Genomic DNA, 113,310 nt, shown 5'->3' with positions numbered 1-113,310 from the left:
GTCGGGCGGGGCCAGCACGACGAACCGCTGTCGGGCGACGGCATGCACCTCCACGTCCGGCGAGTGCAACTCCGTGGCCGTGCCCGCAAGGCCGATCTCCACCGCTCCCGTACGTACGTGCTCCACCACCGCATCGGCGGTGGGTACGGCGCGGACGTCGACCTGCATGGCGGGATGGTGACGCTGATAGGCGCCGATCATCGCGGACAGCGGCTGGACCGCGGGCGAGGGCATGCTCGCGATCTCCAGCCGTCCGGTGCGCAGCCCCTTCACCGATTCCACCGTGGCCCGTGCGGTCTCCATGTCCCGCAGAACCTGCCGGGCGGGCGCGATCATCGCCCGCCCGGACTCTGTCAGTTCGATGCGTCGGCCAATGCGATGGAACAGCAGAGTGTCCAGTTCACGTTCCAGGTTGCGGATCGCCTGGGAGAGCGACGGCTGCGCCAGATGCAGGGAGGCCGCCGCGCGATTGAAGCTGCCGTGGTCGACCACGGCCAGGAAGTATTCGAGTTGCCGTGCGTCCATGAGCCGTTCCTGTCCGAGGCAGCCGTTACAGCTCGATGTAGACACTCTTGGTGTAGAGGTAGTTGTCCATGTGTGCGGCGCTCCCCTTGGAGCCGTAGCCGCTCATCTTCGTGCCGCCGAATCCGACGAGTGGGTCGATGTGGCCGTAGCAGTTCACCCACATCGTGCCGGTGTGTACGCCGTGGACCGCGCTGAGGGCGGTGGACAGGCTCTGCGACCACACCGCTCCCCCGAGGCCGTACTCGCTGTCGTTGGCGATGGCGATGGCCTCGTCCACGTCGTCGAACGGAAGGATCGACAGGACGGGGCCGAAGATCTCTTCGCGGGCGATGCGCATGTCGTTGGTGACACCGCCGAAGACGGTCGGCTGCACGAAGTAGCCGTTCTTCAGCTCGCCTGCCAACCGCTCACCCCCGTGGAGCAGTTGGGCTCCATCCGCGCGGCCGACATCGATGTAGGACAGCACCTTGTCCAGCTGCGCCTGGGAGACCAGCGGGCCCAGGGTGGCGGTGTCGTCCAGGCTGGAGCCGATGCTCAGGGTGTCGGTGAACGCCAGCAGTCGTTCGGTGAACTCGTCGACGATGGAACGCTGGACGAGAACGCGTGTGCCGGCGAAGCAGATCTGGCCGGAGTTGGCGAACACACCCATGGCAGCGCCCGGTACCGCCCTGTCCAGGTCGGCGTCCGCACACACGATGTCCGCCGACTTGCCGCCGAGTTCGAGCTGCAGCTTCTTGATGTTCGTGGTGGACGCCTCGATGATGCTGCGGCCGGTCTGGGTAGACCCGGTGAAGGCGATGCGGTCGACGTCGGGGTGGGCCGCAAGAGCGTGGCCGGCTTCCTTGCCGAGGCCGGTGACGATGTTGATGACTCCTGCCGGGACACCGGCTTCGTGCAGGATCTCCGCCACCCGCAGCACCGACAGGGAGGCTTCCTCGGAGGGCTTCAGCACTGCGGTGCATCCGCTGGCCAGGACGGCACCGATGATCCAGAACTGGCCGTTGAGGGGGCCGTTCCAGGGGATGATGCCGCCGACGACTCCGACGGGCGCCTTCAACGTCATCGTGGTGACGTCGCCGGGGATGCCGTTCATCAGCGTCTCGCCGCTGATGTTGGCCGCCTGGGAGGCGAAGAACGACACCATCTTCAGCAGGGCCGACTTGCTGCCCCGCAGCCGCGAGACCGGTGCACCCATGTCCAGGGCCTCGATCTGGATCAGTTCCTCGAACCGTTCGTCGAGGATCTGCCCGATCCGGGTCAGGAGCGCCTGGCGCCCGTAGGGAGTCCAGGTGCTCCACTGGCCGTTGAACGCGCGGCGTGCCGCCTGAACCGCGCGATCGACGTCCGCCTGGTCGCCGGCTGCGAGCCGCGCCAGCTCCTCACCCGTCGAGGGGTTGATGGTCGCCAGTGTCTGTCCGGACCCGGCCGGGACACTTTCACCGTCGATGAAGTGCTGGTGCGCGGCGCGGGACAGGAAGGCCCGTGCCTGCTCGCTCGGTGCGACGTTCTGCTGGAATGTGCTCACTGCTTACCTCTCGCCTGGCCTTCGATGCCGCGTCGTGGGACTTCGACGTCCGATGTCAGTCGAAGACGAAGACGCCCTTGCCGATCTCGCGTCGGTCGAACAACTCGTAGGCCCGCTCCGCCTCGTCGAGGCGGAACTCGTCGGTGAACAACGACTCCACGTCCAGGCCTCGCTCGGCCACGAACTGGGCGCACTCCTCCTGGAGGTTCTTGCTGAAGGTCAGCGAGCCCACGACCGTCTTCTGCAGCTGGATGAGTTCCTGGCTGTCCAGCTCGATGGTGCCGAAGACACCCACCATGCAGGCGGTGCCCCACTGACGCAGCGCCTGGACCGACTGACGCCGCACGGCGGAATTGGCGCTGCACTCGATGGACTTGTCCGCGCCCGCGCCGTCGCGGGTCAGTGCGCGGACAGCGGCCACGGAGTCCTGCTGCGTCGCGTCGATGACATGGTCGGCGCCGAACTTCTTCGCCATCTCCAGGCGCGAGGGCTCGACGTCGACGGCGATGACCCGGGCACCGAAGGCCTTGGCCAGCATCGTGACACTCAGGCCCACCGGCCCCTGTCCGAAGACAGCCACGGTCTCGTCCGCCGACAGGCCGACCCGCTTGATGGCTCCGAAGGCCGTCCCGGTGCCGCACGAGATGGCCGCGCCGGTCTTGAACGACAGCTCGTCGGGCAGGCGGATGAGCGTGTGCGCCGGGACCTTCATGAAGTCCGCGTGGCCACCGTCACCGTCGAGACCGCCGTACACCGTGCGCGCGTTCGGACAGTACTGCGTCCAGCCGGAGCGGCAGTAGCGGCAGGTGCGGCACCCGTCGTAGTGGTGGACCATGACCCGGTCACCCACCTTGGCCTCGCTCGGGCGTACGGCGTCGCCGACCGTCTCGACGACTCCGCACGGCTCGTGGCCCTCGATCACCAGCTCCGCTCCGGTGCGGTGCGGGCCGTGGAGGTGGTGGAGGTCGCTGCCGCACATGCCGGACGCCTTGATGCGAAGGACGACTTCGTCCGGCCCCGGCACCGGGTCGGGAACCTCACGGAGGTCGAGCTTGCCCTCGCCCAGGAAAACAACTGCTTGCATGTCTACGTTCCTTGATGGTCAGGAGGTGGGCGGCGTGGTCTGGGGCGCCGCGGGAGTGACGGCCGGCGACACATCATCGGTGTCATCACCGCCGGGGGCGATCTGCTCCAGCGCGTCACGGGACGTGTCCACACCGGCAACGCCGTTGAGCACGGTCACGACGACGTACATGCCACAGACGGCCAGGATCACCCCGAGGACTCCGGAGCTGTTGAACAACCACAGGACAACGAAGGGGGAGAAGATCAGACCGATGCGGCCGACGGTCTGGGAGAAGCCGCCGCCGCGGAAACGGAAGGCGGTCGGGAAGAACTCCGGGGTCGTGCCGAGGCCCAGTGTCAGGAACGACGCCACCGTGGCAACCAGGACGAAGCCGACGGCGATGACCAGCGCAGGAGCCGTCATGAACGGATAGAGGCCGGCGAAGACCGCCGAGAGCACTCCGAACAGCATGATGCTGGTGCGCCGACCGAGGCGATCCACGATGAACATGCACACCAGCGGGCCCGCCACGTAGCCGGACATGATGGCCGCGTTGAATCCCAGGGACTTCGACACGGTCATCCCCTGCTCCACGAAGAACGTGGGCATCCAGCCGGTGACGACGTAGGAGCCGAAGAGGCAGGTGACGGTGAGGATCAGAGCCATCAAGGTGCGCCGGATGACAGGCCGTGAGAACAGCACCGTGATCGGCACCCACTCGGCCTTCTCCTCCACCGCGTCAACTGCGTTGTGCGTGAACGGAGTCGGGTCGGTCTGCCGGCTCGGGATGCCGGACTCCTTTTCGATCCGCCGGATCACGGCTTCGGCTTCCTCGTGCCGGCCGCGCGACTCCAGCCATTGCGGGGACTCCGGCAGCCCTCGGCGCAGCCACCAGGCGCCCAGTGCGAACAGGCCTCCGATGACGAACATGCCGCGCCAGGTCAGCGCGGGAATGACCACCCATCCGAGGATCGACGACATCGAGACACCGACTCCGCCGAAGACGCCGAGCAGGCCCAGGTAGCGCCCTCGACGGCCGGCCGGTATGAACTCGGTGATCATGCCGTAGCAGATGACGTACTCGGCTCCGAGTCCGACGCTCATCAGGCCTCGCAGGACGATGAGCACCTCCATGGAGGGCGCCATCGCCGCGCACAGCGCGAGGATCCCGAAGAGCGCCAGGCTGAACTGGAAGGCGAAGGCGCGTCCGATCCGGTCGCCGAGCCAGCCCGCGAAGGCGGCCCCGATCGCGAGGCCGGCGAACGTGACCGACAGGAAGACGGAGTTGAGGCCCAGCGTCGAGAAGCCGGAGTCCAGCATCGACGCCAACACACCGGCCGAGAGTGTGTTGTCGAAGGAGTCGCAGAACAAGCCAAGGCCGACCAGCAGTGCCAGGCGCCGGTGGAACTTCCCTATCGGGAGACTGTCGAGTCGGCGGCCGGCGTTGATGTGTGTATCCATCAGCCGACACCTCCGGGCCGTACCGGGCGGGTGGTGACATCACAGGAACCGGCAGGGTGGGCGAACAGGAGGGTGTTGCTATGCCCGCATGGGTTCGATCGACATTGTCCGATCATGCGTCTTGCCTTTGGCTCGGTGCTCGGTGCACAACAACGCGAACACGACGGTGTGTGGGTGGGGCGACGCCTCTTCGCCCCAGTGGGCCGTTTCAACCGGGCTGACCTGCCGGTTCCGCTGTGACACATCAACAAATGTGTCAGCGGCTCAGCGGCGGCGGCGCATAACTCCTCGCGGTGACAAATTGACGGTATCCAGCATTGTGGGACTTCGTCAATGGTTCGAGAGGGTTGCCATCCGGTTACGGGGCGCTCGGGGCGACGCTCGTACGAGGTCGGATCTGTCAGCTACTGGTGTCCTGATACTGGCCCGCGGCGCGGGCGCGCTGGGTGGCCAGGTCGATCACCAGGTCGAGGTTGGGGGTCGGGACCTGCAGACGTCCGGCCAGGTCCAGAGGGGCCCGGAACATGGCGTCGATCTCCATGGGACGACCGGCCAGCAGGTCCTGCGCGATGCTCTGGAGGTGGCCGGACTTCGCCAGCTTGGCCAGGCCCTCCTCCGGGTCTCCCGGGTCGCAACCCAGGGCGCGGGCGATGGCGGCAGCCTCGGTCGCCATCGCCTTGGCGGTACCGGCGACCGCGGGCTTGTCGAGAACGTCCTTCATCGGTGAGGCGCTGAGGACGGCCAGCGAGCCTCCGATCAGGTTCATCGTCAGCTTGACCCAGATCGCGTCGCGGATATCGGGTGTGACCGTGACTTCCAGACCGCCGGGGTTAAGGAGCGACGCGAGCTCATCGAGCCTCGCGTCGGGGCTGCCGTCGGGACGTCCGATGAGCAGGCGATTACGCGGGTTCTCGGCCCGGATCACTCCCGGTGCCATCACGCTGCCCGCCGTGTAGGCAACCGCGCCCACGGCTCGCTCGGGGCCGACGTGGTCCCACAGTGCCCGCTCGGGGTCGAGGCGCTGAAGCCTGGTGCCGTCCAACGACCCGCCGTGCGCGTGGAAGTACCACCAGGGGACGCCGTTCAGGACGAACAGCGCCAGGCCGTCCTTCTTGAGCAGCGAACCGATGTGCTCGGCGATGGCCGGAAGGGTCGGCGCCTTGACCGCGACGATGACGATGTCCTGCGGTTCCAGGTCGGCGGGACGGTCGGTGGCCACCGGGTGCGAGACCAGCTCGCCTTCACGGGTTTCCACCCGCAGTCCGTGCTGTTGGATGGCCGTCAGGTGCTGACCACGGGCGATGACCGAGACGTCCGCCTGGGCTGCACCGAGTCGTCCGGCGATGTGACCGCCCACGGCTCCCGCGCCGTATACGCAGATCTTCATGTGTGCTCCCGCTCTCTGCTACGTGATGGGTCGGCCGGTCAGTCGTCGAACTGCTGGCGCTTTTGGGCCGCGGCAGAGCTGAGGAAAGAGATGTCATTGCCGGTGGAGACATAGCCGGCACCGAGGTCCAGGTACTGGCGGATCAGGTCCGGACGCCCGCCGAGACCGCCGACGCCCGCGGTCTTTCCGTACACGCGGCAGGCCTCGATGATGCGCAGGTACGCCTTGTGCAGCTCGGGGTGGTCCATCTGCCCCGGGATGCCCAGCTCGAGGCTGAGGTCGTTCGCACCCACGAGGAGCACGTCCACGCCCTCCACCGCGGCGATCGCCTCCACCGCGTCCAGACCGGCACGGGTCTCGATCTGCGCCACCACCATGGAGGTCTCGTCGAGTGCGCGGATGGTCTGGTCGGCGGGGTAGGACCGGAAGTGCAGTTGGGGCGGTGAACCCGCCAGGGAGCGCTCCCCCAGAGGTGCGTGCTTGACGGCTCGGACCGCTGCGCGCACCTCGTCGGCGGAATTGACGCCGGGCACGATGATGCCCATGGCGCCGGAGTCCATGACCCGGCCGATGAAGGACGGATCCAGGCCGGGGACGCGGACGAGCGGGGTGACACCAAGATGGTTGCAGGCCATGCAGATCTGGCTCGCGGCGTCCAGGGGGAAGGGGCTGTGCTCCATGTCGATGTAGATGGAGTCGAAGTCCGCGGAGTGGGCGATCGCGGCGATGTCGACCGTGCGCACAAGTCGCGCGGTCATCGAATACACCGTCTCGCCCCGCGACAGCTTCTCCTTGGCGGGATTACGCAGCAGAGGGGTGGGTTCGCTGTTCATGTTCGGAAGTTCCTGACTGACTGGAGGTGTCTCAGCCGACTTGAGGGATCAGCTGAAAACGCGGCGGGGGTGTCTCAGCCGAAGAGAGGCGGCAGCTCCTGCGCCTCGTCCTCGAACCCGTACACGGACTTGACCTCGAGGTACTCCTCAAGCCCGAACCGACCCATCGAGCGGCCGATGCCGGACTGCTTGTATCCGCCCATGGGCGTGTACGAGTCCGTGGCCGCGCCGTTGTAGCTGATGCGTCCGGCGCGCAGGCCGTTCGCCACCCGGCGGGCGCGCGTACGGTCGCCGCCGAAGACGAAGCCGCCGAGCCCGTAGACCGAGTCGTTGGCGATGCTCAGGGCCTCGGCCTCGGTGCCGTACGGCAGGACGGCCAGGACGGGGCCGAAGACCTCTTCTCGGGCGATCATCATGTCCGGGGTGACTCCGGTGAACACCGTGGGCTGCACGAAGTAGCCCCGGTCCAGGCCGTCAGGGCGCTCCAGGCCGCCGGTGATGAGTCGGGCGCCCTCGTCGAGACCGCTCTGGATGTGGCCCCTGATCGACTTGAACTGACCGGCGCTGACGACCGGCCCCATGGTCGTCGAGCTCTCCAGCGGGTCTCCCAGGCGGAAGCGGCGGGCCTCGTCGACCAGGAAGGGCACGACCTGTTCCACCTGGCTCTCGTGCACCAGCATGCGGCTGGGGGCGTGGCAGGACTGGCCGGCGTTGAAGAAGCAGCGCTGGATGTTCCAGCGCGCGGCGTGTTCCAGGTCGGCGTCGGGCAGCACGATGTTGGCGGACTTGCCGCCGAGTTCGAGGCAGAGGCGCTTCACGGTGTCCGCGGCGGCGGCCCCGACCTGTCGGCCGGCCCCGGTGGATCCGGTGAAGGAGACCATGTCGACGTCCGGGTGACGGGAGAAGGTGTCGCCCACGTCGCGGCCCCTGCCGTTGACCAGGTTGAAGACGCCCGCGGGTACGCCCGCCTCGTGCAAGACCTGGGCCAAAAGCGCGCCGCTGGCTGCGGAGTTGATGCTGGGCTTGGCCACGACCGTGCATCCGGCGGCCAGCGCGTAGATCAGCTTGATGACGCCGGTCTGGACCGGCCAGTTCCACGGTGAGATCAGCGCGCACACGCCGATCGGCTCTCGGCGGACGATGGCGCCACCGATCCGCGATTCGAAGGGGTAGTCACGCAAGAGGTCGCGGGCCACCCGCATGTGCTGAGCCGGGCCCGTGACCTGGGCGCGATTGGCGACAGGGATGCCGACCTCGCGGGCGATCAGCTCGGAGAACTCATCGATGTGCGACTCGTATACGTCGATGACGCGGTCGATCAACGCGATCCGCTCGTCCACCGACGTGGTCGAGAAGCTGTCGAACGCGCGGCGGGCTGCGGCGACCGCGCGCTCCGCGTCAGGAGCACTGCCCAGAGCCACCCGGGCGAAGGCCTCTTCACGGGTGGGGTCGATGAGCTCCACTTCGCGCGGCTCGATCGGTTCGGTCCACTGACCGTCGATGTAGAGGTGCGGGTACTGCCTCATGAGCGAGGCCTCCTCAACCTGCGTGTTACTTGTCTGATGGTGTCTGGCGGGCGCCTGATGGCGCTTTGAACTGCTCAGGTCAGCTGCTGTGGGTATAGCCGCCGTCGCAGGCGATCGTCTGTCCGGTGATGAACGCGGAGGCCGGTGTGGCCAGGAAGAACATGACGCCGACGAGGTCGGTGGGCACCATCCCGCGCGGGATGCACTGCAGTGACGCCGCGCGTTGGCGGACCTCGACGGTGGGGTTCACGGTGCGCTCGACTTCCGTGGCGACGGAGCCCGGGCGCACGCAGTTGACGGTGACCCCGTGGCTGCCCAGTTCACGCGCCAGCGAGTTGGTCATGCCGATGATCGCCGACTTGGACGTGACGTAGTGCAGGTAGTTGACGGTGCCTCGAGTCACCGCGTCGGACGAGACGTTGACGATGCGGCCGAAGCCGGCCGTGCGCATGTGTGCAGCCACCGCCCGCACGCACAGGTAGGTTCCGGTGACGTTGACCTTCAGCACCTGCTCCCACTGCGCGAGGGGGATCTCGTCGAACGGGCCCTTCTCGATGGTCGCGAAGACCGACGCGTTGTTAATCAGTACGTCGATCCGGCCCCACCGGTCGATGACGGTGTCGACCATGGCTGTCACCGATGACTCGTCGGCCACGTCGACCTGGACGGCCAGGCCGGTCCCGCCGGCCTCGTGAATCTCCTTGACGACGGTCTCCGCCTTGCCGAGGTCGAGGTCGGCCACCACGGCGAAGGCTCCGGCCGCGGCGAACTGGCGCGCCAGCTCCCGGCCGATGCCCTGGGCGGCGCCGGTCACGATCACCACCCGCTCCGCCACGCTGAAGTCTCGCGCCGACGCCGGCACTCCGGAGTCATGTGGGGCGTGGGTCAAGGGTGTTGTCGTCATGGTCAGTCCTCCTGGCGTCGCGCTTCGCGATCGGAATGCGGCGGGGAATGTGGCTGCGAATGCAGGGCTGATAAGCGGGTGGCGCCGCGTATTCGCGTGAGCCTCACCCGTGAGCACCGGGGTAGTAACCCCTGATGACCCATGGACAGTATCCCGCCATGTGGGATATCGTCAATGGAAACGGCGGCCCTCCCTGCTCCACCGCAGGACGACACCGGGCCGGCCCAGCGCCCCGACTCATCGGCTCTCGCCGCCGGGCGACATTGACTCAGTGATGGATTCTTCGAAGGAGCTTCAGATGCGTGTAGGCAAGGCATCCGACACCGACATCGAGCAGGTCGGAACCATGCGTGAGGGGAAGCTCGACCAGAAGCACCTGCTGTTCGGCGAGGACGACTCGCCGAACAACTTCGACCTGAACATGGGCCTCACGGGCGGCGGCGGCTGGCGGACCCCGCGCCACCGGCACAACTTCGACCAGATCCGCTATGTCATCCAGGGCGAGCTGCCCTACACGGAGACCGAGGTGCTCAAGGAGGGCTGGGTCGGGTACTTCCCCGAGAGCGTCCACTACGGCCCCCAGGAGCGCGCCGAAGGCCTGCGCACGATGGTGCTGCAGTGCGGTGGCGCGAGCGGCCAGGGCTACCTGAGCGTCGCGCGGCGCGAGGCGGTGAACGCCGAGCTGAACAAGGTCGGCGAGTTCAAGAAGGGCCTGTACCACTACACCGACGACAACGGCGTGGCCCAGAGCAAGGACGGCTCCGAAGCGATCTTCGAGCACGCCACGGGCGGCGCGCTGCGGTTCGCGGCTCCGCGCTACACCGATGTCATCGCGATGGACCCGGAGGCCTACGACTGGCAGAAGAGCGACGACACGGGCGTCGAGGAGAAGTGGCTGGGCCGCTTCACGGAACGCGACCTGCGCATCGGGTTCGTACGCCTCGACGCCGGCGCGGTCTACCGGGCGGGCCGGTTCGACTCCATCGAGATCCTGTTCCAGACCAAGGGCAGGGTGACCGCCGGGGGCAGCGAGTACGGGCCCGAGACCGGGTACGAATTCCTGGCCAACGAAGGCCCGGTGGCGGTCGAGGCCACGGAGCCCGCCGAGTTCCTGCGCATGGTGCTGCACACGTTCTGAACCCATCGCGGGGCAACACGCAGCCACGGCTCCGCGTTGCCCCGCGGGAGTCACCCACTGGGCCGGACCCCGCGACGCCTGCCACGCCGGGGTTCCGTCAATTCGTGACGCCCACTGACATCACCTCAACTACTCGCAGCAGGTCAGGGATTCACCATGCCCCCACCCCTCCATGCCCAGACGCGGCCCGTTCCCGAGGCCGACGTGCTCGACGCGCTCCCGCCGGTCCGCGAGGTGAGCGCCGCGGAAGTGGCCGCCCGCATCTCCGGCGGCTCGCGACTCGTCGTCCTCGACGACGATCCGACCGGCACCCAGACGGTCGCCGATGTACCCGTCCTGACGTCCTGGACGGTGGACGACCTGCGCTGGGCGTTGCGCCAGGACAGCGCCGCCTTCTTCGTCCTCACCAACACCCGCAGCCTGTCCCCCGAGGACGCCGCCGCCCGCAACCGCGAGGTGGTCCGCGCCCTGCACGTGGCGTCGGCAGCAGAGGGCACCACGTATGTCCTGGCCAGCCGTAGTGACTCGACACTGCGCGGCCACTTCCCGCTGGAGACCGATGTCCTCGCCGAGACGCTGACACATCTGGGCGCCGGTACTCCGGACGGAGTGGTACTGGTTCCCGCCTACATCGAGGCGGGGCGGCTGACGGTCGACTCCGGCCACTGGATGCGGACGACCGGCGGGCTGCTCCCGGTCGGAGAAAGCGAGTTCGCCCGCGACGCCACCTTCGGCTACCGCAGCTCGAAGCTGCCGGAGTGGGTCGAGGAGAAGACCGGCGGACGCGTGCTCGCGGACCAGGTGCTACGCGTCACCCTCGACGATCTGCGACGTGGAGGTCCGGAGCACACGGGGCGGCTGCTGTCCTCGCTGCGCGACGGACGCCCGGCCGTGGTCGACGCGGTGTGCGACGACGACCTTCGGGTGCTCGCCCTGGCCCTCGCCCAAGCGGAGGAGAACGGCACACGACTGCTGTACCGGGTCGGCCCTTCCTTCGTCAGGGCCCGCGCCGGACAAGCGGCGCGGGCACCGCTCACCTCCGATGAACTGCGCCCGCTGCGCGGGGACGCGCCGCACGGTCTCATCGTCGTCGGGTCCCATGTCACGCTCACAACCCAGCAGTTGGACCGGTTGCGCGAACGCGGCGGGATCGCCGAGTACGAGCTGGACGTGGCCCTCCTGCTCGACGAGGAGCGGCGTGACGCGCACATCGCCGAGGTCGCGGCCGCAGCCGCCGCCGCGCTTGATTCGGCCGACGCCGTGATCAGCACCTCCCGCACGCTGGTGACCGGTGCCGACGCGGACGACAGCCTGTCGATCTCCCGCCGGGTCTCCGCCGCACTTGTGGAGGCCGTCCGTCAGGTCAACGCCACCCGTCGGCCCGCCTTCGTCGTCGCGAAGGGCGGTATCACCTCCAGCGACACCGCCACCCATGGGCTGGAGATCCGCCGCGCCTGGGCCCGGGGCACGTTGCTGCCCGGCATCGTCTCGCTCTGGGAGCCCGTGGACGGCCCCGCCACCGGCATCCCCTACATCGTCTTCGCCGGGAACGTCGGGGGCATCGACGCGCTCGCCGACGCCCTCGACCTGCTGAGGAGTGCCTGATGTTGTTGCACGGAACCGATGCCCTGAAGGAGGCCGCGGCCGCCGGTCACGCCCTGCCCGGGTTCGTCGCCTACAACCTGGAGACGGTCCAGGGCATCACGGCCGCCGCGGAGGCAGCGGGCCGGCCCGTCCTGCTCCAAGCGGGTTCCAGCCCCTTCAAGCACGCCGGGCGCGACGCACTGATGCGGTTGGCGCTGGACGCGGCCGGGCGCTCCGCCGCCCACCTGGGTGTGCACCTCGATCACAGCCGGGACCTGGACGAGATCACCGCCTGTCTTGAGGCGGGCTACACCTCCGTCATGGTCGATGGCTCACACCTGCCGTTCGCCGAGAACATCGCGCTGACGAAGGAGGCGGCCCGACGGGCTCGCGACCACGGAGCCTGGGTGGAGGCCGAACTCGGAGCCCTGGCGGGCGACGAGGACGTCTCCACCGACGCCGTCGCGCAGTCCGCGACGATGACCGATCCTCAGCAGGCGGCCGAATTCGTGGCCGCGACGGGCGTGGACGCACTCGCCGTCGCCGTCGGCAACGTCCATGGCTTCACCAAGGACCCGGTCCACCTGGACCTGGAGCGGCTCGCCGCCCTCCACGAGGCCGTACCGGTCCCGCTCGTCCTGCACGGCGCCAGCGGTCTGCCCGTCGAGGAACTGCAGGGCGCTCTCGCGCGCGGCGTCGCCAAGGTCAACGTCAACGCCGAACTGCGCCGCGCCTATCTGGAGGCCGTCCACGCGACCCTCCCGTCGGCGCCGCCCGGATCCGACGTCGTCTCCGTATGGGCGGCGGGCCGCGACGCGGTCCGGGACACCGCCCTGGAGATCATCGGCCGTCTCAGCCCGCACGCCGATGAGGGAATCGCCTGACCTCAGCACCAACTGTCCCGCGCCCTCGTGCCGTTCTCAGCACCCGGGCCGATGCACCACCCCCTGTAATAAGGAGCCACCATGTCCACCACCCCCAAGATCGCCGTCCTGCACACCAGCCTGGTGTTCGTCAACGTCGAGCCGGTCATCAACGACTACCTCGCGGAACTCGCCCCGGACGCCAAGGTCATGCACTTCGTCGACAGCGACGTGCTCGCGACCGTCATGCACGACGGTGAGGTCTCACCCGCCAGCACGCAGCGCATGGTGCACCTGGCCCAGGCCGCGGAGAACGCGGGGGCCGATGTCATCTTCTCCGCCTGCTCCTCGCTCGGCCCGGCCATCGACGTGGCACGACGCCTGGTGTCCGTCCCGATCGTCAAGATTGACGACGCGATGACCGCGTCGGCGGTCGAGACCGCGGACACCATCGGCGTCCTGGCGACGGTCCCCACGACGCTGCCGCCGACCTGCGCCCTCGTCAAGGAGAAGGCCCAGGCGGCCGGTCGCGACATCACCGTGAAGGAGGCTCTTTCCGAGGGGGCCTTCTCCGTACTCATGTCCGGTGACCGCGACCGCCACGACGCGATGGTGCTCGACGGGGCCCGAAAGCTCGCCGCGGAGGTCGACGCGATCGTGCTGGCCCAGGCCTCCATGGCACGGCTGGCCCCCGTGATCGCCGAGGCAGTCGGCAAGCCGGTGCTCTGCAGCCCGCGCAGTGGAGCAGAGGACGCGGTGCGTGTGCTGCAGAAGCAGACGGCCTGAACCCGTCCGTACCGCAGCACAGGGCTCACATGGCCCTGTGCTGCGGCGTATCGGCTCCCACTTGTCCGTCCGGGACAACGACCGCCCGAGCACGACCACGGCCAGCGCCCCGGCTTCCACCGTCCAGAGACCGACACACCAAGGGAACTGAAGGACTGTCATGCCCAGCAACGTCAGCGCCCCCAGCAGCTCCGAGCAGGCACGTGAGGCCATCGCCAAGGTCAACACCGGCGTCTTCATCGACGGCCAGTGGGGCGACGCCACGTCCGGCGCCCGCTTCGACGTCGTCAACCCGGCCACCGAGGAAGTCATCGCGACCGTGGCCAACGGCGGCCCCGAGGACGCCCTGCGTGCGATCGAAACCGCGGGCCGGGTACAGAACGCCTGGGCCAGGACGGCACCACGTGAGCGCGGTGAGATCCTGCGCCGCGCATACGACCTCCTGATGGCGCGACAGGACCAGCTCGCCCTCATCATGACGGCGGAGATGGGCAAGCCGCTCGCCGAGGCCAAGGGCGAAGTCGCGTACGCCGCCGAGTTCTTCCGCTGGTTCTCCGAGGAAGCCGTCCGCATCGGCGGCGACGCAACGACGACTGGCGACGGAAAGAACCGCATCCTCGTCTCGCGCGAACCCGTCGGCCCCTGTGTGCTCGTGACGCCGTGGAACTTTCCGCTCGCCATGGGCACCCGCAAGATCGGGCCGGCCATCGCGGCGGGCTGCACGATCGTGTTCAAGCCCGCCGCACTCACCCCGCTGTCGTCCCTGGAGCTCGCGGACATCCTGATCGAGGCTGGACTGCCCGCAGGCGTCCTCAACATCGTGTGTACGACCAAGGCGTCCTCGGTGGTCTCTCCGTGGATGTCGAGTGGCATCGCCCGCAAGATCAGCTTCACCGGATCCACCGAGGTCGGCGTGCGCCTTCTCGAGCAGGCGTCCCGGCACGTCATGCGCTCGTCGATGGAACTCGGCGGCAACGCACCCCTCATCGTCTTCGAGGACGCAGACCTCGACCGCGCCGTCGAAGGGGCGTTCGCGGCCAAGATGCGCAACATGGGCGAGGCCTGCACCGCCGCGAACCGAATCTTCGCCCAGCGGCCCGTCGCCGAGGAGTTCGCCCGCCGTCTCGCAGCCCGACTGGACGCGCTGGCAGTGGGCGACGGCCTGGAGCCGGGCACCGAAGTCGGGCCCCTCGTGGAGGAGAAGGCCCTTCGGAAGGTGCAGGAACTCGTCGACGACGCCGTCGACAAGGGCGCGAAGGTCGTCTGCGGCGGCAACCGGCCGGACCGTGCGGGGTACTTCTACTCCCCCACCGTCCTTTCGGACGTTTCGGTACAGTCGGACCTCCTGACCACGGAGATCTTCGGCCCGGTGGCTCCCGTCATCCCGTTCGACACGGAAGAGGAGGTCATCCGCATGGCCAATGACACCCCGTGGGGCCTGGCCGGCTACCTGTTCACGCAGGACGTGGACCGCGGCTTCAGGGTGAGCGAGGCTCTGGAGGTCGGCATGGTCGGCCTGAACACCGGCATCGTGTCCAACCCCGCTGCACCCTTCGGCGGCATCAAGGCCTCGGGGCTCGGCCGCGAGGGCGGCCGTGTAGGCATCGAGGAGTTCCTCGAATACAAGTACCTGGCGGTCCCGCGGGTGTGACGTGGCGGTCCATGACGAGAACGCCCCGGGCCTGAACCGGCACCCTGTACGGTGCGGGCCCGGACCGAAACTTTGACGCTATCCCACATCGCGGGATATTGTCCAGTGGTGACAGAGACAGCGACTCAGGGCAGCGCGAGCCTGGCCAAGATGCTCCACATCCTGGAGCTGTTCAGCGAGAAACAGCCGGTGTGGTCGACAGCCGAGATCCTCGAGGCTCTTGAGACCTCGAGGTCGACGGGGTATCGCTACATCAAGACCCTGCACGAGGCAGGGCTGCTCAACGCCGTCACCAGCGGCCTGTACACCCTCGGCCCGCGGATCATCGAGATGGATCTGCAGATGCGCCAGACGGACCCGCTGCTACTCGCCAGTCACGGCGTCCTCGAGGACCTGGTGGACACGATCGGACACTCGGCCCTCCTCTGCACCGTGTACCGGGATTCGGTGCTCTGCGTCGGCGAGTGCCGCGCCCCGGACAGCCCGGAGAACCGGTTCAGCCGCGGACAGCGGCGCCCACTGTTCCAAGGCGCCATCTCGAAGGTCATCCTGGCGCATCTCCCCCATCACCGTCTGAAGGCCATCTACCCACGCCAGCGCGACGAGATCGAGAACGCCGGCCTCGGTGACAACTGGAGCACCTTCCGGGCGAACCTGGGCAAGATCAAGAAGGACGGGTACTCCTTGACCGTCGGGGAGTTCAACCCGGGCGTCTATGGCGTCGCGGCACCGATCCTCACCGACCAGAAGACGGCGCTGGGCAGTGTGGGCACGGCCTGGGACGAGAAGGAACGGCGGGACGTTGACGTCGAGCACGCCGTCAAGGCCATCAAGCAGGCGGCGACCACTATCTCGGAGCGCCTGATGGAGAGTCAGGACAGCTGATGCATCCGGCGCGCGGGAGGGCCGACGCCCGCTCGCGCAGCACTCCGCCGCCGGACGTCAACGCGCGACTGTTGCGGTGAAGTCGCCCGACTGGCCGGAGATCGCGGCCAGATCCGAGGAGTCGATGCGTCCGATGCGGGCGATGCCGTCCCAGTAGTCCACGTCCCCGTAGTAGAGGACGAGGTTTCCCCACGGCGCGTAGTAGCCGAGGTCGCCGACTTTCGGGTTGTCACCTTCCGGCATACCCTTCATCGGCAGCTCCTTCGGGAGCTTTGCGACCTTCTCGGCGCCGTTGAGGTCCTCGAACTCCAGCGTGCGTGGCAGTTGCTTGAGGAGGGCCGCTCCGGTCGGGGTGTCCCGGACCGTCGCCGACACCGTTCGGTCGCCGATCTTGATGTGGATGGGTGTGGCGTGCCCCTGCACGGCGCTCGTGGAGGACGTGGTTGTCCGTGAACTCGGTTCTGCTGCTTGCCCGTTCGTGTCGTTCGTGCACGACGCGAGGGTAAAGCACAGGGCCGCGGACATCGCCAGGGACACGACCCGCCATCGACCACCCACTGATGGCCGCTTCTCAGGTATGCGCACGGTGTCAGTCCGAACCGGTGCCGACGGTCGTACGGAACGGGCCGCGCTCGACGTGGATCGTCCAGAGCCGGTCCGCCAGCGCCTCGGGGGCGTACAGGGGGTCGCCGCCGCCGATGGCTCCGGGGATGATCAGCTGTCCGACGTGGATGTTCCGCTCCGCGAGGGCTTCATGGAGCAGCTGGCCGTACGCGGATTCACCGGCGAAGGCGACCGAGGTTCCGGCCACGTTGCCGTTGGGGCGGGCCGCGCTCCCTCCGTTCACCAGCAGGATCGTGCCTCGCCCCTGCTCCGTCATGGCGGGCAGCACCTGCCGCACCGCGACGGCCGGGCCGAGGATCGAGAACTCGGCGGCGGCACCAAGGTCGTCGGCCGTCGTCTCCAGAACGGGACGCAGGAAGTCCCGGCGCGGGACCGGGCTGTACTGGAGCACATCGATCGGGCCGAGGTCTTCGGCGGCCGCCGCGAGCGCGCTGGCAAGAGCGGAGCGGTCCTGCACGTCGGCGGTGTATCCACGGGCCTCGATGCCCTCGGCGGACAGGCCGGCGGCAAGGGCCTCGACGTTCTCCTTCGTACGTGAGATCAGCGCGACGGAGAATCCCTCGCGGCCGAAGCGGCGGGCCACGGCAGCACCGAGCCCGGGGCCGGCGCCGAGGATGGCGATGGTCGTCATGACATCTCTCCTGGTGTGTTCCTGGTGCGCGGCCGGGGCGTGGCCACCGTCCACTCAGGTCTTCCACGCTAAGCAGCGATCTTGCGCCTGGGGAGTCCCTCTCAGTACCCCCTCCGACCGGGACTCCCTCAGTTGCGGCAGGACTGGTGTCCTGTACAAGGACACACCCGACTGCCCTCGCAGCCACCGTGTCCGCCGCTTGTTCCGCGTCTACCACCGCACTGATCAGAAAGTTCTGCTCCACCACCATGACGACCGTCACGAGTCCGCCCACGCCCGCTCCCGTGCCCACACCTTCCCGAACACGCCTGCCGCTGGTGATCTACCTGCTGGCCGCAGGCACCTTCCTCATGGGGACGACAGAGTTCGTCGTCGCGGGCCTTCTTCCCGAGATCGCCCGCGATCTGGACATCACCGTCGCCGGCGCGGGCTTGATGATCACCGTGTTCGCGATCGGCATGATCGTCGGCACCCCGTTGATGGCCGTCCTCACGCTCAAGCTTCCCCGGCGCCTGACACTGAGCCTTGCGCTGCTCGTCTTCGCCGTCGGGCACGTCATCGTCGCGTTGACCTCGAACTACGCTGTGGTGCTCGGCGCGCGGTTCCTCACGGCCCTCGCCACCGGCGCCTTCTGGGCTGTCGCGGCCGTCGTCGCGGCCAAGGCGGCCGGGCCTGCGGCCAGTTCACGCGCCCTGGGCATCGTCCTGGGCGGCGGAATGCTCGCCAACGTGCTGGGGGTTCCGCTGGGCGCCTTCGCGGGACAAACCGTCGGCTGGCGCGGCCCCTTCTGGGCGCTCGCCCTCCTCGCCGCGCTCGGCGCGCTCGTGGTCTACCGGCAAGTGGCACCAGACCCGACGTCCGGCCCGCTGCCCTCCGTGCGCGCTGAGCTGAGCAGTCTGCGGGACGGTCGTGTCTGGCTCACGCTGGCTTGCTGCGCCATCGTGTGTGGCTCCTCCCTGGCCGCGTACAGCTTCATCTCGCCGCTCCTTGTCACCAACACGGGGCTGGCGACGACCGCGGTGCCGCTCGTGCTCGTCGCCTACGGGATCGGCGCGCTGATCGGCTCCTATCTGGGTGGGCGCGTCGACTCGCACCGCCCCTACCAGCTGCTGTTCACCTCCGCGGGCATGACGTTCCTCGTGCTCGGCGCGCTCGCGCTCTTCTCACACCACCTGGTCGTGACCGTGGTGCTGGTGGCGCTGCTCGGACTGTTCGGGATGTCCACGAACCCCGTCCTGATCGGCAAGGCCGTCGGTTATGCGGGTCAGGCGCCAACACTCGCGTCCGCGCTGAGCACCTCCGCGTTCAACTTCGGTACTGCGGTGGGCTCGTGGATCGCGGGGTTCGCCCTTGAGTCGGCGCTCGGTGCGACGGGCCCGGTCGTGGTCGGCACGGCCATCTCCGCTCTCTATTTCCTCCCGCTCACGATTCTCGCCGCCCGCGACCGTCGCTGAGCGCCCCCGATGATGTGGTGGAGGGCGGGACCGCAGTCGCGGTCCCGCCCTCCACCACATCATCAGCGTCAGGAGCGATACTGTTCCTCCTGCGTCTCCGTCCGGCACTCGTCCGCAGACCAGGAGGAGAGCAGACGCAGCCGCTCCTCGGAGGCGGAGCCCGGCTCCGCGGTGTAGATGGTCAAGGTCAGCCCCGGCTCGGCGGCCATTTCCAGGCCCTCGAACGCCAGCGTCACCTCGCCGACGACAGGATGCCGGAAGGTTTTGAAGCCGGCACCGTGGTGGCGGACGTTGTGAGCACCCCATCGACGGCGGAACTCCTCGCTGCGAGTGCAGAGTTCGCCGATCAGATCGTGCAGCTCCTTGTTGTGAGGGTCTCGGCCCGCCTCGGTGCGCAGGATGGAGATGGTGACTTCCGCGAAGGCGTCCCAGTCCGGGTAGAACTCACTGGCCCGCTCGTCCAGGAAGACGTGCCGCGCGATGTTTGGCGGCTGGACGGGCATGTCGTAGACCTCCATGTAGAACGCCCGCGCGAGCTGGTTCGCCGCGAGGAGGTCCATGCGCCCGTTACGGACGAACGCCGGCCCGGCGATCACGGCGTCCAACGCCCACTGAAGGCTCTCGTGGGGCGTCCAGCCCTTTGCGCTGCGCCGCCGCGGCGGCCTGGCGACCGGGCTGGCGGCGTGCGCGAGGTCGAACAAGTGGGCCCGCTCGGCGTCATCCAGACGCAGGGCCCTGGCGATCGCGTCGAGCACCTCCGGTGATGCTCCGCTGATCCCTCCGCGTTCCAGGCGGGTGTAGTACTCCACGCTCACCCCGGCGAGCGTGGCCACCTCGCTGCGCCGCAGTCCGCTGACCCGCCGGTTCGTTCCGGCCGGCAGGCCGACGTCTTTGGGGGTGACCTGGGCACGTCTGGAAGTGAGGAATTCACGGACCTCTGCACGGTTATCCACGCTTTCCACGGTAGCCCGAGCAAACGTCGTCGAAGGAGACCCTCGGAGTACCCCCATTCGCAGGGACGCCTCTCCGAATCCCCGAGCGCCACTCTGAAGGGTGCCCTGCCAGTACCCCCCTCAACAGTGACTCGCAGCCCGCACGAAATCGCGGTTACCTGGAAGACGTGACATCTCAAGGGGCCGGTACAAGGGCCCCGCGGAAATTGATGTGCCACCTCAGGACGACGAACACAGCTGCGGAGCCGATACGCGCGGCCCGCTCTCAGCACGTAAGGAATCACCTCATGCGCGGAGCAGTGATCCACGCCCCCGGCGACGTCCGCTTCGAGACGCTCGACGACCCGAAGCTCCTCCACCCCACCGACGCCATCATCCGTACCGCCGTGACGTGCGTATGCGGGTCGGACCTGTGGCCCTACCGCGGCGCGGAGCCCATCCGTGACCCGCACCCGATGGGGCACGAGTACGTCGGCTTCGTGGAAGAGGTCGGCAGCGAGGTCACCCACGTACGGCCCGGACAGTTCGTGGTCGGCTCCTTCGCCACCTCCGACAACACCTGCGCGAACTGCCGCAACGGCTTCCAGTCGAGCTGCCTGCACCGCGAGTTCATGTCCACCTGCCAGGCCGACTACGTACGCATCCCCAACGCCCACGGCACCCTCGTCGCCACCGACGAGGTGCCGGACGAGAAGCACTGGGCCGGCCTGCTCGCCGTCTCCGACGTCATGGGCACCGGCTGGTGGGCCGCCGACGCCGCCGAGGTCGAGTCCGGCTCCACGGCCGTCGTCGTCGGCGACGGGGCTGTCGGCCTGTGTGGTGTCATCGCCGCCAAGGAAATGGGCGCCGAGCGGATCATCGCCATGAGCCGACACGAGAGCAGGCAGAAGCTGGCTCTGGAATTCGGCGCCACCGACATCGTCACCGAACGTGGCGACGAGGGCGTCGCCCGCATCAAGGACCTCACCGACGGCATCGGCGCCGACTCCGTGCTCGAGTGCGTGGGCACCGAACAGTCCATGCAGCAGGCTCTGCGCGCGGCCCGGCCCGGCGGCAACGTCGGCTTCGTCGGCGTTCCGCACGAGGTCGCCGTCGACGGCCAGGAACTGTTCTTCTCCCACGTCGGCCTGCGCGGCGGTCCCGCCCCCGTACGCCGCTACCTGCCCGACCTCATCGACCGCGTCCTGACCGGACGGATCGACCCCGGCAAGGTCTTCGACCTCACCCTGCCGCTGGAGGAGGTCGCCGAGGGCTACCAGGCCATGGATGAGCGGCGCGCCATCAAGACCCTCCTCACCCCCTGAGCGGCCACCGCACCAGGGTCATGCCGCCCGGCATGACCCTCCTCTCTCCGCCGAGAAAGGCAAGTGACAGATCGTGACCGCACAGCGCTTCAAGGACAAGGTCGCCTTCATCTCCGGCGCCGGCAGTGGCATCGGCCGCGCCACGGCAGTCGCGTTTGCCGAGGAAGGCGCCCACGTGGTCGTCACCGGCATCGACGAGGAGGGCAACGCCGAGACGGCACGCCAGGTCGCCGCGCATGGCGGACGCGTCCTGTCCGTCAAGTGCGACGCCACGAACTCCGCGGACATCGCCGCGGCGCTGCAGCAGACAATGGAGGAGTTCGGCCGCCTCGACATCGCCTTCAACAACGCCGGCATCGAGCAGCCGCCCGCGCCGCTCGCGGACATCACGGAAGCGGAGTTCGACCGCCTTCTCGACGTCGACCTGCGGGGTGTGTTCCTGTGCATGAAGGCGCAGATTCCGCTGATGCTGCAGACCGGCGGCGGGTCGATCGTGAACACCTCCTCGGGCGCGGGCGTGATCGGTATCCGCGGGCAGGCCGCCTACGCCGCGGTGAAGCACGCCGTCATCGGACTGACGAAGTCGACGGCGCTGGACTACGCCGCCGACGGGATCCGGGTCAACGCGGTCTGTCCGGGCATCATCGAGACCCCGATGATGGACCGGTTCTCGGGCGGCACTCCGGAGGGCCGGGCCCGTGTGATCGCCCAGGAGCCGGTCGGACGCATGGGGCGCCCCGAGGAGATCGCCTCCGCCGTGCTGTGGCTCTGCTCCGACCTGGGGGCCTTCGCCACGGGCCACGCGATGGTCGTCGACGGCGGTCAGACCGTCGGCCTGTGACGATGGTGCAATACGACTTCAGTGGGCAGGTCGCGTTCGTCACCGGCGCCAGCGCCGGCATGGGTGCGGCCACGGCTCGTGCCTTCGCCGAGGCAGGTGCCGCGGTCGCGCTGGCGGACATCGACCGTGACGCCGTGGAGCGCCTCGGCGAGGAGCTGACCCGCGACCGCCACCGCGTGCTCGCCCTGGAATGCGATGTGTCCGATGAGCAGCAGGTCGCCGATGCCGTCGCCGCGACCGTCGAGGCGTTCGGCCGCCTGGACATGGCCTTCAACAACGCCGGCATCATGATCCCTCCCTCCGGAGCGGCCGATGAACCCGCCACGTCCTTCGACTCGGTCGTCGCGGTCAACCTGCGCGGCGTCTGGCCCTCGAGTACGCGCCGCTCGGCATCCGCGTCAACGCCGTGTGCCCGGCACGATCGCTACCCCGATGGTCGAGCGCATGAGCACCGCGGGCGAACTCGACGTGGACGCCACGCTCGCCGTGGCCCCGATGGCCCGCCTCGGCGGGCCCGAGGAGATCGCCGGCGCAGTGCTGTAGCTGTGCAGCTATGGCGCCGCTACGTCACCGGAGTGGCACTGCCCGTCGATGGCGGCTTCACCGCGCATTAGGCGACACCCCACCCCGTATCGAAGCAAGCAACAGAGAGAGAACACCATGAGGACCGTGCCCTTCGGCACGAACGACGGCCGCGCCCCGAACGTCATCAGCGGGATGATGCGGATCTCCGACAAGACCGACGACCAGATCCGCGACCTCTACACCACCGCGCGCGAGACGGGGATCGACTTCTTCGACCACGCCGATCTGTACGGGTTCAAGCACCCCGGCGGCGGCACGCACTGGTGCGAGCGCCGCTTCGGCGAGGCGCTCGGGCTATCCGCGGCGGAGCGTGAGCAGATCACGCTGCAGACGAAGACCGGGATCGTGGACGCGGAGTGGCACTACGACTCGTCCTACACACACATCGTCTCCTCCGTCGAGGACTCGCTGCGCGCGCTCAACACGGACTACATCGACGTGCTGCTCCTGCACCGGCCCGACGCCCTCGTCGAACCCGAAGAGGTGGCACGGGCCTTCGACGACCTCGAATCCTCCGGCAAGGTCCGGGCGTTCGGTGTCTCCAACCACACCCCGCGCCAGATCGACCTGCTCAAGACCGCCGTGGGGCAGCCGCTGGTGGCCAACCAGGTCCAGCTCTCGGTGACACACTCCACGATCGTGGCTCAGGGGCTGGCCTCGAACATGGTCGGCGAGCCCGACTCCCTCACCCGCGACGGCGGCGGCATCGTCGACTACTGCCGCATCAACGGAATCACGCTGCAGGCCTGGTCTCCGTTCCAGAAGGGCTTCCAGGACGGCGTCTTCTTCGGCTCCGAGGACTACCCGGAGCTCAATGAGCTGTTGGACCGACTCGCCGCGAAGTACGGCGCGACCCCGATCGCGATCGCCACGGCGTGGATCACCCGGCACCCGGCAGCCATGCAGGTTGTCCTCGGCACGACCACCCCGGAACGTGTCGCCGAGGCCGCGGCGGGCTCTGACATCCCACTCACCCGTGCCGAGTGGTACGGCCTGATCAGCGCAGCCGGGCATCGGGTGCCCTGACCAGGCCAGGCCCGGTAGCGGCTCGCCGACGAGGGGTTCAGGCGGTGAGCCGTTCGTGCGCGTCCCGGACCAGTCGCAAATACCGGTCCCAGTCCCAGTAGCGGCCCGGATCCGTGTGGGTCGCGCCGGGGACCTCGCTGTGGCCGACGATGTGCTCGCGGTCGACCGGGATGCCGTGCCGCTCGGCGATCCCGGCGACGAGCTCCGCCGAGGCTTCGTAGGCGGCGTCGGTGAACCAGCGCTGCGGGTCGTCGACATACCCTTCGTGTTCGACGCCGACGCTGCGCTCGTTCCACTCCCTGTTGCCCGCGTGGTAGGCCACATCCGCCTCGCGGACGGTCTGGGCGATGTGGCCGTCGGATGCTCGCACCACATAGTGGGCGGCGGCCTGATGTGCGGGGTCACGGAAGGCGTGAACGGCGTCCGCGAAGCGGGACTGCGTCACATGGACGACGATCCGGTCGACGCGGTAGTCGTCCGGGCGGTCGGCGACCCGATAGTTGGCCGGTGAGGCGGCGAGCCACTGAGCCGATGCCGCGTCCACCGCACCGGGCCGGTTGTCCCTCTCCACACCGCTGAGGGCGCCGCCCGGAGGATCGCCGGCGGTGACCGCGGCCGTGGTGATGCCGACGGCGGCGGCCAGTGCGGCCACCGCCAGGAGCAGTGGCCGCGGCCGTCGGGACGCACTCTCCGCCCGGGATACGGAGTCGGGTTCTGGATGTCGATTCACGGTGCCGCCTCGTCGGGTGTGCGCATGAAGGTGTCAGGAAGCCGTCTGCGCCGGCTGCTTCCTGGCGTCATTCGTTGGTGTGTCCGGGCCGGCCGAGGACGCTGCAGTGGAGCGGCGGATCATCGTGGCGTAGGCCGTCGCGGCGAGTGCGGTGGAGGTGACGGTGACACACCCGAGCGGTACGGCGGTGTCCGGCCCCCCGACCCCTGCGAGCGGTGCCACGAGGCCTCCGAGGGCGAACTGGGCGAGTCCCAAGAGCGACGAGGCCGTGCCCGCGACGTCCGGGTAACCGGCCAGGGCGAGGGCCGTCGCGGGCGGAGTCGCGGTGGCCACGCCGCTCACCATCAGCAACAGCGAGACCACCACGGCGGGCAGAGGAAGGTGCAGGAGGGCGGTGAGGAGTAGTCCTCCCGCACCGAGCAGGCACACCGTCAGACCAGTGACCAGCGTGCCTCGTTCCGACCACCGTTCCGCCGTCCGTCCGGCGACGAAGCCGCACACCATGAACCCGAGCGAGTTCAGACCGAACGCGAGGGAGTAGCCCTGCGGGGAGAGTCCGTAAATGCCCTGGAGCACATACGTCGCGCCACTGAGGTACGCGAAGATGGCAGCGTTCAGAAAGCCGATGACGAGCACCGCGCCGAGGAACGCCCGGTCGGCGAGCAGCTTCCGGTAGGCGCGACCGGTCTGCGCGAACCCGCCCGCGACGCGGTTGTGCCGCGGCAGGGTTTCACGGAGGACGACCAGGACCGCGACCAGGATCGCAGCGCCGACCGCCGACAGGAACAGGAAAATACCGCGCCAGTCGGTGACGGCGGCCAGCTGCCCACCGAACACCGGGCCGATGATGGCCGCGAGACCCGCGATCACGGTCAGCCGGCCGTAGTACCGCACGAGTTGCTTGCCCGCGTAGAGGTCCCGCCCGGCCGCCTGAGCGATGACGATGCCCACCGCTCCGGCAAGCCCCTGAACGAACCGCGCGGCGACCAGTGTCTCGACGGTCGGGCTGACGGCGCACAGCACGGATGTGAGCACGTACGCCACCACGCCGATGAGCAGCGGCCGCCGACGACCGAACCGGTCCGACAACGGGCCGGCGATGGTCTGACCGAGCGCGAGGCCGAACAGGCAAGCGGTGACGGTGAGTTGCGCCGTGGAGGTGGCCGCCCCCAACTCGTCGGTGAGAGCAGGCAGGACAGGCAGGTACAGATCCATGGAGATCGGTCCGAAGACCGTCAGCAGACACAGGACGATTGCCAGGGGCCGGCCCACGGCACGTGTGCGTGTGGCGGGCCGGTCAGGGGTGGCGCTCACGCGCTTCCTTCCGGGGGGGACGTCACGGTTGATCCGTGAGGTCCAGACGACTTCTTGCACGACCAGCAAACCTCGGTAGGCGCGCGTGCGGGAGTCCCTCCTGAGGGGTGTACTGCCAGGGCCCCTGTCTCCCCGGTGGGACAGCTGGGGGACCCTGCTGGGAGGGGTACTCACAGGGCACCCCACGGCGAGCATCACGCACTTACGGTCGTCACGTGGACAATCGAACGGAAGTCCGCGAGTTCCTCGTCTCGCGGCGGGCCAAGATCACTCCTGAACAGGCCGGACTGCCCGCAGGGCCCAACCGCCGGGTGCCGGGACTGCGCCGCAGCGAGGTCGCCGCACTGGCCGATGTGAGCACGGAGTACTACTCACGGCTGGAGCGGGGGAACCTGGCCGGGGCGTCCGCCGCTGTGCTCGCAGGCGTCGCCCGCGCGTTGCAGCTGGACGACGCGGAGCGAGCCCACCTGTTCAATCTGGCGCAGGCGGCCGGGGGGATGACCGCTCTGACACGGCCCAGACGACGCGCCACCAAGCGCTGGACGCCACGCCCTGGCCTGCAATGGATGCTCGACTCGATCACCGAGGGCCCCGCATTCATCCGCAACGGCCGAATGGATCTACTCACCTCGAATCATCTCGCGCGGGCCTTTCTCTGCGACATGTACGACAACTCGCGATGCCCGCCGAACTTCGCCCGTTTCGGGTTCCTCGACGAAAGGGCCCACAGTTTCTACGTGGACTGGGAGCTGATGGCCGACATCACCGTCGCCATTCTGCGGACCGAGGCGGGACGCAACCCGTACGACAAGGAGCTGCACGATCTGGTGGGTGAACTGTCCACGTGCAGCGACGAGTTCCGCAGGCGATGGGGCGCGCACGACGTGCGCCACCACGGCACGGGCGTGAAGCACTTCCGCCACCCTGTCGTCGGCGAACTGGCCTTGGCGTACGAAGGACTTGACCTGGCCGCCGACCCCGGTCTCAACCTCACCATCTACAGCGCCGAGCCCGGCTCTCCAACAAGGGAAAACCTGCGGTTGCTCGCCTCTTGGGCGGCCTCCGAGCTCCCGGAGTTCCGCCGAGAGGTGTACTGACAGGGCACCTTTCAAATCCTCGAATCCTCCGCCGACCGTCGTACGATCGCAGCGTGGATATCCGCAAGTGATCTCCGCGAGTGCGGTGCGACCTGAAACGCGAAGACGTCGAGGAGGCCCGCAATTCGCCTCCCCCGGCCGATGAACATCAAGTAGCAGGAATCCACGGGATTCTTCGTCGGTAACGGTCGGTTCGGAAAGCGTCGCGGAATCACCGGCAGCTTCCCCGTCTCCCATCGCGAGCGAAAGACTTCCTATGTCTACCGAGCTTTCCGACTCCGCCCCACCCCCGCCGAACGAAGCAAGCCCGGCGCCGACGCGACGTACGTTCATCGCCACGACCACGGCCGTGGGCGGTGTCGCGATCGCGGGGGGCGTCATCGGAGGGAGCATCCTCTCCGAACCCGAAGCGGCGGCCGCGACGGCCGCCCCCACGAGCCGAGTCGCCCTGAGCGTCAACGGCCGCCGACACACGTTCACCGTCGACAACCGCACGTCGCTGCTCGACCTTTTGCGCGAGCACTTGGAGCTCACCGGTTCGAAGAAGGGCTGCAACGCGGGCGCTTGCGGGGCCTGCACGGTCCTCGTCGACGGACGGCGTGTCAACTCCTGTCTCACGCTGGCCGTTCGCCTCGACGGCGCCAAGGTCACCACCATCGAGGGCATCGGCACCGAGGACAAGCTCCACCCGCTGCAGCAGGCCTTCATCGACGAGGACGCCTTCCAGTGCGGCTACTGCACACCCGGCCAGATCATGTCCGGCGTCGGCTGCATCGAGGAGGGCCACACGGGTTCCCCTGACGAGATCCGCGAGTGGATGAGCGGCAACATCTGCCGCTGCGGCTGTTACCCGAAGATCGTGCGCGCGGTCGAGCAGACCGCCGGCCGGAAGTGAGGCACGACCCCTATGCATCCCTTCACCTACACACAGGCGAACGACGCCCGTGAGGCCGTCGGCGCCGGGCGTCGTGGCGGCCGCTACATCGCCGGTGGCACCACGCTCGTCGACCTCATGCGCGAGACCGTCGAACGGCCCGACACACTCGTCGACATCAGCAGGCTGCCGCTGCGCGAGTTCAACGTCACCAAGCGCGGAGGCCTCCGCATCGGTGCCCTGGTGACGATGAGCGAGGCCGCCGCGCACTCGAAGGTGCGCAGCCTCTTCCCGGTCGTGTCCGAGGCGCTGGAGCTGAGCGCGTCGGCCCAGCTGCGCAACATGGCCACCATCGGCGGCAACATCATGCAGCGCACCCGCTGCACGTACTTCCGCGATGTCACCGCCGACTGCAACAAGCGGGAGCCGGGCTCGGGGTGTGCGGCGCGCGGGGGCGTGAACCGCGCGCACGCGATTCTCGGCACGTCCGAGAGCTGCGTCGCCACCCATCCCTCGGACGTGGCCGTCGCCTTCGCGGCCCTGGACGCTCAGGTCCATCTGCTCGGTCCCGACGGCGAGCGCACCGTCCCGTTCCTCGACTTGCTGCTCCGTCCGGGCAACACGCCGAACCGTGAGCATGCGCTCAGGCACGGCGAGCTGATCACCGCGGTCGAGCTTCCCGCGCTCCCCCGCCCGCTCAAGTCCGGATACCTCAAGGTCCGCGACCGGCAGTCGTACGAGTTCGCCCTCACTTCGGCGGCCGTCGCCCTGAACGTCAGCGGCGGAGTCATCCGCGAGGCCAGGGTCGCGGCCGGCGGCGTCGGCACCGTGCCGTGGCGGCTACGCGCCGTCGAGCGCGCCCTGGCCGGTGAGCGCCCTTCGGACCGGCTGTGGTCCGAGGCCGCCGCCGGCTCCGCCGAGGGCGCCCGGCCGTTGAAGCACAACCGCTTCAAGGTCGACCTGCTCCGGCGGACCGTCGAACGCCAGTTGCGCACCGTAGGAGACATGGCATGAGCCCCCAGCCGCAGGCAGCCGTCGGAGCACCGCTCTCGCGTGTGGACGGCCGGTTGAAGGTCACCGGCCGGGCGAAGTATTCCGCCGAGCACGAGGTGGCCGGAGTCGTGCACGCCGTCATGGTGGATGCCTCGATCGGTCGGGGCCGGATCACGTCGATCGACACAAGTGATGCCGAGGCCCAGCGTGGCGTCCTCGCCGTGATCCACCACGGGAACGCGCCCAAGCTCCCGTACAAGGACAACAAGGCCTCCAACAACCCGCCGGGCGCCCGCCTGCGGGTCTTCCAGGACGACAAGGTCCGCTTCCACGGGCAGCCCGTGGCCGTCGTCGTGGCCACTTCCCTGGAGGTGGGCCAGCACGCCGCGAGCCTCGTCAAGGTCCGCTACGACGCCGAACATCCCACGACCGAGCTGAGCAAGGGCGAGCCGGACAAGCCCACGGAGTACTCGCGCGGTGATGTGGACTCGGGTCTCCGCAAGGCGGATGTGCGTCTCGACCTGACGTACCGCCTGGCTCGCAACCACCACAACGCGATGGAGCTGCACGCCACCATCGCCCGCTGGAAGGGCGACAAGCTCACCGTCTGGGACAAGACCCAATGGGTGGTCGGCACCCAGACCGAGCTGTCCACGGTGTTCGACGTGCCGTTGAAGTCGGTGCGGGTCATCTCACCGTTCGTCGGCGGCGGGTTCGGCAGCGGCCTGCGCTGTTGGCCGCACACCGTGGCCGCCGCACTCGCCGCACGGGTCGTGAAGCGTCCCGTCAAGCTGGTCCTGACCCGCAAGCAGCAGTTCTTCGGTACGGGCTTCCGGCCCGAATACGAGTACCGCCTGCGCCTCGGCGCCGACCGCCGAGGTCGGCTCACCGCGATGGCCCACGAGTTGGAACACGAGACGTCGTCGTACGAGACGTTCACCGAGGGGGTCCTGGACCCCGGCCGGATGCTGTACAGCACGAGCAACGTGAGTCAGGCCTATCGGACCGTTCCGTTGGATGTGAACACGCCGATCTGGATGCGTGGCCCAGGTCCCGCGACGGCGTCGTACGTGATCGAGTCGGCGGTCGACGAACTCGCCGACCGGCTCGGCATCGACCCGATCGAACTGCGTCAGCGCAATGAGCCCGACGAGGACGAGTCGTCCGGGCTGCCCTGGTCGACGCGCCGACTGCGCGAGTGCTACACGGTGGGCGCCCGCGAGTTCGGCTGGGAGCGACGCTCGGCCAAGCCGCGTGCACGGCGCGAGGGCGACTGGCTGATCGGCATGGGCATGGCCGCGGGCGTCTATCACACCGCGCGCGGCGCCGCCGAGGCCCATGTCCGCCTGGCCGCCGACGGCACGGCGATCGTCGAGACCGCGGCCAGTGACATGGGCCCGGGGACCTATACATCCCAGACACAGGTCGCCGCCGATGCACTCGGTCTGACCGTCCGCAACGTGACCGTCCGTATCGGCGACTCCCTCTTCCCGCCGACCCCACCGCACGGTGGCTCGCAAACCATGGCCAGCGTCGGCTCCGCCGTCCTCGACGGCTGCGACAAGGTCCGCCGACGGGCCGTCGAGCTCGCGATCGAGGACGAGGACTCGCCTCTCCACGGCGTGAACGCCGAGGACGTCGTGGTGCGCAGTGGGCGCCTGCACGTGAAGGGTGACCCGGCCCGCGGCGAGACGTACCGGCAGCTGCTCTCGCGCAACGACCTCGGGCATCTCGAAGCCGACGGCTCGTACGCTGGGGCGCCGGGCACGGAACGGCACTCCATGCATGCCTACAACGCGACGTTCGCCGAGGTGGCCGTCGACGCCACCCTGGGCCTGGTGCGGGTGCGCCGAGTGCTCGGCGTGTACGACGCGGGACGCATCATCAGCCCCAAGCTCGCCGAGAGCCAGGCCTTCGGCGGCATGGTGGGCGGCATCGGGCAGGCCCTGCTGGAGCACACTGCCACCGACCACCGCGACGGCCGCATCGCGAACGCCAACCTGGCGGACTATCTGGTGCCGGTGCACGCCGACGTCCCCGACCTCAAGGCCATCTATCTGGACGGCGAGGACCGCGAGGCGGATCCGCTCGGCGTCAAGGGGCTCGGCGAGGTCGTCATGGTGGGCGTGGCCCCCGCCATCGCCAACGCGGTGTTCAACGCCACCGGCCGCCGGGTTCGCCAACTCCCCATCACGGCAGAAGCATTGCTGTGACACCACGGGGGCCTCGGGCCGCTTGTCCGGGGCACCCAGGCCGGCCCCCTTCACCGTCTCGCACACGGAAGATCCACCGCACATGATGAACATCGCGGACACACTGCACCATTGGTGCCGCGAGAATCGCCCCTTCGCCCTCGCCACCGTCGTCGGCGTCACGGGAAGCGCGCCTCTACCCGTCGGCACCTCGGTCGCAGTGGACGCGGACGGCAAGGCGGTCGGCAGCATCTCCGGCGGCTGTGTCGAGGGCGCGGTTCACGAGATGTGCCTGCAGGTCCTCGAGGATCAGGGCCGTGCGCGACGGGTCCGCTTCGGCTACTCCGACGACGACGCCTTCGCGGTCGGCCTGACCTGCGGCGGCGAACTGGACGTAGTGATCCGACGTGTCGACCCCGCCGCCGAACCCCATCTCACCCATGCCCTGGAGGAGGCCGTGCGCGGTCGACCGGTGGCGACAGCGCAGGTCATCGACGGGCCCGAGGCGCTGCTCGGGTGCACGCTGTCTGTTGTCGACGGCGACCGGACGCTCCGCGAAGCCCTTGACGGGGGCGGCCCGGTGGACCGGGCCGTGACCGCGCATGCCGAGGCTCTCCTGCGGTCGGGGCGAACCGCGGCGGCCTCGGTCGGCGGCGACGCGGACACCTGCCCCGATGGGCTGTCCGTCCTCGTCCATGTACGGGCTCCCCGCCCGCGCATGCTGATCTTCGGCGCCGTCGACTTCGCCGCGGCTCTCAGTCGGGCCGGCGTCTTCCTCGGCTATGACGTCACGGTCTGCGACGCGCGAGCCGTCTTTGCCACGAACGCCCGCTTCCCCGACGCGACCGAGACAGTCGTCGACTGGCCCCACCGCTACCTGGAACGGACCGTCGTCGACTCGCGCACGGCAGTCTGTGTCCTCACCCACGACGCGAAGTTCGACATCCCGCTGCTGACGCGCGCCCTCGAACTCCCCCTCGCTTACGTGGGCGCGATGGGCTCTCGACGCACCCACGCCCAACGCCTGGAACTCCTGCGCGAGGCGGGCGTCACGGACGCACAACTCGCCGCCCTGCACTCGCCGATCGGCCTCGATCTCGGCGCACGCACGCCGGAGGAAACGGCGACCTCCATCACAGCCGAGATCATCGCCCACACCAACGGCTCCACGGGGCTTCCACCTTCACAGGGAACTGGGCCCATCCATCGGCCCGTTGACCCAGCACCGGCCCGGTTGCTGCCGGCGACCTAGAAAGACCACGGCTCCCGGGCCACACCGGCCAAGCCACCGCTGGGTCGTGTCCGCCAACCATTGGACACCCCCGGAGAAAGGACCACGCAGAGCCGTGTTCGCCGTCATCTTCCTCATAGTGTTCAGCGCACTCCACGTCTACGTGTGGCGGCGTCTCGTACGGGACACAACACGTCCTGGGTCTGTCCTGCGTCGTGTGGGCACCTGCCTTCTGATCGCCGGTCCACTGCTGACTGCGGGCGCCCAAACAGTGGGCGCGATCGCGCCATTTCGTGTGCGCCAGATCATGGCCTGGCCCGGCTACCTGTGGCTGGTCCTGTTTCTGTACCTGCTCTTGGCACTTCTCCTGGGCGAGATCGTCCGTCTGCTGCTACGCCGGAAGCCCTCTGCCGCGACGGAGGCCGACGCGGCCGTGTCGGTCGGCGCCGACGAGGTCCACGTCGACGAACCGCAAGCGGTGTCGGCCAGGGCGTCCGGAGGGGCTGCCCCCGTTCCGCCCGAGCCCAGGCCCGAGCCCGCAGGCTCGACGGCCCTCGCGGTCGCCCGCGCGTCGAACGTGCTGGAGCCCGAAGCGCCCGCACGTCCCGAACCGGCCAGCCCCTCCCGCCGTCTCTTCGTCTCCCGGGTCATCGGCGGCACCGCAGCGGCCGCTGCCCTCGGCACCGTCGCCTACGGCACTCACAGCGCGCTCACCGGCCCCAAGGTCAAGCGGTTGACGGTCCCGCTGGCCAATCTGCCGCGCGCCGCGCATGGTTACCGGATCGCCGTCGTCAGCGACATGCACCTCGGCCCGATCCTGGGCCGCGACTTCGCCCAGCACGTCGTCGACACGATCAACCGTACGCAGCCCGACCTCATCGCCGTCGTCGGCGACCTGGTCGACGGCAGCGTCGCCGACCTCGGCACCGCCGTGGAACCGCTCGCCCAACTGCGCGCACGCCACGGCTCGTTCTTCGTCACCGGCAACCACGAGTACTTCGTCGGCGCCAGGCAGTGGGTCGACAAGGTCCGGGACCTGGGCCTGCACCCCCTAGAAAACACCCGCACCGAGCTCCCCGGCTTCGACCTCGCCGGAGTCAACGACGTGACCGGCGTCGACCAGGGCCAGGGCCCCGACTTCGCCAAGGCCCTCGGCGACCGCGACCGCTCTCGCGCCTCCGTCCTTCTCGCCCACCAGCCCATCGTCATCGACGACGCCGTCCGACACGGCGTGGGCCTCCAGCTCTCCGGCCACACCCACGGTGGCCAGCTGTGGCCCATCAACTACGTCGCGGAACTGGCCAACCCGACCGTCGCGGGCCTGGAGCGCTACGGTGACACCCAGCTGTACGTGAGCCGCGGCGCCGGCGCCTGGGGCCCGCCGGTTCGAGTGGGCGCCCCGTCCGACATCACGGTCGTCGAACTGGCTTCGAAGGCGTGAGCGCGGTCTTATCTCTCCACGCCAACCGGACCGAATTCACAACCATGGAGATCACGCCCTGTTCCCAGACTCCCGAACCGCCTCTATCCTCCCGACCAGGCGGTGAGGAGGAGCTACGTGGCGGGGGAAGCTACCAGCTGGCAGAAGGAGCAGATTAGCCGCGCGTACGTGCACGCACTCGCTTCCCAGGGCGGCTATACGATCGGTGAGTGGAACGTCGACAAGGACGGCGTCGACGTAACGCTTCGGGACAGCGGACTCATGGTCGACTTCCAACTCAAGTGCACTCAGAGCCCGCGTTCCATTCGCGGTGGTTACAGCTTCGACCTGGACATAGAGACCTACGACAAGCTGCGCAGCACAGAACGCTCAGCGCCTGGGCATCTGGTCCTCTTGGTCGTCCCGCCGAACCTGGACTTGTGGGTCACCCATCATGTGGATTCCCTGGTCCTCGCCTGTCACGGATACTGGGCCTGCCTGCACGGTCGCGAAGAGGCGGACAACCGCACCACGACAGCGATCAAGCTCCCGGAGGAACAACAGCTCACTGTGAAGTCCATGCGGTCCATGTTCGACACGGCGCGGAGCATTCTGTTCTCCGGCAGCACGGTGGTGAAATGACATGGCTTCCGATGAGTTCCCCTTCGGCCCCGACGAGATCCGCAGTTACCTCAAGGTGACCGGCTGGTCCACCGTGTCCGGGAGTGACGTGGCGGAGCTGTGGCGCCTGCCTGGCCCCACGGAAAGAGTGGTGCTGGTCCCGATGAAGCCAGGCGCTCCGGACTTCACCAAACGGGCGCGCATTCTGGTCGAAGATCTCGCACAGATCGGCACGGCAGACGCCCGAACCGTCCAAGACGCCATCGCCTCTGTCTTCCATGACGTCACCGACCTCCGGGCGACCCACCCGACCCTTCGAGACGGCTCGATCCCGCTGGATGCCGGCTTTGAGCTCTTCCAGTCCGCCAAGCGACTTCGTGTTGCTTCGGCTGCGGCCACCGTCCGCCGTCAGGGCCACTTCCGCAACTTCCCCGTACGCGCGAGGGAACAGGCCCGCGATGTCCGTCTCGGTCAGACCCGCAAGGGCTCATACATCGTGCCCATCATCAGTCAAGCCCGCTCACCGATGGATGTGTATGAGCGTGGGCAGGACCAGATCGACGTCGAGGTCGAGGAGACACTCTTCGACCGGCGTGTCACCGCCACAATGTCCCGTGCCCTGGGCGTTCTCGAAGAGATGGCGGGCACCGACCGGGAACCAACACCGAGCGAGATCACAGACTCCATCGGCGAGGGCGTGTCGTATGAACTGTGCCAGGCGTTATCGAAGGTTGTGAACAGCGAGGGTGTCGACAGTCTGGATGTCACGTTCAACTGGTCGCGAGTCGCAGCAGCGCCTCCCGGCACACCACACGAGGTCCAGTTCAACCGCGATGCCATCGCCATCGTGGAACGCGTATCCGATCAACTGAAGACCAGCGTTTACAGCCGAGAGAACGTGATCTACGGCCTGGTGACCGACCTGAGTCGGCACCCGGAAGACGAGACAGGACGTGTGGGTGTCCACGCCCTCATTAAGCGACGAAGCCGCACCGTCTGGATGGACCTCCCCGACGCCAGTTACCACGAGGCTGTCCACTGCCATGACGCCGGCATTCCCGTCCGCGTTCGGGGCACCCTGACCAGCCCACCCGGAGGACTGGCATCGATGAGCGTCACCGACTTCGGATCGGATCCGTCCCTGGGGCAGTGAGGCACGTGCAGTAGTGGGGTGGTACCAGGCTTTCCCCAGCCGGGCCAAATTGCGCCTCTCTCACACACTGACCCTCCAAGCCGATTTGGAGGTCCCATGCGCCCGCACTTCATGGACGCCAAGCAGACTGCCGAGTATCTCAACATGTCCGTGACCTGGGTCTATCGAGAGGCACCCCGACTGGGTCTGGCTGCCTACAAGTTCGGATCCGGGAGGAACGCGAAACTGCAGTTCAAGGTGTCCGACGTCGACGCATGGGCTCGGCAGCAGCGTCTTGGCTGACACGGCAGCGACTCCCGGGCTCCGCTTTCCCGGAAGCGCTGCCGTCTCGTGAACTCGATGGCGATCACCGGGTGTAAAGAAGGGGACTTGAGAGCACTCAGGCCGGTCGATGGTCGATGCGCAAGAACCGGTACGCAATTCCTCCCTGGGCACTCTCAGGCCGCGAGGTCATGAAGCCCCCGGTCAAGGAGCCTCGCCGCCCGACCGATCGAAGCCGGCATGAGATGTCGGTAGATCCGGAACGTGACCTCGATGCTCTTGTGCCCCATCCACTCGGCGACGTCCGTGATGGGGATGTTGTGTGCCAGGCAGTTCGCCGCGAAGAAGTGCCGGTACCCGTAGAGCGACATGCCTTCGGGCATGTCCACGCCCTTGCCAGGCAGCTTCCGGTACCAGATGTAATTGATCGTGCTGTGGTTCATGTGCTTCGCACGGGTTCCTTGCAGCACGTAGCCGTCGTGGGTAGTTCCGTGCTTGTCGACGAAGCGCTCAATCGCTTCACGGATGCTCCGAGGTAGCGGGACCTCGCGGAACTCCCCCGGTTTCCTGTGCTTGAGCTTCTCTATCTTCTTCGTCCGGTAGTGGACCTGCTCTGTGACGCGGTAGACGTCGTCGGCCACGATGTTGTTCACGTTCAGGGCCAACGCCTCTCCGTTGCGCAGACCGCAGCCGGCCATCATGTCCACGAACATCGAGAAGCGGTCGTGGTTCGCAGCCGTCTTGAGCCCCGCGATCTGTTCCTTGGTGGGCACGATGGCCCGCTCGGCCTCGTACTGCGGCGCGTCTACATCCTGCAGAGGGTGCTCGCCGATCGCGCCCTTGCGGTGGGCGTCGAGCAGGAGCGTCTTGAGGAGGACGTAGACCTTGAACTGTGTGGGGTCGGGTGTCCCGAGGCGGTCCATGGTCGTGAGGAAGTTCTCGACCACCATCGGGCTGAAGGTCTCCACCCGGCGTGATCCGAGTTCCGGGATCAGGTGGTTCCTCGCGAGGTGTTCGTACTCGTACGCCGTGCCGTACGCGAGGCGTCGCTGTCGGCCCATGTAGTCGCCGATGAACTCCTCGAACCGCATCTGCCCGTAGTGGCGGATGAGCTCGGCCTTGGACGCGGGAGTGCTGGACTTCCGCGCGTACAGCTCGACAAGCCGCTCCTTGGCGGCGTCCTGGGTTCGGAAGCCAGACTCCTCCCGCTGCTTGCCGGCCGCATCGCGGTAGCGGATGAAGTACGGGTGCTGGCAGCGGGTGGGCTGGCTGCAGCTGCACGGCTTGGTGAAGGTGCCCATGCCGCGGGCGAGCTGCTTGGGGATTGATGGCAATGTACTGACCTCGGGCTCTTGCTGACCTTTTGCTGACTCAGCGCCCGTGATTGTGTTCGTGATCTCCGGCCGCACCAAACGGCGCAGCCGGTCGGCCTCGCCGGGACGGTCTGGTTGACGGGAATGTTTCGACTCCGTCAAACCATGTGTGAGCTGGGACTTTCCGGGGTTAGCGTCAGGATCATGACAGAGACGATCAAGACCGCCGCCCCGCCCACTCACCCGGTCCGGCAACTGCTCGCCGCCTCCGTCGGCAACGCCGTCGAGTGGTACGACTGGTACGCGGATACCCGCCACAAGAGCGGGCCAGATCTGCGTCACGACGCTGGCCCCGCATGTCGCGTCGTGTCAGTGTCTGGGGCTAGTCGGTCAAGATGCGAGCTCCAAGCCGCTCTGAACGCACTCCGTCGCCGCAGAGCTAGTAAGGCGCGGCAGCGTCCAACTCACCTCTGTTCCGCTTCGCGTCCGCATGGTGCGTCGCTGCAAGGAGATGGTCCGTCGCCGTGGAGTGTCAGCTCGATGCTCCCCGAACGCCTCCAGCATCTCGCTGAACTCCCATGATGAGGAGACGAACCGGAACACTCCCAAGTCCGGCGCCGCTGCGAACTTGAAGTTCATGGAGCACTCCGGCCTTGGACCCACACCTTCCCGTGCCGCAGCCATCTTCGCGCCCAGAGCCTTGGGACAACCGCACGGCTGCCCTGCATCCACCATCGGAGCGAGCAACATGCGGCCGTCGCAGACATGAACTGGTGCTTCATGGACCGTCTGCACGAAGCGCCGTGACAACGCATCACGTCCAGCCAAGAAGATGTCCAGGCTGCCGCAGACCAGTTCGACGGCATGGTCAGTCCGAAGCGCCCCTACGCTCCGGTGCGCCTTCGGATACAACCGTGCCAGAGCCTCCGCCACACTTCCGTCAGCAGTAGTCACCAGCCATCCCTGATGCGCGCGCTCGGCGTTCCATGGCACCTCACAGGGAGACCAGAGCGTTCCGGCCGGTTCGAGATGTGGCTCCACCATCACGTGAGGTCCTTTCTGTTCCCACTGGGTCCAGGTTCTGTGAACTCTCTCGCTTGGCCATGCCGGGGATTCCTGGTAGCGGCGCTACGCAGAACCCCCGGCTGACACTTCAGGCCGCCAACGCAGAGCCGAAGGAGTACGGGTGCCCAACGGGATCGCGTTCCGGACCATGCATGATCCCTGGAACCCACCGGACCGGTGCCGCCGCGGGGTACAGCGTCACCCTCACGTCGAAGTCGAGCAGCATCTCCTTGCGCGCCTGAACGTCCAATGCCTTTTCCCAGCGGTCGGCGATCGTCTCGCCCGTGGGCCTCTGCACCATGCCCGGCGGCCGGCTCGGCTCCCGCGCGAGAGACGCGAGTTCACGTCCGAGGTCGCCATACCGCTCCCGGAACCACTGGGCGTCCTCTTCACCGTCGTAAATGCCGGCCTCACGGTCGGCACGCAGGCGAGTTCGACTTGCCTGCAGCTCAGCTATTCGTTCCGCGACACCGTTCCCCGAGTCGTACACGGTCTCAAAGATCTCGCCTGCCCCAAACTTCTCCAGAAACCATGATTCGACCCAGGTATCGAGCAGTTGAGACCGGACGAGCGGAGCAGGCTGGCAATTGTGTGCTGAAGGCCAGCCCTTATTCCTGGCTGTGCACACATAGCGAGGCGGCGCGTCAGCAGAGGTTTGTGTGTACAGCCGGTTGTGGCACTGACCGCACAAGGCGACCCCGGTGAGCAAGTACGGCTGGTTCGTACGACGAGTAGGCATGTTGCGGGCGGAAAGCGCCCTCTTCAACGCTTCGTGGGTCGCACGGTCCCACAAGCCCTCACAGAGGCGGATCAGGTTCCCGTCTGCTCCGACCACCGGCTTGTGCTGGTGCATCAGATACCCCAGCGCCGCCTCAGACTCGAGGATCGCGCGGATGGTAGCCGGGTACCAGGGACGACCTCGTGCCGGGCGGCCGTACATGACAGCAAGATGGTCCACGGGTGCCAGCTCCTTCGCCCTGTTCAGTCGGGCGGCCTCGCTGCTGGGGGTGACGTTGACCGGATCCGCCAGCACACGACGCGCGACTTCACGAATCACCTCGGCAGCGTGCAGATGCAGTTCGACGTGATCGACCTTGCCGCCCGCCACCAGGCGAACGTGCCGGAATCCGTACGACGGTTTGCCCTTGGGCCGCCCAGCTGCCCGCATCTTGACGGTGGTACTCCTGTTGCGGCGCTGGATGGCCCGCAACTCCATCTGCGCGCCCCAGGCCTCGATCGTGAAGCGGTTCTCGTCCGCCGGATCGTTCAGGTCCCAGGGGCCGTCGTGGCCATACGTGACCAGGAGCTTGTTCTCGTCGCGCATCTTGTAGCCGGTATTCAGACAGTCGACTACGTTGCGGCCCAGTCGGTCGACTGCGGCGGCGACCAGGCCGTCGTACGGACCTTGTTCGTCGCGCAACCACGGACCCAGCCTCGGTCGCGTCATCGGGTCCGTCGCTCCGGAGACCTCCCAGTCGTCGGCCCAGCCGATGATGTGAGCTCCGACCGAGGCGGCAACCGCGAGGATGTCCTCACGTTGCCGCTCCGGTGACGAGGTCGCGGCCTTCATACGCGACAGGCGGCGTACACCCAACAGGCACTTGCCGCATCCGTCGTAGGGCCGTTCGACCGCGTCCAGGTTCGTGTCGTGCATCGCCTCTCCTCGTCGCGCGCAGCGTAAGGAGAATCGACGGCCACCCCCAGGACGATCTTGCTCCGCCCCAGGTCACCCCATGAAGGTCAACCGAACGTGACGGTTGGTATTAGAGATGTTGGTGTCCACCAGGCACACCGACTGCCACGTACCCATTTCCAGGGCGCCGGCGATCACCGGGAGGGTGGCGTGGGGTGGGACCAGGGCCGGGAGGACGTGGTCGCGGCCGTGGCCCGGGGAGCCATGACGGTGCTGCCAGCGGTCGTCCGCGGGGAGCAGGGAGTGGAGGGCGGTGAGGAGGTCGTCGTCACTGCCCGCGCCCGTCTCGATGACGGCCACGCCGGCCGTCGCGTGGGGCACGAAGATGTTGAGCAGGCCGTCGCGGCCCGCGGCGACCTCGCTCAGGAAGGTCTCGCAGTCGTGGGTCAGGTCGACGACCCGCTCCGCGGAGCCGGTGGATACGTTCAGGATGCGCGTGGTGAAGGCGTCGGACATGCGTCCATCCTCACTCATCGGGCGCCGTCCGCGCCCGAACCGGGCCCGTCACCTGATACAGCGCGTCCATCCATCGAGACGGCATTGACCTTGCGTCGACAAGGTGGCTACTTTCTGCGGCATGTTGCGTTCAGTCCTGCTCACCACGCGCGGTCACATCGACCTGCTGCGGGTGGCCTCCGCCGCGTGTCGCCGCGGCTGCTGACGCCCTTTCCCCGCATCTCCGGCTACGTCGCGTAGCCCCGTACGCCCCTGCCTCGGCCCCGCGTGAACTCACGCGGGGGCGCTGACGCATACGCGTACCCCTTTCACCTTCACCGCTGCCCTCCCCTGCCTTCTGCGTGGAGCACCCATGAGCATCAGCCATGCCCCGCCGGATCCGGACGTCGTCACCAAGTCGCCTGCCCCGGAAGCCGCCCCGGCCGAATCCGATGCCGATTCCGTCGGCCGTCCCGAGCTCGTCCGCCTCGTCCCCTCCTCCACCCGGCGCACTCGGGTCCCGCGGTGGCTGCGCCGCACCTCCGGGCCCGTCCTGCTGCTCATCCTGTGGCAACTCCTCAGCAGTACCGGCGTGTTGACACCTGATGTCCTCGCCTCGCCCGGCACCATCGCCCGCGTCGCCGGTGATCTCTTCTCCGACGGATCACTGCCGAACGCCATGGGGGTCTCGCTCCAGCGCGTCGCGATCGGCCTGCTGTTCGGCGTCGTCGTCGGTACCGGACTCGCCCTCGTCTCCGGCCTGTTCCGGGTCGGCGAGGACCTCGTCGACGCGAGCGTGCAGATGCTGCGGACCGTGCCGTTCGTAGGGCTGATCCCGCTGTTCATCATCTGGTTCGGGATCGGCGAGGCGCCGAAGATCGCCATCATCACGCTGGGCGTCTCGTTCCCGCTGTATCTGAACGTGTACGCCGGAATCCGCGGCGTGGACGCGCAGTTGATCGAGGCCGGGGAGTCGCTCGGACTCTCCCGCTGGGGTCTCGTACGCCATGTGGTCCTGCCCGGCGCGCTCCCCGGCGCCATGACCGGGCTGCGGTACTCGCTCGGCATCTCCTGGCTGGCCCTCGTCTTCGCAGAGCAGATCAACGCGGACGCCGGCATCGGCTTCCTGATGGTGCAGGCCCGCGACTTCCTGCGGACCGACGTCATCGTCGTCTGCCTCATCGTCTACGCGTTCCTCGGCCTGCTCGCCGACTTCGTCGTCCGAACCCTCGAAAGGCTGCTGCTGCAATGGCGACCGACGTTCACCGGCCGGTGACCACCCCCAAGTCCCCCTCCACAGAAACTCGTTCGGCGGTCCGCGTGGAGGGACTCACCCGCTCCTTCGACGGGCGTGCCGTCATCGACGGCCTCGATCTCGACGTGAAGCCGGGCGAGTTCGTGGCGCTGCTCGGCCGCAGCGGCTGCGGCAAGTCGACCCTGCTGCGCATCCTCGCCGGGCTCGACCGCGACATCGAGGGCACCGTGCTCGTGCCGCGCCGCAAGGCCGTCGCATTCCAGGCGCCGCGTCTCATGCCGTGGAAGCGGGTGTGGCGCAATGTACTGCTCGGGTTGCCGGGCAAGCCCGATCGGGCCCGCGCCGAGCGCGCGTTGGAAGAGGTCGGCCTCGACCATCGCACGCACGCGTGGCCCAAGACCCTGTCCGGCGGCGAGGCCCAGCGCGCATCGCTGGCCCGCGCTCTGGTGCGTGAGCCCGATCTGCTGCTGCTCGACGAGCCGTTCGGCGCACTCGACGCGCTCACCCGCATCAAGGCGCAGCGCCTCGTCGACGAGCTGTGGCAGCGACGCGGCTGCGCCGTCCTCCTGGTCACGCACGACGTCGAGGAGGCCGTCCTGCTCGCCGACCGTGTGCTCGTGATGGATGAAGGCGTCATCGCGTACGAGACCGAGATCGACCTGGAGCGTCCGCGCGGGATATCCGACCCGCGCTTCGGCGAACTGCGCGCCGAGCTGCTCCAGCGACTGGGGGTCGACGCGCCGGAGACTTCCCACCCCGCCGCCGCCTGACGCTTCGTCAGGCTTCACCTCTACACACACCACCCGTACCGGCACACCGCCCTACGGCCATTCCGGCCTGCGCCGACAGACCGACGCCGACCTTGACCTACCGGCCATGAACCCACGAAACGGACTCCCCATGCGACGACGCCTCGCCCCCGCTCTGCTGCTCCCCCTGGCCCTGCTGCTCGCCGCCTGCTCCGGTACCTCCGCCGCCGATACGTCCACCGGCGGCTCGGGCGGCGGCCGGACCGACGGCAAGGGAGCCCTCACGCTCAACGTCGGTGACCAGAAAGGCGGTTCGGAAGCCGTACTCCGGGCCGCCGGCGAGCTCGACGACCTCGACTACAAGATCCGCTGGTCGACCTTCACGTCCGGGCCGCCACTCCTTGAGGCCCTCAACGCCAAGGCCGTCGACATCGGCGGGGTCGGCAACACCCCGCCCGTCTTCGCGGCCGGCGCCAACTCGAAGATCGCCATCGTGGCGGCCAGCCACGGGACCGCGAAGGGCGACACCATCCTCGTCCCGACCGACTCGAAGCTGAGGAAGCCCGAGGAACTCAAGGGCAGGTCCATCGCCGTGACGCAGGGCTCGTCGGCGCACTACCAGCTGATCGCGTCCTTGAAGAAGGCCGGTCTTTCCCTGAAGGACGTGCAGGTCAAGTACCTCCAGCCGGCCGACGCGCTCGCCGCGTTCACCGGCGGCAAGGTGGACGCCTGGGCCGTCTGGGACCCGTACACCTCCCAGGTCCTGCAGGGGAAGCAGGGGCGGGTGCTCACTGATGGGGACGGGCTCACCAATGGGCTCGCGTTCCAGGTCGCGGCGCCCTCCTCGCTCAAGGACAGCAAGAAGGCCGCCGCGATCGGCGACTACCTCAAGCGGCTCAAGCGCGCCCAGGACTGGGTCTTCAAGCACCCCGAGGCATGGGCGAAGGTCTGGGCGAAGGACACCGGGCTGCCCTACGCCGTCGCACTGGACTCGGTGAAGCGCACCAACGGCACCCGGGTCACCGTCGCCGTCGACAAGCCCGCCATCGCCTCGGAGCAGCAGATCGCCGACACCTTCGCGACGCTGAAGCTGATCCCCCGGAAGGTCGACTTCGCGTCGTTCGTGGACACCCGCTTCAACGGTGGTCTGCCGGCGTCGACGACCGCGCCCCGCACCTTCGGCAAGGAGTCCTGACGATGAGCGTCCACCTTCACTGGTTTCTGCCGACCGGCGGCGACGGCCGCACGCTCGTGGACCGGCACGCCTACACCGACGGGGGCGTCAAGCGTTCGCGGATCGCTCCGGTCAGCGGCGTGCGCGCGCCCGACATCGACTATCTGACTCAAATAGCCAAGGCCGCGGAGCAGTTGGGGTTTGAAGCGGTCCTGACGCCGACGGGCACGTGGTGCGAGGACGCGTGGCTGACGACGGTGGCCCTCGCCCAGCACACGGAGCGGCTGAAGTTCCTGGTGGCGTTCCGGCCCGGGGTGATCTCGCCGGTGCTCGCCGCCCAGATGGCGGCGACGTATCAGCGGATCACGCGCGGGCGGCTGCTACTGAACGTGGTGACGGGTGGTGACTCGACCGAGCAGCGGCGCTTCGGCGACCACCTGGACCACGACCGGCGCTATGCGCGGACCGACGAGTTCCTGTCGGTCGTGCGGGGTGTGTGGAGCGGGCAGCCGTTCGACTTCGACGGTGAGCACTACCAGGTGGAGGGCGGTCTCACCGCGCTGCCGCCGGACCCGCTGCCGGAGATCTTCTTCGGCGGTTCGTCGGCCGCGGCGGGTCCGGTCGCCGCGCGGCACACCGATGTCTATCTCACCTGGGGCGAGCCGCCCGAACAGGTGAAGCAGAAGATCGACTGGATCCGGGGGCTCGCCGAGAAGGAGGGGCGCACGGTCCGCTTCGGGATCCGGCTGCACACCATCTCGCGCGACTCGTCGGCGGAGGCGTGGGCGACGGCGAACCGGCTGCTCGACGACCTGTCGCCGGAGACGGTGGCCGCCGCTCAGGAGGCGCTCGGCCGCAGCGAGTCGGTCGGGCAGCAGCGGATGCTGGCGCTCCACGGGGGCTCGCGCGACGACCTGGAGATATCCCCGAACCTGTGGGCGGGCGTGGGTCTGGTGCGGGGCGGCGCGGGCACGGCGCTCGTCGGCAGCCACTACGACGTCGCGGACCGGATCGAGGAGTACCACGCGCTGGGCGTCGAGCACTTCGTCCTGTCGGGCTATCCCCATCTGGAGGAGGCGTACTGGTTCGGGGAGGGCATGATCCCGGTTCTGGCGGCGCGCGGTCTGCTGCCGCGGGTACCGGCGTCACCGCTCACCGGGCCTGCCGTCGGTGGCGCGCCTCTTTTGGTAGCCGGGGGCCGCTGAACCGTCGCGCCACCCCTGCGGGAAGATCCACGACCCCGGTGCAGTTAGTAGAAGCGTGAACGATATCGGGGTGCGGGACACAGCGGACGTACTTGAGGTCGACGTGGTCGTCATAGGCGCTGGACAGGCAGGACTGTCCAGCGCCTATCACCTGCGCCGGGCCGGCTTCGAGCCGGAGCGGGACTTCGTCGTGCTCGACCACTCCCCGCGCCCCGGCGGCGCCTGGCAGTTCCGCTGGCCTTCACTGACGTACGGCAAGGTGCACGGCATGCACTCGCTGCCGGGCATGGAGCTGACCGGCGCGGACCCGGCCCGGCCGTCGTCGGAGGTGATCGCGGCGTACTTCGCCTCGTACGAGGAGATGTTCGACCTGCGGGTGCGGCGTCCCGTCGATGTGCGTGCCGTGCGTGAAGGGGGCGGCGGGAGGCTGCTCGTCGAGACGTCCGACGGGACGTGGTCGACGCGGGCGCTGATCAATGCGACGGGTACCTGGGACCGGCCGTTCTGGCCGCGCTACCCGGGACAGGAGACGTTCCGCGGGCGTCAGCTCCACACCGCGATCTATCCGGGCCCGGAGGCGTTCCGCGGACAGCGGGTGATCGTGGTGGGCGGCGGCGCCTCCGGGACGCAGCATCTGATGGAGATCGCGCCCTACGCTGCCGCGACGACCTGGGTGACGCGCCGGCCGCCCGTCTACAACGAGGGCCCCTTCGACGAGAACCTCGGCCGCGCGGCCGTCGCGCTGGTCGACGAACGGGTCCGGGCGGGGCTGCCCCCGCAGAGCGTGGTGTCGGTGACGGGGCTGCCGCTGAACGACGCGATCCGGCAGGCCCGCGCCGACGGTGTGCTCGACCGGCTGCCGATGTTCGACCGGATCACGCCGTCCGGCCTGGAGTGGGACGACGGCCGGCGGGTCGACGCGGACGTCATCCTGTGGGCCACGGGCTTCCGGCCCGCGATCGAGCATCTGGCGCCGCTGAAGCTGCGCGGTCCCGGCGGCGGCATCCAGGCCGAGGACACCCGGGTGGTCGCCGATCCGCGGATCCATCTGGTGGGCTACGGGCCTTCGGCCAGCACGATCGGCGCGAACCGCGCGGGACACGCGGCCGTACGGGACATCAAGCGCCTGCTGGCCGAGGCGCCGGTCGCTGTGTGACACCCCCGAACAGGCCGCCCTTGCACGATCCGACGTCACCCGCAGACCCGTCCACGGCCTAGCGTGCGGGCTCCAGTTGCGAGTCTCTGCGGACCAGGGCGGCATAGCGGCCGTCCCGCTCCAGAAGCTCCTCATGGGTGCCACGCTCGGCCACCTGCCCGCCGTCGAGAACGACGATCTGGTCGGCGCTCCGGATCGTGGAGAGCCGGTGGGCGATGGTCACGGTCGTGCGGTTGGCCGACAGCGCGTCGATGGCCTCCTGCACGGCGAACTCGGTGCGGGTGTCCAGTGCGCTCGTCGCCTCGTCGAGGATGAGGATCGGCGGGTCGCGCAGGATCGTGCGGGCGATGGCGAGGCGCTGCTTCTCGCCGCCGGAGAACCGGTGGCCGCGCTCGCCGACGACGGTGTCGTACCCGTCGGGCAGGGACGCGATGTGCTCGTGGATCTGGGCAGCCCTGGCCGCCGCGTGCAACTCCTCCTCCGTGGCGTCGGGCTTGGCGAACCGGAGGTTCTCCGCGACGGAGGCGTGGAAGAGGTACGTCTCCTGGGAGACGACGCCGACGGCCCTCGCGAGGGTGTCGAAGTCCAGGTCACGCACGTCCACTCCGTCGAGAGTGACACGGCCGCCGGTGACGTCGTACAGACGCGGCACCAGGTAACTGAGCGTGGACTTGCCGGAACCGGTGGGGCCGACGACGGCCAGGCTGCCACCCGCGGGGACGGTGACGTCGATCCCGTCGAGTATCGCCGCGCTCTTTCCGTCGGCGGCGTCGTAACGGAACTCGACGTCCTCGAAGCGGACTTCGCCCTTGATCGTGTCGAGGCGGACGGGCTTCTCGGGCTCGGTGATGTCGATCGGCAGGTCGAGGTACTCGAAGATGCGCTGGAAGAGCGCCAGCGAGGTCTGAATCTGGACGCCGGTGGCGAGCAGGCTCACGGTCGGCCGGAACAGGCCCTGCTGGAGCGAGACGAAGGCGACCAGGGTGCCGATCGAGACCGCGGGACCGCCGAACTGGAGCGCGACGCCCGCGACCCAGTAGATGACGGCGGGCATGGCGGCCATGACGATCGTGATGACGGCCATGCGCCAGCGCCCCGCCATGTTCGACCGGACCTCGAGCCCGACGAGCTGCTCGGACTCGTCGGCGAACGACCGGGTGAGTGAGTCGGCACGGCCCATGGTGCGGCCTAGGAGGATGCCGCTCACGGAGAGGGACTCGGTGACCGTGGCGGCCATCGCGGCCATCTGCTTCTGGCGTTCCGTGGTGATCTTCTTGCGCTCGCGGCCGACGCGGCGGCTGATCCACACGAAGACGGGCAGCAGGAGCAGCGAGACGGCCGTGAGCCGCCAGTCGAGCGCGACCATCGCCACGATGGTGGCGACCACACTGGTGAGGTTCGAGACCAGGGACGTGGCGGTGGAGGTGACCGTCGCCTGCATGCCACCGATGTCGTTGGCGATGCGGGACTGGACCTCGCCCGTGCGGGTCCTGGTGAAGAAGGCGAGCGACATGCGCTGGAGCCGGCCATACACGGCGGTGCGCAGGTCGTGCATGACGCGCTGGCCGACCGTCGTGGAGATCAGGGTCTGCAGGACGCCGAAGATGCTGGTCATGACGGCGCTGAGGATCATGCCCAGGGCGAGCAGGCTCAGCAGGCCCGTGCGCCCCTGCGGGATCGCGGTGTCGAGGATCTCCTTGAGCAGGAAGGGCGTGGCGACCGAGACCAGCGAGGCGGCGCCGACGAGGAGGCCGACCAGCGCGAGGCGGGCGCGGTAGGGACGGAAGAGGGCCAGGATGCGACGCATCTGCCGCGGCTCCGGCGACGTGGCGTCGGAGGGCGACGGCGTCCAGCCGGGTTCGTCGTGATGCATGAGCCTCCTACGAGTGGCGATTCAAGGTCTCAGGGAGCATAGCTCATTGTTACCTATACTCACAATGCACAAGGTCCTGATATTGTTCCGCACATGAGTACCCCGGACGTTGACGGCCTTCTCGCGGAACAACTGCTCCGGCTGACCCGGCGGCTGCAGCGGATCCAGAAGCGCTATCTGGAGCCGGTCGGGATCACACCCGCCCAGTCCCGGCTCCTGCGGACCCTCGTGCACTACGACGCACCGCCGCGCATGGCCGACCTCGCCGAGCGCCTCGAAGTCGTGCCCCGCGCCGTGACGACCCTGGTCGACGGCCTGGAGACGGCCGACCTGGTGCGCCGGGTGCCCGATCCCACGAACCGCAGGGTGATCCGCATCGAGCTCACGGAACAGGGCCGCAAGGCGCTGCGTGAGCTGCGCAGCGCGCGCAGGACCGCCGCAGAGGACATCCTGGCTCCATTGAGCCCCGACCAGCGCGCCCAGCTGGGCGTCCTGCTGAACGCGCTGTTCGAGACACCGTACGACCACCGCTGTTAGCCACGGGCCGACAGCAGCCGAGGAGAGGTTGAAGAGGCATGCCCCTGCTGGAGCCGAAGCCGGAAGCGCTGCGCCCGGGACCGCACGCGGGAGGCACGGCGCCCGACCGGGTGCCGGACGCGCAGGCCGGCGGGACCCCCGAGCCGCTGCGCTCCGAGCTGTCCGGGCTCCTGGGGACGGACAAGGTCCTCGCGCACATCTCCGACCTCGTGCGGTACGCCTCCGACGCGAGTCCCTACCGTTTCGTGCCGCAGGTCGTGGTGGTCGCCGAGGACATCGACGACGTGTCGGCCATCCTGTCGTACGCACACGGCAAGGGCCGCGAGGTGGTCTTCCGCGCGGCGGGCACGTCGCTGAACGGGCAGGCTCAGGGCGAGGACATCCTCGTGGACGTCCGCAAGCACTGGGCGGGCGTCGAGGTCATCGGTGACGGCGAGCGGGCCAGGATCGGCCCGGGCACGACGGTCGTGCGTGCCAACACGACGCTCGCGCGGCACGGGCGCGTGCTCGGCCCGGACCCGGCCAGCGCGATCGCCTGCACCATCGGCGGAGTCGTCGCGAACAACGCCTCGGGCATGACGGCGGGCACCACCAGGAACTCGTACCGGACGGTCGCCTCGCTCACCTTCGTCCTGCCCTCGGGCACCGTGGTGGACACGGCCGACCCCGACGCGGACGCACTGCTCGAGCACGCGGAACCGGCGCTGTGCGTAGGCCTGTTGGAGATCAAGGGCGAGATCGAGGCCGACGCGGAGCTGGTCGCCCGTATCCGCGCCAAGTACGAGATCAAGAACACCAACGGCTACCGCCTGGACGCGTTCCTGGACGGCGCGACCCCGGTGGAGATCCTGCGCGGCCTCATGGTGGGGTCCGAGGGGACGTTCGGCTTCATCTCCGAGGTCGTCTTCGACACGCTGCCCCTCGACCGGAAGGTGTCCACGGCGCTGCTGTTCTTCCCCTCGCTGCCCGCGGCGGCGGCGGCGGTCCCGCTGTTCAACGAGGCGGGCGCGATCGCCGTCGAGGTGATGGACGGCAATACGCTGCGGGCCTCGGTGCGTGTGGAGGGGGTGCCCGCCGACTGGGCGCGCCTGCCCAAGTCGACGACGGCGCTCCTGGTGGAGTTCCGCGCGCCGGACGAGCCCGCCCAGGAGCGTTACGAGGCGGCGGCCGCCGAGGTGCTGGACAGGCTCGAACTGGTGGCGCCCGTGGCCTCGGTGACCAACGCGTTCACGCGGGACGCGAAGACGATCGGTGGCTACTGGAAGGCCCGTAAGGCGTTCGTGACGGCGGTCGGCGGATCACGCCCCTCAGGGACGACGCTGATCACCGAGGACTTCGCGGTGCCGCCGTCGCGCCTGGCCGAGGCGTGCGAGGCGCTCCTCGAACTCCAGACGCGGCACGGCTTCGACGCCGCCGTCGCCGGCCATGCGGCGCACGGCAATCTGCACTTCCTGCTCGCCTTCGACGCGGGCAGGCCCGAGGACGTCGAGCGGTACGCGGCGTTCATGGACGAGTTCTGCCGCCTCACCGTCGAGCGCTTCGACGGTTCCCTCAAAGCCGAGCACGCCACGGGGCGCAACATCGCGCCGTTCCTGGAACTCGAATGGGGCGCGAAGGCCACGGAGTTGATGTGGCGCACCAAGCAGGTCATCGACCCGGACGGAGTCCTCGCGCCGCGTATCGTCCTCGACCGCGATCCCAAGGCCCATCTGCGCGGCCTCAAGACGATCCCCAAGGTGGAGCTGATCGCCGACCCGTGCATCGAGTGCGGCTTCTGTGAACCGACATGCCCCAGCGAGGACCTGACGACCACACCCCGCCAACGCATCGTCCTGCGCCGCGAGATGATGCGCCAGCCGTCCGGTTCACCGGTCGAGGACGGTCTCGTCGAGGCGTACGGGTACGACGCGGTGGACACGTGCGCAGGCGACTCGACCTGCAAGCTGGCGTGCCCGGTCGGCATCGACACGGGCGCCTTCATGAAGGAGTTCCGGCACGCGCGGCACACCCCGCGCGAGGAGAAGGTGACCGCGTTCACGGCGAAGAACTTCAAGGCCGTCGAGGCGTCGGCGCGGCTCGCCGTGGCGGCCGCCGGCAAGATCGGCGACCGGCTTCTGACCTCCGTGACCCAGGCCGCCCGCAAGGCCGTCCGCCCCGACCTCGTACCGGAGTGGCTGCCCGAGATCCCCGCTGCCGCCGCCCGGAAGCTGCCGCGCACCGCGCGCGTGGGGGCCGCCGCGGTCTACTACCCAGCCTGCGTCAACCGCATCTTCGGCACCCCGGGGGACGTGTCCCTCGCGCAGGCCATGGTCGCCGTCTCCGCGCGCGCGGGGCGGCCGGTCTGGATTCCGGACGATGTCGCAGGGACGTGCTGCGCCACGATCTGGCACTCGAAGGGCTACGACGAGGGCACCACCGTCATGGCGAACCGGATCGTCGAAGCGGCCTGGGGCTGGACCGCCGGCGGCAGACTGCCGCTCGTCGTCGACGCCTCGTCGTGCACGCTCGGCATCGCCCATGAGGTCGTCCCCTATCTGACGGACGACAACAGGGAGTTGCACAAGGAGCTCAAGATCGTCGACTCGATCGTGTGGGCGGCGGACGAGCTGCTGCCACACCTGACGGTGCACCGGACGGTCGGTTCGGCGGTCCTTCATCCGACGTGTTCCATGGAACACCTGGGCGATGTAGCGCAGTTGCGGGCCGTCGCCGAGGCCTGCGCCGACGAGGTCGTCGTCCCGGACGACGCGGGGTGCTGTGCCTTCGCGGGCGACCGGGGCATGCTCCACAAGGAACTCACCGAGTCGGCCACCCGCAAGGAGGCGGCCGAGGTGACCGCCCGTGGCTTCGACGCGCATCTGTCGGCGAACCGGATGTGTGAGGTGGGCATGGATCACGCGACGGGCCGCAGCTATTACTCCGTGATCGTGGAGCTGGAGCACGCGACGCGTCCCTAGGGTCTGCCGCGCCGCGTTCGCGTCGTCCGCCCGCCCGCCCGCAGAGGCGTGGATACCGAGTTTCCGGGCCTGTCGCTATATTCCAGCCGTCCGCCCGCAGGGGCGTGGATCCGGAGTTCAGAACCACGCTCGTGGACCGGGTCCCCGCCCCTGGGCGGGGACCGCGGCAAGCTGCGCGGCGGCGAACGCGGCGGCCAGGAAACCCTCAATGAGGCGGCAAGCATGCCGCCACGCGGGATGCGGAAGGGCGCGGACCCCTCCCCCGCTACCCATGAGTCCCCAAGAGTCCGTAAAGAAAGTCCAACTCCCTGACCGCTTCTGTCCCTTGCGCCCCGGTGTCGTCCCCTCCAGGGTGGCTAGCGCTTGCAGCGCACCCACCCATCGATGGAGGTCCGATGCACGACGACAACGCGACACCGGCACCCGACGCGAGCCACGAGCAGCCCGAACATCCCGAACACGACGCCGCCGGGCAGTCCCGCAGGTCCGTCCTGCGGACGGCCGGCATCGCCGGGGCGGGGCTCGGGCTCGGCGCGTTCACCGGTGGCGCGGCGCAGGCCGCCGACGGGCAGGCCGAGGCCGGGCGCGGCGGGGCCGGGCAGACCGGGGCGACGGCCGCCGAGGCTCCGGCCCGAAAGGGCGAGACCATGGTCGGCGTGCCCTTCGAGGGGCGTTCCACCGTGCGGGTCGGCATCATCGGGCTCGGCAACCGTGGCGGCAGCATGATCGATCTGTTCCTGGCGATCCCTGGGGTCCAAGTGGTCGCGCTCTGCGACCCGGTGAAGGACAAGACCGCGAGAGCGGCGGCCAAGGTGACAGCCGCGGGCCAGCCCGCCCCGGCGACGTACACCAAGGGCGATCACGACTTCGAGAACCTGTGCAAACGGGGCGACATCGACTTCGTGTACGCGGCGACGCCCTGGGACTGGCACTTCGAGATGGCGAAGACGGCGATGCTGAACGGCAAGCACGTCGGTGTGGAGTGTCCGATCGCCCTCCAGCTCGACCAGCTCTGGGAGTTGGTCGATCTCTCCGAGCGCACCCGCAGGCACTGCATGCAGTTGGAGAACTGCTGCTACGGCAGGAACGAGATGCGAGTCCTGCGGATGGCGCACGCCGGCAAGTTCGGCGACCTGCTCCACGGAGCGGGCGCCTACAACCACGACCTGCGCGGCCTGATGTTCGACCCCGACTACTACGAGGGCCCGTGGCGGCGCCTGTGGCACACGCGGCTGCGCGGCGATCTGTACCCCAACCACGGCTTCGGCCCGGTCGCCAATTACATGGACATCAACCGCGGTGACCGCGTCACGCACATCTCCAGCTTCGGCACGCCCTCGCTGGGCCTCGCCCAGTACCGCGAGGCCCACATGCCGAAGGGCGACTCGAGCTGGAAGGAGACGTACATCGAGTCCGACCGCACCATCAGCCTGGTCCAGACGGCGAAGGGGCGCGTCATCCGGCTCGAACACGATGTGTCCACGCCCCACCCCTACTCGCGGATCAACAGCCTCGGCGGCACGAAGGGTGTGTTCGAGGACTACCCGGAGCGGATCTATATAGAGCCGGACCACACGAACGACTCCTGGGGTGACTTCTCCAAGTACACCGACTTCGACCACTGGTTGTGGAAGGAGCACTCCAACCCGCCGGGCGGCCACGGCGGCATGGACTACATCATGGTGTTCCGTCTGATGCAGTGTCTGCGAGTGGGCCTGGTACCGGACTTCGACGTGTACGACGCCGCTACGTGGACGTCTCCGGTGCCGCTGAGCCACTTGTCCATCAAGGCGAAGGGTGCGCCTCAGGCGATCCCCGACTTCACGCGCGGGATGTGGAAGAAGGCGCGGCCGGGGGTGGATTCCGAGAAGCCCGCGGAGGCCTGACGGCGCGGGGGCCCGGCACACGAGCGCGCGTGTGCCGGGCCCCAGCTCGGGTTCACCCCACCGGCTCCGCGGTGGATTGGGAGTCCTGGGGCTTCGCGAGCTCGGGCGATGTGACCGGCTCGTCGCGGTCCTCCTCCGGTACGAACGGGATCTCGCCGCCCAGCACCTTCTTGGCCTTGGCCGTGTCGAGCGCGCCCTCCCAGCGGGAGACCACGAAGACGGCCACGCAGTTGCCGAGCAGGTTCGTGGAGACGCGCATGGCGTCCATGATGCGGTCGACGCCGAGCAGCAGGGCGACGGCGCCGGCCGGGATGACCCCGAGGGCGGACGCGGTGGCCGACAGGGCGAGGAAGGCCGAACCGGGCACGCCCGCCATGCCTTTGCTGGTGAGCATCAGAACGATCACCACGGTGATCTGCTGGCCGAGCGAGAGGTCCACGCCGACGGCCTGCGCGATGAACAACGTACCGATGGAGAGATAGATCGACGCCCCGTCGAGGTTGAACGAGTACCCCGTCGGCAGGACCAGGCCCACCGCGTCGTCGCGGCAGCCGGCGTGGCGCAGTTTCTGCATCATGCGGGGCATGACCGTCTCGCTGGAGGCGGTGCCGAGCGCGAGGAGCAGTTCCTCGCGTGTGTAGCGGACGAACTTCCACAGGCTCAGTCCGGTGACCGCCTTCATGGCGAGGCCGAGGAGCACGAGGAAGACCACGGCGACGGCGTAACAGACGCCGATGAGCTTGCCGTACGTCGACAGGGCGCCGAGGCCGTACTCCCCCACCAGGTGCGCCGTCGCGCCGAACACGGCGAGCGGGGCCAGCTTCATGATGAAGCCGACGACGGCGAAGACCACTTCCTGGCCCTGTTCGATGGCGGGCAGGATCGCGGGGACCTTGGTGTTGCCGAGGTGCAGCAGCGCGGCGCCCACGAGGCAGGCGAGGACGAGCACTTGGAGCAGCGAGTTCTCGGCGAAGGCGCCGACCGCGCTGTCGGGGAGCGAGTGCAGGATGAAGTCGCCGGTGGACGGGAGCGAGCCGCCGCCGGTCTTTTCCTCGACGGCGGACGCGTCCAGCTTGGCCGGGTCCACGTTCATGCCGACGCCGGGGCCCGCCAGGTTTCCGGCGAGCAGGCCGACGACGAGGGCGACGGTCGTCGCCGCCTCGAACCAGAGAAGGGCCTTGAGCCCGATGCGGCCGAAGGCCTTGAGGTCTCCGGCCTTGGTGATTCCGGCGACGACCACGCAGAAGACAAGGGGCGCGATCATCGCCTTGATGAGACGTACGAAGCCGTCGCCGAGCGGTTGGACGGCCGTGCCCGCGTGGGGCCACAGCCGCCCGACGACGACTCCGATCACGAGTGCGCAGGCGACCTGCGCGAACAACGAGGTGCGTAGTACGCGTGCGGCGCGTCGCGGCAGGGACGGTACGGACTGCGGCACGGGGCATTCCTCCGGAGCAACGTCAGTGACTTGTGCAGATTCTGCTATGCGGAAACTTGATTCCAATATCTGTTCCGCGAAGCGTCACTATGTCGGAGTGGCAGCTCTCGTAGAAGACCCCGATGTCACATCGGCCCAAATCTTGGATATTGCTCCAAGACCTGAGCGCCCATGCCTTCCGCCGCGCCCCTCAGCAGCGCCTGCGGTCCACCGTCAGCGCACCCTGTGCCGTATTCAGTTCTCGGTCGTAGCAACCGTCGGGGCTGGTCAGGCGGTATCGCTCACGGCTGGTCCCGACAGCGTGCCGTTCGTCACGCGGAACGTTCGCCGCGTACGAGGCGTCGCCCGTGTAGGCGTCGTCGAGCACCGTCCATGCCGTGCGGCCCGCGCCCGTGCCCCGTCCCGTCTCCGCCCGGTCGCCGAGCTCGATCACGGTCCGCAGCCGGTTGTCCGCGTCGAGCGTGGTGGCGCCGTCCATCGTGTAGGTCCGGTTCGTACGAAGGGTGTTACGGCCGGAGACGACGGTCTGACGGTCGGTCCAAGTCCCCTTCAGGGCGTCGTTGTTCTCGCCGTCGGTCCATCGGTGCGTGGACGTGCTGGTGAGATCGCGGGTGACGGTGGTGGCGACGCGGCCGTGGGAGGTGTTCACGTAGCCGGACACCGTCAGCCTGTGCCCGCCCTTCGCGTCGAGGCGGTACTCGTCCGTGCCGGGCGTGTACGTCGTCGAGCTGTCCGGCTCGCTCTCCTTGTGGCCGGTCAGCGCGCCGGTGACGTGCGCACTCCCGCTGTCCTGCCAGACGAGCACGTTGACCGGCGCGCTCCAGCCGCTCTGCCCCTTCGGGACACCCACGACGGAGACGTCGACCTGGTGCGGACGGCCGTCGTCGAGGAGTCCGGCGAACGGCGTCAGGTCGTACTGCAGGGGCCGGACGTCGAAGGCTCCGGGGGCCGGAATCACGTACCAGAGGAAGGGGTTGGACCAGCCTCCCGTCCAGACGTTCGGGAACGGCGAGGCGATGCCCGCGAGTTGGCCGTCCACGGAGATCTGCACCTCGCGGTACGGGCCGCCGTCCGCCTTGCACGAGTACGGGACCTCGTTCGGCACCGCCAGGTACCAGAACTCCTCGCAGCCGCCGCCCGATCCGGTGGCGTACACCTCGGCGACGATGCGCTCGCTGTTGCGCGGGGTGGTGAGTCTGCCCTGGTCGAGCGTGAGTACGCGGTCGGGGGTGTCCGTGGCGGGCTGACGCTTCGCGTGCGGCTCGGCGGCGTAGAAGGTGAGGGTGGCCTTGACCTCGATGACGCCGGTGTACGTGTCGTCGACAACGTTGCCTATGAGCATCTCGACCGATTGGTCGGCCCGCAGGGTGTCGCTGTAGCGGGTGACGTCCTTCTCCACATTCCAGGCGATGCCGTCGGGCGAGGGCTCGGGGGTGGAGGTGCGCAGGACTTCGACGCCGCCTATGTGCAGATAGCCGAGACGGTCGAACTGCCGCCCCTTGACCTTGCCTTCGAGGCGCAGGACGACCTTGCTCCACCGGTCGCCGCAATTCTTGGGCGGGGTGTAACTGCCCTTGTAGGGCGTGAAGTCACGGAACTCGGTCTCCGCGAGCGTCACGCGGCAGGACTTGGTGGCGGGCTTGGCCACCGGTGGCGTGGCGGTGATCGGGTCGTGCCAGTCGGTGCCGAACTCCGTTGGTGGAGCGGCGGGTTGGGGTGCGGCGGGACGGCTGTCGGCGGAGGCCTCGGCGGGACGGGCTTCGGCGGAGGCGGCGGTGGCCTGGCCGGCGAGGGCTGCGGCCGCGAGGGTCACCGCGGCCAGCATGGACATGACGCGTCTTCTCATGAGGGGTGTTGTACGGGGCGGGACGCCGCCGCCGCAACAGCCCGTGCGAATGCCGGGCGACGCGTCAGCTCCTCAGCTCTTCAATGACGCCTTGTCGCCCATGACCACGACCGGGTGCTGCTTGGGGTCGATCGTGCGCAGCAGGTACTCCATGCCGGACTTCGACAGGCTCACGCATGCCGATGTGCCGCTGCCGTGGTCCATATGGAGCCAGATACTGCCGCCCTTGGTCTGCCCCTCGGGCCGGGTCGGGTCGTTCGGCGCGGTGCCCTTCACGCGGTTGTAGTCGATGGCGATGACGTAGTCGAAGTCGTTCCAGTGCGACTTGGCCCAGTAGTGCGGGGCCTGGAACGACGCGGCCTGCGTGTAGGGCAGCTTCGCGCCCGGGTCGGCGAGCACACCGCCCGCGTCGGTGAGCGTGAACACTCCTATGGGGCTTCGCTTGTCGCCCTCGCGGTGGTCGGCGGTCCAGCCCTTCTTGCCGTTGTGGGCGGGCCAGCTACGCGTCTTGTCCCAGGTCGAACCGGACTTCGTGTAGAGCACGACGGTCGAGTCACCGGAATTCTTGCCGTCGCCGTAGACCGCGACGACCTGTCCCGCGTTCTGCGGGATCTTCGACTGGAGCTGGTCCCCGACGTCGGGAATGCGCTTGAGGTCGACGGCCGGGCGGTCCTCCTGCCCGGAGTCGCCCGAGCCCGACGCGGCCTTGCGCCCGGTCCCGTCGCCCCCGCTCGAACCGCCGCAGGCGGACAGGGTCATGAGAAGGACGCTGCAGGCCGCCGCAGCGACCGCCGTTCGAACCGCACCCGCGTTACGCATGCGGTCCATGGTCGCACCACGCACCAGGTGCCCCCGACCGACCCTGCCCCCAGCGTCGAACGCGGGCCGAAACTTTGCCCCACGGCGGAAAACCGTTTGCCTCCGGTGCCTGAATCCCGCGAACCTTGCACGGTTTGTTCCGTCCGTACCCCCGACTTCGCATTCCCTTCCAAGCCCTGGGACACCATGCAGATCCACGATCTTCCGTATCCCGACCCGGGCCTGCCAGACGCCCGCTCCGGCCCCCGCTTCCTGCTCTGGCTCGGCCGGAACCAGCTCGGCGGCCAGCTCAAGTCCCTGTGCTGGGGACTCCTGCACTTCCTGTCCGTCGCCTCCCTTCCTTACGGCGTCGGCTTCGCCGTGCAGGCCGTGGTCGACGGCTCAGGCTCACGGCTCGCCCTCGCGGGCGGGCTCATCCTGCTCCTCGGCGCCGCGCTGGCCCTCGGCGACACGATGCTGCACCGGACGGCGGTCACCAACTGGATCACCGCGGCCGCCCGGGTCCAGCAGCTCCTCGCCCGCAGGACGGCGGCCCTGGGCGCCGCGCTGACCCGTCGGGTCGCCGCCGGTGAGGTCGTCGCCGTCTCCACGGGCGACGTCGAGAAGATCGGCTGGTTCGTCGAGGCGCTGTCGCGTTTCGCCGCCGCCGCGCTCACCGTCGTCGTGGTCTGCGTCGGGCTCGTCCTCTACCAGCCGGCGCTCGGCATCGTCGTCGCCGTCGGCATGCCGGTCCTCGCGCTCGCCGTCCTGCCGCTCCTCCCCCGCGCCACCCGCCGCGCCGACCAACAGCGCGAGAAAGCGGGCCGCGCCACGGAACTCGCCTCGGACACCGTCGCGGGACTGCGTGTCCTGCGCGGCATCGGCGGTGAGGAACTGTTCCTCGACCGCTACCGCCGCGCCTCGCAGGAGGTCCGTACGGCCGCCGTGCGCAGCGCGCGCATGTGGTCCCTGATCTCCGCGGTCCAGGTGCTGCTGCCGGGCCTGCTGCTGATCGCGGTCGTCTGGTACGGCATCGAACTGGCCCGCCAGGGCCGGATCACCGTCGGTGAACTCGTCACCGTGTACAGCGCCGTGATGATCCTCAACTACCCGCTGCGGCACTTCGAGGAAATCGCCATGGCGTACTCCTTCTCGCGCCCCTCGGCCCAGCGCGCGGCGCGCGTCCTCTCCCTCGAACGGGTCACGGAGCCGGGCGGACTCCGCGCCGCCGAGGCACCGGCCGGTGACCTGTACGACCCGGTGACGGGGCTGCTGGCCCCCGCGGGCCGGCTCACCGCCGTGGTGTGCGGCGACCCGGACCTCGCGGGCCGGCTCGCGGACCGGCTCGGGGGACACCCCACGGACGCGGACCCCGGGACCCGTTCGGCTTCGGCCTCGGATTCGGCTTCGGCTTCGGCCTCGGATTCGGCTTCGGCCTCGGATTCGGCTTCGGCCTCGGATTCGGCTTCGGCTTCGGCTTCGGCTTCGGCTTCGGGTAACGGGTCAGGGTCCGGCTCGGATTCGGATTCCGGCTCCGGACGCAACCCCGACAAGGCGGCAACACCCGTCACCGCGCTGCCCTCTGTGCTGCTCGGCGGGGTGCCGCTCGACGAGCTGCCGCTCGACACAGCCCGCACCGCCGTGCTGGTCCAGGACAAGGACCCGGTGCTGCTGTCGGGCACGCTCGCCGAACTGCTCGACGTCCCGTCCTCGGGATCCGTGCGCCCCGAGGAGGCGCTGGCCGCGGCACAGTGCGCCGACGTGCTGGACGCGCTCTCGCAGGCGTCCCTGGACGCCGACCCGATGAATGCGCGGATCACCGAACGCGGCCGTTCCCTCTCCGGAGGCCAGCGGCAGCGGCTCGCTCTTGCGCGGTCCCTGGTCACCGACCCGGAGGCGCTGGTCCTCGACGAGCCGACGTCCGCCGTCGACTCCCACACCGAGGCCAGGATCGCCGAGGGCCTACGGGCGCTGCGCAGCGGGCGTACGACCGTCGTACTCACCTCCTCGCCGCTGCTGCTCGACCGCGCGGACCGGGTCGTCCTGGTCCACGAGGGCACGGTCGCGGCGGTCGGCGAGCACCGGGAGCTGGTGCTCACCGAGCCCCGGTACCGGGCCGTCGTGACCCGCGAGACCGACGAGGAGGCGGCGTCGGCGGCGCTGTCCCGGAACGCCGGCACCTCTCTGCGCGACGAACCGGGCATCGGCGACGCGGGCATCGAAGAACTCACCGAGATCGAGGAGACGGCATGATCGGCCTGGCGCCACCGGCCTACGACCCGGCGGCCCCGACCACCGCGAACACCCTGCCCGTCGGCGCCCCGGCAACCGTCCGGTCCTACGTCCGCGAGCTGTACCAGCGGCACCGCCGCGCGTTCCTGCTGCTCATCGGCGTGAACACCATCGCCGTCGTGGCGTCGATGGTCGGCCCCTATCTGCTCGGCGCCCTGGTCCAGGACGTCTCCGACGGCACGGACCGGCTGCGCGTGAAGCATCTGGGCATCACCATCGCCGTGTTCGTCGTCGCGCTCGTCCTCCAGGCCGTGTTCGTGCGGCAGGTGCGGCTGCGGGGCGCGATGCTCGGCGAGCGGATGCTGGCGGACCTGCGCGAGGACTTCCTCGTACGAGCGGTCGGCCTGCCGCCCGGCGTGCTCGAACGGGCCGGTACCGGTGACCTCCTTTCCCGTATCACCACCGACATCGACCGGCTCGCCAACGCGATGCGCGAGGCCGTTCCCCAGCTGTCCATCGGCGTCGTGTGGGTGGGGCTGCTCCTCGGCGGTCTCGCCGTGACCGCGCCGCCACTGGCGCCGGCGGTCCTCGTCGCGGTACCGCTGCTCGTCGTCGGCTGCCGCTGGTACTTCAAGCGGGCCCCGTCCGCCTACCGCTCGGAGGCCGCCGGCTACGCCGCGGTGGCCGCGGCCCTCGCGGAGACCGTCGACGCCGGGCGCACCATCGAGGCCCACCGGCTCGGCGACCGCCGCGTGGCCATGTCCGACCGGCGGGTCAAGGAATGGACGGCGTGGGAGCGCTACACGCTCTATCTGCGGTCGGTGTTCTTCCCTGTCATCAACGCCACCCATGTGACGGTGCTGTGCTCGGTGCTCCTGATCGGCGGTGTCTTCGCACTCCAGGGCTGGATCGGCGTCGGGCAGCTGACCACGGGCGCGCTCATCGCCCAGATGCTGGTCGACCCGCTGGGTCTGATCCTGCGCTGGTACGACGAGCTCCAGGTCGCCCAGGTGTCGCTGGCCCGGCTCGTGGGGGTCAGGGACATCGAGCCGGACGCGGGCGACGCCTCGGTGGCGCCGGACGGCCGGCACGTGCAGGCCGACGACGTGCACTTCGGGTACCGGGCGGGCGTGGACGTCCTGCGCCAGGTGTCCCTCGACGTGCGGCCCGGGACACGGCTCGCGCTGGTCGGTCCGTCCGGAGCGGGCAAGTCCACGCTCGGCCGGCTGCTCGCCGGGATCTACGCGCCGCGCACCGGGCAGGTCACGCTGGGGGGCGCCGAGCTCTCCCGGATGCCCGCCGAGCGCGTGCGCTCGCATGTGGCGCTGGTCAACCAGGAGCACCACGTGTTCGTCGGCTCCCTGCGCGACAATCTGCGGCTCGCGCGCACCGGGGCCGAGGACGCCGAGCTGTGGGCGGCTCTCGGCGCGGTCGACGCGGACGGCTGGGCGCGGGCGCTCGACGGAGGCCTCGACACCGAGGTCGGCTCGGGCGCGGTGGCGCTGACCCCGGCCCAGGCGCAGCAGATCGCGCTGGCCCGCCTCGTCCTCGCCGATCCGCACACCCTGGTCCTCGACGAGGCGACCTCGCTGCTCGATCCTCGGGCGGCCAGGAACCTGGAGCGTTCGCTCGGCAGGGTCCTGGACGGCCGCACGGTCGTCGCGATCGCCCACCGGCTGCACACGGCTCATGACGCGGATGTGATCGCCGTGGTCGAGGAGGGGCGGATCAGGGAGCTCGGCAGCCACGACCAGCTGGTCGCGGCCGACGGTGCGTACGCGGCGCTGTGGCGGTCCTGGCACGGGTGACCGCCCGGGCGGGACTGGGTGTGTGCGGCGGCTCAGATGACGTTGAGCGCGGCCGCACACCCCACTCCGCCGAGCAGCATGAACACCGGCATCAGCACCTTGAGCTCGACCCAGCTGCCCGCGCGGAAGCGCATCATCTTGGGCGGACCGATCGGGTACCAGCGCTTGCGGCCGATGGGGATGGGCCACAGGACCGGGCAGCCGGAGACCGTGAGCGCGTCCCCTATGTCGTGCACCAGGGCGCCCAGGACGATGGGCAGGCCCAGCCACAGGTACTCCTGGCCGGGCTGCGTGAACAGCCAGTCCGACCCGTTGCCCGGCTTGTCGAGGATACCGGCGAGTATCCAGGCGCTGGTCCCGGCGAGCAGCCACACCAGAACGTCGCTGCTGGAACCGCGTGCCGCCCGCCACAGCAGGCCCTCGATGGCGAGCACCATGTGGACGAAGAGGAGGGCGAGGACCGCCCAGCGCCCGCCGAAGATCGCCGCGGCCGAGGCGCCGGCTCCGATCAGGACCGCCCACAGCCAGGTGTGCGTGAGGGTGCGGTGTCCGCCGGAACGGCGCGGGTCGCCCTTCATACGGGTCGCCTTGTAGACCGCGTACGACAGCTTGTCGACGATCTCGCACAGGCCGCGCGACAGGGGGCCGAAGGCCCGCGAGATGGTGGCCGCCTTGTGGTCCAGGTCGGGGGCGAGGGCTGCGCCCGCGCAGATCAGTGCCCCGACGAGCACGACGGGCCAGGGCATGGGGTGCCCGGCGGCGGCCGCGGCCGCGCCCACCCCCAGCCAGGCCGCTGCTCCTGACAGCGAGTGTGCCGGTCCCATCATGGCTGCGTTCCGCCCCATTCCACTTGTGCAGGTGCCCAGTTGTCCCCACCCGGGCCACCGCGTCCTGACGCTCCGTCGGCGCCACAGCGTACCTTTCGTGATCTTCGTACGGGCAACCGATTGCCGGATCGGGTCGGAAGGCAGGCAATATGGGGGCGTGACCCTTATCGATCAGCTGCCGCAGACCGCCGACCCCGACGCCCTCTACGAGGCTTTCGAGTCGTGGGCCGAGGAGCGCGGGATCACCCTCTATCCCCACCAGGAGGAGGCGCTGATCGAGGTGGTGTCGGGGGCGAACGTGATCGTCTCGACGCCCACCGGGTCCGGCAAGAGCATGATCGCCGCGGGTGCGCACTTCGCGGCGCTCGCGCGGGACGAGGTCACCTTCTACACGGCACCGATCAAGGCGCTGGTCTCCGAGAAGTTCTTCGAGCTGTGCAAGCTCTTCGGCACGGAGAACGTCGGCATGCTCACGGGTGACGCGTCGGTCAACGCCGACGCCCCCGTGATCTGCTGCACCGCCGAGATCCTCGCGTCCATCGCGCTGCGCGACGGGGCGCGGGCCGACATCGGCCAGGTCGTGATGGACGAGTTCCACTTCTACGCGGAGGGTGACCGCGGCTGGGCCTGGCAGATTCCCCTGCTCGAACTCCCCCAGGCACAGTTCATCCTCATGTCGGCGACGCTCGGCGACGTCGCCATGTTCGAGAAGGATCTGACGCGGCGCACCGGCCGCCCCACGTCCGTGGTCAGCTCCGCGACGCGTCCGGTTCCCCTTTCCTACGAGTACCGGCTCACGCCGCTCACGGAGACGCTGACCGAGCTGCTCGACACCCGGCAGGCCCCGGTCTACATCGTGCACTTCACGCAGGCGCAGGCCGTCGAGCGCGCGCAGGCACTCATGAGCATCAACATGTGCACGCGCGAGGAGAAGGAGAAGATCGCCGACCTGATCGGCAACTTCCGCTTCACCACCAAGTTCGGCCGCAGTCTGTCGCGCTACGTGCGGCACGGGATCGGCGTGCACCACGCGGGCATGCTGCCGAAGTACCGGCGCCTGGTGGAGAAGCTCGCGCAGGCGGGCCTCTTGAAGGTCATCTGCGGCACGGACACGCTGGGCGTGGGGGTCAACGTGCCCATCCGTACCGTCCTGTTCACCGCTCTGACGAAGTACGACGGGACGCGGGTGCGGACGCTGCGCGCGCGGGAGTTCCACCAGATCGCGGGCCGGGCCGGGCGGGCCGGCTTCGACACGGCGGGCCTCGTCGTGGCGCAGGCGCCCGAGCACGTCATCGAGAACGAGAAGTCGCTCACTAAGGCGGGGGACGACCCGAAGAAGCGCCGCAAGGTGGTCCGCAAGAAGGCCCCCGAGGGCTTCGTCGCCTGGTCCGAGAACACTTTCGAGAAGCTGATCGGCTCGGCTCCGGAGCCGCTGACGTCCCGCTTCCGGGTGACGCACATGATGCTGCTCGCGGTCATCGCGCGCCCCGGCAACGCCTTCGACGCCATGCGCCATCTCCTCGAGGACAACCACGAGCCGCGCAAGCAGCAGCTGCGGCACATCCGCCGCGCGATCGCCATCTACCGCTCGCTCCTCGACGGCGGCATCGTGGAGAAGCTCGACGAACCCGACTCCTCGGGCCGGATCGTGCGCCTGACGGTCGATCTCCAGCAGGACTTCGCGCTCAACCAGCCGCTGTCGACGTTCGCTCTCGCCTCCTTCGAGCTGCTCGACAAGGACTCGCCGTCGTACGCGCTCGACATGGTGTCCGTCGTGGAGTCGACACTCGACGACCCGCGGCAGATCCTCGCCGCCCAGCAGAACAAGGCGCGCGGTGAGGCCGTCGCGGCGATGAAGTCCGACGGCGTCGAGTACGAGGACCGTATGGAGCGGCTCCAGGACGTCACGTACCCGAAGCCCCTGGACGAGCTGCTCTACCACGCGTACGACGTGTACCGCAGGAGCCACCCGTGGGTGGGTGACCACCCGCTGTCGCCGAAGTCCGTGATCCGTGACATGTACGAACGGGCCATGACCTTCACGGAGTTCGTGTCCTTCTACGAGCTCGCCCGCACCGAGGGCATCGTGCTGCGTTACCTCGCCGGCGCGTACAAGACGCTTGAGCACACGGTCCCCGACGACCTCAAGTCCGAGGACCTCGAGGACCTGATCGCCTGGCTGGGCGAGATGGTCCGCCAGGTCGACTCCAGCCTCCTCGACGAGTGGGAGCAGCTCGCCAACCCCGAGGTCATGACGGCCGAGGAGGCCCAGGAGAAGGCCGACCAGGTCAAGCCGGTCACGGCGAACGCGCGCGCGTTCCGTGTGCTCGTCCGCAACGCCATGTTCCGACGGGTCGAGCTGGCCGCCCTCGACAACGTCGACGAACTGGGCGAGCTGGACGCCGACGCGGGCTGGGACGCGGACGCCTGGGGCGAGGCCATGGACAAGTACTGGGACGAGTACGAAGATCTCGGCACCGGTCCCGACGCCCGCGGGCCGAAGCTGCTGCAGATCGAGGAGGACCCCGCGCACGGCCTGTGGCGGGTGCGCCAGACGTTCGCCGATCCGAACGGCGATCACGACTGGGGCATCAGCGCCGAAGTCGATCTCGAGGCGTCCGACGCGGAGGGCCGTGCGGTCATCCGTGTCACCGATGTCGGCCAGCTGTAGGCCCTGACCCGGTCGCGCACCCCGGACGCAGCACTCGGAGCGTGGCGCAGAGATGAGAGAACAACGCATGACCAACCCAGCTGAGCGGCTCGTCGACCTGCTCGACCTGGAGCAGATCGAGGTCAACATCTTCCGGGGCCGCAGCCCGCAGGAGTCTTTGCAGCGGGTCTTCGGCGGCCAGGTGGCCGGCCAGGCGCTCGTCGCGGCGGGCCGCACCACCGAGGGCGACCGGCCCGTGCACTCGCTCCACGCGTACTTCCTGCGTCCGGGCCGCCCCGGCGTGCCCATCGTGTACCAGGTCGAACGGGTCCGCGACGGCCGGTCGTTCACCACGCGCCGCGTCACCGCCGTGCAGCAGGGCCGCACGATCTTCAATCTGACCGCCTCCTTCCACAAGCCCGAGGACGGGAGCTTCGAGCACCAGCTGCCGCCGGCGCGCGAGGTTCCCGATCCGGAGTCCCTGCCGACGATCGCCGACGAGGTCAAAGCCCATCTGGGTGCGCTGCCCGAGACGTTGGAGCTCATGGCGCGGCGCCAGCCCTTCGACATCCGGTACGTGGACCGGCTGCGCTGGTCACCCGAGGACATCGAGAGCGCCGAGCCGCGCAGCGCGGTGTGGATGCGCGCGGTCGGGCCCCTCGGCGACGACCCGCTCGTGCACACCTGCGCTCTCACGTACGCGAGCGACATGACCCTCCTCGATGCCGTGCGCATCCCCGTGGAACCGCTGTGGGGGCAGCGCGGTTTCGACATGGCCTCGCTCGACCACGCCATGTGGTTCCACCGTCCCTTCCGTGCGGACGAGTGGTTCCTGTACGACCAGGAGTCCCCGATCGCGACGGGCGGCCGCGGTCTGGCGCGCGGCCGGATCTACGACGCCGATGGACACCTCCTCGTGTCCGTGGTGCAAGAGGGCCTCTTCCGGAAGCTCGGGGAGTGACCGGATCCGACCGGGACGCGTCGCTCGCCCGGGCCGTGCGGCTGCGCCAGGACGGCCTGCGCGAGGAGGCCCGCGAGCGGCTCGTCGAGCTGTCAGACCGGTTTCCCGACGACGCCGAGATCGCGTACCAGACAGCCTGGGTCCACGACGCCCTCGGACTCGAGGCGGATGCCGTTCCGTACTACGTGCGGGCACTCGCCGGCTCCGGTCTCGGTGCGGACGACCGGCGTGGCGCTCTGCTCGGTCTGGGCAGCACGTACCGCACTCTGGGCCGCTACCCGGAGGCGGTCGCCACGCTGAGCGGCGGCGTCACCGAGTTCCCGGAGGACCATGCCCTCCAGACGTTCCTGGCCATGGCCCTGTACAACATGGGCCGCGCGCACGACGGGATGCGGCTGCTGCTGACCGTTCTCGCGGCGACGAGCGGCGATCCTGACCTCATCACGTACCGGCCGGCCATCGAGCACTACGCCAAGGATCTCGACGCCACGGATCTCAACGCCACGGATCTCGACGCCACCGACCTCGACACCACAGGTATCGACGCCGTCGAGTAGGCCCGCGCTTGCGAACTGCCGCTTCCGCAGGCCCGGTTCAGGCTCCTCTGCGGCGGAGCCAACCGAACAGTCCGCGCGATGGGCGGGGTGGCTCGGCCTCAACCGCACATTGCTCGCCCGTCACGATCGCCCCTCCCGCCGGCGCGGCATCCGGCTCCGGCAAGGCCACTCCTTTTGAGTGCGTGGTCGGCGCGAGCGGTTCTTGGTGCGCGGCGACGGGAGTGCGCGCGTTCGGTCGCGGCGCTGGCCGCAGGCGTCGCGCCTCCACCAGGCTGAGCAGCAGGCTCGCCCTGAGCCAGCTGATCTCGTGCGGGTCGTCCGCTGTCATGATGCGCTCGGCGATGCGTGCCGATGGCGAGTCGGGCGCCCCGTGTCCGGTCGACTCGGGCCGCAGTTTGCTCAGATAGCCGCGCTCGTACGGGCACTTGACGAGTTCCAGGACCGTCACCGGGTCCAGGAGGGACGCGACGGCGGCGGCGCGCTCCCATGCGTCGGTGCTCTGCCCGAGTAGCTGGCCCGCGTGCCGCGACCGCCAGTTCCGGGGCCGTAGGTCGATGCCCGCGTCGAGGCGGGCGCGCATTCGGTCGGGTGCGCGTCCCGTCATCAGCGGTGCGTTGACCTCGGCTGCCGCGAACTCCCGCAGCTCTTCGGCGAGATAGAGCCAGACCACGGCTCGGTACCGGTTCAAGTAGAAGCGGACCGGCGTCAGCATTCCCGCGCGGGCGAGACGGGTGAACCTGGCCGTGGTGATGTCCATGAGGGTCGCGCCTTCGGTGGTCCCCACAGCCCGGACGTGCTCCCGCAGCGAATCCGGGAAGCCCGCGGTGTCACGCACCCGCTCGATCTCCTCGCGGGCCACGCGGCGGCGCCCGCCGTCGGCGGCCGGTACGGTGCGGACGCGTCCGAGTCGTACCGCCAGCTCGAACTCGCCCCGTTTCAGTCCCAGTTCGCGAGCTGCCCTGCTCTGCGCGAGCGAGGCGGCAGGTACGCGCGTGGCCGGTGTCGTGATGGTGTTGCCACCCATGTCTGATCTCCCCCGTGAGTCGTGATCGCTCCCGGGAAAAACCGTAGCCCGAATCCCGCCCGCGCCGCTGAGCCTGTGGATAACTCTGATCGGCCTGACGTTTGCGCAGGTCAGGATCCTTCTGCTCGGCGGGCTCCCACGCCGAGGTGCTCGCCGACCCGATTGACGAGCAGCGTCATCTCGTAGGCGACCTGGCCGATGTCGGCCTCGGCCGAGCTGAGGACGCACAGGCAGCTGCCGTCGCCCGCCGCCGTCACGAAAAGTACGGCGTCGTCGAACTCGACCATCGTCTGCCGGACACCACCGGCACCGAAGTGCCGCCCGGATCCCTTGGCCAGGCTGTGCAGACCGGACGACACGGCCGCCAGATGCTCGGCGTCCTCCCGCCTGAGGTCGCTGCTCGCTCCGGTGACCAGACCGTCGTTGGACAGGACGAGAGCGTGGCGCACATGTTCGACACGCTCTGTCAGGTCGTCCAGCAGCCAGCCGAGCCCCTCGTTGTCCGCCATGATCCCGACTCCCCCATTCCCGATCGCTCCCCTACCCGGAGGATCTGTCTCGCCAGCCTTCCCCACGCCCGGCGTCTCGGCAAGCAGGATGACCCCATGGCACACAAGATGACCGATGAGGAATGGCGGGCGTTCGTCTCCGAGGGGACCCGTACCGCCAAGCTGTCCACCGTGCGGCCCGACGGCAGCCCGCACATCGCGCCTGTCTGGTTCGTCCTCGACGGCGAGGATCTCGTGTTCAACACCGGCAAGGACACCGTGAAGGGCCGCAATCTCGCCCGGGACAACCGGGTGGCCCTGTGCGTGGACGACGAACGACCGCCGTTCTCCTTCACCGTGATCGAGGGACGCGCCGAACTCGTCGAGGAACTGGGACAGTTGCGGGACTCGGCCACCAGGATCGGCGCGCGGTACATGGGCGAGGACCGCGCCCAGGAGTTCGGCGAGCGCAACGGCGTGCCCGGCGAGCTCCTGGTGCGCGTGCGGATCGAGAAGGTCGTGGCCCTCGCGGGGCTCACCGACTGACGGCGTCGCACCTCAGCCCACGGAGTCGAGGAGCCGGGCGGTGTGCATCCGCCCGGCGTACTCGACGAGCCGGATCAGCACCTCCTTTCCCGAGTCACGGTCGCGGGCGTCGCACAGCACGACGGGTGTCCCGCGGTCCAGGTCGAGGGCACGCGACACCTCAAGGGCACCGTAAGAACGGGCGTTCGTGAAGCAGTTGACCGCCACCACGAACGGGATGTGGCGGTGCTCGAAGTAGTCCACGGCGGGGAAGCTGTCCTCGAGCCGGCGGGTGTCCGCGAGGACGACGGCGCCCAGCGCGCCCTGCGAGAGTTCGTCCCAGAGGAACCAGAAACGGTCCTGGCCCGGCGTGCCGAACAGGTAGAGCGAGAGGTCGGAGCGGATGGTGATGCGGCCGAAGTCCATGGCGACGGTCGTCGTGGTCTTGCGCTCCACGGCTCCGGTGTCGTCCACGTTCTGGCCGAGCTCGCTGAGCAGTTCCTCGGTGCGCAGCGGTCGGATCTCGCTCACGGCGCCGACCAGGGTGGTCTTGCCCACCCCGAATCCGCCCGCGACCAGGATCTTCAGAGCCAGGGCGGAGTTGTCGGCGTTCGTCTCTTCAGAGGGCTCGGAGGCCATCGATGACTTCCCTCAAGATCTTTTCGTCGGGTAGCTGAGCGGGCGGCACGGGTCGGCTGACCTTGACGCAACCCATGTCGAGAAGGTCGCCCAGGAGCACCCTGACCACCCCTACGGGGAGGTCGGTGCCCGCGGCGAGTTCGGCGACCGACTGCGTCTCGGCGCGGCACAGCTCGATGAGCGCCCTGTGCTCGGGGCCGAGCGCCGTGTCGTCGTCCTTGCCGGGCGCGGCGTCGTCGAGCTTGACGAGTGCGATCAGGTCGAAACGCACCCCTCTGGGCCCGGGTGAGGTGCGCCCGCCGGTCATCGCGTAGGGGCGGACCAGGGGCCCGGCCTCGTTGTCGTACCACTGGCTGCCCGACCGGTCCGGGTTGCCCCGCCCCTGGTCGTCTCTGTGCCCGTGATCGTTCATCGTCGTGGCCGTCCGGTCATCCGGCGGCGGGCGGCTGCGCGGCGAACCGCGATGGGGTGTAGAGGTGTTCGCCGACTCGCTTGACCATGCGGGCCATCTCATAGGCAACGAGGCCGATGTCGGCGTCGGCCGTGCTGAGGACGGCGAGGCAGGAACCGTCGCCCGCGGCCGCGACGAAGAGGAAGCCGTCGTCCATCTCGACCATGGTCTGGCGGACGCCGCCCGCTCCGAAGTGACGGCCGGCCCCCTTGGCGAGGCTGTGGAAGCCGGAGGCGACGGCGGCCAGGTGTTCGGCGTCCTCGCGGCCGAGACCGCTGGACGCGCCGACGGCGAGCCCGTCGTTGGACAGGACGACCGCGTGCCTCAGCTCGGCCACGCGCTGCACCAGGTCGTCGAGGAGCCAGTCGAGTTCTCCGGACCGGGGCGCGGCGCCCGTGGTGGGGTCCTGGATCATGTGGGATCTCCTTCGGTGCTTTCGCTGCCGGACACGGGTCCTGAGCCGGCTCCTGGTGGGCGGCCGCCGCCCCGGACCCAGCCGTCACGGAAGGCCGCCATGCGCTGCCGTGCCTGTTCGGGCGTCCGTGCGTCGGGTTCCTGGTGCTGTGCGGCGCCGTTCTGCTCCTCGGGCCGCTCGCGCAGTTGGGGCGCGAGGCTCGCCTGCCGCACCCGCTTGGGCAGTCCGTCCGGTGCTGCGTCGTCGGTGTCGTCGGTGTTGTTCGCGGGCTGCCTGTGCAGGCGCAGGGCGGTGACTCCCGGGGGCGGTGGGGCGTCGTGAGCCGTGTCGGCGTCCGGCACGGCGTGTACGGCGGCGGCGATTGCGGGGCGCGGCCCCTGGGCGGGCACGGAGTTGCCGTTCATGTGGGCTGCTTCCGGGTCGGGCACGCGCGCGTAGTGGTGCTCCGTCGCGTGTTCCTGGGTGGTGTCCGCCCGTTCCGGGGTTCCGGCGTGCAGCAGGGGTGTGGGCAGCAGGACGACCGTGGTGGTGCCGCCGTAGGGCGAGGTGCGCAGGTGCACCTTGATGCCGTGGCGGTGGGCGAGCCGGCTGACCACGAAGAGCCCGAGCCGGTCGCTGTCGAACAGGTCGAGCGCTTCGGAGTGGGCGATGCGGTTGTTGGCCTCGGCGAGGGTCTCCTTGCCCATGCCGAGGCCCCGGTCCTCGATCTCCAGGGCGTAGCCGTTTCCGACGGGTTCGCCGCTGACCCGCACCTTGGTGTGCGGTGGGGAGAACTGGGCGGCGTTCTCGACGAGTTCGGCCAGGAGATGGGTGAGGTCGGCGACCGCCGCGCCCTGCACGGAGGCGGCGGGCAGTTGCCGTACCTCCACGCGCGCGTAGTCCTCGATTTCGGAGACGGCCGCGCGGACCACGTTGGTCAGCGAGACGGGGGTGCGCCAGGCGCGGCCCGGGGCGGCTCCGGAGAGGATGATCAGGCTTTCCGCGTGGCGCCTCATGCGGGTCGTGAGGTGGTCGAGACGGAAGAGGTCGCTGAGTTCGTTCGGGTCCTCGGCCCTGCGCTCCATGGTGTCGAGGAGGCCGAGCTGACGGTGTACGAGGACCTGGCTGCGGCGGGCGAGGTTGACGAAGACCCCGGAGATCCCGCTGGCGAGTTCCGCGCGTTCGGCGGCGGCGCGCAGGGCTGCCCTGTGCACCGTGCCGAGCGCCTCGGCGACCTGCCCGGTCTCGTCCTCGGCGGGAGGGCCTTCCGGCGCCTCGGCGCGGACGTCGATCTCCTCGCCGGCGCGCAGTTTCCGCATGGCGTGCGGAAGTTTGCGCCGGGCGATCTCCAGGGCGCTGTTGCGCAGGCTGATCAGTTCGATGACCAGGCCCCGGCCGATGCGTACGGAGATCACGAGGGAGGCGGCGACGGCCAGCAGGCCGAAGAGGACCGCGGCGCCTGCGGGCGTGAGCAGTCCGCGGGTGAACGGATCCGCCCGGACCCCGGCCGTGTGCGCCGCGTCCGTCTCTATCGAGCGGAACCGGTTCTGCACGATCGTGTGCGCGCTGTCCCAGGTGAGTGCGGGTGCCGCGGCGAGCGCAGCACTGCCGGGCCTGGCGGCGAGCGCCTTGTCCTCGACGGCGTGTACGTCGCCGTACGCGCTCCCCTCCACGAGATTGCGCCAGGCAGTCCGTTGCGGTGCCGGAAGGTCGGCGACCGCCGATTCGGCGAGGGTCCGCCGGGTGTCGACCGCTCCGGTGAACAGCCGCAGCCGTGCGCCGTCCAGAGAGCCAGCGAGCCGCGCGGCGGCGAGCAGGGAGTCCTCGCGGGCGAGCATCTCGCCGGACCGTGAGAACTCGAGCAGCACGCGCGCGTCGGAGCCGAGACGGTCGTCCTGGATCCCGGTCACCGCGCCGGTCACCGCGAACGCGGTGTCGATCGTCTTCGTGTACTGCCCGTACGCACCCTCCCAGCCGGTGCGTCGGCCGAGCACCGCGCTGCGCACGGAACGCAGCTTCTCGGCGCCGGTGACGAACACCGAGAGGCGCTCGCCGATCCGGGCGGGCAGATCGGCGCCGTCCGCGACGGTGTTGCCGTCGCCCAGGCGGAGCTTGGCCACGGCCTTGTCGGTCGCCGAGGCGCGCTTCCTGAGGTCGTCACCGCGGTCGCCCGCCGGCTTGGCGGCGTAGGCGACGGCGGCGGTGCGTTCGGCCTGGAGCGCGGCGACCGCGTCGGCGACCGGGCCGCGGACCGTGGCGTCGACCCGCTGCAACTGCCGCATGCGGGCGACGTCCTGGGCGGTGGTGACCGTCGCGTACGCCCACAGGGCGAGCAGCGAGACGACGGGCACCATCAGGAGGCACACGATCTTGGCGCGGACGGTGCGGGGCCGCAGTCCGCGGCCGCCCGCGCGCGTGGGAGGCACGGTCGGAGGGGACGGGTCGTCCGCTGCGTGGTCCTCTTCCGCGGGCGGTCCGGCGTGCGCGCGCCGTCCGCGCGCCGGGGGCGCGGGCTTGGGCGGCGCGCCGTTGATGGGGGTCCTCCGGGGTGTACGCATGGCCTCCTCGCTCGTGGTGCGCTCGTGGTGGGAAGGGTCGTGGCGCCGGTCCGCCGTCAGCGGGCGACGCTCTCGACGGGCCGCTGGGCCGACGCGGAGGCCTCGCGCTCCCCCGTGGTGGGTGACAGCGCGACGAACGCGGACGTCAGGAAGAGGTAGGACCCGAGGCCGACGGCGAGGGGGAAGATGAACTGCATCGCCGTGGCCCCGGGCAGGGCCGCTGCGGAGGACGCGACCTTCACGCTCACCGCCATCATTCCGGTGTAGTGCATGCTGCTCACCGCGCCGCCCATGACGAGGGAGGCGACCGCGACAGCGGCGGGCGACTTGATGTTGAGTCCGGCCCAGAGGGCGGCCGTCGCGGCGACGACGGCGATGGAGACGGAGAGCCCCACGAGCAGCGGGTCGTAGCGCACCTGGCCGTGCAGGCGCAACGCCGCCATGCCCAGGTAGTGCATGCTCGCGACGCCGAGTCCCGTGGTGAGCCCGCCGAGGGCGAGGGCGCGGTTGCGGTCGCGGCTGTAGCCGACGGCGAAGACGCCGACGCCCACGACGGCCACGGCGACGACCAGGCTGAGGACGGTGAGCGGCACGTCGTAGCGGATCTCCGTACCGGTGACGCCGAAGCCGAGCATCGCCACGAAGTGCATCGTCCAGATGCCCGTGCCGATCGCGGACGCCGCGGTGATCAGCCAGTTGCGCCGCGAACGGCCGGTGGCGCCGAGGGCGCGGACGGTGCAGCGCAGACCGAGCGCGGCGCCGATGGAGGCCATCACGTATGACAGCACGGGGGTAAGCCAGCCGAAGGTGGCGTGGTCCAGGTGTCCCATGGCTCCGGGACGCTAGACCTCTCGGGGGCGCACAACAGGGGCGCCTTTCGAAAGCTGCTGGAATATGACAGAGAGACGCACGTGAACGATCGCGTCAGGCTCGAACATGTGCACCGTCCGCGCATGCGGCGGTTTCGGTTCGCACCGGTTCTCATCGGTCGCATGCGGAGTTTTCGATCCCTCGCACCCGCCCACGCGCGCCGGCACGCGAGGGATCATGGAGTCATGAGCGACGACCACACGCACGTACAGGAGTTCTTCTCGGCCCGCGCGGCCCGCTGGGACACACGGTTCCCCGACGACGGTCCGCGCTTCGAGGCGGCCGTCGCCGGGCTGGGGCTCCGCGCGGGCGACCGGGTGCTCGACGCGGGATGCGGCACGGGACGCGCCCTGCCGGCGCTCAGGGACGCCGTGGGGCCTTCGGGGGCCGTACTCGGGGTCGACCTGACGCCCGCGATGCTGGAGGCCGCCGCGCGGGCGGGACGGGATCACGCCGGCTCGCTGATGCTCGCCGACGTGACGCGCCTGCCCGTACGGTCCCAGTCGCTCGACGCCGTCTTCGGTTCGGGACTTGTCGCACACCTGCCCCAACCCCAGGAGAATCTGAGGGAGTTGGCGAGGGTGGTGCGCCCGGGTGGACTCCTCGCGCTGTTCCACCCCATCGGGCGGGCGGCACTGGCCGCGCGACAGGGCCGCGAGCTCACCCCGGACGACCTGCGCGCCGAACCGAACCTCCGCTCGCTGCTGGCCGGTTCGGGCTGGCGGATGACGTCGTACGTGGATGAGGACGCCCGTTTCCTGGCGCTGGCGGAGCGCCGGGACTAACGCGTGCCGGGCGACGCGAGAGCGTGGTCCGCGACCGCCGCGGCGAAGGCCTCCGCGTTGTCGAACATGACGTTGTGCCCGGCGTCGGGCACGGTGCGCACGCGTACACCCGCGGCCTCGAGACCCGCGCGGTCCGCGAGTTCACCGCTGCGCGCGCCCTGCAGATACAGCCGGTCGATGTCCAGGTCCATGAGCATCCGCCGCATGGTGGGACGGGTGCCGTGGGCGAGTCCGACGGCGGTGCGGTGCAGGGCGAGGGGGTCCGCGAGGCGCATGGTGGCCGCCCACAGGGGACCGATCTTGGCGAGCACGCGCGCGTGGCCGACACCGTTGACGTACTCGTCCTCTCCGTAGGAGGCAATTCCGCTGCTGCCCTCCACGCGGGGAGGGTACGGGTCGAGGTTCGCCTCGGTGAGCACGAGCCGCGAGACGAGGCCGCGGCGCCGGTGGGCGAGAACAATCGCCACGGCGCCGCCCATGCTGTGCGCGACGAGCTCCACCCCGGACACGCCCGCCGCTTCAAGAGCGGCCGCCAGAGCATCGGCGTGGTCGTCCAGCGAGTACCCGAAGTCAGCGGGGCGGTCACTGATGCCGTGCCCCGGCAGATCGACGAACAGCGAACGCCGGCCCGCGAGTTCGGGCCTGCCGGCGATGTGCGCGTGGTAGACGGTCGAGGCCGACCCCAGCCCATGGACGTACACCAGCGGAGCCCCGTCCCCGTCGGCCTCGACCCAGCGGATACAGCTCCCCTGCGAGTCGAACCGGGCCTGCTTCATCATGCGCTCCCACTCCCTCTCCCCAGCAACCGCACAGCCCCGTCCTTGCGAGGCACTCCGCAGAGCATACATCGGTGCCGATGTATTACTAGACCGATGTACAACGAACCCGGAGGGAGTGCGGCACAATGGAGGCATGCTGGAACTCGCCATCCTCGGCTTCCTCTACGACGCGCCCCTGCACGGATACGAGCTGCGCAAACGGATCACGGCACTGACCGGCCACGTGCGGCCCGTCGCCGAGAGCACGCTCTATCCGGCGATCAAGCGTCTGGAGAAGGCGGGCCTGCTCACCCGCGAGACGCAGCCGGGATCGGTCGCGGCACAGCGCCACGTCCTCAACCTCACGGCAGCGGGCCGGGAGGAGCTCCGCGGCAGGCTGGCGGAGCCCGGCCGGGTCGACATCACGGACGAGAACCGCTGGTTCACGGTCCTCGCGTTCCTGCGACACCTCGACGACCCGGCGGCGCAGGCGACCGTGCTCGCGCGCAGGCTGGCGTTCCTGGAGGAACCGGCCAGCTTCTTCTACGAAGGTGAACGACCCCTGCATGCAGAGGAGTTGGACGACCCGTTCCGCCGCGGCATCCTCACCATCGCCCGCGCGACCAGCCGGGCCGAACTGGCCTGGCTGCGCTCCACCCTGACGGACTTGCGGGGTCGCGCGGAGACAAAACCCTTCTGACGCTCGAACTCCCGCTCTACGTTGAAGATGTGACGCACCGTCGCACACCACGCAGGGGGAAGGTGGCGTACATGTTCGACAGACTCCGCAAGGCCTTGGCCGCACGGACACCGGCCGGCGCGAGCATCGCGACGCCGCCGCGCAAGCGGCCGCCCAACCTCTTCGAGGCGGCGGCCACCTATGTGTCGGCCTCCGTCGAGGACGACGAGGACAGGCTCGCCGAGGCCGCGACCTGGGTGTCTCCGGAGGCACTGACGTTCGGCATCAACGAACTCGCGTGCCGCGCGGTCGTCGCGCTCGCGCGGGAACGCGACGAATCGCCCGACGCGGTGGCACGGGCGCTGCTCGGCCTGCCCGCCGCCACCTGACCCGCGACTCCCGTCGGCCCTCCACGGGAGGCACACGAATTGCGCACGGGATCTTGGCATGGTCCACCCACTGGGCGCCACACCGGGTCCCCGGGGAGAATTTCCAGCTCAACGCCCTCGACGATCTCCACCGCGACTGGTTAGGGTGCGCCGACAGACGAAGCTAAGGGGAGGCTGGCATGGCCGGGACGGACGACGCGGTCGCCGCCGGGGACGACGCGCTGTACGTACTGACGGCGGTGTTGCTGACCCCTGCGAAGTTCCCCAGTGTGCTCGGGGACGACTACCCGGAGGCATGCGCCACCCTCGGGCTCGCACCCCTCGCCGACGGGTACGGACTCGTGCTCGGGCAGGACGGGGCGGGGGCGCGCTGGACCGTCATCATTGACGACGTGTCCCTGGTCGCCGTCGCCATCGCGTCCTGGGACTGCGGCATGGAGTACGAGTTGTCGCCCGACGAGGGGACGGTGGTCTCGGCCCTGCCGGGGTGGCCGCTCGCCCTGTCCGTGTCCGCGCCGGGCGTCCCGGACCCGCACGACCCGGAACACGACCCCGAGATCATGGACGGTCCGCCACTCACTCCGCCGAACACGGAGACGTGGGGACCGGCCCAACGCCGCCTCGGTGCCGACGAGATCGCCCTCCAGTGGGCGTCCTGGCGGGAGCAGATCGACGACAGTGCGTTTCTGACGGACGACGTGGGCGACGTGGGCGGCGCCTCCGGTGCGGAGGAGCCAGACGGCACGAACGCCGACGGACCCGACGCCGACACCACGGCCCCCACCACCACCGATTCCGACGCCACGGCCACCGCCACGGCCACCGCCTCCGGAAGCGACACCGAGGCGCAGAGCACCCGCGCCCCGCACGCCGGCATCCGGAGGGTCCTCGCCGAGGTGCGCGCCTACGTGGACAGCCCTCCGCCCCTGGGCCGTGTCCGGTCGGCGTTCGCGTCCGGCGATGCCCGGACGCTTCGGGCCGACGGTCCCGGCTGGTCGATGGTGGCCCGGACGGACGACATCGCGTTCGTGCTCCTGGACGACGAGCCCGGTGAGGTGCTGCCCGTGGGGCGGGGCCCCGAACTGCCCGGCCTCCTGGAAGCGCTCGACAAGATGGCCGTGCGACCCTCCTGACCCCTCCCGCAGCGAGCCACCCGGCCCGCTGCGCGCAGGCCGCCCCATAACTCCCCGCCCCACATACCGCTCCCCTCCCCCATGTGGCGCCGGCCCATGGCCCGGTGACTGGTCCCGCCCGCACGATGGCCCCGCTCGTCACCCTTGCCGGTCCCTCGTCGTCGCGGAGGCTCACCATGCACGTGTCCGGAACAGTCCCCCTCTTTGCCACGGCTCTGCTGGCGCTGGCCGCCTCGGGCCCGGTGCCCGCGGGGGCCGCCGTGGAGAGCGGCGGAGGCGGGGCGCACTGCGCGCGCCAGGAGCGGGTGCACGTCCCGGGTGCCGCCCTTCAACAGAGCGCCTGCCTGGACGACTTGACGACTGCGGCTCTGGCCGGAACCCCGTACACCGACACCGCCGACCAGGCGGGCCTCACCGCGAAGGGGACCCGCAACCCGTCCGGCGTCCCCGGTTCGCAGATCGACGGGTACTTCCCGGACGACTCCACGTCTAACGCGACGCACGGCTGGCAGCACGATGCCCAGTTCGTGATCAGGCTGCCCGACCACTGGAACGGCGGCCTCGTGGTGACCGGCTCACCCGGCAACCGTAAGCAGTACTCGACGGACGCGGCGATCTCCGACCGTGTCCTGGCCCAGGGATACGCCTACGCGGCGACCGACAAGGGCAACACCGGCCCTGACTTCTACCGTGACGGAAAGCGTCCCGGCGACGCGATCGCCGAGTGGAACAACCGGACCACCCAACTCACCAGAGCGGCGAAGAAGGCCGTGGCCCAGCGCTACGGGCGGGCTCCGCGGCGGACCTACATGACCGGCATCTCCAACGCCGGTTATCTGACGCGCTGGCAGCTGGAGAACCATCCCGAGCTGTACGACGGAGGCGTGGACTGGGAGGGCACCCTCTGGACCGCGGACGGCCCGAACCTGCTCACCTCACTGCCGACCGCCGTCGCCTACGGGCTCGGGAAGGCCGACGCCGACGATCTGTACCGCGCGGGCTTCGCGCGCGGGACGGAATTCCTGTGGGCCTACCACCAGAAGGCCTACTGGGGGATCACGCAGAAGATCTACCGCGCCGAGTTCGACCCCTCGTACGACTCCAAGTGCCCTGGCCCATCAGCGGGTTCGACGACGGACGAGCTGCTAGCTCCGTGTGCGTCCGACGCCTCCTACGACTATGCGGCACGCCCCGCCTCGGTCCACCGGGCCGTCGCACGGGTCGCGCTGAGCGGGCGGATCGGCAAGCCGCTGATCACGCTCCAGGGCGACCTGGACACCCTGCTGCCGATCGCGGCCGACGCCGATGTCTACGGACGGATGGTCGACGATCGGGGGCGCGGCCGCCTGCACCGCTCGTACACCGTGCAGGACGGCACGCACACCGATGGCCTCTACGACACCTATCCCGACCGGCTGCGGCCCGTGCTGCCCTGCTACCGGTCCGCGTTCGACGTGCTCACCGCGTGGGTGGAGGACGGCGCGCGGCCGCCGGCCGACCACACGATCGCCAGGCCGGCGAGCGGCGACGTCGTCAACAGCTGCTCGGCGACGGCAGTGGCAGCCGCCGCCCGCCCGTAACACCGCCCGTCGTCAGCGGCCGATCTCCCTGCGTGAGGCGCGGCGGAGCCTGCGCCGCTGGGAGGGGTCCAGCGCCAGGTAGGCCGCCGCGGGCACCCCGAGCATGATCAGGAGTGACGCCCACCAGGGCAGCCAGATCAACAGGATGAGTCCGGCCGCCACACCTCCTGCGGCGATCTTCGCGTTCCTCGACATGTCCGTCGCCTCCTTCGGGGGCTGCAAACCGCCCTCGCCATGAGAGGCGGGCCCCCGCCTCTACTCTCTGAAACGGACTCGCGGCCCGGGCGGTTCCTGTTCACGACCCTGAGACACCCCTGAGCCTTCACCCTGACGCACCCCTGAGCCCCGCGCAGCTCCGGAGCACACGCGCCCCTGGGCCCCGCGCAGCCCCAGGCAGGACGCACGCCGTGAGCCCCGGGCGAGGAACCCGGGGCTCAGGGCTGTGCAGGGGCGACCGGACCCTGCCCGGACAGTGCCTCACTCCATGCGCAGCGGCTCCCCGACCTCGTACATGTGGCGCAGGGCTTGCCGGTAGGAGTCGACGAGCCCGGTCTCGGTGAAGGGGATGCCCAGGTCGCGGCAGTGGGCCTTGACGAGGGGCTGGGCCAGGCGCAGGTGGGGGCGGGGCATGCTCGGGAAGAGGTGGTGCTCGATCTGGTAGTTGAGGCCGCCGAGGAACCAGTCGGTCAGTGCGCCGCCCTTGATGTTGCGGGAGGTGAGGACCTGCCGGCGCAGGTGGCCCCAGCGTTCGCCGTCCGGGTCGGGCATCTCCATGCCCTTGTGGTTCGGCGCGAAGGCCATACCGAGGTGAAGGCCGAACAGTGCCTGGTGGATCGCCGCGAAGGCGAGGGCGTGGCCGAGCGGCATGGTGGTCAGGAGCAGGGTCACGTAGCCGACGACGTGGGCGACGAGGAGCAGTCCCTCCACGGCCCGCTCGCGCGGGGACTGGCGGCGCAGGTCCTGGAAGCCGGACAGCTTCAGGGCGAGGCCCTCCAGGAGGGTCAGCGGGAAGAACAGCCAGGCCTGGTTGCGGGTGAGCCAGCGGCGGAACCCTGAACGGGTCGCGGCCTGCTTGCTCGTGAAGACGAGGACGTCGGCGGCCACGTCGGGGTCCTTGTCGATGTGGTTGGGGTTGGCGTGGTGCCGGTTGTGCTTGTCGTTCCACCATCTGTAGCTCATGCCGAGCAGGAGATTGCCGTGGATGAGCCCGATGACCCGGCTCACGGCGCGGTTCCCTGTAATCTGCGCGTGGCCGGCGTCGTGCCCCACGAAGGCGGTGCGCGCGCAGAGCACCGCGAGGACCGGCGCGAGCGCGAGGACCCACCAGGATCCGCCGATGAGGGCCATGCCCGTGCCGACGGCGCCGAGGGACAGTGCGTTCAGCGCGATGTTGCGCACGTACCAGCCGGCGCGCCGCTCCAGGAGATCCTGGCTCTTGACGGTGCGCAGCAACGGCGTGAACTCGCTTCCTTGCGGCTGCGTCCCGGCCGCTCCTGAGGAATGGTCCACTACGGGTTCGACGGCCAGGGTCATGGCGAGGTCTCCGGTCTCTGGGCATGGCGGTGGGCGTGGTGAGGGGGAGGGGAGAGGCGTACTGTCGGGACGCCCTGCTCACGAGACGGCCCGACCTCAACAAACCTAGGAATCGGCGGCCTTGGGCACCATGAGGCCACCACCCGACCGAGCGCGGGGGTAGCACCGCTCTCTAAGGGGGGCTACCTACACCCCTTTCGAGAGGGAGTGACCGGCATCACTTTGTGACGCGGCACGTCGAGCGGGGTCATGGGGTACTCTCGGCGATTCCGCCCGGTAGTCAAATTTGAGGAATACGTCATCGCTGCCCACAGGCGTCCCGTGGCAACACTCCCCGAGATCTCCGAACTGGTCCGCTGCTGCGCTGTCTTCGTGCCCGGTGACCCGGCACGCGAAGGAAGAATCGCCTTCTGGCACCCCGATGGCGGACGGCCTCCGCACACCGAGGCCGGCACGCCCGAGGAGCTGAGCCTCGCCGTACCCGGAGACACCGGTGCCGAGCGCGAGTCCGTACCCGCCGTGCTGCTGCCCGTACGCGCCGCGCTGCCGGTCCTCACGCGCGCGCGTGCCACCGCGCAAGCACACCCGACCGCCGTCTTCTGGGGCGCCGCCTCCGTGCTCGCCCTCCAGTTCGCGGCGCGGGGCCTGCTGCTGCCCGGGCTCACGCCGACCGATCACGACGCCTGGCGCGCGGGTCCGCTTCGGGCCGAGGACCTGGAGCGGGTCGGGGAACTGGCCGCCGCGATGCCGCCCGAGGCTCACGCGACACCTCTGGACGGTCCGGGTCCGCTGCGCCTCCCCGCGCCCGAGGCGCTGCTGCGCGCCTTCCTCGACGCCGTCGCCGACACTCTGCCCCGCTCCCCCGCCGCGAGCCTCGCGGCGGGCGCGCGGCCCTTCGCCGCGCCCGCGCCGCAGCGGGTGCCCGAGCATCGCGCGTGGGCCTCCGACGTCGCCGCGGGACACGACGCGGGCGTGCGGATCTCGCTGCGTGTCGAGGTACCGGGCCTCGATCGCGCCGCACCGGGAGCCGAGGACGAGGACGAGGAGCACGTCGCCTTCCGCGCCGTGCTCCAGATGCACAGCGTCAGTGACCCCGCGCTGGTCGCCGACGCCGCCGAGGTCTGGGCGGTGTCGGGCGCTTCGGCGAAGGCGTTCGGGCCGCGGGCCCGCATGGATGCCCTGCTCGCGCTGCGGCGCGCGGCCCGCGCCTGGGCGCCCCTCACGCCGCTGCTCTCGGCGGCCGTCCCGGACGCGCTCGATCTCGCGGACGAGGAGATCACCGACCTGCTCGGCGCCGGTGCGCGGGCCCTCGCGGCGGCGGGCGTCGACGTGCACTGGCCCCGGCAGTTGGCGCGCCGGCTGAGCGCACGCGCGGTCATCGGCCCTCCGGACGAGGGGGCACCCGCAGGGGAGAACCCTGACCGATTCCGGACGACCACCCCGTCGTTCCTCTCCGCGGACGCCCTCCTCGCGTTCAACTGGCGCTTCGCGCTGGGCGACCAGGAGCTGAGCCGGGAGGAGCTCGACCGGCTCGCCGAGGCCAACCGGCCCGTGGTCAGGCTGCGCGACCAGTGGGTCCTCATCGACCCCGAGGAGGCCCGGCGCGCCCGCGAGCACCAGGACCGCAAGGTCACGCCGATCGACGCGCTCGGCGCGGTCCTGACGGGCTCCACGGAGGTGGACGGCCGCCGCGTCGACGTCCACCCGACGGGCTGGCTTGCGGAGCTGCGGGAGCGGCTCGCCGACCCGGAGGGCATGGCGCCGGTCGGACAGCCCGCCGCGCTGGCCGCCGACCTGCGCGACTACCAGCTGCGCGGCCTCAACTGGCTGGCCCGGATGACATCCCTCGGCCTCGGCGCCTGCCTCGCCGACGACATGGGCCTGGGCAAGACGATCACGCTGATCGCCCTCCACCTGCACCGGCAGACCGCCACGGAGACCGCCGCACCGACCCTCGTCGTCTGTCCCACGTCCCTCATGGGCAACTGGCAGCGCGAGATCGAGAGGTTCGCGCCCGGCACCTCCGTACGCCGCTTCCACGGCGGGCGCCGCAGCCTGGAGGGCCTCGCCGCCGGCGAGTTCGTGCTCACCACGTACGGCACGATGCGGCTGGACGCCGCGCAACTCGCGTGCGTCGACTGGGGCATGGTCGTCACCGACGAGGCACAACACGTCAAGAACCCGCACTCGGCGACCGCGAAGGAGCTGCGGACCATCGGTGCACGCGCGCGCGTGGCGCTCACCGGCACCCCCGTGGAGAACAACCTGTCCGAGCTGTGGGCGATCCTCGACTGGACGACGCCGGGGCTGCTCGGAAAGCTCGGCACGTTCCGCACGCGTTACGCGCGGGCGGTGGAGGAGGGCAAGGACCCCGCCGCCGCTCAGCGCCTGTCCCAACTGGTGCGTCCCTTCCTGCTCAGACGCCGCAAGTCGGACCCTGGCATCGCGCCCGAGCTCCCGCCGAAGACCGAGACCGACCGCGCCGTGTCGCTCACCACCGAGCAGACGGGGCTCTACGAGGCCGTGGTGCGCGAGACGCTCGCCGAGATCTCCGGAGCGGACGGCATCGCCCGCCGCGGACTGATCGTCAAACTCCTCACGGGGCTCAAGCAGATCTGCAACCACCCGGCCCAGTTCCTCAAGGAGGGCGAGCCGCGCATCCCCGGCCGCTCCGGCAAGCTGGAACTGCTCGACGAACTGCTCGACACCATCCTCGCCGAGGAGGCGAGCGTCCTGGTCTTCACGCAGTACGTGCAGATGGGACGCGTGATCGAGCAGCACCTGGCAGCGCGCGGCGTGCCCTCGCAGTTCCTCCACGGCGGCACGCCCGTCGCCGCGCGCGAGGCGATGGTGGGGCGCTTCCAGGAGGGCGAGGTGCCGGTCTTCCTGCTTTCCCTCAAGGCAGCGGGTACGGGCCTCAACCTCACCCGGGCCGAACATGTCGTGCACTACGACCGCTGGTGGAACCCCGCGGTCGAGTCGCAGGCGACGGACCGCGCGTACCGGATCGGGCAGAACAGGCCGGTGCAGGTGCACCGTCTGATCGCGGAGGGGACGATCGAGGACCGGATCGCCGACATGCTGGTCCGCAAGCGGGAGCTGGCCGACGCCGTGCTCGGCTCCGGCGAGGCGGCCCTGACCGAACTGACCGATTCCGAACTAGCCGATCTGGTCGAGCTGCGAGGGGGCGCGCGATGACGGACCGTCACGAATATGACGACGACCTGTTCGACACCGAAGGCACCAGCGAGGGGTCCGACGCCTCGGATGAGGAACGTGTCTTCGCCGCGCTGGCGCCCGTCCAGGGGCGCGGATTCGCGCAGTCGTGGTGGGGGCGGACCTGGCTCAAGGCACTGGAGGACACGGCTCTCGACCTCCAGCAGCTGAAGGCGGGGCGCCGGCTCGCGCGCGCGGGGTCCGTGGGGGCGGTCTCGGTGCGGCCCGGGCGGGTCACCGCGGTCGTCGGGGACCGGGGCGGCGCCGTGTACCGCGCCGACGTGCTGCTGCAACAGCTGAGCGAGGAGGAGTGGGACCGCTTCCTCGGGATGGCGGTCGAACGGGCGGGGCACATCGCGGCGCTGCTCGACCGTGAGATGCCCCCGCACCTGGTCGAGGACGCGGCGGCGGCCGGTGTGGAACTGCTGCCCGGTATCGGCGACTTGGAGCCGCGCTGCGGGTGTGACGCGTGGGACCACTGTGCCCACACGGCGGCGCTCTGCTATCAGCTGGCCCGTCTCCTCGACCAGGATCCGTTCGTACTGCTGCTGATGCGCGGGCGTGGCGAGCGGGTGCTGCTCGACGAACTCCAGGTGCGCAGCGTCGCGTCCGCCTCGGCCGGATCCGCCGACGAGGAGGCCGACGAGGAGCCGGTGGACGCGGACGGCGTCGACGCCACGGAGGCCTTCGCGGCGGGGAGCATACTGCCGCCGCTGCCCGCCGCTCCCCCGGTGCCGTCCGAGGCGGGGCCCGTACCGTCTCTGGACACGGATACGGAGCCGCCCACCGGGACGGATGTGGCGGCGCTGGAGTTCCTCGGGGCGCGGGCGGCCGCCGAGGCGCATCGAATGCTGACGGATGCGCTGACTGCTGGCCACGAACTCCGGGCACCGGCTGAGGAATTGATGATCCATCAGGATGCTGTCCGGCTGGCCGCCGGCGCCCCCGAGGCGTGGATCGGGGCCCGGCTCGCGGAGGGGTCGGGGCGGGACGGCGAGGGTCTCGCGACGGCCGTGCTGGCGTGGGAACACGGAGGCACCGCCGGCCTGTCCGCCCTGGAGGACGAGTGGACGCCGGACGCGGAGACCGCGGCACGCGCGCGTACCGCTGTCGAAGCGGCCTGGGACGCCGGGGAGCGCCCGCCGTTGCGGGCGACCGGCAATCGGTGGACGGCCGCCGACACGGGCACACAGATCCGCCTCGGCCGCGACGGCCACTGGTGGCCGTTCCGCGAGAACCGCGGCCGGTGGCTCCCGGCGGGCCCGGCGGCCCATGACCCGGCCGCGGCGCTGTCGGCCGCCGTCGGGGACGAGTGACGTCCGCCGGGGTGAACACGCGCCTGTGTCCACCCCGGCAGGCCCTGCTCACCCACCGGCGCCGCAAGCGCTTGCCCTCGCTCCCTACCGAACCCTCCCCGCCCTCCGTAAGATCCCCGGCGCAAGTGGTCCAGTCCACTCACGCGCTTGGAGTGCTCCATGAACCTCGGTCGCCGTACCGTGCTCACCGCCCTCGGCTCCGCCGCCGCACTCGCCGCGTCCGCGCCCGGTGCCACCGCCGAGAGCGCGGCGGCCTCCCGCACCCCGGCCGCCGACGCCCTGGCCCGACTGCTGCCGCGCCACCACGACCAGGTCACCTTCCGCACCGTCCCCCGCCCTGCCGATGGCACGGGCGACGCGTTCAGGGTGTCGGGGTCCGGAGGCCGCATCCTCGTCGAAGGCACCACGCCCGCCGTGCAGTTGACGGGCTTCCACCAGTACCTCCGCCACCACGCCCACGCGCACTTCTCGTGGAACGGCGAGCAGACCGAGTCCCTGCCGGCGCGGCTGCCCGGCCTCGCCGCACCCCTGACGCGCGGCGCCAACGTCGCCCACCGGTTCGCCTTCAACGACACCAACGACGGCTACACAGGCCCGTATCACGGCTGGGACTACTGGGAGCGCGAGCTCGACGTCCTCGCCTTGCACGGCTTCAACGCGGTCCTCGTCCACCTCGGCGCCGACACCGTCTACCACCGCACGCTCCAGCAATTCGGCTACGGCGACGCCGAGATGCGCGCGTGGATCGCGGGCCCGGCTCACCAGCCGTGGTGGCTGCTCCAGAACATGTCCGGATTCGGCGGCCCCGTGTCGCGGCAGCTCCTCGACCGGCGTGCGGCGCTCGCCCGCAGAGTCGTCCGCCGGATCCGCGAACTCGGCATGACCCCGGTGTTCCCCGGCTACTTCGGCACCGTCCCGCCCGGCTTCACGGACCGGAACCCGGGCGCGCACACAGTCCCCCAGGGCGATTGGGTCGGCTTCACGCGCCCCGACTGGCTCGACCCGCGCGACCCGCACTTCGCCAGGATCGCGGAGACGTTCTACCGCGTGCAGAGCGAACTGCTCGGCGACACCACCATGTACAAGCTCGACCTGCTCCACGAGGGCGGCAAGCCGGGTGACGTGCCGGTCGGCGAGGCCGCCAAGGCGGTCGAGAAGGCACTGCGCACCGCTCATCCCGGCGCGATCTGGAACATCCTCGGCTGGCAGTCCAACCCTCGCCGCGACATCCTCGACGCCGTCGACCGCTCGAAGATGTTCATCGTCGACGGCCTCTCCGACCGCTTCCCCTCGGTGACCGACCGCGACAAGGACTGGGCGGGCACGCCCTACGCGTTCGGCTCGATCTGGAACTTCGGCGGCCATACGACGATCGGCGCCAACACCCCCGACTGGGCGGCGCTGTACGAGAGTTGGCGCACCAAGGAGAACAGCGCCCTGGACGGCATCGCGCTCATGCCCGAGGGCGCCGACAACAACCCGGCCGCATTCGCCCTCTTCAGCGATCTGCCGTGGACGGACGGACCGGTCGAGCTGAAGAGCTGGTTCGACCAGTGGCCGGTGCAGCGCTACGGCGGGCACGACGCGCACGCGGTGACCGCCTGGGACGTCCTGCGCCGCACCGCGTACGGCACCACGCGCGCGGACAGCTGGAGCGAGGGCCACGACGGCCTGTTCGGCGCCCGGCCTGATCTGGACGTCTCCAGCGGGGCGTCCTGGTCGCCGGGCGCACTGCGGTACGACCCCGAGGAGTTCGCACGCGCCCTGCCGGAACTGCTCGCGGTCGCACCGGGCTTGCGCCGCAGCTCCGCGTACACCTACGACCTGATGGACGTCACCCGGCAGACGATCTCGCACCGCAGCCGCATCCTGCTGCCGCGGATCAAGGCCGCGTACGACGCCAAGGACCGCGCGGCGTTCGGGGAACTGACGGGTGAGTGGTTCACGTGGCTCGGGCTGCTGGAGGAGACCGTCGCCACGCAGCCGCGGCACCTGCTCGGGCGCTGGATCGCCGACGCGCGCGCGTGGGGCGCCGACGAGGAGGAACGGGACCGTCTCGAGTACGACGCGGTGTCCCTGGTGACGGTGTGGGGTCCGCGTTCGGGCGCCGACGACGGGGGTCTGCACGACTACGCGAACCGCGAGTGGGCCGGGCTCATCGGCGGCCTCTACACACTGCGCTGGCGGACCTATTTCGACGGACTCGCGGCCGCCCTCGCCGACGGCACGGCACCGCGGCCGGTCGACTGGTACGCCCTTGAGGACGGCTGGGTCCGCGACCACCCGGCGTACTCCGCACGGCCCTCGGGCGACATCGTCCGTATCGCCCGCAAGGTCGCCGCACAGCTCTGACCACGCGGCACGACCGCTGAAGCCGGTGCCCTCCGCCGCGCGAAGGGCACCGGCCGATTCGGCTAGCGGATCGGCAGACCCGAGAGGGTGCGGGCGATCACCAGGCGCTGGATCTCGCTGGTGCCCTCGAAGATCGTGTAGATCGCGGCGTCGCGGTGCATGCGCTCGACGGGGTACTCACGGGTGAAGCCGTTGCCGCCGAGGATCTGGATGGCCTGGCCGGTGACCTTCTTGGCGGTCTCGCTCGCGAAGAGCTTCGACATGGAGCCCTCGGCCGACTCGAACTTCTTGCCCGTGGCCGCCATCCAGGAGGCACGCCACACCAGGAGCCGCGCCGCGTCGATCTGCGTGCGCATGTCGGCGAGCTGGAAGGCGACGCCCTGGTTGTCGAGGATCGGGCGGCCGAACTGCGTACGCGTCCTGGCGTACTCCAGGGCCTCCTCGTAGGCGGCGCGGGCCGTGCCCACCGCCATCGCGCCGACGGCCGGGCGGGACGCCTCGAACGTGGCCATGGCGGCGTTCTTCACGCGCTCGCCGCCGCCGGCCTTGGCGCGCTCACGGGCGCGTGCCATGCGCTCGTCGAGCTTGTCCTTGCCGCCGAGCAGACAGGAGCCGGGGACGCGTACGTCCTCGAGGACGACCTCGGCGGTGTGCGAGGCACGGATGCCGTGCTTCTTGAACTTCTGGCCCTGCGACAGACCCGGCGTGTTCGGCGGGACGATGAAGGAGGCGTGGCCCTTGGAGCCGAGCTCGGGGTCGACGACGGCGACGACGACGTGGACGTTGGCGATGCCGCCGTTGGTCGCCCAGGTCTTGGTGCCGTTGAGCACCCACTCGTCCTTGGCCGCGTCGTAGACGGCGCGGGTGCGCATGGAGGCGACGTCGGATCCGGCGTCCGGCTCGGACGAGCAGAAGGCGGCGACCTTGACATCGTTGGCGTCGCCGTACATCTGGGGGATCCAGGTGCCGATCTGCTCCTCGGTGCCGTTGGCGAGGACGCCGACCGCGGCGAGCCCGGTCCCGACGATCGACAGGGCTATGCCCGCGTCACCCCAGAACAGCTCCTCCATGGCCATCGGGATGCCGAGACCCGTCGGGTCGAAGAACTGCTGCGCGTAGAAGTCCAGGGAGTAGATTCCGATCTTGGCGGCTTCCTGGATGACCGGCCACGGCGTCTCTTCGCGCTCGTCCCACTCGGCGGCCGCGGGACGGATCACATCGGCGGCGAACCCGTGGAGCCAGTCCCTGACTTCCTTCTGCTCGTCGTTCAGATCCATCGTGAACTCGGCCATGACCCCTCCAGCACTGCGTACACTTCACACGTTACTTGCGGTAACGGCAGTCTGTTACTCGCCAGTAGCCCCTGTCAACTCCCGGCAGCCCGTTCGATGCCCCCAGCGCGTCGAGTGTTACGTTTCCCGTGCGTCAGGCCATCGCACGGGCGGGGAGAAACCTCATGGAGACCACACAGCGGACGGAACAGCAGACGTCTGCCGAGCGCCGGCGGCGTGAGCTGCTGGAGGCCGCGGACCGCGTGGTGCTCCGCGACGGGCCCGGTGCGTCCATGAACGCCATCGCGGCCGAGGCGGGCATCACCAAGCCGATCCTCTACCGGCACTTCGGCGACAAGGGCGGCCTCTACGCCGCGCTCGCCAAGCGCCACACCGACGCGCTCCTCGCGTCGCTGCGGGCCGCGCTCGACGCCCCGGCCGAGCGCCGGGAGCGGGTCGAGTCGACGCTCGACACCTATCTCGCGGCGATCGAGGCGCGCCCCCAGGTGTACCGCTTCCTCATGCACCCCTCGGAGAGCGTGTCCGAGAGCGCGGCGCCGGGCGAGCAGGGCTTCTACGTGGGCAAGCACTCCGCTCCCCTGCTGCGCCGCATGGGCGAGGAGCTCGCCGAGGTCATCGAGGAGCGCGTCGACCTCGGCCCCGGAAGCCAGCAGCTCGCACGGGTCTGGGGCCACGGAATCGTCGGCATGATGCACGCCGCGGGCGACTGGTGGCTCGGCGAAAGGCCCTGCTCGCGGAGCGAGTTGGTGCGCAGCCTCGCCGACCTGCTGTGGGGCAGGCTCGCGGCGGCGGGCGACAAGGTGGGCGGGCCGGGGTTCTAGCCGGGAGGCTCTAGGACGCCGCCGTGCCGGTCGCCCAGGAGGCCCGCGCCGCCTGGCGCAGCACCCTGCGGCGGCGCCACCCCGTGACGTGGTCCGTGTAGACCCGCCCCTCCAAGTGGTCGCACTCGTGCTGGAGGCAGCGGGCGAACCAACCCGTGCCATGCACGACCAGGGGCTCTCCCCGCAGGTCCACGCCCTCGACGAGGACATGGTCGAAGCGGGGCGTACCCGCCTCCAGGCCCGGCAGCGAGAGACAGCCCTCCGGGCCGCGCACGACCACGCCGTCCGCCTCGACGAGGCGCGGGTTCACGATGTGCCCGAGGTGGCGGACGTCCTCGTCGTCGGGGCAGTCGTACACGAACACCCGCGCGGACTCACCGATCTGGTTCGCCGCGAGGCCCACGCCCCGGGCGGCGTACATCGTCGCGAACAGGTCCTCCACAAGACGGCCGAGCGAGGGCCCGAAATCTGTCACCTCCTCGCAGGGCGTGTGCAGCACGGGATCACCGAGCAGGGTCAGGGGTCGTATGCGCCCGGAGGCGCCCGGGATCGAGCCGTGTCGCATGGCCGTAAGGGTACGGTCAAGGCGAGCCCCGGATCCGGGGTGGTGCCGCGGTTCGGGCTCAAAGGTGGATCTCGATAGGCTGACTCCACCAAGCGATGCCGGGGGCAGGCGCGGCGCCGTACGCAAGGAGGATCCAGAACGATGTCAGGCAACTCGGAGCCGCTGACTCCGCGGGCCAAGCTGGCCGTCACGGCGGGCAAGGCGGCCGCGGCGGTGTCCCGCGCGGCGGGCCGCGGCAGCGGATCGGTGATCGGCGGCAAGGTCGCGCTCAGGCTCGACCCCGAGCTGCTCGGGCGGCTTGCGCAGCATCTGGACGTGGTGCTCGTCTCGGCGACGAACGGCAAGACCACCACCACGCGGCTGATCGCGGAGGCCCTGCGCGCCGCCGGCCCCGTCGTGTCGAACGCGCTCGGCGCGAACATGCCCGCGGGCATCACGTCGGCGCTCGCCGGCGGCTCGGACGCGAAGTTCGGCGTGATCGAGGTCGACGAGAAGTACCTCGCGGGCGTCGCCCGCGACACCGCTCCCAAGGCGATCGCTCTGCTCAACCTCTCGCGCGACCAGCTCGACCGTGCCGCCGAGACCCGCATGCTCGCCGAGAAGTGGCGCGAGGGCCTTGCCGGTTCCAAGGCGATCGTGATCGCGAACGCGGACGACCCGCTGGTCGTCTGGGCCGCGTCCTCCTCGCCGAACGTGGTGTGGGTCGCCGCCGGTCAGGAGTGGAAGGACGACGCGTGGTCCTGCCCGTCGTGCGGCGGCGTGATGCAGCGCCCCGGCGACGACTGGTACTGCGGCGAGTGCGGCTTCCGCCGTCCGACGCCCAGCTGGGCACTCCAGGGCGACTACGTCCTCGACCCGCACGGTTCGGCCTGGCCGATCCACCTCCAGCTCCCCGGCCGCGCCAACAAGGCGAACGCGACCTCGTCGGCCGCCGTCGCCGCGTGCTTCGGCGTGCCGCCCCAGGTGGCCCTCGAGCGCATGTACCAGGTGCAGGCGGTCGCGGGGCGCTACGACGTCGTGCAGTTCCTCGGCCGTGACCTGCGTCTGCTGCTCGCGAAGAACCCGGCGGGCTGGCTCGAAACGTTTTCCCTGATCGACCCGCCGCCCACCCCGGTGATCCTTTCGGTCAACGCGCGCGGCGCCGACGGCACCGACACCTCCTGGCTGTGGGACGTCGACTACACGCGTCTGGCCGGTCACCCGATCTTCGTGATCGGCGACCGCAGGCTCGACCTCGCCGTGCGGCTCGAGGTCGCCGGTCTGGACTTCCGGGTCTGCGAGAGCGTCGACGAGGCGGTGCAGTCCGCCCCGCCCGGGCGGATCGAGCTGATCGCCAACTACACCGCGTTCCAGGACGTCCGCCGCCGCGTCGGCAACTGAGACCCCGCAGAGGATTCATGAGCATGAGCGACAACGGCCTTCGTCTGGTCTGGGTCTACCCCGACCTCCTGAGCACGTACGGCGACCAGGGCAACGCCCTCGTCGTGGAGCGCCGCGCCCGCCAGCGCCGCCTCGACGTGCACCGGATCGACGTACGCAGCGACCAGCCGGTACCCACCTCCGGCGACATCTATCTGATCGGCGGCGGTGAGGACCGGCCGCAGCGTCTCGCCGCGGAGCGGCTGCGCCGCGACGGCGGTCTCCAGCGGGCCGTGGCCAACGGCGCGATCGTCTTCTCGGTCTGCGCCGGTTACCAGATCCTCGGCCACGAGTTCATCAACGACCTGGGCGAGCGCGAGCAGGGCCTCGGCCTGCTCGACGTGGTGTCCACCCGTGGTGAGGGCGAGCGGTGCGTCGGCGACGTACTGGGCGACATCGACCCGCAGTTGGGGCTCCCCCCGCTGACGGGCTTCGAGAACCACCAGGGCATCACGCACCTCGGCCCGTCGGCGCGGCCCTTCGCCCGCGTACAGATCGGCAGGGGCAACGGCACGGGTGACGGCACGGAGGGCGCGTTCAACGACACCGTGTTCGGCACGTACATGCACGGCCCCGTCCTCGCCCGCAACCCGCTGATCGCGGACCTGCTCCTGAAGCTGGCCCTCGATGTCAACGCGCTGCCGCCGGTCGACGACCGCTGGTACGAGGCGCTGCGCAACGAGCGGATCACGGCGGCACAGCAGCCCGCCTGATCACGCTCCCGCACAAGTGAGCGGGTCAGTCCAGCAGGCGGACGCCCGGTGCGGCCCCGCCCCCTCCCGCCGGTAGGGTGGCGGGGATCCAGCCCGGACGACGTGGTCCGGTCATCGGCCCACGTTGCAAAGGTTTTCGGGCTATGCGTATTGGTGTCCTCACCTCCGGCGGAGACTGCCCCGGCCTGAACGCCGTGATTCGTTCGGTCGTGCACCGTGCCGTCGCCGACCACGGCGACGAGGTCATCGGCTTCCACGACGGCTGGAAGGGCCTGCTGGAGTGCGACTACCGCAAGCTCGACCTGGACGCGGTGGGCGGCATCCTCGCCCGCGGTGGCACGATCCTCGGCTCGTCGCGGGTCCAGCCCGCGCATCTGCGCGACGGCGTGGAGCGGGCCAGGGGCCATGTCGCGGATCTGGGTCTTGACGCGATCATCCCGATCGGCGGAGAGGGCACGCTGAAGGCGGCCCGCCTGCTGTCCGACAGCGGCCTGCCGATCGTCGGTGTACCGAAGACGATCGACAATGACATCGCCGTCACGGACGTCACCTTCGGCTTCGACACGGCCGTCGGCGTCGCGACCGAGGCACTCGACCGCCTCAAGACGACCGCCGAGTCCCACCAGCGCGTCCTGATCGTCGAGGTCATGGGCCGTCACACCGGCTGGATCGCGCTGCACTCGGGCATGGCCGCGGGCGCCCACGCCATCGTCGTGCCGGAGCGCCCCTTCGACATCGAGGAGCTGGCCGCGAAGGTCGGCGAGCGGTTCTCCGCGGGCAAGAAGTTCGCCATCGTCGTGGCCGCCGAGGGCGCCAAGCCCGCCCCCGGTTCCATGGAGTTCGACGAGGGCGCCAAGGACATGTACGGCCACGAGCGCTTCGCGGGCATCGCCACGCGGCTCTCCGGTGAGCTGGAGCAGCGCCTCGGCAAGGAGGCCCGCCCGGTGATCCTCGGTCACGTCCAGCGCGGCGGCACCCCCACCGCGTACGACCGGGTGCTCGCCACGCGCTTCGGCTGGCACGCCGTCGAGGCCGTGCACCGCGGCGAGTTCGGCATGATGACGGCGCTGCGCGGCACGGACATCGTGATGGTGTCGCTCGCCGAGGCCGTGGAGACGCTCAAGACGGTCCCGCAGGAGCGGTACGCCGAGGCGGAGTGCGTTCTGTAGTCCGTGCTTGAAGAGTCTGCCCCCGGTCGCAGCCGCGACCGGGGGCAGTTCTACTCTGGTGCGGACAGACAGCCCACAACCAGTACCAATCAGGAGCCGGCGGATGGATCACAGCGGGCACGGCATGAACATGGATCTGCCGCCGTTCACGCTGGGGCGAGGCCTCGAATGGTCGGCGGACCCCTTCTTCCTGATCGGGTGCCTGGTGGCGCTCGGCCTGTACGGCTGGGGTGTCGTGCGGCTCGCACGGCGCGGTGACAGCTGGCAGGTGGGCCGCACGCTGTCGTTCGTCGTCGGTGTGCTGACCGTGATGCTGGTGATGTGCACCAAGCTGAACGACTACGGCATGGTCATGTTCTCCGTGCACATGGTGCAGCACATGGTGATCAGCATGCTGTCGCCGATCCTGCTCCTGATGGGCGCGCCGATCACGCTCGCGCTGCGGGCGATGCCGGTGGCTCGGCGTGGCACCAAGGGGCCGCGCGAGCTGCTCCTGATGTTCCTGCACAGCCGGTACATGCGGATCATCACGCATCCCGCGTTCACGATCCCGCTGTTCATCGCGAGCCTGTACGCGCTCTACTTCACGCCGATCTTCGACACCCTGATGGGTTCGAAGGTCGGACACCTCGGCATGATGGTGCACTTCCTCGCCGTCGGCCTGGTCTTCTTCTGGCCGATCATGGGCGTGGACCCGGGCCCGCACCGCCCCGGTTACGTGATGCGGATGCTGGAGCTCTTCGCGGGCATGCCCTTTCACGCGTTCTTCGGCATCGCGCTGATGATGGCGTCCGGGCCGATGATCGGCACGTACGAGCACCCGCCGGCCTCGCTCGGGATCGACGCGCTGGCGGACCAGACGGCGGCGGGCGGCATCGCCTGGGCGTTCAGCGAGGTGCCCTCGGTGCTCGTGCTGCTCGCGCTGCTGTTCCAGTGGAAGAAGTCCGAGGACCGGCAGGCACGCCGCAAGGACCGGGCCGCTGACCGTGACGGCGACCAGGAGCTGGCCGCGTACAACGCGTACCTCGCCTCACTGAACACACGCGGGCAGTAGCGCCCGGCACCCCTGAGGGGTGACCATGGTGTTCAGCCGTGGTCCGGGCGCTGCACCGTCCGGGTTGCCGGGAGGAGGCGGGCGATGCCCGGATCGATGAAGACGATGGGGGTGCTCACCGTCGGCGCCCTCGTCGCGGTGACGGCCTACACGGTGGCACTCGGGAGCAATGGCTGGCTGTGGTTCGGCTGGGTCGTTCTCGGTCTGCTCACCCTCGCGATGGCCGCGTCGCGCAGCACCTGACGCCTGGCGCGGTGCCGCGCGAGAGCGGGTCCCCGGCGTCAGAAGCGGAAGACGTATCCGGTCGACGCTTCCATCGTGCACGCGTTGGCGAACGTCTTCTGCCAGGTGATCTGCTTGCCGCGGTATGTGCCGCTCGCACTCACGGTGACCGGGGCGTAGACCTGGGTGCACATCTCCAGATCCGCGACGAGCGCGTCCAGATTTCCGTGCGCCCTGTCGAGTGCGCCGCACGCCTCGGACGCGTGCGGGTGGTGTCCCCACGCCTCCGGCTCGCAGCGCAGGAGCTCACCGCGCATCCACGCGCCCTGGTCCCCGGAGACGGTGAGGAAGACCCCCTGGGGCGCGGGCGGGTCGGTGGCGGTGGCGCGGGCGGGGCCGGCCGCGGCGAGCGCGGTGACGGCTGCGGCGAGGGCCGTGAGGGTCGCGGCGACGAGAACGGGCGGGCGCATGCGGGACCTCCGGTGAGGGTGCGGGACGAAGGGAGGCCAGGGCACTCCCTGCACGGTGCAGCCGCCAAGCGGACGCGCCGTGCGATCCCCCGGCCGGAGGTCCGGCGAGGTCCGAACGGGCTCTCGCGCGCGGGCCCCCGATTGGTTACTGTGCGCACGCATCTGGATCCACGGGAAAAGGCGGCCAGCATGTTCTACCGACTGCTCAAGTACGTGATTCTGGGCCCACTGCTGCGGCTGGTGTTCCGGCCCCGGATCGAGGGGCTCGAACACGTGCCGGAGTCGGGCGCGGCGATCGTCGCGGGCAATCACCTGTCGTTCTCGGACCACTTCCTGATGCCGGCCATTCTGAAGCGGCGCATCACGTTCCTGGCGAAGGCGGAGTACTTCACGGGGCCCGGCATCAAGGGCCGGCTGACGGCCGCGTTCTTCCGCAGCGCCGGGCAGATTCCCGTGGACCGCTCCGGCAAGGAGGCGGGCCGGGCGGCGATCCGCGAGGGCCTCGGCGTGCTGAGCAAGGGCGAGCTGCTCGGGATCTACCCGGAGGGCACGCGCTCGCACGACGGGCGGCTCTACAAGGGCAAGGTCGGCGTGGCCGCGATGGCCCTCAAGGGGCAGGTCCCGGTGATCCCCTGCGCGATGATCGGCACCTTCGAGGCGCAGCCGCCCGGCCAGGTCATCCCGAACCTCCACCGTGTGACGATCCGCTTCGGCGAGCCCCTGGACTTCTCGCGCTATGCGGGCATGGACGGCGAGAAGGCGATCCTCCGCGCGGTCACGGACGAGATCATCTACGCGATCCTCGGCCTGTCCGGCCAGGAGTACGTCGACAAGTACGCGGCCGACGTCAAGGCCGAGGCCGAAGCGGCCAAGGAGAAGGCACGGAAGTTCCCGCGGATGCCTCTGAGCTGAGCCCGGGGCGGTTCGGGCGCCCGGCGGCGACGGCATGCGGACGGCCCGGCCTCTGGGGGAGGCCGGGCCGTCGCAGGTTCACCGCGGGACGGTGGTTACGGCTTGGGCGTGGCGTGCGGGGTGCAGGTCACGTCCTTGCTGTCCGTCTTGCCGGTGAGCAGGTAGGTGTCGACCCGGTCGTTGATGCACGGGTTGGTCAGGCCGGTGACACCGTGGGAGCCCGCGTCCTTCTCGGTGATCAGGCGCGAGCCCTTGAAGCGCTGGTGCAGCTCGACGGCGCCCTTGTAGGGGGTGGCCGCGTCACGCGTCGACTGGACGATCAGGACGGCGGGCAGGCCCTTGCCGGTCTTCACGTTCACGGGAGTCTGCTGCTTGGTGGGCCAGGTGGCACACGGCAGGTTCATCCACGCGTTCGCCCACGTCATGAACGGATAGTCCTTGTTCAGACGCGTGTTGTCGCGGTCCCACTTGTTCCAGCTGGTGGGCCACTTGGCGTCGGCGCACTCGACGGCGGTGTAGACGGCGTTGCCGTTCTCCGACGAGGCGTTGCCCGCGGTGTCGGACATGTCGGGGGCCGCGGCATCGACGAGCGCCTGGGTGTCGCCCGCGACGTACTTGCTCCACACCTGAGCGACCGGCACCCACGACGAGTCGTAGTACGGGGCGCTCTGGAAGAAGGCGATCAGCTCGGCGGGGCCGACGACGCCGCCGATGGGGTTCTTCTTGGCGGCGGCGCGCAGCTTCAGCCACTGGGCCTCGACCTTGGCCTGCGTGTCACCGAGGTGGAAGGAGGCGTCGTTCTTCGCCACCCACGACGTCCAGTCGTTCCAGCGGCCCTGGAAGGCGACGTCCTGGCCGAGGTTGGCCTCGTACCAGATGTTGTCGCGCGACGGGTCGACGACGCTGTCGACGACCATGCGGCGGACGTGGCCCGGGAAGAGCGTGCCGTAGACGGCGCCCAGGTAGGTGCCGTAGGAGACGCCCAGGTAGTTGAGCTTCTTCTCGCCGAGGGCGGCGCGGATGACGTCGAGGTCGCGCGCGGTGTTCGGCGTGGTCATCTGCGGCAGCATGTCGCCGCTGCGCTCGGCGCAGCCGTCCGCGTACTCCTTGGCGAGCTTGCGCTGGGCGAGCTTGTCGGCCTCGGAGTCGGGGACCGGGTCGGCCTTGGGGGCCTTCACGAACTCCTGCGGGTCGATGCAGGAGATCGGCGCGGAGTGGCCGACGCCGCGGGGGTCGAAGCCCACGAAGTCGTATGCCTTCGAAGTCTTCGTCCACAGCGGGTTCTTGGTGGTCACGCGTGCCGGGAAGCGCATGCCGGAGCCGCCGGGGCCGCCCGGGTTGTAGACGAGGGCGCCCTGGCGCTCGTCCTTGGTGCCGGTGGAGCCTATGCGGTCGACGGCCAGCTTGACCTGCTTGCCGTACGGCTTCGCGTAGTCGAGCGGCACCGTCACCCAGCCGCACTGGATGGGCTTGGCTATGCCCCAGTCGGCGGGGCAGTCCTTCCAGTCGATGCCGGCCTTGGCAGCACGGGCCGCCGCGACGGCCGCACCGCGGGCCTCACGGTCCTGGCCGGTCCGGGAGTCCGCGCTCGCCACCGGCGCCGCCATCGCTCCGGCAATCAGGGTCGCCGCCACCAGGGTTCCGGCGGAGCCGATCACCGCCGTCCGGCTGCTTCGACTGGTAAGTCGAGTCCGTCTCAACTGGGCCTCCGTACATCGATTCGATCGTTACTTCGATCGGGTTCTCGATCAGTACGGGGATCCTCGCGCCTACACCGTCCCTGACAACAGGGACAGTTGACGTTCTTTACCAATCCGATAAACGGTATAACTCGTCCCGGTGAGCGGAATGGGCCCGTACGGTCGTTTGGTTCGGACCGGCCGGGCTCCCTTGGGCCGTCGCTCAGGCCAGGCGACGCAGGGCGTCGTCGAGTGTTCCGCGCAGCCGCAGCGCGTCGGACGCGAGAGCCGTGACCAGGACCGCCGGCCCGGCGAGCGGCGTCAGCGCGGCGTTCTCGCCGAGCAGCGCGGGAGGCGGCCTGTCCTTCTCGAACTCGGGCTTCACGACCACGAGTTGACCGAGCGCCCGGTGTCCCCCGAGCACGGCGGGGCCGTCCCAGCCACCGGGTGCGCCGGGACCGCAGGCCAGCTCCTGATCGAGCAGCGGCCGGCCCGCCCGGTGGACGGTGAGCCGGCTGGTGAGCCGGCCGGGCTCCTCTGCGGTGCGGCCGAGCACCTGCTCCTCACGCAGTACGAGCCGGGCTCCCGGGGCGAGTTCGACCCGCGTGGTGACGCGCAGGTCGCTCTCGCACGCGGAGATCAACTGCTCGGGCAGCCAGTGCAGTTCGGCCCCGTCGTCGACCGTGAGACGGACGTCGTAGCGCGCCTCGCCCTTGGCCTGGCCGGGCAGGGCGATCGTCGCCGCGACGGACCCGATGCGCAGGCGGGCACCGGCCGTCGCATGCGCCTCGACACTCATGTGGTCGCCGCCGAGCGGCCCGCTCATCGCACCGACGAGCATGACGCGCGCGTCGGGACCGGTCGAGCGAATGCGGCGCAGGGCCAGGGAGCCCTCTCCGTCGAGGACGGGCAGACAGGTGCCGCCCCGGCCGTCGTCGCTCGCCGTGATGCGGGCCGTGGAGCGTACGCCTGCTGTCATGCCGTCCACGCGGTGAGCTGTCCGCGCACCCAGTCGGCGACCTCACGCACACCGTCGGCGGAGCGCAGGGACTGGAGGACGACGGGGAGTTCGGCGCGCTGGGCCTTGGCGTCGGCGGACATCCGGGCGAGGTCGGAGCCGACGTACGGGGCGAGGTCCGTCTTGTTGATGACGAGCAGGTCGGCGGTGGTGACGCCGGGGCCGCCCTTGCGCGGGATGTCGTCGCCGCCGGCGACGTCGATGACGAAGACCTGCGCGTCGACGAGGCCGCGCGAGAACGTGGCGGTGAGGTTGTCGCCGCCGGACTCGACGAGGATCAGGTCGAGCGGCCCGACCTCGTCCTCCAGGTCCTCCACGGCCTCCAGGTTGGCGGAGATGTCGTCGCGGATGGCGGTGTGCGGGCAGGCGCCGGTCTCCACGGCGGTGATGCGCTCGGGCGGCAGCACGGCCTCGCGGAGCAGGAACTCGGCGTCCTCACGCGTGTAGATGTCGTTCGTCACGACGGCGAGGGACAGCTCGTCGCGCAGCGCGCGGCAGAGCGCGGCGACAGTGGCCGTCTTCCCGGAGCCGACGGGGCCGCCGAGGCCGATACGGAGGGAGCGGCGGGTGCCGTCGGGACGGCGGGCGTCGGCGCTGACCGCGGCGGGGCCGTCGTGCGAGTGGTCGAGGTGCATGGTGTTACTCCAATCGTTCTGTGTGGAGGACGGGACGCCAGGGGCGCCAGGTCGCGTCCTACGACGCGAACAGGCGTACAGCCCAGGCCGCGTGGGCCTCGGCCCCCACCTCCAGCAGCGGCGCGGACGCCGCGGGCAGTGAATCCACCCCTTCGGTGACGGCGCGTGCCGCCGCCTCGGCGGCCGCCGTCGCGACGCGGTCGATGTCGTCCGCGAGGCGCGCGAGCCCCGCCGTCGCGTCGAACGGATCGAGGCTGAGCAGCCTGACCGTCGCGGTGGCCGGCCCACTGACGCTCTCGTACGCGGAGCAGTAGGCGGCGTCGGCGGGGCCGAGGCCCGCGGCCCGCGCGGTGAGGCCGAGGACCACCGGCTGGTGCGACCCCTTGGGGAACCGCTGGGCGAGCGCGTCGAGTTCGGGGTGCGGCCAGGCCGCGCGCGCGGCGCGCATGAGCTGTCTGCCGAGCCTGCGCGCAGCGGTGCGCAGGGCGGGCGAAGGCGTACGGGCGTCAGCGGCCTCGTCCAGGCTGACCGGGTCGAGGCCGAGCGCGGCGGCGGCCGCCAGGGACGCCGACACCAGCCCCGTGGTGTGCAGACGGCCCCGGCAGAATTCCTCCAGGCTCGCCGCGCCGGTGATGCGTCCCGCCTTGACGGCGGCCTCCGCCCCGCCGGAGTGGGCATGCCCACCGGCGGGGAAGCGGCCGTCGGCCAGGACGAGTAGTGCGGCTCGTGTCATGACTCTTCTTCTCGGCCCGTCAGAACAGGAAGTAGCGCTGGGCGAGCGGCAGTTCGGCGGCGGGCGCGGGCTCGACGAGTTCGCCGTCGATGGTGACGGCGAAGCTGTCGGGGGCGACCTCGACCCTCGGCAACGCGTCGTTCTCCCGCATGTCCGCCTTCGTGCGTCCCCGTGTCGAGCGGATCGGCACGAACTTCCTGTCGAGACCGAGGCGTTCGGGCAGACCGTCGTCGAGGGCGGTCTGCGTCACGTAGAAGAACGAGTTCGAGGCGGGGGCCCTGCCGTGGGCACCGAACATGGGGCGGGGCAGGACGGGCTGCGGCGTGGGGATGGACGCGTTGGCGTCACCCATTTGTGCGTACGCGATCTGGCCGCCCTTGATGACGAGCTGCGGCTTGACACCGAAGAACCGGGGGTCCCAGAGCACGAGGTCGGCGAGCTTGCCGGTCTCGACGGAGCCGATCTCGTGGTCGATGCCCTGCGCGACGGCCGCGTTGATCGTGTATTTGGCGACATAGCGACGGGCACGCCGGTTGTCGGCGCGGGTGTCGCCGGGGAGTTGGCCGCGGCGGCGCTTCATGACGTGCGCGGTCTGCCAGGTCCGCAGGACGACCTCGCCGATGCGGCCCATCGCCTGGGAGTCCGAGGACATGATCGAGATGGCGCCGATGTCGTGAAGGATGTCCTCGGCCGCGATGGTGGTGGGCCGGATCCGGGACTCGGCGAAGGCCAGGTCCTCGGGGACGGCCGGGTTGAGGTGGTGACAGACCATCAGCATGTCGAGGTGTTCCTCGACGGTGTTGACGGTGTGCGGCCGGGTCGGGTTGGTCGAGCTCGGCAGCATGTTGGGCAGCGAGACGGCCGTGATCATGTCGGGCGCGTGACCGCCGCCCGCGCCCTCGACGTGGAAGGCGTGCAGGGTACGGCCGGCCACGGCGTCGAAGGTGGCGTCGACGAAGCCCGCCTCGTTCAGGGTGTCCGTGTGGACGGCCAACTGTGCGCCGGTGACCTCACAGACGTTCAGGCAGGCGTCGATGACGGCGGGGGTCGCGCCCCAGTCCTCGTGGATCTTGAAACTGACGGCGCCCGCGCGCAGTTGGGCGTACATCGACTCGGCGGACGTGGTGTTGCCCTTGCCGAGGAAGCCGATGTTGACGGGGCTCGACTCCATCGCCTCGAACATGCGGGCAAGATGCCACGAACCAGGGGTGATCGTGGTCGCCTTGGAGCCCTCGGCCGGGCCGGTCCCGCCGCCGATGAGTGTGGTGACACCGGAGGCGAGTGCCTCGTCGACGATGGTCGGCGAGATGAAGTGGATGTGGGTGTCGATGGCGCCGGCGGTGACGATCTTGCCATTGCCCGCGAGGATCTCGGTCTCGGGCCCGATGACGAGGTCGGGGTGGACGCCGTCCATCGTGTCCGGGTTGCCGGACTTGCCGATCGCGGTGATCCGGCCGTCCCGTATACCGATGTCGGCCTTGACGATGCCCCAGTGGTCGATGATCACGGCGCCGGTGATGACGGTGTCGGGGGCGCCGTCCGCGCGCGTAGCGCGTGACTGGCCCATGGACTCGCGGATCACCTTGCCGCCGCCGAACACCGACTCGTCGCCGGAGAGTCCGGGGCCGCCGGAGCGGTCCCCCTCGATCTCGATCAGCAGGTCGGTGTCCGCGAGGCGGATGCGGTCGCCTGTGGTGGGGCCGAACAGGTCGGCGTAGGCGGCGCGGGAGAGTTCAGCCATCGAGGGCACCTCCGGTCCGGCCCCGCAGACCGGGCACGATGCGCCGGCCGGCCAGAGGCACGAGTTCGATGTCGACAGGGATTCCGGGCTCGAAGCGCACGGCGGTCCCTGCGGCGACGTTGAGTCGCAGACCGTGCGCTGCGGCACGGTCGAACTCCAGACCGGGATTGGCCTCGGCGAAGTGATAGTGGGAACCGACCTGGACGGGCCGGTCGGCGGCGTTGAGCACGGTCAGACGGGTGACCTCGCGGCCCTCGTTGAACACGACGGGCTCGTCCGCGAACAGGATCTCTCCGGGGATCATGGAAACGCTCCCCCCGTCAGACGATCGGGTCATGGACGGTGACGAGCTTCGTGCCGTCGGGGAAGGTCGCCTCGACCTGCACATCGTGGATCATCTCGGGGATGCCCTCCATGACGTCGTCGCGCGTGAGCACCTTGCGACCGGACGACATGAGTTCGGCTACGGTCCGGCCGTCACGTGCGCCTTCGAGAATGTGCGACGTGACAAGAGCGATCGCCTCGGGATGGTTGAGCTTCAGACCCCGGGCCCGGCGCTTCTCGGCCACGTCGGCGGCCACATGAATGAGCAGTCTCTCCTGCTCGTGCGGGGTCAGTTGCACGGCTCCCACCTCACAGTCCTTCACTCCGGACCGTGCGGGGTCCGGCTGCCGCGGCCACCGCGACGGGTATAGATGTAACATACAAGAAATGCACACGATCTTGTGCATCCCGGTTACAAAAGCCCCTGGTGACGTGCGGTGCAGGCTAATTGCGGGGAGTTTCAACGAGGTTAACCACCCTTTGACCCGCTCATGACTGCCAGCTGGGCTCACCCATACCCATGAGGGCCTGCAGGCCGTTCTGCAAAGTTTCGACATGGGCCTCCCCGGACAGGGCCTGCCACGCGGCACCAGCAGGCCGTGACCGCCGAGGCGCCGTGACCCGCCGAGGCCCCGAAGGGCACGCGGGTGCGGAGGGCTGGAGGCGCCGACGATGCCGCTGCCGACCGAACCGGTCGGCCGCATAAGCCAGTTCACGCCGTCGGGCACCGGCGGAACGCTGCCGCGCTCGGTCGCACTTCGACAGGGTGTGGGGCTTGACGCCCGCCATCACGCCGGCGGCGTGAGCGGGGCTCGGGCTCGTATACGTACCGCTCGGCGGGCTGCGCAAGAAGCGGGGCGGCGCCGAAGAAGGGGCCAAGGAGCCCAAGTCACTTGATCCAGGCCCCGCTTGAGGCCTGGCATACGCATCCGACCTACCAGGTCAGCCAGATCTGCCGGACCTCACCGACCTCACCGACCTGACCGACCTCCCGACCTGACCGACCTCCCCGACCTACCTGACCTCCGGCCCCCGGTGCTCCGCGGCGATGCCGAAGCGGTGGCGGTCGCCGCCGGTGGACGAGGTCGAGCCGATACTGGAGACGGAGCTGATCACTTGCTCGTCCTCCGGCTCCCCCAGGGCCTCCAGGCGCTCGAGATCGGCCGCGGAGACCAGCGCGACGAGCGGCTTGCCGTGCCGGGTCACGACGACGCGCTCCCCGCCGTACACGACGCGGTTGATCAGATCGGCGAGCTCAGCGCGGGCTTGCGTCACCGGAATCTCGTAGGCCATGTCCTCCAGCTTAGACCGGGCCCACAGCACGGACACGTTCCGTGACCGCACAGCGACCCACAGGTGGGACGGCGGCCCGGCCGGGACGGTTCGGACCACTGCCGTTGTCAGTGGCCGCGCGTAGCGTCGACGTGTCAACTGTTCGTGCTGCATGGCTGCTTGCGCGGATCCGACGGAGCCCCGCCCGGAACAGCGCCCGCGGCGGGGCCTCGCGCGCCTAGGCTCCGCGCATGGAACAGAGCGAGATCATCTTGCGCGCAATCGGCGTCCTGACCGAGACCCAGGAAATGGTGCGCAGGCTCAGCAAGGATGCCGAGCCCGACATCGAGGCCGAGGACGCCCAGCTCGGGCGCCTGGTGACAGAGGTGTTCCCCTCCATCGAGATCCCGGCGGAATCGAGCGTGGAGGAGGCGGCGGAGGCCACCGTCGCGGCACTGATGCCGGTGACGATCTCCCTGGTGGGCGCGTTCGCGTTCCTCTTCTCCGAGCTCGCCGAGGTGCATGACTCGGGCCGGACGGACATCAAGACCGCCGACCTCCTGCAGCACCTCGCGCTACGCCTGTCCAGGTCGGACGACGGCGACCAGTAGCCACGACACAGGAGAACGGAGCAGGGGGTCGGCCGGCGCCTCGGGCGCGGGCCGGCCCCTTTTCGCGTCTCTCGCAGCCCGAGCCCTCCTTTTCGCGCTTCTCGCATCCTGAGCCCTACCCGGCCATCCGTACGTCCTGTACATTTTTTACAGAAGCAGCGACCGAGTTCCGCGCTCACGGAGGCATGTGCCATGAACCGACCTTCCGCCCGCTACGTCCTGCCCGAGTTCACCGAGCGCACCTCGGCCGGGCACCGCACCCTCGACCCGTACTCCAAGCTCCTGGAGGAGCGGATCGTCTTCCTGGGGACGCCGATCGACGACACCTCCGCGAACGACGTGATGGCGCAGTTCATGCACCTCGAGTACGCCGCGCCGGACCGGGACATCTCGCTGTACATCAACTCCCCCGGCGGCTCGTTCAGCGCGATGACGGCGATCTACGACACGATCCGGTTCGTCAGCTGCGAGGTCGAGACCGTGTGCCTCGGGCAGGCCGCCTCCGCCGCCGCCGTGCTCCTGGCGGCCGGGACGCCGGGGAAGCGGGCCACGCTGCCCGGCGCGCGCGTGGTGATCCATCAGCCGGGGCTGCCCGAGCCCGCGCAGGGCCAGCCGACCGACCTGGAGATCCAGGCCCGTGAACTGGTGCGTATGCGCGCCCAGCTGGAAGAACTGCTCGCGCGGCACACCGGGCAGAGCCGCGAGCGCATCGCCGCCGACATCGAGCGGGACACGATCCTCCGGGCCCAGGACGCCGTGGAGTACGGGCTCGTGGACCGGGTCATCGACAACCGCAAGACGTCCGGTTCGGCCTCCGGCGCCAGGTGAGCCGGTCATGCTGCCGCCCGAACTGCCCCCGCTGCCCGCACTGACGCGCGCCGAGTGCGAACTCCTCGACCGCTATCTGGAGGTGGTCGATCTGCTCGGCAGGATCAACCCGGCCAGGAGCAACCACACGTATGGCGGACTGCGCGCCGCGCAAGCGCTCGTCGGCAGGGCGACGGCCCTCAGGGATGCCCTGACGCTCATGCATCAGCGGGGCGAGAGCGAGGTCCACGCGACGACACTCGCCCAGGCTTTACGGGTCCTGGACGGAGAAAGGAGGGCACAACGGGTCACAGTTCCACCGGAGCCGATCAATTGACGGTGCATTCGAGACCGAAGCGATCGACGCGAACCGTCCGGCCCCGCGCCGAAACGGACCAGAAGAGGTACCCACATACGGAGTAGCAGGTACCCGCACATGCGAACCGGAAAAGTTGCGCGGAACGCCTACGCGGAGTCCGGAATTCTGCCTTCCGCTGCTGGTACGGACGTCGTTGGGACCCCCGCGCCGTGGTGGAAAGGTGTGCTGTCCACCCGAACAGGTCAGTCGTGAGGACACTCACTTAACGCCGATTCGGCTCTGCATTCGCGCCGTTCGTGCGTGAAGATCCCATCCGACGACAAGCCCCCGCCGCCGCGGCGGGGCGGTCCGTGCGGACGCCGAGTCCTGCCGCCGTACGGATGCCAGGTCGACAGAAGTGGATCGGCAGGAGTGGAGGACCCGAGCACGACGGGCCGCCGGAGCTGTTTTCCGGGCCGGCCCTTGGGGTGAAGCCGCACATCGCGGCCGGGCAACTTCGCCAGCCCGAATCCGACAGGTCATCCTTCACAGGCGGCTGACGAAGGGTTGCGCATGACTGCGCTCAATCGTGTCCCGTCGCTGCTCGCCCGGGCCGGAACCGCCTCGGCCCTCACGCTCGCCGTAGCGGGTGGCAGCCTGCTGGTCCCCGGAGCCGCGCCCGAAGCGGAAGCCGCGCCACCAGCGACGAAAGCACTCCAGATCGCGGCCTCCAAGAAGGGAAGCCCTTACCGATGGGGCGCCTCAGGACCACACACGTTCGACTGTTCGGGCCTGACGCTCTACTCGTTCAAGGCCGCGGGCAAGAGGCTGCCCCGCACCGCCGCCCAGCAGTACAACAAGACCCGCCATGTCTCCGCGTCCCATCGAAAACGCGGTGACCTGGTCTTCTTCCATTCGGGCCGCGGCGTCTACCACGTCGGCATCTACGCCGGGAAGGGGAGGATCTGGCACTCGCCGAAGACCGGTGCCGTGGTGCGGCTCGAGCGGATCTGGACGAAAAGCGTCTGGTACGGGCGCGTGCGCTAGCGCCACCTGACGGGTCCCCGGGAGCCCTGGGGACCCCGTCAGGCGCCGGAGGGTGCTCGCGCCCGCCCTGTCCGCCTCAGCACCGCGCAATGGGGTACTCGTGGTCGTATGGACGAGGACCGAACGGCAGGCGGCGAGGACGCCCCACGCGACCCGGGCCCGCCGAGCGGAGGCCGGGACCGGCACGAGACGCCGCTGGAACGCGCGGACCGGAACTTCGGCGAGCTGCTCCAGGAGCTGAGAGTCACCCAGACGGGCGTGCAGATCCTCTTCGCGTTCCTGCTGACGCTGGCGTTCACTCCGCGGTTCCCGTCGCTGGACGCCGTGCAGCGCGCGACCTACATCGCGACGCTGCTGCTCGCGGTGCTCGCCGCCGCGCTGTTCACGGCGCCCGCGGCGCTGCACCGCGCGCTGTTCCGGCGCGGTGCCAAGCCGCAGATCGTGCAGATGTCCTCGCGGCTCGCCACGGCCGGCCTGAGCGTTCTGATGCTCGCCCTGGCCGGGTCCGTGCTGCTCGTCGTGGACGTCACGGCAGGACGGGCGGCGGGGATCGCGGCGGGGGCCGGCACGTTCGCCGTCTGTGTGGGCCTGTGGGGTGTGCTGCCGCGTCTGGTGCGGCGCTCGCTCACGCGTGCGCAGGAGGGGACGGACAGTCCGTCTCCGTAGCCGCCTTCATGTCTGGCGGCCTTCACACCTGTTGGCCTTCACGCCTGTTGGCCTTCACGCCTGTTGGACAGGGACCGTCCACGGCAGGGCGATCCATACGGTCTTGCCGCCTTCGGGGGTGGGCCTGACCGACAGGCTTCCGCCGCACTCGGCGGTCAGCCAGCGGATGATCACCATGCCGCGCCCGTTGTCCTGCTGGACGGCGGCCGGGAGCCGCTTCGGGTAGCACGGGTGGCTGTCCGTGACGCCGATGCGCAGATGTTCGTCGCGCTCCAGCTGCACGTCGACCTTGAAGACGGGTGACTGTCCACGGGTGTGCATCACGGCGTTCGTGGCGAGTTCGGAGACGATGAGCCGGACCGTGTCGGCGGCTTCCGCGTCGCGCGGCATGCCCCATTCCGCGAGTACGTCGCTGACATATGTGCGGGCCGAGAAAACCGAGGCGGGATCGCTCGGCAGAGTGACGGATGCTTCCTGGTGATCTGCCATGGCGACGTCGTCCCTTTTTTCGCCGGGGCCTGAATCCGACACATGGCGGATGACTCGAGGCGACCCCCGGACTGGTGCTTCGCGCCAGAGTGCCACTCCCGCCCGGCCGGTGGAGCCGATCCCCCGAGATATGCATATATCTGTCGCTCGAAGCGGTGAACTCTGCGTGGGTGGACCGCATTTGGGCGTACGCCGCCGACTTCCTCTACCGTCGGCTCAGAACACCGATCCGCCGGGCCTGAAGGAGCCGGGCCGCAGGTCCGAGGAGACAGGATGAAACACGGTCCGGCGGTGCGCCGCCGCAGGCTCGGCGCGGAGCTGCGCGCGCTGCGTGCCCGCGCGGGGCTCACAAGTGGCGAGACGGCCCGGCTGGTCGGCTGGCACCAGTCGAAAGTGAGCCGTATCGAGACCGGGCGCAGCGGCGTGAAAGCGTCGGACGTGCGCCTCCTGCTCGACGCCTTCGAGGTCGCGGACCCCGGCCTACGGGATCTGCTGGTCGCGCTGGCCGGGTCGGGGGACGACGGCGGCCAGCACTGGTGGTACGCCTACCGGGACCTTCTGCCGCCCGCCTACCGGGACTTCATCAGCCTGGAGTCACAGGCGTGCCGGGTCAGGACGGTCGAGACGTCCGTCGTGCCGGGCCTCCTCCAGACGCCCGACTACGCGCGTGCGGTGACCAGGGCCGCGCTCGGCGGACTGCCGGACGGGCAGGTCGACGCCCTGGTCGAGGTGCGGATCGCCCGGCAGGACGTGCTGCGTTCCCCGTCCCCGCTCCGGCTCAGCGCGGTGCTCGACGAGGCGGTGCTGCGGCGCCCGGTGGGTGGTCCCCGGGTGATGGCGGAGCAGCTGCGTCATCTGGCCGCCGTGGCGAAGCTCCCCCATGTGCGGCTTCAGGTATTGCCGTTCACCGCAGGGGAGCATGTCGGACTAACCGGCCCTTTCGTTGTGTTCTCATTTCCGAACACTTCCGATCTGGACGTAGTAGTTCTCGACCATTTGACGAGTAGCCTCTACCTCGAGCGGAAAGAAGACCTCAAGGCGTACACGGACGCCTTTGACACCCTTCGGATCCACGCCCTTTCGCCCGGGGACTCGTTGGATTTCATCGCCGGGATCGCCGGAGCGCACCGCCCTCCGGACAGTGAACGCACGTAAGGAGGCACCATGTCAGCACTGCCTCGGTACGTACCATCCGCCGCGGTTCCCAGCACCTCTCTGCACGACGCGCCATGGCGGCGAAGCAGCCGAAGCACCGGAATGAACAACTGCGTCGAGACGGCTCCGCTGCACCGCGGCCCTTCGGCCGGACTTCTCGCCGTACGCGACTCCAAGCGCACGGCCGGACCCGCCCTGCTGTTCTCGCCCTCCGCATGGGAGGGGTTCCTCAACTCCTTGCGGTGAACGCCGAGTCGGGAGCCTTGCGGCTGATCACCCGCACCGCCTGGGCGATTTGATCGTCGGTCAGGTCGGCGCGGGCGGTCAGCCGCAGCCGTGAGATGCCGTCCGGCACCGACGGGGGACGGAAGCAGCCGACGGCGAGGCCGGCTTCGCGGCAGTCCGCCGCCCAGCGCACCGCCTCCTCGGGGGACGGCGCGCGCACGGAGACGACGGCGGCGTCGGGCCGTACGGCCTGGAGCCCCTCGGCCGTGAGCAGTTCGTGCAGCGAGGACGCCACGGCGCGGGCCCTTTCGGCACGCTCGGGCTCGCGGCGCAGCAGGCGCAGGGCCGCGAGCGCGGCGCCGGCCGCAGCGGGCGCGAGGCCCGTGTCGAAGATGAACGTCCGTGCGGTGTTGACGAGATGGTCGATCACCCGGGCCGGACCGAGGACGGCGCCGCCCTGGCTGCCGAACGACTTGGAGAGGGTGACGGTGGCGACGGTGTCGTCGGCGCCCGAGAGCCCCGCCGCCTGCGGCGCGCCCCTGCCGCCGTCGCCGAGCACACCGAGTCCGTGCGCGTCGTCGACGATCAGACCCGCCCCGAACTCCCTTGCCACTCGCGCGAGTTCGGCCAGTGGAGCAGCGTCGCCGTCCACCGAGAAGACGGAGTCCGAGACGACGACGGCCTGTCCCTGATGCGTGTCGAGGGCCTTGCGGACGGCGTCGGGGTCGGCGTGCGGGACGACCTGCGTCGCGCCGCGGGCGAGCCGGCAGCCGTCGATGAGGGAGGCGTGATTGCTGGCGTCCGAGACGATCAGCGAGCCGTGCGGGGCGAGAGCGGTCACGGCGGCGAGGTTGGCGGCGTAACCGGACGACAGGACGAGCGCCGCCTCGAAGCCGCAGAACTCGGCCAGTTCGCGCTCGAGTTCGGCGTGCAGCTCCGTGGTGCCCGTGACGAGCCGCGAGCCGGTGGCGCCGCCACCCCAGCGCAGCGCCGCGTCCGCCGCTCCTGCGGTGATCTCGGGGTGGCGTGTGAGGCCGAGGTAGTCGTTGCTCGCGAGATCGAGGAGGGGGTTCGATGACGGGCGGGGGCGCAGCGTGCGGACGAGTCCGGCGCCGCGGCGTACGCGCTCCTGCTCGTCGATCCAGCCGAACGGCGATCCCGCCATGTGAGTCCCTCCGCCCGGCCGTCGAGCGACCGGTTCTCGAGTGGGGTGTGCTGTCCCGTGCCCACTGCTGATTTGTAGACGGTTTTGTAGGCAGTGCACAGACAGTAGCGGGACATCCAGCCGCCCAGGGTGTGGCAATACCCACACCTCGAACCGGCAGAGTTGTGCAAAGCCTCCTTGGCCTGAGCAGGGCACGTAGGCCAGGATCGGGCCATGGACCTGCTGAACACGCTGGTGGACAAGGGGCTGCGGCGCGAGCTGCCCAGCCGTGAAGAAGCGCTCGCCGTTCTGGCGACTTCCGACGACGAACTGCTCGATGTGGTGGCCGCGGCCGGCAAGGTGCGGCGGCAGTGGTTCGGCCGGCGGGTGAAACTCAACTATCTGGTCAACCTCAAGTCGGGCCTGTGCCCCGAGGACTGCTCGTACTGTTCCCAGCGGCTCGGGTCCAAGGCGGAGATCCTCAAGTACACGTGGCTGAAGCCCGACGAGGCGTCGAAGGCCGCGGCCGCAGGTGTCGCGGGCGGCGCGAAGCGGGTCTGCCTGGTGGCGTCCGGGCGCGGCCCGACGGACCGGGACGTCGACCGCGTCTCGGAGACCATCGGCGCGATCAAGGAGCAGAACGAGGGCGTCGAGGTGTGCGCCTGCCTCGGTCTGCTCTCCGAGGGCCAGGCCGAGCGGCTGCGCGGCGCGGGCGCCGACGCGTACAACCACAACCTCAACACCTCCGAGGGCACCTACGGCGACATCACGACGACGCACACCTACGCGGACCGCGTCGACACGGTGCAGAAGGCCCACGCGGCCGGTCTGTCCGCCTGTTCCGGGCTCATCGCGGGCATGGGCGAGAGCGACGAGGACCTGGTCGACGTCGTCTACTCGCTGCGCGAACTCGACCCGGACTCGGTGCCGGTCAACTTCCTGATCCCCTTCGAGGGCACGCCCCTTGCCAAGGAGTGGAACCTGACGCCGCAGCGCTGCCTGCGGATCCTCGCGATGGTCCGCTTCGTCTGCCCCGACGTCGAGGTGCGGATCGCGGGCGGGCGCGAGGTGCACCTGCGCTCGATGCAGCCGCTGGCGCTCCACCTCGCGAACTCCATCTTCCTCGGCGACTACCTGACGAGTGAGGGCCAGGCGGGCAAGGCGGACCTGGACATGATCACAGACGCCGGGTTCGAGGTCGAGGGCACCGACCAGGTGACGCTGCCCGAGCACCGGGGCGGGCCGTGCGGTTCCGAGGCAGAAGCGGCCTGCGGTTCCGGTGCGCATGCGGCATGCGGTTCCGGCGCGGGTTCGGCCTGCGGTTCCGGTGGGGGCTGCGGCTCCCATGAAGAAGCTGCAAAGTCCCCGGTCGCCGAGGTCCCCGAGGCGCGCACGGACCTGGTCGCCGTACGCCGCCGGGGTGCCGGTACGGATCTCGCGCCCAATGCCTGAGCGGCCGGGGCCCGCGGTGACGGGGCTGCCCGTGGCGGACCTGCTCGACCTCGACCGGCGGCACGTCTGGCATCCGTACGGTCCGATGCCTGGGCGGCAGGAGCCGCTGGTCGTCGAGTCGGCGGCCGGGGTACGGCTCCGGCTCGCCGGCGAGGGCGGTGAGAGCGGTCAGGGTGCCGAGCTGGTCGACGGGATGTCGTCGTGGTGGTCGGCGATCCACGGCTACAACCACCCCGTGCTCAACGAGGCGGTGCGCGACCAGCTCGGCCGGATGAGCCACGTCATGTTCGGCGGGCTCACGCACGAGCCCGCCGTCGGGCTCGCGAAGCGTCTTGTCGACATGTCGCCGGAGGGTCTCGAGCATGTGTTCCTCGCCGACTCGGGCTCCGTGTCCGTCGAGGTCGCGATCAAGATGTGCCTCCAGCACTGGCGTTCCCTCGGGCAGCCGGAGAAGCGCCGTCTGCTGACGTGGCGCGGCGGCTATCACGGCGACACCTGGCAGCCGATGGCGGTCTGCGACCCCGAGGGCGGCATGCACGAACTGTGGTCGGGGGCGCTGCCGCGGCACGTGTTCGCCGACGCCCCGCCCACCGGGTACGAGCAGGCCTACGCGGATCATCTGCACGAGCTGATCGGCCGGCACGCCCATGAGCTGGCGGCCGTGATCGTGGAGCCCGTGGTGCAGGGCGCGGGCGGGATGCGGTTCCACTCCCCCGCGTATCTGCGGGTCCTGCGTGAGGCCTGCGACGCGCACGACGTGCTCCTCGTGTTCGACGAGATCGCTACGGGGTTCGGCCGGACCGGGGCGCTGTTCGCCGCGGAGCACGCGTCGGTGACGCCCGATGTGATGTGTGTCGGCAAGGCGCTGACCGGCGGCTATATGACGCTGGCGGCGACGCTGTGCACGGCGCGTGTGGCGGACGGGATCTCGCGCGGCGACGTGCCGGTGCTCGCGCACGGGCCCACGTTCATGGGGAACCCCCTCGCCGCCGCGGTGGCCTGCGCGTCGATCGACCTCCTGCTCGGGCAGGACTGGGCGACGGAGGTCAAGCGGATCGAGTCGGGGCTGAGGGAGTCGCTCGGCGCCGCCTCGGAGCTGCCCGGGGTGCGCGATGTGCGCGTGCTCGGCGCGATCGGTGTCGTACAGCTGGACCACGAGATCGACATGGCGGCTGCCACGCGGGCGGCGGTGCGCGAGGGCGTGTGGCTGCGGCCGTTCCGCGACCTCGTGTACACGATGCCTCCGTACATCACGGGGGACGAGGATCTGGCACGGATCGGCCGCGCGGTGTGCGCGGCCGCACGGGAGGGCTGAACAGCATGACGGTACTGGTGGTCACGGGGACCGGAACCGATATCGGGAAGACGGTCACGACGGCGGCCGTGGCGGCCGCCGCGCTGGCCGCGGGGCGGTCGGTGGCCGTCCTGAAGCCGGTCCAGACCGGGGTCGGGCCCGGTGAGCACGGGGACGCGGACGAGGTGACGCGCCTGGTGGGCGGCGGGGTGACGGCCGTCGAACTGGCGCGGTACCCCGAGCCGTTGGCGCCCGCGACGGCCGCGCTGCGCGCCGGCCTCCCCCCGGTGCGCCCGCACGAGGTGGCCGACGCGGCGGCGAAGCTGGCGACGGACCACGACCTCGTCCTGGTCGAGGGCGCGGGCGGGCTGCTGGTGCGGTTCGACGCGGACGGGGGCACGCTCGCGGACGCCGCCAGGCAGCTCCGGGCGCCGGTCCTCGTCGTCGCGGCGGCGGGGCTCGGCACGCTCAACGCGACGGCCCTGACGACGGAGGCCCTGCGCGCCCGGGACCTGACGCCGCTCGGCGTGGTCGTCGGCAGCTGGCCGGAGCACCCCGACCTCGCGGCCCGCTGCAATCTCGCGGACTTCCCCGCGGTCTCGGGGACGAAGCTCCTCGGCGCGATCCCCGAGGGGGCCGGTGCGCACCCCGACTTCCGTGCGTCCGCGCCGAGTTGGCTGGCGCCGGAGCTGGCGGGCACATGGGACGCGGCGGCGTTCGCCGCGAGCGCCGAGGTGCCCCCGGTGAGTGCCGGGAGCGAAAGGCCCTAGCGGCTCACAGGCTCCATCTGTGCAGTTCCTCCGCGATGTCGTGCACGGTCGCCCCGCCGTCCTTGACCAGGCGGGCCAGTTCCCTGACCTGGTCGGGCGACGTGGCGACCTTCAGGCCGCTCGCGACGAGATAGGCGTACGCGACAGCCGACGCGAACATCGCGTTCGAGCGTTCGAGGGCGGGGACGTGGAGGAGCAGCTGGAGCAGTGCGGCGGCCCGCGCCTGTGGGCTGTCGTACACGGCGGTCCCGAATATCTCCGCCTCGTGCCGGCTGACGGCGGCGACGAGCGCGCCCCAGTCGGTCACCTGAGGGTCTCCGGGTGTCTTCTGTTCGGCGATCATGAGAAGCCAGGCCAGGTCGATCCGCACGTTCTTCGATTCGCTCAAGGACTCAGCGTCGGCCTTCGCGCTCCGCGCCGAATTCCTCGGCGAACACGGATTCGTACTGCTTCATGAAGTCGGCGGCCGCCTCGACGAACGTCCGGCCGAGCTCGCCCGCGTCCTGTCTGACCAGCTCCTCGATGTATCGGTTCACACTCACGCCGCGTGCCAGCGCACGCTCACGCGCGGCTCGGGCGGTGTCCTCGTCCACCCGTACGTTCAGCTGAGTCTTCGCCATGACTTCACGCTAGCGCCGACGTGCTAGCACCGGCAAGGAGACGCCGAATGTGCCCCTTACACGCGTATCGGGAGCCCGACCTCGGAGGGATACCGCGCGTGTGACGCACCGCACTACTCTCTTACGCGACACGGGAGTCGGCACGGCCAG

At 69.8% G+C, this 113,310-nt stretch carries 105 protein-coding genes, 1 pseudogene and 1 riboswitch (1 of these 107 running past the window's edge); of the genes and pseudogenes, 60 read left to right on the top strand and 46 right to left on the bottom strand.

Translation table 11 applies throughout. From position 1 onward, the window contains the following. The 8 genes from OG456_RS32090 to OG456_RS32055 form a co-directional block, all read right to left on the bottom strand. On the bottom strand, positions 1–525 hold the 5' portion of the coding sequence (locus OG456_RS32090; RefSeq protein WP_266567125.1) for a LysR family transcriptional regulator. Its footprint begins 348 nt before the window's first position; only the first 525 of its 873 coding nucleotides appear in the window; its start codon is at positions 523–525; the stop codon falls past the left edge of the window. A 25-nt stretch (positions 526–550) separates the two neighbouring features. Beyond that, positions 551–2,050: an aldehyde dehydrogenase gene (locus tag OG456_RS32085; protein ID WP_266567123.1), complete on the bottom strand. Its 1,500-nt coding sequence runs from the start codon at positions 2,048–2,050 to the stop codon at positions 551–553. A 55-nt stretch (positions 2,051–2,105) separates the two neighbouring features. Further along, entirely contained in the window at positions 2,106–3,134 is a 1,029-nt protein-coding gene (locus tag OG456_RS32080) for a zinc-binding dehydrogenase (RefSeq protein ID WP_266567121.1), read from the bottom strand. A gap of 18 nt (positions 3,135–3,152) precedes the next feature. After that, positions 3,153–4,577, bottom strand: a complete 1,425-nt coding sequence (locus OG456_RS32075) for an MFS transporter (protein WP_266567119.1) — start codon at positions 4,575–4,577, stop codon at positions 3,153–3,155. A gap of 400 nt (positions 4,578–4,977) precedes the next feature. Beyond that, positions 4,978–5,964, bottom strand: a complete 987-nt coding sequence (locus OG456_RS32070) for a ketopantoate reductase family protein (RefSeq protein WP_266567117.1) — start codon at positions 5,962–5,964, stop codon at positions 4,978–4,980. Positions 5,965–6,002: 38 nt separating this feature from the next. After that, positions 6,003–6,797, bottom strand: coding sequence for an HpcH/HpaI aldolase/citrate lyase family protein (locus OG456_RS32065; RefSeq protein WP_266567115.1), 795 nt, complete (start codon positions 6,795–6,797; stop codon positions 6,003–6,005). Between the two features lie 74 nt (positions 6,798–6,871). Beyond that, entirely contained in the window at positions 6,872–8,323 is a 1,452-nt protein-coding gene (locus OG456_RS32060; protein WP_266567113.1) for an aldehyde dehydrogenase family protein, read from the bottom strand. A gap of 79 nt (positions 8,324–8,402) precedes the next feature. After that, entirely contained in the window at positions 8,403–9,227 is an 825-nt protein-coding gene (locus OG456_RS32055) for an SDR family NAD(P)-dependent oxidoreductase (protein ID WP_266567111.1), read from the bottom strand. A 298-nt stretch (positions 9,228–9,525) separates the two neighbouring features. Here OG456_RS32055 and OG456_RS32050 point away from each other — a divergent pair, with 298 nt between their 5' ends. The 6 genes from OG456_RS32050 (at position 9,526) to OG456_RS32025 (ending at position 16,134) form a co-directional block, all read left to right on the top strand. Beyond that, a complete protein-coding gene (locus tag OG456_RS32050; protein WP_266567109.1) occupies positions 9,526–10,365 on the top strand; it encodes a hypothetical protein in 840 nt (279 codons plus the stop codon). 156 nt (positions 10,366–10,521) lie between these two features. Then, on the top strand, positions 10,522–11,970 hold the full coding sequence (locus tag OG456_RS32045; protein WP_266567107.1) for a four-carbon acid sugar kinase family protein: 1,449 nt from the start codon (positions 10,522–10,524) through the stop codon (positions 11,968–11,970). Beyond that, positions 11,970–12,833 (top strand): class II fructose-bisphosphate aldolase, encoded by an 864-nt coding sequence (locus OG456_RS32040; RefSeq protein ID WP_266567105.1) that lies wholly within the window; start codon positions 11,970–11,972, stop codon positions 12,831–12,833. Before OG456_RS32045 ends, OG456_RS32040 begins: the two co-directional genes overlap by 1 nt. Before the next feature lie 81 nt (positions 12,834–12,914). Beyond that, a complete protein-coding gene (locus tag OG456_RS32035; RefSeq protein WP_266567084.1) occupies positions 12,915–13,598 on the top strand; it encodes an aspartate/glutamate racemase family protein in 684 nt (227 codons plus the stop codon). Between the two features lie 160 nt (positions 13,599–13,758). After that, entirely contained in the window at positions 13,759–15,249 is a 1,491-nt protein-coding gene (locus OG456_RS32030; protein ID WP_266567082.1) for an NAD-dependent succinate-semialdehyde dehydrogenase, read from the top strand. A gap of 108 nt (positions 15,250–15,357) precedes the next feature. Beyond that, the gene (locus OG456_RS32025; RefSeq protein ID WP_266567080.1) at positions 15,358–16,134 is read left to right on the top strand and encodes an IclR family transcriptional regulator; all 777 of its coding nucleotides are present in this window, start codon (positions 15,358–15,360) and stop codon (positions 16,132–16,134) included. 57 nt (positions 16,135–16,191) lie between these two features. Here OG456_RS32025 and OG456_RS32020 read toward each other — a convergent pair whose 3' ends face one another. Both OG456_RS32020 and OG456_RS32015 read right to left on the bottom strand, forming a co-directional pair. After that, positions 16,192–16,557: a cyclophilin-like fold protein gene (locus OG456_RS32020; protein ID WP_266567078.1), complete on the bottom strand. Its 366-nt coding sequence runs from the start codon at positions 16,555–16,557 to the stop codon at positions 16,192–16,194. A gap of 166 nt (positions 16,558–16,723) precedes the next feature. After that, a complete protein-coding gene (locus OG456_RS32015) occupies positions 16,724–17,389 on the bottom strand; it encodes an SDR family NAD(P)-dependent oxidoreductase (protein ID WP_266567076.1) in 666 nt (221 codons plus the stop codon). 284 nt (positions 17,390–17,673) lie between these two features. Between OG456_RS32015 and OG456_RS32010 the strand changes: the two genes are divergently transcribed. Continuing rightward, the gene (locus OG456_RS32010; protein WP_266567074.1) at positions 17,674–18,843 is read left to right on the top strand and encodes an MFS transporter; all 1,170 of its coding nucleotides are present in this window, start codon (positions 17,674–17,676) and stop codon (positions 18,841–18,843) included. Positions 18,844–18,911: 68 nt separating this feature from the next. Here the strand turns inward: OG456_RS32010 and OG456_RS32005 are convergent, their stop codons facing one another. Further along, positions 18,912–19,796, bottom strand: a complete 885-nt coding sequence (locus tag OG456_RS32005; RefSeq protein WP_266567072.1) for a helix-turn-helix transcriptional regulator — start codon at positions 19,794–19,796, stop codon at positions 18,912–18,914. 287 nt (positions 19,797–20,083) lie between these two features. Between OG456_RS32005 and OG456_RS32000 the strand changes: the two genes are divergently transcribed. The 4 genes and pseudogenes from OG456_RS32000 (at position 20,084) to OG456_RS31985 (ending at position 23,552) form a co-directional block, all read left to right on the top strand. After that, positions 20,084–21,100 carry a zinc-dependent alcohol dehydrogenase family protein gene (locus OG456_RS32000; protein ID WP_266567070.1) on the top strand — a complete coding sequence of 339 codons (1,017 nt, stop codon included), beginning with the start codon at positions 20,084–20,086 and terminating at the stop codon, positions 21,098–21,100. Positions 21,101–21,173: 73 nt separating this feature from the next. Continuing rightward, entirely contained in the window at positions 21,174–21,941 is a 768-nt protein-coding gene (locus tag OG456_RS31995; RefSeq protein ID WP_266567068.1) for a glucose 1-dehydrogenase, read from the top strand. Between the two features lie 2 nt (positions 21,942–21,943). Next, positions 21,944–22,555 (top strand): annotated as a pseudogene (locus OG456_RS50550) (SDR family NAD(P)-dependent oxidoreductase). Positions 22,556–22,601: 46 nt separating this feature from the next. After that, the gene (locus tag OG456_RS31985) at positions 22,602–23,552 is read left to right on the top strand and encodes an aldo/keto reductase family oxidoreductase (RefSeq protein ID WP_266567066.1); all 951 of its coding nucleotides are present in this window, start codon (positions 22,602–22,604) and stop codon (positions 23,550–23,552) included. Positions 23,553–23,589: 37 nt separating this feature from the next. Here the strand turns inward: OG456_RS31985 and OG456_RS31980 are convergent, their stop codons facing one another. Further along, entirely contained in the window at positions 23,590–24,177 is a 588-nt protein-coding gene (locus tag OG456_RS31980) for an N-acetylmuramoyl-L-alanine amidase (protein WP_266569502.1), read from the bottom strand. A 138-nt stretch (positions 24,178–24,315) separates the two neighbouring features. Beyond that, positions 24,316–25,596 (bottom strand): multidrug effflux MFS transporter, encoded by a 1,281-nt coding sequence (locus OG456_RS31975; protein ID WP_266567064.1) that lies wholly within the window; start codon positions 25,594–25,596, stop codon positions 24,316–24,318. Positions 25,597–25,811: 215 nt separating this feature from the next. Between OG456_RS31975 and OG456_RS31970 the strand changes: the two genes are divergently transcribed. The 9 genes from OG456_RS31970 to OG456_RS31930 all read left to right on the top strand — a co-directional run bounded on the left by OG456_RS31970 (position 25,812) and on the right by OG456_RS31930 (position 35,459). Beyond that, positions 25,812–26,693, top strand: a complete 882-nt coding sequence (locus tag OG456_RS31970) for a helix-turn-helix domain-containing protein (RefSeq protein WP_266567062.1) — start codon at positions 25,812–25,814, stop codon at positions 26,691–26,693. Between the two features lie 256 nt (positions 26,694–26,949). Further along, positions 26,950–27,588 carry a (2Fe-2S)-binding protein gene (locus OG456_RS31965; RefSeq protein WP_266567060.1) on the top strand — a complete coding sequence of 213 codons (639 nt, stop codon included), beginning with the start codon at positions 26,950–26,952 and terminating at the stop codon, positions 27,586–27,588. 12 nt (positions 27,589–27,600) lie between these two features. Next, positions 27,601–28,581, top strand: a complete 981-nt coding sequence (locus OG456_RS31960) for a xanthine dehydrogenase family protein subunit M (protein WP_266567058.1) — start codon at positions 27,601–27,603, stop codon at positions 28,579–28,581. Further along, positions 28,578–30,773: a xanthine dehydrogenase family protein molybdopterin-binding subunit gene (locus OG456_RS31955; RefSeq protein ID WP_266567056.1), complete on the top strand. Its 2,196-nt coding sequence runs from the start codon at positions 28,578–28,580 to the stop codon at positions 30,771–30,773. Before OG456_RS31960 ends, OG456_RS31955 begins: the two co-directional genes overlap by 4 nt. Before the next feature lie 82 nt (positions 30,774–30,855). After that, entirely contained in the window at positions 30,856–32,004 is a 1,149-nt protein-coding gene (locus OG456_RS31950; RefSeq protein WP_266567054.1) for an XdhC family protein, read from the top strand. 274 nt (positions 32,005–32,278) lie between these two features. Beyond that, positions 32,279–33,424: a metallophosphoesterase gene (locus OG456_RS31945; protein WP_266567052.1), complete on the top strand. Its 1,146-nt coding sequence runs from the start codon at positions 32,279–32,281 to the stop codon at positions 33,422–33,424. Between the two features lie 117 nt (positions 33,425–33,541). Beyond that, positions 33,542–34,045 (top strand): DUF4365 domain-containing protein, encoded by a 504-nt coding sequence (locus tag OG456_RS31940; RefSeq protein ID WP_266567050.1) that lies wholly within the window; start codon positions 33,542–33,544, stop codon positions 34,043–34,045. A gap of 1 nt (position 34,046) precedes the next feature. Then, complete coding sequence (locus OG456_RS31935) at positions 34,047–35,177, top strand: hypothetical protein (RefSeq protein WP_266567048.1); 1,131 nt, start codon at positions 34,047–34,049, stop codon at positions 35,175–35,177. Positions 35,178–35,273: 96 nt separating this feature from the next. Next, positions 35,274–35,459, top strand: coding sequence for a helix-turn-helix domain-containing protein (locus OG456_RS31930; RefSeq protein WP_266567046.1), 186 nt, complete (start codon positions 35,274–35,276; stop codon positions 35,457–35,459). 155 nt (positions 35,460–35,614) lie between these two features. Here the strand turns inward: OG456_RS31930 and OG456_RS31925 are convergent, their stop codons facing one another. From OG456_RS31925 to OG456_RS31915, 3 genes are all read right to left on the bottom strand, one after another. After that, positions 35,615–36,772 carry a tyrosine-type recombinase/integrase gene (locus OG456_RS31925; protein ID WP_323136367.1) on the bottom strand — a complete coding sequence of 386 codons (1,158 nt, stop codon included), beginning with the start codon at positions 36,770–36,772 and terminating at the stop codon, positions 35,615–35,617. 1,132 nt (positions 36,773–37,904) lie between these two features. After that, on the bottom strand, positions 37,905–39,470 hold the full coding sequence (locus OG456_RS31920) for a recombinase family protein (RefSeq protein ID WP_266567045.1): 1,566 nt from the start codon (positions 39,468–39,470) through the stop codon (positions 37,905–37,907). A 72-nt stretch (positions 39,471–39,542) separates the two neighbouring features. Further along, the gene (locus tag OG456_RS31915) at positions 39,543–39,965 is read right to left on the bottom strand and encodes a YjbQ family protein (RefSeq protein WP_266567044.1); all 423 of its coding nucleotides are present in this window, start codon (positions 39,963–39,965) and stop codon (positions 39,543–39,545) included. 121 nt (positions 39,966–40,086) lie between these two features. Here OG456_RS31915 and OG456_RS50845 point away from each other — a divergent pair, with 121 nt between their 5' ends. From OG456_RS50845 to OG456_RS31890, 6 genes are all read left to right on the top strand, one after another. Next, positions 40,087–40,170 carry a putative leader peptide gene (locus OG456_RS50845; protein ID WP_350495123.1) on the top strand — a complete coding sequence of 28 codons (84 nt, stop codon included), beginning with the start codon at positions 40,087–40,089 and terminating at the stop codon, positions 40,168–40,170. Positions 40,171–40,317: 147 nt separating this feature from the next. After that, a complete protein-coding gene (locus OG456_RS31910; protein WP_266567043.1) occupies positions 40,318–41,220 on the top strand; it encodes an ABC transporter permease in 903 nt (300 codons plus the stop codon). Next, the gene (locus tag OG456_RS31905) at positions 41,193–41,969 is read left to right on the top strand and encodes an ABC transporter ATP-binding protein (RefSeq protein WP_266567041.1); all 777 of its coding nucleotides are present in this window, start codon (positions 41,193–41,195) and stop codon (positions 41,967–41,969) included. The genes OG456_RS31910 and OG456_RS31905 overlap by 28 nt, the downstream gene beginning before the upstream one ends. A 130-nt stretch (positions 41,970–42,099) precedes the next feature. Next, complete coding sequence (locus OG456_RS31900; RefSeq protein ID WP_266567039.1) at positions 42,100–43,143, top strand: ABC transporter substrate-binding protein; 1,044 nt, start codon at positions 42,100–42,102, stop codon at positions 43,141–43,143. Between the two features lie 2 nt (positions 43,144–43,145). Then, a complete protein-coding gene (locus OG456_RS31895; RefSeq protein ID WP_266567037.1) occupies positions 43,146–44,327 on the top strand; it encodes an LLM class flavin-dependent oxidoreductase in 1,182 nt (393 codons plus the stop codon). A 70-nt stretch (positions 44,328–44,397) separates the two neighbouring features. Next, positions 44,398–45,483 (top strand): NAD(P)-binding domain-containing protein, encoded by a 1,086-nt coding sequence (locus OG456_RS31890; protein ID WP_266567036.1) that lies wholly within the window; start codon positions 44,398–44,400, stop codon positions 45,481–45,483. A gap of 58 nt (positions 45,484–45,541) precedes the next feature. Here OG456_RS31890 and OG456_RS31885 read toward each other — a convergent pair whose 3' ends face one another. After that, on the bottom strand, positions 45,542–47,356 hold the full coding sequence (locus OG456_RS31885; RefSeq protein WP_266567034.1) for an ABC transporter ATP-binding protein: 1,815 nt from the start codon (positions 47,354–47,356) through the stop codon (positions 45,542–45,544). A 93-nt stretch (positions 47,357–47,449) separates the two neighbouring features. Here OG456_RS31885 and OG456_RS31880 point away from each other — a divergent pair, with 93 nt between their 5' ends. The 3 genes from OG456_RS31880 (at position 47,450) to OG456_RS31870 (ending at position 52,736) form a co-directional block, all read left to right on the top strand. Then, positions 47,450–47,893, top strand: a complete 444-nt coding sequence (locus tag OG456_RS31880; protein ID WP_266567028.1) for a MarR family winged helix-turn-helix transcriptional regulator — start codon at positions 47,450–47,452, stop codon at positions 47,891–47,893. Positions 47,894–47,931: 38 nt separating this feature from the next. After that, positions 47,932–50,850, top strand: coding sequence for an FAD-binding and (Fe-S)-binding domain-containing protein (locus OG456_RS31875; protein ID WP_266567026.1), 2,919 nt, complete (start codon positions 47,932–47,934; stop codon positions 50,848–50,850). A gap of 395 nt (positions 50,851–51,245) precedes the next feature. Further along, positions 51,246–52,736, top strand: coding sequence for a Gfo/Idh/MocA family protein (locus tag OG456_RS31870; protein ID WP_266567024.1), 1,491 nt, complete (start codon positions 51,246–51,248; stop codon positions 52,734–52,736). A 52-nt stretch (positions 52,737–52,788) separates the two neighbouring features. Here OG456_RS31870 and OG456_RS31865 read toward each other — a convergent pair whose 3' ends face one another. The 3 genes from OG456_RS31865 to OG456_RS31855 all read right to left on the bottom strand — a co-directional run bounded on the left by OG456_RS31865 (position 52,789) and on the right by OG456_RS31855 (position 56,839). Then, positions 52,789–54,174 (bottom strand): cation:dicarboxylase symporter family transporter, encoded by a 1,386-nt coding sequence (locus OG456_RS31865; RefSeq protein ID WP_266567022.1) that lies wholly within the window; start codon positions 54,172–54,174, stop codon positions 52,789–52,791. A gap of 190 nt (positions 54,175–54,364) precedes the next feature. After that, a complete protein-coding gene (locus tag OG456_RS31860) occupies positions 54,365–56,020 on the bottom strand; it encodes a peptide-N4-asparagine amidase (protein WP_323136366.1) in 1,656 nt (551 codons plus the stop codon). Between the two features lie 72 nt (positions 56,021–56,092). Further along, positions 56,093–56,839, bottom strand: coding sequence for a L,D-transpeptidase family protein (locus tag OG456_RS31855; protein WP_266569500.1), 747 nt, complete (start codon positions 56,837–56,839; stop codon positions 56,093–56,095). 186 nt (positions 56,840–57,025) lie between these two features. On the opposite strand from OG456_RS31855, the gene OG456_RS31850 reads away from it, so the two are divergent. Both OG456_RS31850 and OG456_RS31845 read left to right on the top strand, forming a co-directional pair. Next, positions 57,026–59,071, top strand: coding sequence for an ABC transporter ATP-binding protein (locus OG456_RS31850; protein ID WP_266567018.1), 2,046 nt, complete (start codon positions 57,026–57,028; stop codon positions 59,069–59,071). Next, entirely contained in the window at positions 59,068–60,858 is a 1,791-nt protein-coding gene (locus OG456_RS31845; RefSeq protein ID WP_266567016.1) for an ABC transporter ATP-binding protein, read from the top strand. The genes OG456_RS31850 and OG456_RS31845 overlap by 4 nt, the downstream gene beginning before the upstream one ends. Before the next feature lie 32 nt (positions 60,859–60,890). On the opposite strand, the gene OG456_RS31840 is transcribed toward OG456_RS31845, so the two are convergent. Further along, positions 60,891–61,685, bottom strand: a complete 795-nt coding sequence (locus OG456_RS31840) for a metal-dependent hydrolase (RefSeq protein ID WP_266567014.1) — start codon at positions 61,683–61,685, stop codon at positions 60,891–60,893. A gap of 97 nt (positions 61,686–61,782) precedes the next feature. On the opposite strand from OG456_RS31840, the gene OG456_RS31835 reads away from it, so the two are divergent. The 3 genes from OG456_RS31835 (at position 61,783) to OG456_RS31825 (ending at position 65,853) form a co-directional block, all read left to right on the top strand. Further along, positions 61,783–64,356, top strand: coding sequence for an RNA helicase (locus OG456_RS31835; protein WP_266567012.1), 2,574 nt, complete (start codon positions 61,783–61,785; stop codon positions 64,354–64,356). Positions 64,357–64,423: 67 nt separating this feature from the next. Next, on the top strand, positions 64,424–65,296 hold the full coding sequence (locus OG456_RS31830) for an acyl-CoA thioesterase II (RefSeq protein ID WP_116500201.1): 873 nt from the start codon (positions 64,424–64,426) through the stop codon (positions 65,294–65,296). Continuing rightward, positions 65,293–65,853 carry a tetratricopeptide repeat protein gene (locus OG456_RS31825; RefSeq protein WP_266567008.1) on the top strand — a complete coding sequence of 187 codons (561 nt, stop codon included), beginning with the start codon at positions 65,293–65,295 and terminating at the stop codon, positions 65,851–65,853. Before OG456_RS31830 ends, OG456_RS31825 begins: the two co-directional genes overlap by 4 nt. Before the next feature lie 37 nt (positions 65,854–65,890). Here OG456_RS31825 and OG456_RS31820 read toward each other — a convergent pair whose 3' ends face one another. Then, complete coding sequence (locus OG456_RS31820) at positions 65,891–66,877, bottom strand: DUF6397 family protein (RefSeq protein WP_266567006.1); 987 nt, start codon at positions 66,875–66,877, stop codon at positions 65,891–65,893. Positions 66,878–66,987: 110 nt separating this feature from the next. Then, positions 66,988–67,386, bottom strand: a complete 399-nt coding sequence (locus OG456_RS31815; RefSeq protein ID WP_116500198.1) for a roadblock/LC7 domain-containing protein — start codon at positions 67,384–67,386, stop codon at positions 66,988–66,990. A gap of 96 nt (positions 67,387–67,482) precedes the next feature. On the opposite strand from OG456_RS31815, the gene OG456_RS31810 reads away from it, so the two are divergent. Then, positions 67,483–67,911, top strand: coding sequence for a PPOX class F420-dependent oxidoreductase (locus tag OG456_RS31810; RefSeq protein ID WP_266567003.1), 429 nt, complete (start codon positions 67,483–67,485; stop codon positions 67,909–67,911). Positions 67,912–67,923: 12 nt separating this feature from the next. On the opposite strand, the gene OG456_RS31805 is transcribed toward OG456_RS31810, so the two are convergent. The 5 genes from OG456_RS31805 to OG456_RS31785 are packed head-to-tail and all read right to left on the bottom strand — an operon-like array spanning position 67,924 to position 72,762. Further along, positions 67,924–68,529, bottom strand: coding sequence for an ATP/GTP-binding protein (locus OG456_RS31805; protein WP_266567001.1), 606 nt, complete (start codon positions 68,527–68,529; stop codon positions 67,924–67,926). Then, the gene (locus OG456_RS31800) at positions 68,510–68,941 is read right to left on the bottom strand and encodes a DUF742 domain-containing protein (protein WP_266566999.1); all 432 of its coding nucleotides are present in this window, start codon (positions 68,939–68,941) and stop codon (positions 68,510–68,512) included. Before OG456_RS31800 ends, OG456_RS31805 begins: the two co-directional genes overlap by 20 nt. A 16-nt stretch (positions 68,942–68,957) precedes the next feature. Next, positions 68,958–69,395, bottom strand: a complete 438-nt coding sequence (locus OG456_RS31795) for a roadblock/LC7 domain-containing protein (protein ID WP_266566997.1) — start codon at positions 69,393–69,395, stop codon at positions 68,958–68,960. Then, positions 69,392–71,932 (bottom strand): ATP-binding protein, encoded by a 2,541-nt coding sequence (locus tag OG456_RS31790; RefSeq protein WP_266566996.1) that lies wholly within the window; start codon positions 71,930–71,932, stop codon positions 69,392–69,394. Before OG456_RS31790 ends, OG456_RS31795 begins: the two co-directional genes overlap by 4 nt. Positions 71,933–71,988: 56 nt before the next feature. After that, a complete protein-coding gene (locus OG456_RS31785) occupies positions 71,989–72,762 on the bottom strand; it encodes an MHYT domain-containing protein (protein ID WP_266566994.1) in 774 nt (257 codons plus the stop codon). Positions 72,763–72,987: 225 nt separating this feature from the next. Here OG456_RS31785 and OG456_RS31780 point away from each other — a divergent pair, with 225 nt between their 5' ends. Beyond that, a complete protein-coding gene (locus OG456_RS31780; RefSeq protein WP_266566992.1) occupies positions 72,988–73,587 on the top strand; it encodes a class I SAM-dependent methyltransferase in 600 nt (199 codons plus the stop codon). Here OG456_RS31780 and OG456_RS31775 read toward each other — a convergent pair. Further along, the gene (locus OG456_RS31775) at positions 73,584–74,363 is read right to left on the bottom strand and encodes an alpha/beta fold hydrolase (protein WP_266569499.1); all 780 of its coding nucleotides are present in this window, start codon (positions 74,361–74,363) and stop codon (positions 73,584–73,586) included. The two genes, OG456_RS31780 and OG456_RS31775, sit on opposite strands and share 4 nt — an antisense overlap. Positions 74,364–74,499: 136 nt before the next feature. Between OG456_RS31775 and OG456_RS31770 the strand changes: the two genes are divergently transcribed. The 4 genes from OG456_RS31770 (at position 74,500) to OG456_RS31755 (ending at position 78,126) form a co-directional block, all read left to right on the top strand. Continuing rightward, positions 74,500–75,045: a PadR family transcriptional regulator gene (locus OG456_RS31770; RefSeq protein WP_266566990.1), complete on the top strand. Its 546-nt coding sequence runs from the start codon at positions 74,500–74,502 to the stop codon at positions 75,043–75,045. A gap of 71 nt (positions 75,046–75,116) precedes the next feature. Then, complete coding sequence (locus OG456_RS31765) at positions 75,117–75,413, top strand: hypothetical protein (protein ID WP_266566988.1); 297 nt, start codon at positions 75,117–75,119, stop codon at positions 75,411–75,413. Between the two features lie 179 nt (positions 75,414–75,592). Continuing rightward, positions 75,593–76,546, top strand: coding sequence for a hypothetical protein (locus OG456_RS31760; protein ID WP_266566986.1), 954 nt, complete (start codon positions 75,593–75,595; stop codon positions 76,544–76,546). Positions 76,547–76,722: 176 nt separating this feature from the next. After that, positions 76,723–78,126: a tannase/feruloyl esterase family alpha/beta hydrolase gene (locus OG456_RS31755; RefSeq protein WP_266566984.1), complete on the top strand. Its 1,404-nt coding sequence runs from the start codon at positions 76,723–76,725 to the stop codon at positions 78,124–78,126. Between the two features lie 12 nt (positions 78,127–78,138). Here OG456_RS31755 and OG456_RS31750 read toward each other — a convergent pair whose 3' ends face one another. After that, positions 78,139–78,321 (bottom strand): hypothetical protein, encoded by a 183-nt coding sequence (locus OG456_RS31750; RefSeq protein WP_266566982.1) that lies wholly within the window; start codon positions 78,319–78,321, stop codon positions 78,139–78,141. A gap of 282 nt (positions 78,322–78,603) precedes the next feature. Beyond that, positions 78,604–79,659 carry an acyl-CoA desaturase gene (locus tag OG456_RS31745; protein WP_266566980.1) on the bottom strand — a complete coding sequence of 352 codons (1,056 nt, stop codon included), beginning with the start codon at positions 79,657–79,659 and terminating at the stop codon, positions 78,604–78,606. A gap of 249 nt (positions 79,660–79,908) precedes the next feature. Between OG456_RS31745 and OG456_RS31740 the strand changes: the two genes are divergently transcribed. The 3 genes from OG456_RS31740 to OG456_RS31730 all read left to right on the top strand — a co-directional run bounded on the left by OG456_RS31740 (position 79,909) and on the right by OG456_RS31730 (position 86,543). Continuing rightward, positions 79,909–82,857, top strand: a complete 2,949-nt coding sequence (locus OG456_RS31740; protein ID WP_266566978.1) for a DEAD/DEAH box helicase — start codon at positions 79,909–79,911, stop codon at positions 82,855–82,857. Next, on the top strand, positions 82,854–84,191 hold the full coding sequence (locus tag OG456_RS31735) for an SWF or SNF family helicase (protein WP_266566976.1): 1,338 nt from the start codon (positions 82,854–82,856) through the stop codon (positions 84,189–84,191). The genes OG456_RS31740 and OG456_RS31735 overlap by 4 nt, the downstream gene beginning before the upstream one ends. Before the next feature lie 159 nt (positions 84,192–84,350). After that, complete coding sequence (locus tag OG456_RS31730; protein WP_266566974.1) at positions 84,351–86,543, top strand: alpha-N-acetylglucosaminidase; 2,193 nt, start codon at positions 84,351–84,353, stop codon at positions 86,541–86,543. 62 nt (positions 86,544–86,605) lie between these two features. Here the strand turns inward: OG456_RS31730 and OG456_RS31725 are convergent, their stop codons facing one another. After that, on the bottom strand, positions 86,606–87,835 hold the full coding sequence (locus tag OG456_RS31725; protein WP_266566973.1) for an acyl-CoA dehydrogenase family protein: 1,230 nt from the start codon (positions 87,833–87,835) through the stop codon (positions 86,606–86,608). Positions 87,836–87,999: 164 nt separating this feature from the next. On the opposite strand from OG456_RS31725, the gene OG456_RS31720 reads away from it, so the two are divergent. Further along, entirely contained in the window at positions 88,000–88,656 is a 657-nt protein-coding gene (locus OG456_RS31720) for a TetR family transcriptional regulator (protein ID WP_266566971.1), read from the top strand. A gap of 10 nt (positions 88,657–88,666) precedes the next feature. Here the strand turns inward: OG456_RS31720 and def are convergent, their stop codons facing one another. Then, positions 88,667–89,221 (bottom strand): peptide deformylase, encoded by a 555-nt coding sequence (gene def, locus OG456_RS31715; RefSeq protein WP_266566969.1) that lies wholly within the window; start codon positions 89,219–89,221, stop codon positions 88,667–88,669. A gap of 141 nt (positions 89,222–89,362) precedes the next feature. Here def and OG456_RS31710 point away from each other — a divergent pair, with 141 nt between their 5' ends. The 5 genes from OG456_RS31710 to OG456_RS31690 all read left to right on the top strand — a co-directional run bounded on the left by OG456_RS31710 (position 89,363) and on the right by OG456_RS31690 (position 93,819). Next, on the top strand, positions 89,363–90,601 hold the full coding sequence (locus OG456_RS31710) for a Mur ligase family protein (RefSeq protein ID WP_100597528.1): 1,239 nt from the start codon (positions 89,363–89,365) through the stop codon (positions 90,599–90,601). A gap of 23 nt (positions 90,602–90,624) precedes the next feature. Beyond that, positions 90,625–91,353 (top strand): type 1 glutamine amidotransferase, encoded by a 729-nt coding sequence (locus OG456_RS31705; protein ID WP_266566966.1) that lies wholly within the window; start codon positions 90,625–90,627, stop codon positions 91,351–91,353. A gap of 143 nt (positions 91,354–91,496) precedes the next feature. Next, a complete protein-coding gene (locus OG456_RS31700) occupies positions 91,497–92,522 on the top strand; it encodes a 6-phosphofructokinase (RefSeq protein ID WP_266566964.1) in 1,026 nt (341 codons plus the stop codon). Positions 92,523–92,625: 103 nt separating this feature from the next. Beyond that, the gene (locus tag OG456_RS31695) at positions 92,626–93,576 is read left to right on the top strand and encodes a cytochrome c oxidase assembly protein (RefSeq protein ID WP_266566962.1); all 951 of its coding nucleotides are present in this window, start codon (positions 92,626–92,628) and stop codon (positions 93,574–93,576) included. A gap of 84 nt (positions 93,577–93,660) precedes the next feature. Beyond that, positions 93,661–93,819, top strand: a complete 159-nt coding sequence (locus tag OG456_RS31690; protein ID WP_266566960.1) for a hypothetical protein — start codon at positions 93,661–93,663, stop codon at positions 93,817–93,819. Positions 93,820–93,857: 38 nt separating this feature from the next. Here OG456_RS31690 and OG456_RS31685 read toward each other — a convergent pair whose 3' ends face one another. Beyond that, entirely contained in the window at positions 93,858–94,268 is a 411-nt protein-coding gene (locus OG456_RS31685) for an SSI family serine proteinase inhibitor (RefSeq protein ID WP_266566958.1), read from the bottom strand. Between the two features lie 189 nt (positions 94,269–94,457). On the opposite strand from OG456_RS31685, the gene OG456_RS31680 reads away from it, so the two are divergent. Continuing rightward, on the top strand, positions 94,458–95,180 hold the full coding sequence (locus OG456_RS31680) for a 1-acyl-sn-glycerol-3-phosphate acyltransferase (RefSeq protein WP_266566956.1): 723 nt from the start codon (positions 94,458–94,460) through the stop codon (positions 95,178–95,180). A 95-nt stretch (positions 95,181–95,275) separates the two neighbouring features. Here the strand turns inward: OG456_RS31680 and OG456_RS31675 are convergent, their stop codons facing one another. The 8 genes from OG456_RS31675 to OG456_RS31640 all read right to left on the bottom strand — a co-directional run bounded on the left by OG456_RS31675 (position 95,276) and on the right by OG456_RS31640 (position 102,603). Then, positions 95,276–96,787 (bottom strand): alpha/beta hydrolase, encoded by a 1,512-nt coding sequence (locus OG456_RS31675; protein WP_266569498.1) that lies wholly within the window; start codon positions 96,785–96,787, stop codon positions 95,276–95,278. Positions 96,788–97,082: 295 nt separating this feature from the next. Then, complete coding sequence (locus tag OG456_RS31670; RefSeq protein WP_266566954.1) at positions 97,083–97,838, bottom strand: urease accessory protein UreD; 756 nt, start codon at positions 97,836–97,838, stop codon at positions 97,083–97,085. After that, a complete protein-coding gene (gene ureG, locus OG456_RS31665; protein ID WP_266566952.1) occupies positions 97,835–98,512 on the bottom strand; it encodes an urease accessory protein UreG in 678 nt (225 codons plus the stop codon). The genes OG456_RS31670 and ureG overlap by 4 nt, the downstream gene beginning before the upstream one ends. 58 nt (positions 98,513–98,570) lie before the next feature. Continuing rightward, positions 98,571–99,245: an urease accessory protein UreF gene (locus tag OG456_RS31660; RefSeq protein WP_266566950.1), complete on the bottom strand. Its 675-nt coding sequence runs from the start codon at positions 99,243–99,245 to the stop codon at positions 98,571–98,573. A 19-nt stretch (positions 99,246–99,264) separates the two neighbouring features. Then, a complete protein-coding gene (locus OG456_RS31655) occupies positions 99,265–100,986 on the bottom strand; it encodes an urease subunit alpha (RefSeq protein WP_266566948.1) in 1,722 nt (573 codons plus the stop codon). Next, entirely contained in the window at positions 100,979–101,290 is a 312-nt protein-coding gene (locus OG456_RS31650; RefSeq protein ID WP_227293444.1) for an urease subunit beta, read from the bottom strand. Before OG456_RS31650 ends, OG456_RS31655 begins: the two co-directional genes overlap by 8 nt. A 16-nt stretch (positions 101,291–101,306) precedes the next feature. After that, positions 101,307–101,609, bottom strand: coding sequence for an urease subunit gamma (locus tag OG456_RS31645; RefSeq protein WP_116501972.1), 303 nt, complete (start codon positions 101,607–101,609; stop codon positions 101,307–101,309). Positions 101,610–102,324: 715 nt separating this feature from the next. Continuing rightward, the gene (locus OG456_RS31640) at positions 102,325–102,603 is read right to left on the bottom strand and encodes a type II toxin-antitoxin system Phd/YefM family antitoxin (protein WP_266566943.1); all 279 of its coding nucleotides are present in this window, start codon (positions 102,601–102,603) and stop codon (positions 102,325–102,327) included. A gap of 230 nt (positions 102,604–102,833) precedes the next feature. Here OG456_RS31640 and OG456_RS31635 point away from each other — a divergent pair, with 230 nt between their 5' ends. From OG456_RS31635 to OG456_RS31615, 5 genes are all read left to right on the top strand, one after another. Then, positions 102,834–103,193 carry a hypothetical protein gene (locus tag OG456_RS31635; RefSeq protein WP_266566941.1) on the top strand — a complete coding sequence of 120 codons (360 nt, stop codon included), beginning with the start codon at positions 102,834–102,836 and terminating at the stop codon, positions 103,191–103,193. Positions 103,194–103,385: 192 nt separating this feature from the next. Continuing rightward, positions 103,386–104,021 carry an ATP-dependent Clp protease proteolytic subunit gene (locus tag OG456_RS31630; protein WP_266566939.1) on the top strand — a complete coding sequence of 212 codons (636 nt, stop codon included), beginning with the start codon at positions 103,386–103,388 and terminating at the stop codon, positions 104,019–104,021. 7 nt (positions 104,022–104,028) lie between these two features. Continuing rightward, the gene (locus OG456_RS31625; RefSeq protein WP_266566938.1) at positions 104,029–104,337 is read left to right on the top strand and encodes a hypothetical protein; all 309 of its coding nucleotides are present in this window, start codon (positions 104,029–104,031) and stop codon (positions 104,335–104,337) included. Positions 104,338–104,666: 329 nt separating this feature from the next. Continuing rightward, positions 104,667–104,868: riboswitch (cyclic di-AMP (ydaO/yuaA leader) on the top strand. A gap of 3 nt (positions 104,869–104,871) precedes the next feature. Beyond that, entirely contained in the window at positions 104,872–105,345 is a 474-nt protein-coding gene (locus OG456_RS31620) for a C40 family peptidase (protein WP_266566937.1), read from the top strand. 195 nt (positions 105,346–105,540) lie between these two features. Continuing rightward, positions 105,541–106,011 (top strand): DUF6328 family protein, encoded by a 471-nt coding sequence (locus tag OG456_RS31615; protein ID WP_266569497.1) that lies wholly within the window; start codon positions 105,541–105,543, stop codon positions 106,009–106,011. A gap of 54 nt (positions 106,012–106,065) precedes the next feature. Here the strand turns inward: OG456_RS31615 and OG456_RS31610 are convergent, their stop codons facing one another. After that, a complete protein-coding gene (locus tag OG456_RS31610) occupies positions 106,066–106,500 on the bottom strand; it encodes an ATP-binding protein (protein WP_266566936.1) in 435 nt (144 codons plus the stop codon). Between the two features lie 273 nt (positions 106,501–106,773). Here OG456_RS31610 and OG456_RS31605 point away from each other — a divergent pair, with 273 nt between their 5' ends. Beyond that, positions 106,774–107,655: a helix-turn-helix transcriptional regulator gene (locus tag OG456_RS31605; RefSeq protein WP_266566935.1), complete on the top strand. Its 882-nt coding sequence runs from the start codon at positions 106,774–106,776 to the stop codon at positions 107,653–107,655. A 9-nt stretch (positions 107,656–107,664) separates the two neighbouring features. After that, positions 107,665–107,901 carry a DUF397 domain-containing protein gene (locus tag OG456_RS31600; RefSeq protein ID WP_266566934.1) on the top strand — a complete coding sequence of 79 codons (237 nt, stop codon included), beginning with the start codon at positions 107,665–107,667 and terminating at the stop codon, positions 107,899–107,901. Here OG456_RS31600 and OG456_RS31595 read toward each other — a convergent pair. Further along, the gene (locus tag OG456_RS31595; protein WP_266566933.1) at positions 107,885–109,045 is read right to left on the bottom strand and encodes an 8-amino-7-oxononanoate synthase; all 1,161 of its coding nucleotides are present in this window, start codon (positions 109,043–109,045) and stop codon (positions 107,885–107,887) included. The two genes, OG456_RS31600 and OG456_RS31595, sit on opposite strands and share 17 nt — an antisense overlap. Before the next feature lie 213 nt (positions 109,046–109,258). Between OG456_RS31595 and bioB the strand changes: the two genes are divergently transcribed. From bioB to bioD, 3 genes are read left to right on the top strand one after another with little or no spacing between them, the layout of a single operon-like run. Next, a complete protein-coding gene (gene bioB, locus OG456_RS31590) occupies positions 109,259–110,476 on the top strand; it encodes a biotin synthase BioB (RefSeq protein ID WP_266566932.1) in 1,218 nt (405 codons plus the stop codon). After that, positions 110,469–111,791: an adenosylmethionine--8-amino-7-oxononanoate transaminase gene (locus tag OG456_RS31585; protein WP_266566931.1), complete on the top strand. Its 1,323-nt coding sequence runs from the start codon at positions 110,469–110,471 to the stop codon at positions 111,789–111,791. The genes bioB and OG456_RS31585 overlap by 8 nt, the downstream gene beginning before the upstream one ends. 5 nt (positions 111,792–111,796) lie before the next feature. After that, on the top strand, positions 111,797–112,540 hold the full coding sequence (gene bioD, locus OG456_RS31580) for a dethiobiotin synthase (RefSeq protein WP_266566930.1): 744 nt from the start codon (positions 111,797–111,799) through the stop codon (positions 112,538–112,540). Positions 112,541–112,544: 4 nt separating this feature from the next. Here the strand turns inward: bioD and OG456_RS31575 are convergent, their stop codons facing one another. Continuing rightward, the gene (locus OG456_RS31575; protein ID WP_266569496.1) at positions 112,545–112,883 is read right to left on the bottom strand and encodes a fic family toxin-antitoxin system, toxin component; all 339 of its coding nucleotides are present in this window, start codon (positions 112,881–112,883) and stop codon (positions 112,545–112,547) included. Positions 112,884–112,932: 49 nt separating this feature from the next. Then, positions 112,933–113,160 (bottom strand): toxin-antitoxin system HicB family antitoxin, encoded by a 228-nt coding sequence (locus OG456_RS31570; protein WP_100597555.1) that lies wholly within the window; start codon positions 113,158–113,160, stop codon positions 112,933–112,935. Positions 113,161–113,310 lie beyond the last annotated feature (150 nt).

The organism is Streptomyces sp. NBC_01446 (genome assembly GCF_026340095.1).
Classification (GTDB): domain Bacteria; phylum Actinomycetota; class Actinomycetes; order Streptomycetales; family Streptomycetaceae; genus Streptomyces; species Streptomyces aureus.
The sequence above is the reverse complement of the archived record's forward strand: the minus strand, read 5'-3'. Positions and strand labels throughout refer to the sequence as shown.

Coding starts and splice junctions, on each gene's coding strand:
- OG456_RS32040 (WP_266567105.1), top strand. CDS start 11,970: ATGTTGTTGCACGGAACCGATGCCCTGAAGGAGGCCGCGGCCGCCGGT.
- OG456_RS31950 (WP_266567054.1), top strand. CDS start 30,856: ATGATGAACATCGCGGACACACTGCACCATTGGTGCCGCGAGAATCGC.
- OG456_RS31905 (WP_266567041.1), top strand. CDS start 41,193: ATGGCGACCGACGTTCACCGGCCGGTGACCACCCCCAAGTCCCCCTCC.
- OG456_RS31875 (WP_266567026.1), top strand. CDS start 47,932: ATGCCCCTGCTGGAGCCGAAGCCGGAAGCGCTGCGCCCGGGACCGCAC.
- OG456_RS31985 (WP_266567066.1), top strand. CDS start 22,602: ATGAGGACCGTGCCCTTCGGCACGAACGACGGCCGCGCCCCGAACGTC.
- OG456_RS31935 (WP_266567048.1), top strand. CDS start 34,047: ATGGCTTCCGATGAGTTCCCCTTCGGCCCCGACGAGATCCGCAGTTAC.
- OG456_RS31705 (WP_266566966.1), top strand. CDS start 90,625: ATGAGCGACAACGGCCTTCGTCTGGTCTGGGTCTACCCCGACCTCCTG.
- OG456_RS31620 (WP_266566937.1), top strand. CDS start 104,872: ATGACTGCGCTCAATCGTGTCCCGTCGCTGCTCGCCCGGGCCGGAACC.
- OG456_RS32030 (WP_266567082.1), top strand. CDS start 13,759: ATGCCCAGCAACGTCAGCGCCCCCAGCAGCTCCGAGCAGGCACGTGAG.
- OG456_RS31955 (WP_266567056.1), top strand. CDS start 28,578: ATGAGCCCCCAGCCGCAGGCAGCCGTCGGAGCACCGCTCTCGCGTGTG.
- ureG (WP_266566952.1), bottom strand. CDS start 98,512: ATGCACCTCGACCACTCGCACGACGGCCCCGCCGCGGTCAGCGCCGAC.
- OG456_RS31840 (WP_266567014.1), bottom strand. CDS start 61,685: ATGATGGGACCGGCACACTCGCTGTCAGGAGCAGCGGCCTGGCTGGGG.
- OG456_RS31570 (WP_100597555.1), bottom strand. CDS start 113,160: ATGGCGAAGACTCAGCTGAACGTACGGGTGGACGAGGACACCGCCCGA.
- OG456_RS31775 (WP_266569499.1), bottom strand. CDS start 74,363: ATGAAGCAGGCCCGGTTCGACTCGCAGGGGAGCTGTATCCGCTGGGTC.
- OG456_RS31690 (WP_266566960.1), top strand. CDS start 93,661: ATGCCCGGATCGATGAAGACGATGGGGGTGCTCACCGTCGGCGCCCTC.
- OG456_RS31845 (WP_266567016.1), top strand. CDS start 59,068: ATGATCGGCCTGGCGCCACCGGCCTACGACCCGGCGGCCCCGACCACC.
- OG456_RS31760 (WP_266566986.1), top strand. CDS start 75,593: ATGGCCGGGACGGACGACGCGGTCGCCGCCGGGGACGACGCGCTGTAC.
- OG456_RS31820 (WP_266567006.1), bottom strand. CDS start 66,877: ATGGGTGGCAACACCATCACGACACCGGCCACGCGCGTACCTGCCGCC.
- OG456_RS31850 (WP_266567018.1), top strand. CDS start 57,026: ATGCAGATCCACGATCTTCCGTATCCCGACCCGGGCCTGCCAGACGCC.
- OG456_RS31730 (WP_266566974.1), top strand. CDS start 84,351: ATGAACCTCGGTCGCCGTACCGTGCTCACCGCCCTCGGCTCCGCCGCC.
- OG456_RS31915 (WP_266567044.1), bottom strand. CDS start 39,965: ATGTCCGACGCCTTCACCACGCGCATCCTGAACGTATCCACCGGCTCC.
- bioB (WP_266566932.1), top strand. CDS start 109,259: ATGGACCTGCTGAACACGCTGGTGGACAAGGGGCTGCGGCGCGAGCTG.
- OG456_RS31770 (WP_266566990.1), top strand. CDS start 74,500: ATGCTGGAACTCGCCATCCTCGGCTTCCTCTACGACGCGCCCCTGCAC.
- OG456_RS31680 (WP_266566956.1), top strand. CDS start 94,458: ATGTTCTACCGACTGCTCAAGTACGTGATTCTGGGCCCACTGCTGCGG.
- OG456_RS31585 (WP_266566931.1), top strand. CDS start 110,469: ATGCCTGAGCGGCCGGGGCCCGCGGTGACGGGGCTGCCCGTGGCGGAC.
- OG456_RS31855 (WP_266569500.1), bottom strand. CDS start 56,839: ATGCGTAACGCGGGTGCGGTTCGAACGGCGGTCGCTGCGGCGGCCTGC.
- OG456_RS31860 (WP_323136366.1), bottom strand. CDS start 56,020: ATGAGAAGACGCGTCATGTCCATGCTGGCCGCGGTGACCCTCGCGGCC.
- OG456_RS31655 (WP_266566948.1), bottom strand. CDS start 100,986: ATGGCTGAACTCTCCCGCGCCGCCTACGCCGACCTGTTCGGCCCCACC.
- OG456_RS31800 (WP_266566999.1), bottom strand. CDS start 68,941: ATGAACGATCACGGGCACAGAGACGACCAGGGGCGGGGCAACCCGGAC.
- def (WP_266566969.1), bottom strand. CDS start 89,221: ATGCGACACGGCTCGATCCCGGGCGCCTCCGGGCGCATACGACCCCTG.
- OG456_RS31910 (WP_266567043.1), top strand. CDS start 40,318: ATGAGCATCAGCCATGCCCCGCCGGATCCGGACGTCGTCACCAAGTCG.
- OG456_RS31830 (WP_116500201.1), top strand. CDS start 64,424: ATGACCAACCCAGCTGAGCGGCTCGTCGACCTGCTCGACCTGGAGCAG.
- OG456_RS31815 (WP_116500198.1), bottom strand. CDS start 67,386: ATGGCGGACAACGAGGGGCTCGGCTGGCTGCTGGACGACCTGACAGAG.
- OG456_RS31805 (WP_266567001.1), bottom strand. CDS start 68,529: ATGGCCTCCGAGCCCTCTGAAGAGACGAACGCCGACAACTCCGCCCTG.
- OG456_RS32060 (WP_266567113.1), bottom strand. CDS start 8,323: ATGAGGCAGTACCCGCACCTCTACATCGACGGTCAGTGGACCGAACCG.
- OG456_RS32000 (WP_266567070.1), top strand. CDS start 20,084: ATGCGCGGAGCAGTGATCCACGCCCCCGGCGACGTCCGCTTCGAGACG.
- OG456_RS31720 (WP_266566971.1), top strand. CDS start 88,000: ATGGAGACCACACAGCGGACGGAACAGCAGACGTCTGCCGAGCGCCGG.
- OG456_RS31670 (WP_266566954.1), bottom strand. CDS start 97,838: ATGACAGCAGGCGTACGCTCCACGGCCCGCATCACGGCGAGCGACGAC.
- OG456_RS32035 (WP_266567084.1), top strand. CDS start 12,915: ATGTCCACCACCCCCAAGATCGCCGTCCTGCACACCAGCCTGGTGTTC.
- OG456_RS32065 (WP_266567115.1), bottom strand. CDS start 6,797: ATGAACAGCGAACCCACCCCTCTGCTGCGTAATCCCGCCAAGGAGAAG.
- OG456_RS31740 (WP_266566978.1), top strand. CDS start 79,909: ATGGGGTACTCTCGGCGATTCCGCCCGGTAGTCAAATTTGAGGAATAC.
- OG456_RS31780 (WP_266566992.1), top strand. CDS start 72,988: ATGAGCGACGACCACACGCACGTACAGGAGTTCTTCTCGGCCCGCGCG.
- OG456_RS31635 (WP_266566941.1), top strand. CDS start 102,834: ATGGAACAGAGCGAGATCATCTTGCGCGCAATCGGCGTCCTGACCGAG.
- OG456_RS31685 (WP_266566958.1), bottom strand. CDS start 94,268: ATGCGCCCGCCCGTTCTCGTCGCCGCGACCCTCACGGCCCTCGCCGCA.
- OG456_RS31695 (WP_266566962.1), top strand. CDS start 92,626: ATGGATCACAGCGGGCACGGCATGAACATGGATCTGCCGCCGTTCACG.
- OG456_RS31600 (WP_266566934.1), top strand. CDS start 107,665: ATGTCAGCACTGCCTCGGTACGTACCATCCGCCGCGGTTCCCAGCACC.
- OG456_RS31785 (WP_266566994.1), bottom strand. CDS start 72,762: ATGGGACACCTGGACCACGCCACCTTCGGCTGGCTTACCCCCGTGCTG.
- OG456_RS31810 (WP_266567003.1), top strand. CDS start 67,483: ATGGCACACAAGATGACCGATGAGGAATGGCGGGCGTTCGTCTCCGAG.
- OG456_RS31765 (WP_266566988.1), top strand. CDS start 75,117: ATGTTCGACAGACTCCGCAAGGCCTTGGCCGCACGGACACCGGCCGGC.
- OG456_RS31710 (WP_100597528.1), top strand. CDS start 89,363: ATGTCAGGCAACTCGGAGCCGCTGACTCCGCGGGCCAAGCTGGCCGTC.
- OG456_RS31960 (WP_266567058.1), top strand. CDS start 27,601: ATGCATCCCTTCACCTACACACAGGCGAACGACGCCCGTGAGGCCGTC.
- OG456_RS31965 (WP_266567060.1), top strand. CDS start 26,950: ATGTCTACCGAGCTTTCCGACTCCGCCCCACCCCCGCCGAACGAAGCA.
- OG456_RS50845 (WP_350495123.1), top strand. CDS start 40,087: ATGTTGCGTTCAGTCCTGCTCACCACGCGCGGTCACATCGACCTGCTG.
- OG456_RS31920 (WP_266567045.1), bottom strand. CDS start 39,470: ATGCACGACACGAACCTGGACGCGGTCGAACGGCCCTACGACGGATGC.
- OG456_RS31660 (WP_266566950.1), bottom strand. CDS start 99,245: ATGACACGAGCCGCACTACTCGTCCTGGCCGACGGCCGCTTCCCCGCC.
- OG456_RS32045 (WP_266567107.1), top strand. CDS start 10,522: ATGCCCCCACCCCTCCATGCCCAGACGCGGCCCGTTCCCGAGGCCGAC.
- OG456_RS31900 (WP_266567039.1), top strand. CDS start 42,100: ATGCGACGACGCCTCGCCCCCGCTCTGCTGCTCCCCCTGGCCCTGCTG.
- OG456_RS31745 (WP_266566980.1), bottom strand. CDS start 79,659: ATGACCCTGGCCGTCGAACCCGTAGTGGACCATTCCTCAGGAGCGGCC.
- OG456_RS31610 (WP_266566936.1), bottom strand. CDS start 106,500: ATGGCAGATCACCAGGAAGCATCCGTCACTCTGCCGAGCGATCCCGCC.
- OG456_RS31575 (WP_266569496.1), bottom strand. CDS start 112,883: ATGATCGCCGAACAGAAGACACCCGGAGACCCTCAGGTGACCGACTGG.
- OG456_RS31870 (WP_266567024.1), top strand. CDS start 51,246: ATGCACGACGACAACGCGACACCGGCACCCGACGCGAGCCACGAGCAG.
- OG456_RS32050 (WP_266567109.1), top strand. CDS start 9,526: ATGCGTGTAGGCAAGGCATCCGACACCGACATCGAGCAGGTCGGAACC.
- OG456_RS31895 (WP_266567037.1), top strand. CDS start 43,146: ATGAGCGTCCACCTTCACTGGTTTCTGCCGACCGGCGGCGACGGCCGC.
- OG456_RS31595 (WP_266566933.1), bottom strand. CDS start 109,045: ATGGCGGGATCGCCGTTCGGCTGGATCGACGAGCAGGAGCGCGTACGC.
- OG456_RS31625 (WP_266566938.1), top strand. CDS start 104,029: ATGCTGCCGCCCGAACTGCCCCCGCTGCCCGCACTGACGCGCGCCGAG.
- bioD (WP_266566930.1), top strand. CDS start 111,797: ATGACGGTACTGGTGGTCACGGGGACCGGAACCGATATCGGGAAGACG.
- OG456_RS32070 (WP_266567117.1), bottom strand. CDS start 5,964: ATGAAGATCTGCGTATACGGCGCGGGAGCCGTGGGCGGTCACATCGCC.
- OG456_RS31650 (WP_227293444.1), bottom strand. CDS start 101,290: ATGATCCCCGGAGAGATCCTGTTCGCGGACGAGCCCGTCGTGTTCAAC.
- OG456_RS31700 (WP_266566964.1), top strand. CDS start 91,497: ATGCGTATTGGTGTCCTCACCTCCGGCGGAGACTGCCCCGGCCTGAAC.
- OG456_RS31790 (WP_266566996.1), bottom strand. CDS start 71,932: ATGCGTACACCCCGGAGGACCCCCATCAACGGCGCGCCGCCCAAGCCC.
- OG456_RS31880 (WP_266567028.1), top strand. CDS start 47,450: ATGAGTACCCCGGACGTTGACGGCCTTCTCGCGGAACAACTGCTCCGG.
- OG456_RS32015 (WP_266567076.1), bottom strand. CDS start 17,389: ATGACGACCATCGCCATCCTCGGCGCCGGCCCCGGGCTCGGTGCTGCC.
- OG456_RS31675 (WP_266569498.1), bottom strand. CDS start 96,787: ATGGCGGCGCCGGTGGCGAGCGCGGACTCCCGGACCGGCCAGGACCGT.
- OG456_RS31725 (WP_266566973.1), bottom strand. CDS start 87,835: ATGGCCGAGTTCACGATGGATCTGAACGACGAGCAGAAGGAAGTCAGG.
- OG456_RS31640 (WP_266566943.1), bottom strand. CDS start 102,603: ATGGCCTACGAGATTCCGGTGACGCAAGCCCGCGCTGAGCTCGCCGAT.
- OG456_RS31605 (WP_266566935.1), top strand. CDS start 106,774: ATGAAACACGGTCCGGCGGTGCGCCGCCGCAGGCTCGGCGCGGAGCTG.
- OG456_RS31735 (WP_266566976.1), top strand. CDS start 82,854: ATGACGGACCGTCACGAATATGACGACGACCTGTTCGACACCGAAGGC.
- OG456_RS32055 (WP_266567111.1), bottom strand. CDS start 9,227: ATGACGACAACACCCTTGACCCACGCCCCACATGACTCCGGAGTGCCG.
- OG456_RS31750 (WP_266566982.1), bottom strand. CDS start 78,321: ATGTCGAGGAACGCGAAGATCGCCGCAGGAGGTGTGGCGGCCGGACTC.
- OG456_RS31795 (WP_266566997.1), bottom strand. CDS start 69,395: ATGATCCAGGACCCCACCACGGGCGCCGCGCCCCGGTCCGGAGAACTC.
- OG456_RS31885 (WP_266567034.1), bottom strand. CDS start 47,356: ATGCATCACGACGAACCCGGCTGGACGCCGTCGCCCTCCGACGCCACG.
- OG456_RS32080 (WP_266567121.1), bottom strand. CDS start 3,134: ATGCAAGCAGTTGTTTTCCTGGGCGAGGGCAAGCTCGACCTCCGTGAG.
- OG456_RS31930 (WP_266567046.1), top strand. CDS start 35,274: ATGCGCCCGCACTTCATGGACGCCAAGCAGACTGCCGAGTATCTCAAC.
- OG456_RS31755 (WP_266566984.1), top strand. CDS start 76,723: ATGCACGTGTCCGGAACAGTCCCCCTCTTTGCCACGGCTCTGCTGGCG.
- OG456_RS32075 (WP_266567119.1), bottom strand. CDS start 4,577: ATGGATACACACATCAACGCCGGCCGCCGACTCGACAGTCTCCCGATA.
- OG456_RS31630 (WP_266566939.1), top strand. CDS start 103,386: ATGAACCGACCTTCCGCCCGCTACGTCCTGCCCGAGTTCACCGAGCGC.